The organism is Acinetobacter sp. 22512, from assembly GCF_052044755.1.
In the GTDB taxonomy this organism is placed as follows: domain Bacteria; phylum Pseudomonadota; class Gammaproteobacteria; order Pseudomonadales; family Moraxellaceae; genus Acinetobacter; species Acinetobacter pittii.
In genome coordinates this window covers 57,672-139,803 of the sequence record NZ_JBQENP010000005.1, presented here as the reverse complement: position 1 = coordinate 139,803, position 82,132 = coordinate 57,672, and the positions used below count along the sequence as shown (strand labels likewise).

Below are 82,132 nucleotides of genomic sequence, written 5' to 3'. Positions count from 1 at the left end.
GCCGACATTCTGCTTGTAAGGCAGACGCTCTACCAACTGAGCTAAGCGCCCTTAACGTCTTCATCGTTTGTGAGGTGCATTATAGAGAATCTTTAACAGGTGTCAAACGCTTTTCGACAACTTTTCAAAAAAATGCGAATGAATGATTAAAAATAAGTCATTATTAAGTAAAAAACAATTTTTTGTATTTTATTTAAGCACTTATTTTAATATTTTGATCATTCAGCTAATTAAATAAGAATTTTTAAAATCTTATTTTAGGTTAAAGATTGCTCAGACAAATAAACCAATGCATCTTCAGCGACTAAATCAAACAACTCAATGATTTCTTCATTACGCATTCGAATACATCCATGTGACATGGGAACACCCATCGGTTCTTTATCAGGTGTGCCATGAATATAGATATAACGCTGCATGGTGTCGTGGCCATCACCTTTATTAAAGCCTTCTTCTAAGCCATCTAACCAAAGAATGCGTGACAATATCCAATCTCGTTCAGGGAATTGTGCTGCAAGTTCACTACTATAGACCTCCCCTGTGGGCTTACGTGCAATAAAAACCGCATTTTGAGGAGATTGTGCACCAATTTTTTTTGCAACCCTATGCCATCCACGTGGAGTCCTACCAGTATTCTCTTGCTCACCGATTCCGTTCTTTCCGGTAGAAATGACATAAAACTTATTATGTTTAGGCAAAGTTAATGTTTGATTTACTAAATCGATGAGGACATCTGCATCTTCGAGCTTAAATTGAGACATTGAACTTATTCTCTTATATCAACTCAAATACTTTGAGTTTAAGTAAAAATTTATATGAAGAACTTGTCTTGCGCCAAAATTAAAAGATTATCAATCTTCTCTTATCTACGCGCGGTTTCACCGCTTGTCTTGCGCCAAAATTAAAAGATTATCAATCTTCTCTTATCTACGCGCAGTTTCGCTGCTTGTCTTGAGCCAAAATTAAAAGATTATCAATCTTCTCTTATCTACGCGCAGTTTCACTGCTTGTCTTGCGCCAAAATTAAAAGATTATCAATCTTTTAATTTTGGCTCAGGGCGTAGCCATAACCAAACTGCAACGATGAACATGGTAGTATCAGTAAAAACCTTGACCCAAAGCGGTGCTGAAGTAAATAGCATTATAAGGCCACTGATTGCCATCATTATGCTTGCAATCCATTTGGCTTTACGTGGTACTGTACCATTGGCTCGCCAATCACGTAATGTTGGGCCGTATTTGGGATGGTTTAATAACCAATCATCCATTTGTGGCCATCCCTTTGAAGCTGCCCATGCAGCCAGAATCAAAAACACTGTTGTGGGCATACCTGGTAAAATTGCTCCAATAATGCCTAGCGTGATAAAAATCACGACCAAAGAGCGCCAGAACAATGTTCGCATATATAAACCTTAACCTGCTGTTAGCTTTAGTATAAAGTGTTTTTCTAATATTGTTTGTTGATCCCGTATGAAATTAGGATGAATTACTTCGAGTATTAAATATATGAATATTGCCTCAGTGAAAACTTCCTATTTCGAACCATGGCTTCAATTTCAACATCCTATAGTGCGACAGCTGGCTTTTTGTATTGCTAGTCCAAATTTACTTTGCCAATTACCAAAAAGTTTTTCTATACAACACGACTTTAAGCTGCACCCAACCGAAATATGGGAAGAGCATTTCCAAAATTATTTACCACGTTTAAAAGAGCTCGATCAGTCACCAGAGCCTTTAATCCAGTTTTTATCTCAACTTAAAAGTACACGCTTAGGCTTACGCTTTGAGAATTTACTTTGGTTCTGGCTACAAGAGGATAATTATCATCCTTACCAACTCTTAGGTCACAGTATTCAAAAAATTGATGGAGCAAAAACTTTAGGTGAACTGGATTTTTTAATTTTAAATAAAGAAAATCAACAAATTGAACATTGGGAGGTCGCGTTAAAATACTATTTGGGCGAGGCAGACTTACATTTAGAGCAATGGATTGGATTAAACCGTCAAGATACTTTAAGCAAGAAGCTTTATCATTTTACGAATAAGCAATTCCAATTTTGTGAGGCATTAAATTTTAGGATTCAACAACGTTTTGCGGTTTTAAAAGGACAACTCTACCTACCACTTCAGTTAAATTCTCAAAAGTCGCTACCAGACTGGATAAATTTAAAGCGTCGTCTGGGATATTGGGGGACTACCATTCCCCATTCTTCTTTTTATCGATTGGAAAGACACGAATGGTTGTGTCCAAATAAAGAGCAGACTTCAAATCCAGCACATTGGTGGACAGACGGTCTATATTGTAAAAATAGTGAAGAGGTTTTGTTTTATATGTTTAGACATCCTTCGTACTTAAACATTAAGCCTCACCTGCAAAAATTAAGCTAATTAACAATAAGTTTTAAGCTTCTAGAAACATTTTATAACGTTTTTACTATTAAACAGTCATGTTTCTTTTTCCGTTTGTTTTTTAATCTAAATTTACTTCATTATTAAATTTAAACGGAGAAAATGATGAAAAAAGTTTTAGCTGCGTCTGTAATGGTTGCTGTTATTTTAACAGGGTGTAATACGTTTAAAGGTTTTGGGCAAGATGTTTCTAAAGCAGGTGATGCTGTAACAAATACTGCTGAAAAAACACAAGATAAAATGTAAGTTAGAGTTGTTACTTCAAAAACCTTATCATTCCGATAAGGTTTTTTTATTTTTACGTACCCATCCCTTAGAGATTCGCCTATTATATCGGACTATATTTCACCTGATCAGCACGCAATTTTCGGTATGAACCATTCAGACACTCTCTCGCTTAGCTTAGAACTGTTACAACAACCTTCTGTTACTCCTATTGATCATACATGCCAAACCATCATGGCAGACCGTTTAGCCAAAATTGGTTTTCATATTGAACCAATGCGTTTTGGTGAAGTTGACAATCTTTGGGCGCGTCGCGGAACTGAAGAACCTGTATTTTGTTTTGCCGGTCATACTGACGTAGTTCCGACAGGTAAGTTAGAAGCATGGAATTCAGATCCGTTTGTACCTGAAATTCGCGATGGAAAATTATATGGTCGTGGTTCGGCCGATATGAAAACAGCACTTGCAGCTATGGTCGTTGCATCTGAACGTTTTGTCGCAAAACATCCTGATCACAAGGGTTCGATTGCTTTTCTAATTACTTCTGATGAAGAAGGACCTGCTATTAACGGTACGGTTAAAGTGATTGAGACTCTTGAAAAACGTAACGAAAAGATGACATGGTGTTTGGTAGGCGAACCTTCTAGTACTCATAAATTGGGTGATATTGTTAAAAATGGTCGTCGTGGTTCACTTAATGCCGTATTAAAAGTTCAAGGTAAGCAAGGTCATGTGGCTTACCCACATTTGGCGCGCAATCCAATTCATGAAGCATCACCAGCTTTAGCAGAACTGTGCCAAACTGTTTGGGATAATGGAAATGAATATTTCCCAGCAACATCATTTCAGATTTCAAATATTCATGCTGGCACTGGCGCAACAAATGTCATTCCTGGTGCACTAGAAGTTACTTTTAACTTCCGTTATTCAACAGAAGTAACAGCAGAACAACTTAAACAACGTGTGCATGAGATTTTAGATAAACACGGTTTACAGTACGAAATCGTTTGGAATCTTTCTGGTTTACCATTCCTAACACCTGTGGGTGAACTCGTTAATGCAGCGCAAACTGCTATTTTGAACGTAACGGGTACTGAAACTGAGCTTTCAACGAGTGGTGGTACTTCTGATGGTCGTTTTATTGCTCCAACAGGCGCACAGGTATTGGAATTAGGTGTTCTAAACGCAACAATTCATCAGATTAACGAACATGTTGATGTACAAGACCTTGATCCACTAACTGATATTTATGAGCAAATTTTGGAAAATTTATTAGCTAAGTAAAAGTTAAAAAGGAACTCAAAATGAGTTCCTTTTTTTATAGATGAAATGAATTTTGAATATATTGCAAATTAGGAACATGGTAGCGTTGATTGTCCATACGAATATATTTAAATACAGTTGGGTGCTGTAAAGACTCTTGTATATTTTCATTTTCATCTACGACTTCAGAAATACGCAGACGAACTGAAACTGGCATCGATTTACACACAAGTGCAAAACGTTGACTAATGTCTTCGCTTTCAATGACTAAAGCTACTGCTCGAGAATCTATTTCGTTGTGAACCGAATAAACAGGGAGTTTTACATCATGCCATTCAATATGCTTGATACCGTTTTTAACATCCATAGCAGATAACACTATATTTTGCGGTAATAGCATCGGTACTTGCTGATGACATTCAATAATATATGCATCAATAAAACCAGTTGAGACAGTAATTAAATGCTGAAGCTCTTGCTGGTCCATTTCATTAATTAAGGATGTACTTATATTACTTTTCATTAGGCAAGTCCCCCTTCAAATGTCATGAATAACGCATCAATATTGTGAAGTAAGTCTTCTTCTTGGAAAGGTTTACCCATGTATTGGTTCACACCTAAAGTAAATGCTCGTTCACGGTGTTTTTCACCAGTTCGTGATGTAATCATAATCACTGGCATATCTTGATGTAGATCATGATGTCGAACGAGGTTAAGTACCTCAAAGCCATCCATTCGCGGCATTTCAATATCAAGTAACATGAGATCTGGTTTAATATTTTCCAACTGCTCAATGGCATCAACCCCATCTTTAGCTGTAACTACATCATAGCCATGACGTTCAAGTAAGCGAGACGTCACCTTACGTACAGTTACCGAGTCATCTACAATCATGATAAGTCGTCGCTCGTCAGACTCGCGTTGTCTATAGATAGTTTCATTAAGCGATTTATGTCGGCGAGTAGATTGAATTTGGCGAGCAATATTTTGTCCATCTAAAATTAGACAAACTTGGCCATCACCTAAAATAGTTGCTCCTGCAATCGCACCAATGCTAGAGAATTGTTGTCCTATTGGCTTAACTACAATCTGTGCGCGTGAGCCAATCAGTTGGTCAATTAATAATGCGACGGTTTGTCCATTATTTGCCTTAATCATTAATACTGGTAATGAATACATCATTCCACTTAAGCGCGGAATTGGTTGATTACCAACAAACTCAGATAAATAACGTAATGGATAACGCTTATTTTCAAATTCAAAGAGCTCTTGTGCACTTCCGAAATATTGTTCTAATGATGCTGGTGAAACTCGTACAATTCGATCAATCTGAGCCAATGGAATTGCAAATTGCTGATCAGCAACTTTAACCATTAAAGCATCACTAACAGCTACTGTCGTTGGAACACGTATGGTAAAGACAGTTCCCTGCCCGTATACAGAGTCGACACTCACATGGCCACCTAAGGCCTTAATATCACTTTGCACGACATCCAGCCCTACACCACGACCTGAGATCTGAGTGACTTGATCGGCTGTACTTAAACCAGGATGGAAAATCAGCTGTAAAATATCTTGATGTTCTAATACTTGCTCTGGATTAATCAAACCAGACATTAACGCCTTTTGACGAACCTTCTCGATATCAATACCTTGCCCATCATCCTTAAATGTAACTACAACATCTGTACCTTGACGATGAATATTGAGTTCAATACGTCCCGTTTCTGGTTTCTGCGCTTGCTCACGTTGCGCACGGTCTTCTAGTCCATGGTCAATTGCGTTTCTAAGCATGTGCTCAAGTGGCGTAACCAAACGTTCTAACATTGTCCGGTCCAGCTCGCCTTCTGTATTATTAACAAAAAGCTCTGCTGGTCGATTTAACGCGGTAGAAGTCTGCCTCACAATTCTTTGCAGACGAGGCAACAATCGAGAAAATGGTACTAAGCGTGTTCGCATAAGACCTTCTTGAATTTCAGCCTGAATACGCGATTGCTGTACCAATAAACCTTCAGTGTCTCTGATCTTTTCAGATAATGTATTTTTAAAATCTACTAAATCCGATGCAGACTCGGCAAGAGACTTTGATAACTGATTTAATGAAGAATATTGGTCCATCTCTAAAGGATCAAATTCCGTATAACGTGAGTTCTCAATACCGTGTTTTGCAATAATTTGGGTTTCTAATTCGCCTTCCATTCGACGCAACTGATCTGCAAGTCGCTGAATAGCCAATTCCATTTCCGCTAAGGTATGACCAAATTGGCTTAAATCCATTTCAATTCGCGAACGGTTAATCGAATTTTCACCAGACAGATCAATCATTTTTTCAATTAAATCTGCCGAGACTCGAATCATCTCATTATTTTGATCAAGGCGTTGTACTTGTTCCCACTCACCCATCATTGGCGGTGGTTCTGTACCGTCACCTTGCACAAAACTCATTACAGGTTCCGTGCTGAATAGATCAGTTCTAGTTAACTTACTAGGAATTTGAATTGCTGTTTCAATGAACTGGATATTTTCCAGACTTTGTTGTAAACCATCGAAGTGTTGATAATTTTGTTTAAAAATTGCCTCTTTTAACCAGACAATTGCACTCTCTAATAAGTTGTCATAAATATTTGAGCTGAAATGATGAAGCGCAAACTGTTCAAAAGCATTCTCAAGTTGATAAGCAATCGCTTGCACGGTTTCAAGTCCCAACATACGGGAACCGCCTTTCAAGCTGTGCACTGCCCTTTGTAGTTGAAGCAAGATACTACGGTTAGTACGTTGCTCGAACCATTGTTTTAATAAGTGATCGGCCATTTCTAATAGTTCGGCCGCTTCCTCCATGAATGTCTGCTCGACAACAGAATTAATATCCTGATCTGGGATACTCTCTGTATGATCGTGATCAGCATAAAGAACCTGTAATTCAGTTTGCTCAACAAGTTGATTACTAGACTCAGCAATCTGCTCAGAAGCAGAAGTTAACTCACTGAGGTTTAACGCCGTATTATTTATCGCTTCTTGTTGTAATACTTCAAAATTTAATTCAGGTATAACATACGTTTCAGGTTCTGTTTTGCTCTCTTTAATATGAGAATCAAATACCTGACCTGCATTTTTAAGTGCTTGAATAGTATGAGAAGCAGCATAATCTAGGTGCTGTTCACGCACTATTTGAAGACGGTCAGCCAAGTCATCTTGAACTAGTCGAATAAAATCAATGAGAGCAGACGAAACTATCAACTGTTTTTGAATTAAACGCTCATAAATACTTTCTAACTCATGTGCAATTAAACCAATATAAGTTGCCTGAATCATATTTGCCCCACCTTTTAAGGTATGCAAATAACGCATCAGATTATTGAGAGCGGCAAAGTTTTCTTGATCATTAACCCAAAGATTAAGATCTGTATCCATTCCCTCAAGCAACTCATCGGCTTCTTCAAGAAAAATATCTAAAAGATCTGGATCAAAATGACGGTTTACATGCTCAGACGAAATAAACTGTCGATCTAGTTGTACACTCTGTCCTATGGTGACCTGATCAGTGAATACATTTTCTATCAGAGGTTCATTCGCCGTTTGTTCAACTTCAGCATTAAACAATGGTTCAAAAACGTCTTGATGAGTTTCTAATGATTCGGAATTAAGATTTGGAATATATTGAGTATATAGTTTTAGCTCATCCAAGACATTTTGGTGTTGCTCGATGATACTTACTCTTTGTCCCGCAGCTAATGCATCAAATAACTGAATTAATTGTTGGTGCGCTTTTTGATAAATTTCAAAAATATAATCTGATTGCAATAAATCAGGTCGATCAAGCAATATGTCGTAGCTTTCTTTCAACTGGTTAGTATATTCATATAAACCAATCATTGCCTGCGACTGAGTATGTTGCAGCAAAACATCTGCTTGTTCACTTAAACGTTCAAGATAATGAGGAAACTCTGTACGTATTCCCTTCTCAAAGTCTAATTCCGCATCAAGTAATTCAGCAACATCTAGCTGTAATAGCTGAGACACTAAACCATGTGGAGGCATGAGTGGGCTCGAATGCTCACCATGCTGCTCCATGTAAGCATCCCAAACCTGATTAAATTTTTGTAGATCAGATTCCAATTGCTCAGTAGAGCAATGTGCAGCCAATAGATCTAAACTATTTCGAATAAACTGACGATAATCACGGAGTAATGAAACTTCTTCTGAATGAGAAGAAAGCTCTTCTTGTAATAGTATTTTAAATAAATGCTCAACTTTGGTACTAGCTTCAAAGATTGGTTCTACATGAGCCATGGCAGAGCTGCCACGTAATGTATGTAACGCACGTATTAGAGCATTATAACTTTCATGCTGATGTATTTCTTTTTCCAAAAACTGATCAATTGTCGCTAAGTGCTCTTCTGCTTCTTCCATAAATAAAATTAAGGTTTCAGCAAGAGTCTGTTCAGTTTCTATAGCAACTTCTGGAGTCAAAATAGTTAAAACTTCTGTAGATTCTGGTTCTAAGTCATTCGCTTCTAAACCAGTTTGAGTTTCAGCAGTAAGAATATCTGATAATAATAAAAGTTCGTCTAACGCGGGTTCTATACTTTGCTGTTGCTGTAATTGTTGTCCCAATAAAATTAGGGGCCTAAAGTCTAGGGTATGATTTTTTTTTGATTTGAAGTCATCTACTAACTTAAAGAAATAGAACTTAAATACCAACTGAACATATTGTTGGATGTCAGGAGTTAATCCGAGACTCTGATTGATTACCCGATTAAGCGTATCTTCCACAGTCCAAGCAAGCTCAGCAGAAGATTTGGCCCCAATCATTCGCCCTGAACCTTTCAATGTATGAAAATGACGGCGGATTTCAGTAAGCGTAGCAACATTTTCAGATTGCATCCATTCGTGAATCAAAGATTGTAATTCAACAAAAATTTCTTCAATTTCTTCGACAAATATTTCAAGAAATTCATCATCTTGTTGAGAGTAGCTATCTTCCGGTAGCATCATTGCTTCAGTTAAAGTTTTTAATATTTCTTTCATAGCAAAGGCTTCTTTTGCTTGTCTCCTAAATGGAGAAAAACGACAGAGTCAACACCAGAAAAATAGCTGTTTCCCCAATATTTATCTGGTGTTGTTAATACTTTTTAGAAGAATAGCGGTACTGAAACAGCTATTCTCATCCCCAATTTAATCAGGTAATTTAAAGTCCGTTACCGATTCACGTAATGACTCTGCCATGTTTGCTAGTTCAGAAACAGAGCGTGCTGTATCAAAGGTTGCAGTTGTCGTTTGTGAAGTAATTTCTTGTACGACTGTCATGGTGGTCGCAATATGGCTGGCAGATGCAGATTGAAGTTTTGCTGCATCAGAAATGCTGGCAATTAAGTTTGCCAAGTCACCCGATACTTTTTGAATTTCATCCAAGGCAATACCCGCGTCTTTTGCCAAGTTTGCACCACGCACAACTTCAGTGGTGGTTTGTTCCATCGAAATAACAGCTTCATTTGTATCAGTCTGAATTGTTTTAACCAGAGTTTCGATCTGTTTAGTTGCCGATGCAGAACGCTCTGCAAGACGCTGTACTTCGTCAGCAACTACGGCGAAACCACGGCCTGCTTCACCAGCCATAGATGCTTGAATTGCTGCGTTTAATGCAAGAATGTTAGTTTGGTCGGCAATATCGTTAATGAGCGATACGATGTTACCAATTTCTTGTGAAGACTCACCCAATCGCTTAATACGTTTAGACGTTTCTTGAATCTGTTCACGGATTGTGTCCATACCTTCAATTGAACGGTTTACCACTTGCGCACCATTAGAGGCAATTTGTACCGAACGCTCTGCTACCTCAGCAGATTCAGATGCATTTGAAGATACTTGGTCAATCGATTGCGCCATTTCATTCATTGCTGTTGATGCACCAGCAATTTCTTGAGCCTGATGCTCAGACGCCTCTGCTAATTGGTTCGTAATACTCTGCGTATCTTGCGTATAGCGAGCAACTTCTTGAGAGGTTTCATGAATACGGGATACAAGGTCACGTAGTTGGTCAATCGCAAAGTTAATCGAGTCGGCAATTGCTCCCGTAAAATCCTCAGATACAGTTGCATATGAACGTAAGTCACCATCTGCAAGATCGGCGATTTCATCAAGTAAACGTAAAATCGCGTTTTGGTTACGGTCATATTCGTCTTGTAATCGAGTAACACGTTGCTTATCCATCACACTACGTAATGTGATCAATTTAAATACAGAGAAGATTAAGCCTGCTAAAGAACTGATTAGCACCGCACCTAACAATAAAGTAAGCCAGTTCTTTCTTGCTACATCAGATAAATGCCCCAAGTTATCTAACATCACATCTGATTTAGAGAAGATCTGAGAAGATGCCTGACGAACATTGACAATCTGGTTACCATTTTTTAATACCGTGGCAGCAGCAGATTTTAAGACTTTGTCATATTCAGATTTAATACTTTCTAATGATTCACGTAAAGCCGGATCAGCAATACGATCAACACCCAATTCAGCATTACCATTAAGTTCAGCATTTAAATACGTACCAAACGTATCAATGTCTACACCAAAATCGCTAGTCGATACATTGCCATCGGTACCACTTAATACCGAGTTAATAGAACGTAAAATACGTTCGGCAATAAATACCTGGTTTTTAGCAATAATTACCTGACTACTTGGCAAACCTTGACGCGCCATTTGGTCAACCATCAAGTTATATTCTGCCTGAATCTCAGGGACGGTTTCGCTAATAGAGATGTTGGTGTCATATAACTGGTTAAGGACTTTTTGATGTGCTGAAATCAAATCGATGTTTTTTGAAAGTTCAGTCCACATAACTTGAACTTTTTGATATTCATCAGTCGATTTACCGTGAATATTTTCAATCTCAAGTAAGTTTTCATTAAAGTCTTTTTGAGACTGCTGTAGCTTGGTGATTGCCTCTTGAGAGCCAGACTCAGTTGCTTCAGTTGCTTGTTTAGAAATCGTTTGAGATAACAAACGCAACTCACCGAGACTTCGAATTAACTGGTTATGACGTGGAACGTTATAGAACAGATAGGCTAGAGAAACTAATGCAAGCACAAAACATAAAAGTGCTGCATATAGGATTGGCTTGGACTTTTCACTTTCCCCAAATAAACTGGCAAACTGCTCAATTCTTGACTGGATTGTTGCAATAAAATTGACACCCGATTTTTCGGACGCAACCCGACTACTGCCTTTCTTTTTAAGCTTAAAGCCCATAGCTTTTCCCCAGAAAAATACTCTGTTTTCACAGCGTAAAAATTAGTTTATAAATTTTGTCGATGCATTCATGTAATGTGGGTTTTGCAATAAACGACTAAATAAAAAGACATGCCAATGCTGGTTATGTTGATGAAAATAACCTTGGCAATATTCTTTTAGATTTTCCTCTAAGTCTAAGCTTTGAGAAAAAAAGCTTTTTTTATTAAAGTGCTGAATCCCCAAAACCTGATCCACGACCAACCCCACATACTGGTCGCGATGGCTAATACATAATACTTTTTGAGTTGACGAAAATGAACTTCGTTGCCCTAAAATAAAATGCGCCAAATCAGACACTGAAAGTAATCTTCCTCGAATATTTGCCAATCCCTTTACCCAACTTTGGGTATTTGGAACAGGTGTATATTTTGGTGGATAGATTACTTCTGACACTTCCCCAAGTGGTGCGACGAAGTATTGCCCTCTCATTTCAAAAGCAATTCCTGACCATCGCTGTGCTTCATTTTGAACTGAAGCGTAATTCTTATTACCCCGTTTAGACAAACGAAGTAACTCGATAAATCCATTCGCTGCCATACTCGATCCTATAAAACGGGTACAAAATGCCCGTTATTTATGTTTTTATGGATGGATGAGTTAATTTAGAAATTGTTTAATTACATCAATCAATTGATTTTCTTCGATTGGCTTAATCAAATAATCGATTGCACCTTGACGCTTGCCCCATACACGGTCAGTTGCCTGATCTTTAGTACTCACAATAACAACAGGGATATGCTTAGTGTCTTCATCACGAGTAATCTGACGTGTTGCCTGAAAACCATTTACACCCGGCATTACCACATCCATCAATACAAGATCTGGTTGCTCTGCCTTTGCAAGAGTTACACCATCTGCACCATTTGATGCTTCAAGCACGTCATAACCATGTTTGGTTAGGATTTCTTTAAAACGAAAAGTTTCTGTTGGTGAATCATCTACAATGAGAATACGTGCCATTTTTTTGCCCTCAAATTATTGTTTATGAACTTACATGATTACGAATCGCGTTTAACAATTCATCTTTGCTAAAAGGTTTCGTCAAGTATTCATCTGAACCTACCACACGCCCTTTTGCCTGATCAAATAAACCATCTTTACTAGAGAGCATGATAACGGGAATGTTCTGATAATTTTGAGAGTTTTTTATCAAAGCACAAGTTTGATAACCATCTAAACGAGGCATCATGATATCGACAAAAACAATATCCGGATTTGCTTCTGCAATTTTGGACAAAGCTTCAAATCCATCCACAGCAGTAATGACTTCACAGCCTTCGCGCTGTAATAAGGTTTCTGCTGTACGGCGAATGGTTTTTGAGTCATCAATCACCATTACTTTCAGATTTTGGAATGCATCTTCCATTTAATCTTCCATCCCCATAAAAATAAAATATAAATGCAATTTAACTTAAATTTGTTTTTACACATTTATACGCATTTTTAACATATCTCACGTTCTATTTTCAATGAGGCATTTTTGTCTACTTTCTCATTTATAAACAATAACTTTTAACCTCATCACACTTTAATTAAAATTATCATTTTTTTTATAATGACTATATTTTTATTCAGCTAAATAATAATTAATATAATGAAGATTAAATATTTAAAAATAAGCGACTTAGCTATCTTTTTGGGGATTTTCAATGAATGACAGGATGAAATATGCCTTTTACAGGAACTGTTTGTCTGTATCTATAGGCATTATTTCCTTCGGATCACTCTTTTTCTTACCCTCTAGTGTTGCTATTGCCGACACACCTAAAGCGGTTTGGTATCTTTATTATGACCAACATGGTATTGCCAATATTAGTACATCGGTCACACCTGCTCATATTCGTTATGGTTATGAAGCTCTAGATCGTAATATGCAAGTAATAAAAAGAAACCACTCTTATAATGCTGAAGCTGATTTAAATCAATCGAATCAACGGGCATTATTGGCGCGACATAAAGAACAAGATATCAAATTAAAAAAAGCTTATAGCAATAGTAAGACAGCTTCGATTAAAAGAGATCAGGCATTAGTGTCTATAAAAAAGCAAATTAATTATCAGCAGGAACAACTTAATCAATTACAACAAGACAAAATTTTATTTAAGCGTCAGGAAATGGAGTATTTCAGAAAAGGAGAACCGATTCCTGAGCGTCATAAGGCTTTGATTGAAAACAATCTAAATAATATTAATCGGGTTAAACAAACACTTGAAACACTTTCCAAGACCTATAACCGAACCAACAATGAGTATGAAAATATTATCGATCGTTTAAAAAAGCTTGAATAACTGCAAAGGTTTATCAAGAATAGGGGCAAAATAAAATTTGAATTATAGGATGATGCTGTATGCACACGATGCATCTCACCCCTTCTACTTTTTTTAAACTGAGTATTATTAGTTTATGTTTAATTTTAGCTGCATGTAATCAGCAAGAAACAACTCAAACCTCAGCCTCAGCTCCTGTAAAAATTGAGCTTATTCCTCAAGATCTTATTGCAGTTAAAGAAGGAGCTCTTGATTCTCAAACTGCATTTACAGGAACTATTCGTGCGGTTCAGCAAAGTTCCATTCAGGCGCAAGTAAGCGCAACAGCGACGAATGTCACTGCAAATGTCGGCCAACAGGTACAAAAAGATCAAGTTCTGGTGAGATTGAATAATCAGGACAATGTTGCACGATTAGCGCAAGCACGCGCCAACCTTGCATCGGCTCAATCACAAGCTGAACTTGCTCGTAATTTGATGAACCGAAAACAAAGATTATTTAATCAAGGTTTTATTGCTCGTGTCGAGTTTGAACAGAGTCAGGTTGACTATAAAGGTCAGCTTGAAAGTGTAAAAGCACAACAAGCCAATGTTGATATTGCTAAAAAAGCGGATCAAGACGGAATTATTACTAGTCCAATTTCAGGTGTGATTACTAAACGCCAAGTTGAACCCGGTCAAACAGTTTCAGTTGGACAAACACTATTTGAAATCGTAAATCCTGATCAACTTGAAATACAAGCCAAGTTGCCAATTGAACAGCAATCTGCGCTTAAGATCGGTAGTAACATTCAATATCAAATTCAGGGCAATTCTAAACAATTAAATGCAACGCTAACTCGCATTTCACCTGTTGCCGATCAAGACAGTCGACAAATTGAGTTTTTTGCTGCTCCTAAAGAAAAAATTGACTCGTTAAGTATTGGAGCCTTCATTAATGGAAACATTTTGCGCAATGACACTCATCAAGGCCAAATTATTCCTTTAGACAGCATTCAAAATATACAACATGATCCATTTGTATGGGTGATACGCAATCACACTATTCAAAAAGTTAAAATTCGGGTGGTTGAACAGCGTTATAACGACAATATTGCTTTAGTCGAAGGTTTACAAAGCACAGATCTGGTCAGCCGTATTCAATTTGAAGATTCCGACATTAATAAAAAAGTGACGGTTACAACCGACAAAAATAAATAAGGTAGCAAATAGCGTATGTGGTTTACTCGAATCAGTGTGAAATACCCCGTTTTTACCATTATGATGATGCTCAGCTTAATGGTACTCGGGTTGGCTTCTTGGAAACGCATGACTGTCGAAGAGTTTCCAAATATAGATTTCCCATTCGTAGTGGTCACTACGCAATATGCGGGTGCGTCGCCTGAAGCGGTTGAGTCAGATATTACAAAAAAACTTGAAGATCAAATCAATACAATTTCAGGAATTAAACAGATTACCTCACGCTCAAGTGAAGGCCTTTCAATGGTGATTGCCGAGTTTAATCTTGATACTTCTTCGGCGATTGCTGCTCAGGATGTTCGTGACAAAATTGCACCCGTCACAGCGCAGTTCCGTGATGAAATTGATACACCGATTGTGCAACGCTATGACCCCTCTTCTAGCCCAATCATGTCAGTCGTATTTGAATCAAACAGCATGAGTTTGGCGCAATTAAGTTCGTATGTAGATAAAAAAATCGTACCTCAGCTTAAAACGGTTTCGGGTGTAGGTAATGTGAATTTATTGGGCGACGCTAAACGGCAAATACGAATAAAGGTTATTCCTGCACAATTGCAAAGCTACGGCATTGGTATTGATCAGGTCATTAACACGCTAAAAAATGAAAATATTGAAGTGCCTGCAGGGACTTTACAGCAAAAAAATTCTGAACTGGTTGTACAGATTCAATCAAAAGTTATTCATCCCCTTGCATTTGGTGATTTGGTCATTGCCAATAAAAATGGTTCACCCATTTTTTTAAAGCAAGTGGCAACTGTTGAGGACACACAAGCCGAACTACAATCGAGTGCCTTTTATAATGGAAGAACTGCGGTCTCAGTCGATATCTTAAAAAGTTCCGATGCCAATGTAATTAAAGTCGTCGATCAGACTTATCAAACGTTAGAGAAATTAAAAGATCAAATGCCTGCGGGTTTAGATTACAAAGTCGTAGCTGATAGCTCTAAAGGTATTCGCGCTTCAATCAAAGATGTTGTTCGAACCATTATTGAAGGTGCTGCTTTAGCAATTCTTATTGTTTTACTCTTTCTAGGCTCTTTCCGCTCTACAGTTATTACCGGTTTAACCTTACCTATTACTTTGCTCGGAACCTTAACTTTTATTTGGGCTTTCGGGTTTAGCATTAACATGATGACGCTGTTAGCACTATCGCTCAGTATTGGTTTACTTATTGATGATGCAATTGTAGTTCGGGAAAATATTGTCAGACATACTGAACTTGGCAAAGACCACGTAACTGCAGCTCTTGAAGGGACAAAAGAAATTGGTTTAGCCGTACTCGCAACTACACTTACCATTGTGGCAGTATTTCTACCTGTTGCGTTTATGGGTGGTCTGATTGGACGCTTCTTTTATCAATTTGGTGTAACGGTCAGTACGGCTGTTTTAATTTCAATGTTTATTAGCTTTACACTCGATCCAATGCTTTCAGCTCACTGGAAAGATCCTGTAAAGAAAAAAGATAATTGGCTACAACGTTTTTTTAACCATATTTCTAATTTGCTAGATCGGCTTACTCATGTTTATGAAAAGCTATTAAAGCTTGCTCTACGCTTCCGTTTCATTACAGTCATTGTTGCAATCGCTTCATTATTTGCTGCATTAGGGCTATCGAAACTGATTGGAACCGAATTTGTACCTACACCAGATAAAGGTGAAGTCCGTATCCAGTTCGAGACTCCTGTAGATTCTTCTTTAGAATATACCCAAGCCAAATTACATCAGGTCGATCAAATTATTAGACAATTCCCCGATGTGGTTTCCACTTATGGCGTGGTTAACAGTGAAGTAGACTCTGGTAAAAACCATGCTGGTTTAGGGGTGACCTTAAAGCCAAAACAAGAACGTAGCTCAGATCTAAATACACTCAACAATGAGTTCCGTGATCGTTTGCAAACTGTAGCGGGTATTCGGGTAACTTCTGTTGCCGCAGCACAAGACTCTGTCTCTGGCGGACAAAAGCCAATCATGATTTCTATTAAAGGATCTGACCTAAATGAACTACAAAAAATTTCAGATCGCTTTATTGCTGAAATGGAAAAAATTAAAGGCGTAGTTGATTTAGAAAGTTCACTAAAAGAACCCAAACCTACTTTGGGTGTTCATATTAATCGCGTGCTGGCAAGTGATTTGGGTTTATCAGTTTCCCAAATTGCGAATGCCATTCGACCATTAATTGCAGGCGACAATGTCACTACTTGGGAAGACCGTGATGGTGAAACTTATGATGTGAATTTACGTTTAAATGAAAATAAACGTATGCTTCCGCAAGATGTGCAAAATTTATATATCAACTCTAATAAAACCAATGCAGCTGGACAAAATATGTTAGTTCCATTGAGTGCAGTCGCAACAACCGAAGAAAAGCTCGGTGCTTCACAAATTAACAGACGTGACCTTGAACGTGAGGTTCTTATTGAGGCGAATACCTCTGGTCGCCCGAGCGGAGATATTGGTCAAGACATCGATAAAATGCAAAAGGCATTTAAGTTACCTGCAGGTTATACATTTGATACGCAAGGGGCAAATGCAGACATGGCTGAATCTGCTGGATACGCATTAACTGCCATTACCCTATCGATTGTATTTATTTATATCGTGTTAGGTTCTCAGTTCAATAGCTTTATTCATCCCGCAGCAATTATGGCCTCTTTACCTTTGTCATTGATTGGCGTTTTTCTTGCCCTATTCTTGTTCCAAAGCACCCTAAATCTGTTTTCGATTATTGGTATTATCATGCTGATGGGGCTTGTCACTAAAAATGCAATTTTGCTGATCGATTTTATTAAGAAAGCGATGGATCAGGGTGTGAGCCGTTATGACGCTATTTTACAAGCTGGTAAGACCCGTTTACGTCCAATTTTGATGACCACAAGTGCTATGGTGATGGGGATGGTTCCCTTAGCTTTAGGTCTGGGCGAAGGCGGTGAGCAAAGCGCACCAATGGCTCATGCGGTTATTGGTGGTGTGATAACCTCTACTCTGTTGACTCTTGTGGTTGTACCCGTCATTTTCACTTATCTGGATGACTTGAAAAACTTTATGCTGCGTCAAACACGACGATTCATGTCATAATGCAGCGATTATCGTATAATCTGCGTTTTTATAACGCTTAACTTTTAGGACTTTTTCCATGCGCGCAAGCCGCTTTTTATTTGCAACGTTGAGAGAAACCCCAAATGATGCTGAAGTGATTTCACACCAGCTCATGTTACGTGCGGGGATGATTCGTAAATTGGCATCTGGTTTATATACATGGCTGCCGATGGGAACACGTGTGCTTAAAAAAGTAGATGCGATTGTTCGTGAAGAAATGAACCGTTCAGGCGCAATGGAAGTATTCATGCCCGTGACTCAACCCGCAAGTCTTTGGGAAGAATCAGGTCGATATGAACAATATGGCCCTGAGTTATTACGTTTTAAAGATCGTCATACGAACCCATTTGTACTTGGGCCAACGCATGAAGAAGTTATTACAGATATGGCGCGTAACGAATTAAAAAGTTATAAGCAGCTTCCTGTAAATTTCTATCAAATTCAAACTAAATTCCGTGATGAAATCCGTCCACGTTTTGGTGTAATGCGTTCACGTGAGTTCATCATGAAAGATGCTTATTCTTTCCATGCAACTCAAGAGTCATTACAAGAAACTTATGATGTGATGTACGACACTTATAGCCGTATTTTCACTCGCTTAGGTTTGGATTTCCGTCCAGTACAAGCTGATACAGGTTCTATTGGTGGTTCAGCTTCACACGAATTCCACGTATTGGCGGCTAGTGGTGAAGATGACATCGCATTTTCAACTGAATCTGATTATGCAGCAAACGTTGAAATGGCTGAGGCTGTTTTGGTGGGTGAACGCGCAGCACCGACACAAGAATTTAAATTGGTTGAAACACCAAACCAAAAAACGATTGATGATGTTTGCCAATTCTTAAATGCTGATCCAAAGCAATCTGTTAAAGCATTATTGGTTCAAGGCATTGCTGATGAAAAAGGTAATGTTCCTGTCGTTGCTCTATTTGTACGTGGTGACCACGAACTTAATGAGATTAAAGCTGAGAAACATCCTTTAGTTGCTGCACCTCTTACTTTTGCAACTGAAGAACAACTTCAAGCATTTGGTTTAACTGCTGGCTTTACAGGTCCACAAGGTTTAGTTGAAAAAGGCTTAACTGTAATTGTTGACCGTGCCGCATCTGTTCTTTCAGACTTCGTTGCTGGTGCAAATGAAGCTGACAAACATGCGGTTGGCGTAAACTGGGAACGTGATGCGCAAATTAGCGAAATTTTTGACTTACGTAATGTGGTTGAAGGCGATCCATCTCCAGATGGCAAAGGCACACTACAAATTAAACGTGGTATCGAAGTAGGTCATATTTTCCAGCTAGGTACTAAATACTCTGAAGCTTTAGGCTGTAAAGTTCTAGGTGAAGATGGCAAACCATTTACAGTAACTATGGGATGCTACGGTATTGGTGTAACGCGTGTTGTTGCAGCTGCAATTGAACAAAACTACGATGACAAAGGTATTATCTGGCCTCAAGCCATTGCACCATTTGAAATTGCAATTGTTCCAATGAATGCGCACAAATCACCACGTACTCTTGAGGCAGCAGAGTCTCTGTATGCAGAACTTCAAGCTCAAGGTTTTGATGTGTTACTTGATGATCGTAATGAACGCCCAGGCGTTAAATTCTCTGACCTTGAGTTAATGGGTATTCCACACCGTATTGTGATTGGTGAAAAAGGTCTTGATGCTGGTACTTTTGAATATAAAGGCCGCCGCGATGCTGAAGCGAGCAATTTAACTAAAGAAGAGCTTTTAGCTAAGTTAGCGCGTTAATAAATACATAAATAAAAAGCAGCTTTTCGAAGCTGCTTTTTTTAACTCAACTTTATGCCTGAACCGTTAAGTCTTTGATATTGGTTGATGAACCATTGTTTTTGACTGACTCAATTCCTTTATCTCGTGAAGCTTCACTCGCATAGAACTGACTTGTGCCAATAATCTGATGATTTGCAGCTTTTAAATTGAAGTAAGGTTTCCCATTCTTTGCAGTTAAACGCTCATATCGGGCGTCATCACCACTGTTTTTCTGAATTGACTCAATACCATTTACAGCAGAGGCTTTTGCCTTATATAGCTCGCTATTTAAAATAGGCTCACCATTTCCTGCCTTTAAGATAAAGCGATATTGTCCATCACTCGCTTGTGAAATTTCGTACCATCCTGCCATAAAAACCTCATTTTTTTGTTGGTGTGGGTATGACTTTCGTTATTATTCTGGACGAAAGTTATTTGTTATTAATGACAATATAAAGGCGTAAATATCCCTTGAACAGCCCATTTTTTATACTTTTTCGTAATAAAATTATAATGATGTTAGGAATTTAAAAAGCAGAGATATATACATATATCTCTGCTGAAATGTAATAATAATTAACAGTTTAAGCTTTTTTTACAAATTCAGATTTAAGTTTCATCTGACCAATACCATCAATTTTGCAATCAATATTGTGGCCATCACTTGCATCTGGAACTAAACGAATCGTTTTTACCTTTGTCCCTACTTTAACGACTGAAGAAGAGCCTTTAATTTTTAAGTCTTTAATTACAGTGACGCTATCACCGTCTGCCAAGACATTTCCATTTGCATCTTTAATAATTTCTTGTTCTTCAGTTGCTGATGCTTCTCCTTCTTTCCACTCATGTGAACATTCAGGACAAATCAATAAGTCGCCATCTTGGTAAGTATATTCTGATTGGCATTTTGGGCAGTTTGGCAAAGACATGAAAAAAATCTCAAAAAGTATATTATGCGAGATATGACTCATTTTTTAAAGTTTTAAATAAGAGACTTTTACCAAAAAAAAATTTATATATTCATTTTAAGTTTTTACTTAATAAATATTCTTTCAAAATAATTGCGTGATTGTTTTCAACATCTTTGGCTGAATATAAAAGTGTGATCGTATTCTTCAATGCGATTTGTTGTAGCTCTTGAACTGCGGAATTGGTCTCAAGCTCTTTTAAATAGCGCTGTTTAAACTCTTGCCAATGATCTGGTGTTGCAGCATGAAACCATTTTCTAAGCTCGGTCGATGGTGCTATTTCTTTTAGCCACAAATCCAAATGAGCATTTTCCTTACTAATTCCCCTACTCCATAAACGGTCAACCAAAATTCGCTTTCCATCACTGGGCTCAGCAGTTTCATAAATTCTTTTAATATGTATATCCATTTCTGACACCTACTCAGCTCAATCTAAATATCATTGGCTTAATCATCACATTGATTTGCCTTCCTCTACAATCTAAATCTTTTGTGCTAAATATTGTCTCAATTTGCCATTACTGATTAATTCAGGCATATAAATTGCTTTTGAATTTTTCATTATTTTATCAAATAGTAAAAAATGAAATATTATATTTATCCGTGTTCATCTCAAAAAGATGCCCCTTATTTGATTTTCTCATCTGGGTTAGGTGGTCATGCTAGTTTTTGGAGCCCACAACTTGAATCGTTGAGTACGCATTTCAACATTGTGACTTATGACCAAGAAGGCTGTCATCAAGACAGTACTTTATTACCTTCACATTACCATATGTGTGACATGGCCAATCAAGTACTACATTTATTAGAACATCTTCAAATTCATGAATTCCATATGATCGGGCATGCTTTGGGTGGCATCATTGGAATGGAACTCGCAAAGCAACTAAAATCTAGCTCAATTACCATGCTCAGCCTGACACTGATTAATGCGTGGGATGAGCTAGATGCCCATACGCAAAAATGTTTTGATGCCCGTATCGCATTGTTAGCCTCTGCGGGTGCTGAAGCCTATGTACGTGCACAGGCATTATTTTTGTATCCTCCAGCATGGATTTCTCAGAATCATAGCCACATTAAAAGTACCGAAGATATTCAGCTCCAAGGTTTTCCGCCCAAGACAAATGTATTTGCACGACTCAAAGCATTGATGCGCTTTCAATTACAAGCAGAGCACTTACAAGCATTGCAAGACACTGCAATTCATATCGTTGCCAATCAAGATGATTTTTTAGTTCCAGCACATAAATCACAAGATCTTTTTACCAAACTTGGTCATGGTCAACTCTGCATTTTACCCTCTGGTGCCCATGCTTCCACAGTGACCGAATCTCAACAACTAAATCAAACTTTCATTCAATTTTTCCATAGCATTAGGGCCTTATCATGAAAGCAAAAACATTAAATATTTTAGATCAACTCTTTTTAGAAGCTAGAACCCACAGCACGTGGTTAGACAAAGCCGTCAGCCCCGAGCAAATTCAACAAATTTATGATCTGGTCAAAATGGCACCGACTTCTGCCAACTGTAGTCCTGCTCGTTTTGTATTTTTAACAACACCTGAAGCTAAACAAAAACTCAAGCCAGCATTGTCGTCTGGCAATGTAGAAAAGACGATAACTGCTCCTGTCACTGTTTTGGTTGCAACCGATGCAAGATTTTATGACAAACTGCCAGAACTATTTCCGTATGCCGATGCAAAATCATGGTTTACATCAAGTGATGCCGTAGCACATGAAACTGCCTTTCGTAATAGTTCATTGCAAGCTGCATATTTAATTATGGCATGCCGTAGTTTAGGTTTAGATACGGGTCCAATGTCTGGTTTTGATGCGAAACAAGTTGATGAGCTATTTTTTGCAGGGACAAATCATCATATTAATCTCATCATTAACATCGGCTATGGCGACCCTCAGAAAGTTTATACACGCCTTCCTCGTTTAAATTTTGAAGAGGCTTGTCGAATGGAATGAGTTAAGTCCATAACACCCTCTTCAATCTCAAAAGAGAAATACTTTAGTCCTACACGGCGACTTCAATGTCGCCTTTTTTTGTTCTGCTGTTTTATAAAATTGGATGTAATACACACTCCAAAAGTAAAATTGATCAAATGATGCACAATGAAGCAAGTTAGTTCCTCCTTGGTGCACAATCGCATTATTTTTTACCATTTGATAAAAATTATACCAAACAATAAACTCAATACATTGATAAATATATAAATATTAAAGTTGGCACGCGCTATGCATTATTAAAAATACAAACAAATACTGAAAATTATATCGTTTATAGCTTTCAGTTCGACTTCCTAAACTCACGATGGGGAATCAAGATGAAGATCGGCGTTTTTTGTCCAATTGGAAATAATGGCTGGCTGCTTTCAGAAAATGCACCGCAATATAAACCTACCTTTGAATTAAACAAACAAATTGTACAGCGTGCTGAACACTACGGTTTTGACTTTGCCCTTTCCATGATTAAGTTACGTGGTTTTGGCGGAAAAACTGAGTTTTGGGACTATAACCTGGAAACATTTACCCTCATGGCAGGTCTCGCCGCTGTCACCAGTAAAATCCAAATTTATGCAACCGCTGCAACACTAGTCATGCCTCCTGCAATTGTGGCACGTATGGCATCGACCATAGATTCGATTTCCAACGGTCGCTTTGGACTAAACGTCGTGACGGGATGGCAAATGCCTGAATATTCCCAAATGGGTATGTGGCCTGGCGATGAATATTTTGCTAAGCGCTATGACTACTTATCTGAGTATGTCGAAGTTTTGCGTGAACTTTGGGCAACCGGAAAATCAGACCTAAAAGGCGAGTTCTTCCAGATGAATGATTGTCAGGTCAAACCACAGCCTCAAGCTGATATGAAAATTATCTGTGCAGGACAATCAGATGCTGGTTTAGCTTTTTCCGCAAAATATGCTGACTACAACTTTGTTTTCGGAAAAGGTTTAAACACACCGACAGCCTATGCCGAAATTAATGATCGCTTAAAAGCTCAAACTGACAAAACTGGACGGAATGTACAGACCTATGTGTTGTTTATGGTAATTGCAGCCGAAACAGATGCTGCTGCAATGCAGAAATGGCAACACTATAACGATGGTGCGGACATGGAAGCTATTCGTTGGCTACAAGACCAAGGTGCAAAAGATAAAGTGTCTGGCACTGACACCAATATTCGTCACATGGCCTCTAGTGTTTCTCCAGTCAATATCAATATGGGCACCATTGTTGGCTCTTTTAAAAATGTCGCAAAAATGCTTGATCAAATTTCCGAGATTGAAGGTACAGAAGGAATTTTGTTGACCTTTGATGACTTTGTACAAGGTGTAGAAGATTTTGGTCAACGCATTCAACCGCTCATGAAATGTCGTGAAAGTGTCGTTACCGAACTGGCAGAGCAAGCCGAACCAACTGTTTTGGAGAAAAGCGCATGAATGAAATGTCTAATATTGTGTGTGCAGAATTCACGGCACAGATTGGTACAGGCAAAGTATTAAAAGCCGAACCTGAACATATTCAACTAGCAGCAGAACAAACTGCGCTTGTTGTCATTGATATGCAAAATGCCTACACCTCTTTAGGTGGGTATTTAGATTTAGCAGGTTTTGATGTTTCAAAGACTAAACCTGTAGTCGAAAATATTAAAAAGGCGATCGATGCTGCACATAGTGCAGGGATTCAGGTCATCTATTTCCAAAATGGTTGGGATAAAAACTACGTTGAGGCTGGTGGTTTAGGCTCACCAAATTTTCATAAATCCAATGCCTTAAAAACCATGCGTAAACGCCCCGAGTTACAAGGCCAACTTTTATCTAAAGGCGGTTGGGACTTTGCTTTAATTGATGAGTTAAAACCTCTTCCACAAGACATCATTATTGAAAAGCCACGTTATAGCGGTTTCTTTAACACCGCTCTCGACAGCATTTTACGTGCTCGTGGCATTCGTAATTTGGTCTTTGTAGGTATTGCCACCAATGTCTGTGTCGAGTCGACCTTACGTGATGGTTTCTTTTTGGAATATTTCGGTGTTGCACTTAAAGATGCTTGCTATCAAGCCGGACCTCAAGAGGCTCACGACGCAGCGCTATATAACATTAAAACTTTTTTTGGCTGGGTATCTGACACCAATAGCTTTATTGAAACCTTTGATTCGGCATCAACATTGCTACAGCAATCTGCCTAATTCATGCATTTAATTTTATCTAAATTTTTTGATTTGGAGCATCTTATGTCTAAACAAGTTGTTATTCCTGAAGGAACAGCGGCACCACTTGCACCCTATGTTCCTGCAACCAAAGCAGACAATATTGTGTATGTCTCAGGCACATTGGCTTTTGATGAAAATAATAATGTGGTCTGTATTGGTGATGCCGCAGGACAGACTCGCCATATTTTAGAAACGATCAAAAAAGTGATTGAAACTGCAGGTGGCACCATGGATGACGTAACGTTCAATTCCATTTTCATTAAAGATTGGGCCGACTATAGCGCAGTAAATACGGTATATGCAGAATATTTTCCGGGTGACAAACCTGCTCGCTTTTGTATCCAGTGCGGCTTGGTGAAACCTGATGCCTTAATTGAAATTGCATCGATTGCCCATGTGGGATAAACGATGTCACTGATAAAAACCTTCAGCATCATAACTGATGTGATGTTTTAGCCTCGATTCATTGTAATGATCATGCATTGGGGTTGGAGAGCAATCATGCAAAAAAGAGAAGAGAAACAGGTTTTAACTCCATCTGCTATTCAGCAGGCTCAAACATGCTCAACACACTTAGAAGTAGATCAGCATACTTTTAGACAAGGCATGGCAAATCTTGGAGCAGCAGTGAATGTCATCACGACAGATGGACCTGCGGGACAGGCTGGCTTTACAGCCTCCGCTGTATGTAGCGTAACCGATACACCACCGACACTATTGGTTTGTCTCAATCGCTCAGCATCTGTGTTTAATACTTTTAAACAAAACGAGGTGCTTTGTGTCAATACTTTAGCTGCCCATCAAAGTACGCTATCTACAATATTCGGCGGAAAAACACCAATGCCAGAACGCTTTGCTCATGGGGAATGGAGCAAGCTACTCACTGGTTCTCCGATTTTGAATGAGGCCTTGGTGTCATTTGATTGTGAAATTGTACAAAGCATGAGTATCGGTAGTCATGACGTCTTGTTTTGTGCAGTCAAAGCAATGAAACACCAAAGTGGACTTAATGCACTTATGTACTTCAACCGCAGTTATTGCGAATTACAAACTGCATGCTAATGCAGATAAAAATGAAAAAGAGGATCTGTTATGCGAACAAAAGAATCTTGGTTTCCTAAATTTAAGCCGCACACAGGTAATTTAGAAACTCCCGTACAAATTGATGAATATCTCCCTCCCGGTAAAAGTATTGTTTTGGGGTTACAACATGCTTTTGCTATGTTCGGAGCAACTGTTTTAGCTCCGTTACTCATGGGCTTTGATCCGAACCTCACCATTTTTATTACTGGTATTGGCACCATCTTGTTCTTTTTAATTACAGGTGGGCGTATGCCTAGCTATCTCGGATCAAGCTTCGCGTTTATTGGCGCAGTCGCTGCCGCCACAGGCTATGCAGGGGTTGGATCAAATCCCAATTTAGCTGTGGCGCTTGGCGGTACAATCATTTGCGGTTTGGTTTATGCATGCATCGGTTTAATTGTGATGAAAACTGGAACTGCATGGATTGAAAAACTCATGCCACCCGTGGTCACTGGTGCAATTGTCATGATTATTGGTTTAAACCTTGCACCTGTAACAATTAAAAGCGTTTCGACAAATAGCTTTGACACGTGGATGGCTGTCATTACCATTTTATGCATTAGTGCTGTTGCTGTTTTTACAAGAGGTATGATTCGCCGCCTTCTATTACTCATCGGGCTCATCAGTGCTTATTTTATTTATTTTCTACTCACCAATATCTTAGGGTTAGGCAAACCCATCGATTTTAATGCAATCAGTCAAGCTGCATGGTTTGGCCTACCCACTTTTCACTCACCTGTTTTTAATGCCAAAGCTATTTTATTGATTGCACCTGTTGCGCTTATTTTAGTCGCTGAAAACTTGGGACATTTTAAAGCGGTTTCTGCCATGACAGAACGTAATTTATCGCCATATATGGGGCGTGCTTTTTTTGCAGATGGTATCTGTACAAGTTTATCAGCTTCTGTTGGTGGTACAGGCATGACGACTTATGCTGAAAATATTGGAGTAATGGCTGTAACTAAAGTCTATTCAACGACTATTTTTGTGGTTGCGGGACTATTTGCAATTCTACTCGGTCTATCTCCTAAATTTGGAGCAATCATTAGTACCATCCCTGTCGCTTTATTAGGCGGTGCATCCATTGTTGTCTTTGGTTTAATTACTGTGGCTGGAGCAAAAATTTGGATCGATAACAAAGTTGATTTCACCAAAAATAGTACTTTAATTATTGCAGCAGTCAGCCTGATTATGGGTGCTGGTAATTTAAGCCTACATATTGGGCCATTTGACCTAGGGGGTATTGGAACTGCGACACTTGCAGCAATTGTGCTTAACCTATTACTCAACAGAACGGAAAAATCTGAAAGTCAATCTATTGAAAAATCAGTAGAACCGCTTAATTCTGTCCCACATCTCTAATTCTGGAGAAACTCCTTGATTCAAAGTGTTTCATTTATCGGTTTAGGTGCAATGGGATGGCACATGGCTTCCCATTTAACCCAAGTATGTAGCCAAGTCTATGTTTGGAATCGTACTTTTGCTAAAGCAAAGCAACATGAACAAACCTTTGGTACGGAGGCTGTAGACCTGACACAAGCTCTACAAGCAGATATTATCTTTTCATGCCTACCGACTAGCCAAGATGTAGAAAATTTAATTGCGAATTCTCAACTAAAACAAGGCTGTATTTGGGTGGATTGCACTAGCGGTGTGCCAGAGACTGCAAGAAAACTCAGCCAACAGCTCAAATTAAGTGGAGTTGATTATTTAGATGCACCAGTTTCAGGACAAACGATTGGGGCTGAACGAGGAACTCTCACGGTAATGGTCGGAGGTAACGAGTCTGCTTTTAAAAGAGCAAAACCAATCATTCAAGCCTTTGCTAATTTAGTTGAATATGTCGGCGAAAGTGGTGCTGCCTTTGCAGTAAAGGCCATTAATAATACGTTAATGGCAACACATCTTTGGGCGTTGGCAGAGGGATTAAGTATCCTTAAATCCCAAGGCGTAAATTTACACTCCGCAATGAACTGCATTAACCACTCTAGCGGCAAAAGTAATGTTTCAGAACACATCATGATGCAACGCGTTTTAAACCGCAAATTTGAAAAAACTTTTGCATTAGATTTATTACAAAAGGATATTGGAATTGCACTAAATCTCGTTACTCAAAATAATTTGGAACTCCCAGCTTTTAATCTTATTCAGCAACAGTTTAATCAGGTTTCCAAACCCGATGCACAACAAGTTGATTTTTCAGCCATAGTTAAGCTATTGGAACAACAAAACCAATTTGAACTATGTTAAGAGTAGGTCATACGACCTACTCTTTTATAAGAAAGTAGAGTGACTTTATTGATCTGGAATTTCAGCTTCAATCAATAAGGTAAGCAAAGATAGGGATTCTTGCCACCCTAAATAACAAGCTTCTACAGGAATAACTTCCGGTATTCCTTCTTGCGTAATATGCACTTCTGTACCTACCAATACGCTTTTTAATGTAATAGTAACCTGCATAGTCCCAGGTAAATTTGGGTCATCGAATTGATCGTTGTAGCGAATTAGTTCATTTGGAACTAATTCCACATATGTTCCGCCAAAAGCATGGGTTGAACCTGTTGAAAAATTGGTAAAACTCATTTTGTATGAGCCACCAACATTTGCATCAAAACTATGAACTTTCGCAGTAAAACCATGGGGCGGTAACCACTTGACTAAAGCATCTGGATCTAAAAATGCACGGTAAACTCGCTCGGCTGGAGCCTTAAACACGCGATGAAATTTCACTGTTCCTGTTGCCATCATATTCTCCTTATTTTAATTTCCTTAAAATTATTGAAATTATGGCTATTAGCTTAAACCTTCCGATTTATCCGAACGTATATTTTTGGTGTTTTTTTAAACAAAAAAGCCAGCTTCAGGACAAACTCAAATTACGAAAACTATGGCTGATTTTTTAGTAAAAATGGAGCAAAATAGTCAGCAATCATAAAGAAACATATTGAATTTGAGATTAATCATGAGTCTGCTCGCTTTCTCCTCATATGCTTTAAACGGTGTAGATGCACAAAAGTTTTTACAAGGCCAAGTTACTGTAGATACTGAACGTTTAGCTGAAAATGAAACTCGCTATACAGCGATTTGTGATCTTAAAGGCCGTATTCACTTTGGCTTATGGCTAAAGAAGATGAATCCTGAAAGTTTTGAAATTGTAGTTACTCAAGATCAAGCTGAAGAGTTTGCCAAGCATATTAAAAAGTATGGTGCCTTTTCAAAAATGACCTTAAGTGAACAAGGCACTGTGTTCCCAAAAGTTGAGGATCATCAAACTGAATTCACTACTGCTGAAACTGATATTTCCGAATGGCAAAAACAAGCCATTATGACTGGTCAAGCTTGGATTACACAGGCTACTGAACATGAATTCCAACCACAGGAATTACGTTTACATCAACGTGAAGGCGTCAATTACGACAAAGGCTGTTACCTAGGTCAGGAAATTGTGGCGCGTCTTTGGTTTAAAGCAAAACCAAAACACTGGTTACATCTGGTTCAGGGTACAGGTGAAGCGCCTGCTTCAGCAACTCAATTAAATAATGATGTTGAAGTCGTCAATAGTATTGCAAATGATGAAGGCTATCTTGCTTTAGTTGTAGCTAAACCTGCTGCTCTTCAAGAGTTAGGGATTCAAGTTCTTGAGTTACCAGAAGCTTTAAGTGGCGACGTAGCAAGACCACAATAATAACTTTTATTAGTTCAAACTGCCCACTGCTAAGTTAGTGGGCTTTTTTATAGATACAAAACACTAATGATTTCATTAGATTAGAACGTCAATTTTTTAAGCTTTATATGCCATCATTAGCCCTATTGAAATTAAAGAGAAAAAAGATGAAAACTAAACTTGCTACACTCATGTTGAGTCTGGCTATTTTCGGTTCTGCTCATGCTGATGTTAAAACACTTGAACAAAATCTTAAGACGAATTATCCCGATTTGCCTGTAAAAGGTGTTTATCAATCGCCTGTACAGGGCATTTATGAAGTCTATACAAGCGGCCGCATTGTTTATACTAATCAAGATGCGAAGTACTTTTTTGTTGGTAATTTAGTCGACATCAAACAACAAAAAAACATGACTGAAGAACGTATTGCCGAATTGGGCAAGATTGACGTTAAAAGTTTGCCATTAAATCAGGCGATTAAATATGTAAAAGGTAAAGGCGAACGTACGCTCTATGTCTTTAGTGACCCAGATTGCCCATATTGCCAGCGCCTAGAACAAAATATGGTTGGGGTTGATAACGTAACCGTATATGTGTTCCTTTATCCTCTTACTAGTTTGCATCCAAATGCTGAAAAAGTTTCAAATCAAATCTGGTGTTCAAAAAATCCGGCAGAAGCTTGGACAAACTATATGCTTAATCGCAAATTGCCGACTAATAGCAAAAGTTGCTCAAGCCCAATTCAGAAAAATATCGCTTTAGGTCAAAAATTAAATATTGATGGAACACCTACCCTGTTCTTGCAAGATGGCCAAAGACTCTCTGGTGTACCAAGTGATGCCAAACAAATTGAAGCATTACTCCAGACTGCAAAATAACAATATTACCCACTCCGTTATATGAATGTGAGTGGGTATTTTTTCTCCACAATTTGCCCAAAGTGCAGTGCTTTATATACAAATCGGCTGTTTACTTTCATCAATCAATATTTATGATGAGAAATTGAGACTCTTTCATGCATCAATGGAATGATGTAGCTACGAAGTAAAAGGTTAAAAAGAAATGAAGAAATTACTAATCGCAAGCCTAATCACCCTTTCAAGTGCATCAATTTTTGCAGCTGATAACACAGCGACTGCTGCTAAAACCGATGTTTTCAAACAAGCTGAACAACTCTACGCAGCAAAAAATTATTCTGCTGCATTTCAGGAAATGCAACGCTTATCTCAATCAGGTAATGCCCAAGCCATCTATAACTTAGGCTATATGACTCAAATGGGCCAAGGTACAGCAAAAGATTCTTCTAAAGCTATTAAATATTATGAAGATGCCTCTAATAAAGGTTATGCTCAAGCGAGTTACACGCTTGCACAAATTTATGAGACTGGTGAATTAGGGGTTGCCAAAGACAGCAACAAATTCAGTCAATATATTCAAAAGGCATCGGCTCAAGGTTCTGATGATGCAACTGTGAAAATTGCGACAATTTTATTTGCACAGAAAAAACCGCAGTCACATCAAATTGCCCTTCAAAAATTGGCACCTTTAATTCGAAAAGGTAACTACCCTGCTATTCAGGTCAAAGCACTCTATGACATTAGCCAAGGGGTTGAAAATAAAAATCCTTTAATGAAACGCCAAGGTATCGAAGCTTTACAGTCAATTGCGCAAAAAGGTTATGCGCCTGCGTCGATGGCTTTAGCAACCATGATGGCGAATGGCAATATCATTCCGCAAAACCTACCGCAGGCTAAAAAGATCTTTACTGAACTTGCCAATCAAAATGTGCCTAACGCTAAAGAATCGTTAGCTTCGGTTGATAAGATTATTGCAGAAAAGAGCAAACAGGCTGCAAATGCTCCCGCACAGCCAGCACCGAAAAAATAATAAATGATGAGCCCCTTATGGGGCTTTTCTTTTACCACCACAGAGCAATAAGACAGCTCACCCCAATAAAACCAACAATTGTACTAATCATAAGCGGTGTTAACGCTTTTTCATTTAAGCCATAGGCTTGTCCAAAAATTCCAAAAGCAATCGGCATTGGTAAAGCAGCGATTAATGTTCCTGCGTAAAGCATTTCACGGCTTACATTTGGGGTTATTAAAAAAAGTGCAAAAATAACAGATGGCATTAGCACAACTTTAAATGTCGCTAACAAAACGCTTTCTATATTTATCGTTGTTATTCCAATACCTACTAAACTTCCGCCAATTGCAAACAAGGCCAAAGGCGAAGCTGTACGCCCAAGTAACTCTAGAGACTGATCAAGCGTCGCAGGAAGGTTAACATCTAAAAGAATGCACCCCATCCCAACCAAAATCGCGATAATGACAGGATTCTTGAGTAAGTTTAAAAATGTCTGTTTTAAAAGCGGTAAAAGATTTTGTTGTTGATGTAAACCAGCTTCGGCCAAAATGAGCATCAGCGCCACAATCAATAAATTCTCAATGATGAGTGTTAAAGAAATATAGATCGCAGCGTGATTACCTATCAACATGGTTAGAATAGCTGTTCCCATAAATCCAGTATTCGACATAGATGCCCCCATCGATATGACGGCGCTATGGGTTAAGCTATTTTTAAAATATTTTCTATAGAGAATAAAAGCAAAGAAAAATAAAATTAAAGACCCGCCACCATAAGCAAGAAAATAAGCTGGGTGCCAAATGTCTTGTAAGTTTTTATTTGCTAATGAGTGAATTAAAAAAGCTGGTAAGGAAATTTTAATTACGAATGCGCTAAGAGCCCTGATCTGTTCAGGTGTTACCAATTTGATGAGGACACAAACATAGCCCATCAATAGCAATATCAAGATAGGTAAAATAACCTGAAAAACCACTGACCGTCCTCACTTAGCGAAAGAAAAATGGGCAAAGATGACTTTGCCCAATACAATTAAAAAGAGTTAAAAAGCTGCTTTAATCCATGTGGTTGGCAACGTAAATACTGAGGCGCAATTTTAACTTCTGCCCCTAAAGCCGCTGCTGCATGCCAAGGCCATCTTGGGTCATATAACATTGCACGAGCAAGACCAATAGCATCAGCTTGCTGGTTTTCCAAAATTTGTTCAGCATGTTCTGGCTCAGTAATTAGCCCTACAGCAATGACCGGAATAGACACATGCTTTTTAACTTGTTCAGCAAATGGAACTTGGTAACCAGCCCCAATCGTAATAGATTGATGCTCGTGCAAACCACCACTAGACACATGCACATAGGCTGCGCCCAATTGCTCTAAAGCTTTTGATAAACCAACCGTAGATTCAACATCCCAGTGCTCGATACTCTCTAACCAATCGGTTGCAGACAGTCTAACACCAACAGGATAACCTTCTGGTACAGCGAGTTTAATTGCCTGAAGAACCTCAAGAGTCATACGCATACGGTTTTCTAAAGAACCGCCATATTCATCAGTACGCTGATTGGCAATTGGCGATAAGAATTGATGTAGTAAATAACCATGCGCAGCATGAACTTCAATCAACTTAAACCCAGCTTCTACAGCACGTTTTGCAGCCGCTGCAAAGTCTTGCTGAACTTGTTTAATCTCAGCAATAGTCAAAGCATGGGGCGCTGCATCATGAACAGAAAAGGTACTTTCACTTGGAGCAACCGTTTGCCAACCATGAGGCTGATTTTTTGCAATCTGACCTTTACCTAACCACGGTTTTTCAGTAGATGCTTTACGCCCTGCATGAGCTAACTGAATTCCAAATGGCATCGGTGAAAGTGTATGAACCTTAGCTAACAACGCTTTGATTTGGTCACGTTGCTGATCATTCCAAAGCCCAAGATCAGCATAGCTAATCCGACCTTCAGGTTGTACAGCAGTCGCCTCTACAATACAAAGGCCCGCACCAGACAATGCATAATTTGCCCATTGCTGTTCATGCCAATAGGTAATTTCACCGTCATCTGTTGCCGAATACTGGCACATCGGAGCAATTACAATTCTATTGACCAGTTGTAGTGAACCAAAGTTAACCGTTTCAAATAATTTTGCCATTTTTAATTCCTAGAATTGCTTAATTACACGTAAACCTGCACTCCAGTTACGTCCATCCGCTGGTTCAAAGTAACGTCCATTACCATCATTTACGATCACTGAACCTGCATAGTTTTTATCAAATAGGTTATCTACACGGGCAAAGCTATTCACTTTCCAGTCACCCATTACCCAGGCATAACCCACATTAGCTGAGGTTACACTGTAGCTTGGTGCTGCGTCACTGTTGGTATCATTCACGTATACTTTATCCATATACTGTACATCTACACCGCCATATAGACCGTGTGATGGCTGCCAAGCTAAAGAAGCATAAGCTTGGTTTTTAGCAATTCCAGGAATAGCATTGCCTGATGGGATTTGAGCAATACTTCCTAAAGCTGGAATATCAGCATCAAAAGTTGCATCTAAATATGTATAGCTAGCAGTCGCTGTTAAATCTCGCCACAACTTTTTATTCCATGCAAACTCTACGCCCTCACGTAAGGTTTTATCTGCATTACGAAAGCTTGATCGGCCATTTGAGTTTCCTGCTGAAACGATGTCATCTTTGGTTTTAGTTTGGAAAACCGCCAAAGTGAAATCACCGAATTGATTTTGTGACTTTAAGCCTGTTTCATAGGTATCGCTTGTAGATGCTGTTAAATCAAAATTAAAACCACTTTCTCCATCTGGACGATATGCCATTTCAGTAAAAGTTGGCGTTTCAAATCCTTTGGCATAACTCACATAGGCCATGAGTTCAGGTAAAATTTGCCAGCTTAAAGCAGCCGAAGGCAAAACTTTACTGTAATCAGTCTTACCACTATCGTCGCCATTACTTAAATAGTTATCTTTAGATTTGTAATGGACATTGCTATAGCGTACGCCTGTATCTAAACGCCACGCTGGTAAGAACTGCCATGACGCTTGTAAATAGGGATCGATATTCCACAAAGTATTATCTTCATCACGGCGCAAATTACCTTTGACACCATAAGAAGGCTGTCCGTTTACTAAATTAAAGTTTTCAAAACCTTTACGATCTTCATCCATTGCATCGAGTGCAACACCGACACTTAGCGTGGTATTAGGAAGTAACTCTTTGCCCGTCCAACGGAAGTCAGCGCCATAATAATCACGTTCAAAATCAATCACCCCGCCTGCATGATTGATGCTGGCATCTTGTGTTGATTTAGGTATAGATTGATATTGAGTAACTTGGCGATTACCTAAATATACCATGGCATAGAGTTCATTTTTATCATTAATCGGTTTAGACCATGTCACCCCCGTTTGAGTTTGTTCAATATCTTTACGGACATTAAATTGCTTTAAAAATGGAACTTGTTGCTTTGGATTAGCATTCCACTGGTCATGCGTTAAACCCTGCGGGTCGTCTGCATGAATTTTGACATAGTTGGTTATCCAGTTGATTTTGCTACCATCATCAAGATCCCAACTGAGCTTTGCATTATTTAGTACTTTTTCTGCACCGCTATGTTCTCGGTAACCATCAGTATCGAAATACGATGAACTAATAACATAGCTTGGTTCATTCGCACCCTTTGCTCCACCTTGTAGCACGAGCCCTGCTCGGCTTTTATCGTGACTGCCTCCCGAATAGCTCAGCTCAATTGAATCTTTGCCTTGCCCTTCTTTAGTAGAAGTTAAAATTGTCCCACCCGATGAGTTTCCATAAAGTGAAGAAAAAGGTCCTGTTAGAACTTCGACATGGTCCAGACTACTTAAATCGATATTAGACGTTTGGCCTTGTCCATCCGGCATTGTTGCAGGAATACCGTCCACATATAGGCGAATGCCTCGAACACCAAAAGTAGAACGTGCACCAAAACCACGCATAGATAACTGTAAATCTTGTGCATAATTTTCACGATTGCGAAGCTGTAAACTCGGTATACCCTTTACAACTTCGGTTAAATTTACTTGTGAAGAAGTATCGACTTGAGGTGCATCTATCCGGAAAACCGAAGCTGGTGTCTGTAAATAGGTTGTATCTGTACGAGTTGCTTCCACATGTAATGTTGGCAATACAGTTACGTCTTGTGTTAAATCTTCTGCCCAAACAAGTGGGCTAGAAATACAGCCCATACTCATCAAAATACAGTAATGAAGTCGGTCTAAGCGTAATAAGGACATGCTTATTTCCTTTATTTATATTGTAGTTATGATAACAAAAAGCGGTGTCTTGTCTGGATATTGAATTCGATCTGCATTGTTGTAAATCTGGAACACTCTTCCTCGATATCTAAAAACTGATTTCCAGATTAAAATTATCGACTCAAAGATGGATGATCTTTCCAGCAATATCGTTCAGGCCAATGTTTTGCTTCTTCGGCATAATCAATTCCAATCCGTGGTGTTAAAACAACTTCTGGTTGCGTTGATGCTGCTTCAACCCACAGTCCAGACTCCTCTCCCAAGATTTGTCCCTTTAAAGATCGATCAATCCCTAAATAGCGTGTCAATTTGCCGGGCCCAGCTAAAAGCTTATATTCTTTTTTGGTTGAAGCACCATTTAAAAATGCAGAACGAATCATTACCCCTTCAGGCACACCTTCTGTCTGAGTAATAAGATTGAGCATTTCATACATGCCATAAATTAAATAGACGTAAATTGTGCCACCAGGGCAATACATTACCTCTGTTCGAGCGGTGCGTTTGTTATTGTAACTATGGCAAGCTTTATCACGAACGCCCAAATAAGCTTCAGTTTCACTAATTGTACAGCGGATCACTTGGCCATCAGGTTGTTGCTTACACAATACGCAGCCGATTAAATCATAAGCTACTTCTGAGGTTTCTCGTTGAAACCAGCTTAATGGTAAAATATCTGACATAGTAATCTCTGAAATATTACATACCACACGTTATACTTGATTAATCCAGTATATCTGTTAATTCTGCGAGTTGGCATGCCTGAGTTACCCGAAGTCGAAACCACCAAAACCAGTTTATTTCCATTATTGAATCAAAAAGTTCTAAGTGTTGAAGTACGCAATCCTAGCTTACGCTGGCCTATACCAGATGATGTTCAGAAACTTGTTGGGCAACGTCTCATTGGGTTAAATCGACGTTCAAAATATATTTTGGCAGAGTTTGAACAAGATCAAATGCTTTGGCATTTAGGCATGTCAGGAAGCTTTCGTCTAACCGAGCCAAATGACGAACTGAGAAAGCATGACCATCTGATTATTCAATTTGAAGATCAGCAATTACGTTACCATGACCCTCGCCGTTTTGGTTGTATTCTTTGGCTTAATCCCGAGACTCAAGGCAAACTCATAGATACTTTAGGACCTGAACCTTTAAGTACTGACTTTCATGCAGAATATTTAGCTTCAAAACTCAAAAATAAATCTGTCGGCATAAAAATTGCACTCATGGATAATCATGTAGTCGTCGGTGTAGGCAATATTTATGCAACTGAAAGTTTGTTTAATGTTGGTATTCACCCAGCACAGCCTGCTGGTGACTTAAGCATGCAACAAATTGAGAAACTTGTTGTCGAGATTAAGCGCATTTTAAAGTCGGCAATTGATTTAGGTGGCTCGACATTACGAGACTACAGCAATGCCATGGGAGAAAATGGTTATTTTCAGCAAACATTGCTCGCGTATGGTCGTGCTGGAGAAATGTGTGTTAACTGTGAAACCACATTAGAAAACTTAAAACTTGGTCAGCGTGCCAGCGTATTTTGCCCACAGTGCCAACCGCTTAAAAAGCTGAGAAAGCCTTAATTTTTTGGAGGAAGACAACATGCAAACAGCAATTGTCCGACATATTTTAGTTAAAGATAAAGACTTAGCTGAGCAGCTAAAAAAGAAGCTTCAAAGTGGCGCTGACTTTGCCAAACTTGCCAAGCAATACTCTACCTGTAATTCGGCAAAACGTGGTGGTGAACTTGGTGAAATCAAAAAAGGGCAATTGGTACCCGTCATCGACAAAGTTGTTTTTACAGCTGCTGAACGTGTGTTACAAGGTCCGATCAAAAGTCAGTTTGGCTATCATCTTTTAGAAGTTAAATTCAGAATGGGTAGCTTAAGATAAGCCCCCTCACAAGTTAATTTAAATTCATAAACAATAGCCCAGTTACTCAATAAAAGAGGCCATTACCGACCTCTTTTATTTTTTAAATTTACCACCAATATTCTAGTTGCATGCCAAAATTTGACCCATGTCCTGTGTTATAAAAATCACTATCAGGATATAAACGATCTCTCAAATTTTGTTCATCCTTGTTCCAAAAAGCATAGGTGTAATACAACCGAAGTTCAGGTCTGTCGTAATATCCTGTCTCTTTTAGTGACCAAGTTGGTGCAATAGTCAATTTTGTTAGGCTTCGATTTTGATCATTGTTATCTATCCGGTCATAGCCAATTTCAGTCGATATTTTAAAATGGTCTTGTACAACATAAGCCATTCTGGAGCCTATGGAAAACCATTCACTATCATTCTGATTCTTAAATTTATCTTTTTGATATATAAATTGAGCCTGTCCATTGAAAACTTTATTTTCAGATTCCCAATCTAAAACTTCAATGAATCTTAAAGAAGAATTATCTCGGTCCAACTCAGGGTTGCCAGTATAACTTAACCCCATACCTGTCCCTTCGCCATATTGCAAAGCAACTGTATTCTTACCATTTAAGACATCGGAAGTTATATTCTGCAATGTTAAGGCCCAACCTGTATGATCTGCATCAATAATAGATAAGCCTGTATTCAGTTTATTTGTATCGTTTAGTTGAATGTCTTTTAGGGTAAAGTCATGTCTATTAATATATTTCTTTTGAAATATATTATCTTTTCTAGAAAAAACATAACTTAATGACAGGTCATTAATTTTATAATTATCGATCCCGAACCCTGTTCCGCTTTGGTTCCAATAAAATAAATCAGACATATGAATATCATTTCGATTATAAAATCTTCTGCCTAACCAAAGATTTGCTCCATTTAAATAAGAAATATTTTTCCAATCTAGATAGATTTGATTTAGCCGCGTATAGCCATCGTCACCACTAAAACTTAAACTTTGACCATACTGATTATAAAATTGAAGCATTCCATTGATACTAATCTCAGAATTATCATTCAATTTTAGAAGATTCTGTTTGGCAAATAGCTCCGCATATTGTTCACATTCATTTCCAAGACGATATTTTGAAGGTGCGCCAGTGAGCTGAAAACATTCTTGTAATTCCCCGCTCTCTGTAACTCCTATACCTGTACGTACATATCCTCCAATTTCAGTAGCGAAAGTAATTTGCGATATGGCATAAAACGTAGTTCCAATAATCCAAGGAGACTTCTTCATTTAAAATTCCTTTTTAAGTGTGAGTTTTCCACACTCACTTATATTCCAAGCAAGGTTGGATAAAAGAACTAATGATTATTAGAAAGAAAACGAAGACTATGTGTGATTTGAAAAGGCTCAAACAAGAGCCTCTATATATTATTTTTTAAATTAGATCTAAAAGAGAAAAATTGAGTTCGTGAAGTCAGCTTTTGTATTTAAATATTTTTAGCATGAGCATTCATTTGATATGTCCAAGCTTTAACAGTTTCCCCTGATTCAAGCATTACATCTACTATAACTCGTTCATATTGAAAGCCTTCAAAATCATCAAGCATCTGCCAGTTTTCAGCAAGTTTTTCTGTGCTAAATAGATAGCCTTCTACCCACTCCGCCTGAGGATCTAACACAATTGCTTTTAAGCCTTGATCTGGTCCCCAATCTAAAATATGTATGATTCCTCTTACCGAAGCTTTGGTCCACGTTCCCCCAATCTGTTCGAGAATATGTGCATTTGCTTTATTTGGACATAATGTTCCATACACAAAAAGCTGATTCATTAATTTATATACCTTTTACAATATGCTGAGTTGAAATTCTCTCTACTGGCAATGTTACCAATAGTTTTAGTACAACATAAAATACTAAGTAATAAAAAACGGTACTCAAGGCACCGTTTTTTATTTCAAATCTTATTAAGCTTGCTTTTTTAACTCATCACGAATTTCACGCAACAATTGAATGTCTTCTGGAGTTGCAGCTGGAGCCTCTGGCTCTTCTTTATTACGGCGAAGTTTATTTAATAATTTCACCATTAAGAACACAACCCACGCCAGAATAATAAAGTTAATTAAAATGGTGAGGAAATTACCATAAGTTAAAACATTAATACCTGCTTTTTGCAAAGCATCTAAAGATTGCAAGTTATTAGGGTTTGCACCTAATACAATGAATTTTTGTGAAAAATCAACACCACCACCAGTAATTACAGTGATAAGTGGCATGATAATATCTTTCACTAAAGAGTCCACGATTTTGCCAAAAGCACCACCAATAATCACACCAATGGCTAAATCCATCATATTGCCTTTAACGGCAAATTCTTTAAATTCTTGAATAATACTCATCTAAACATCTCCAGATGTCGGGGGCAGAAACACGTCATATTTTTCTTTTTCATTGGCATCTTATCGAATTAGATAGTTCTCGCCATGATATTGATAATTTAATATTTTTATCAAAAAAAGAAAGCTATTTCACACTTTAACAACATATTCGTTTACAAGAAAAATATGATTTTAAACTTACTTTAATTTCAAATATAACGATTAAAAAAACCGCTAAATTAATTTAGCGGTTTCTTCTTTTTCAATTAAGAAAAATTATTTATCACGATTACGTTTACGTTCATTTTCAGTTAAATAACGCTTACGGATACGGATTGATTTAGGTGTTACTTCAACTAATTCGTCGTCTTCAATGAATTCAAGCGCTTGTTCAAGCGTATATTCAATTGCAGGTACTAAAGTTAAAGCATCATCTGTACCAGATGCACGAACGTTAGTTAATTGTTTCGCTTTAGTCGGGTTTACAACCATATCGTCTGAACGAGAGTTAATACCCACGATCATACCTTCGTAAACTTCTAACTGTGGTTTAGCGAATAAACGACCACGGTCTTGTAAACTGAACAATGCATAGCCCAAGCAAGTACCTTGAACCATAGAGATCAATACACCGTTTTGACGTTTCGCAACAGTACCTTGTTTAACAGGACCATAATGCGAGAAGCTTGAAGTCATGATCCCTGTACCAGAAGTCATGGTCAAGAATTCAGAACGGAAACCGATCAAACCACGTGAAGGTACAGTTGCTTCAATACGGATACGGCCTTTACCGTCAACTTCCATATTGGTCATCTCGCCTTTACGGTGACCCATTTGTTCCATTACAGCACCTTGATGCTGTTCTTCAACGTCAAAAGTTACGTTTTCATAAGGCTCTTGTCTTTCACCATCAATTTCTTTGATGATTACTTGTGGACGAGATACGCCCATTTCGAAACCTTCACGACGCATGTTTTCAATTAAAACTGAAAGATGAAGTTCACCACGGCCAGATACTTTGAAACGGTCTGGACTGTCAGTGTCTTCAACACGTAAAGCTACGTTATGAATTAATTCGCGATCAAGACGTTCACGGATATTACGTGAAGTTACGAACTTACCTTCTTTACCAGCAAACGGAGAGTTGTTTACTTGGAAAGTCATAGATACTGTAGGTTCATCTACAGATAAAGCTGGTAATGCTTCAACATTTTTCGGATCACAAATCGTGTCAGAAATGTTAAGTGCGTCGATACCAGTAATACATACGATATCACCAGCAGATGCTGACTCAACATCAATACGCTCTAAACCATGGTAACCCATGATTTTTAAGATACGACCGTTACGTGTATTGCCTTCTTTGTCAATTACAGTAACAGGAGTATTTAATTTTACTGAACCACGTTGAATACGACCAACACCGATAACACCTACGAAGCTGTTATAGTCAAGTGATGAAATCTGCATTTGGAATGGACCATCAACGTCAACTGCTGGTGGTTCAACGATGTCTACAATCGTTTCGAACAACGGAGTCATGTCTTCTGCAAGTTCTTCTGGAGCAGGACCCGCTACACCACGTAAACCTGATGCATAAACGATTGGGAAATCTAATTGCTCATCAGTTGCACCAAGGTTATCAAATAAATCAAATACTTGATCAATAACCCAATCTGGACGTGCACTTGGTTTGTCAACTTTGTTAATAATAACAATTGGTTTTAAACCACGAGCAAAGGCTTTTTGTGTCACAAAGCGAGTTTGTGGCATTGGGCCTTCTTGAGAGTCAACTAAAAGTAATACGCAGTCAACCATCGACATAACACGTTCTACTTCACCACCGAAGTCGGCGTGTCCCGGGGTATCCACGATGTTGATACGGTAAGTTGTATCAGTACGTTTATCTAACCAAGTAATAGAAGTGTTCTTTGCAAGAATGGTAATACCACGTTCACTTTCAAGCGCATTTGAGTCCATGACACGCTCAATCTCGCCTGCTCGTTCACCGAGAGCACCAGATTGCTGAAGTAGTTTATCGACAAGTGTGGTTTTCCCGTGGTCGACGTGCGCAATAATTGCGATATTACGGAGATTTTTGATATCTGACATGAAAATTCGAAACGCCTGAAATTTGAGGGCAAATTATACAGAAAAACACTACTCTTGAGTAGTGACAGTTTATTGACATTGACAAAAAAATTTTCCAATAGCCTGTATTTCGTTTTGTAAAGATAGGTATCTCGATTAGAATAGCGCCAATTTGCGAAATTGCGGCGTACCTACACCCATGTCCAATCAACACTCTCAAGACCATCTTGACCTTGTTTATGGCTTAGATGATCGACCAAAACCTTTGATCGCTTTTTTAGCAGCTTTCCAGCATTTGCTTGCGATTATTGTACCAATTGTTACACCAGGGCTTTTAATTTGTTTAGCTTTAGGCGTATCACGCACCGAAACTAACATGATTTTATCTATGTCTTTGGTGATTTCGGGTATTGCTACATTTCTTCAATGTAAAAAAGTCGGCCCGTTTGGTGCAGGTCTTCTGATTGTACAAGGCACAAGCTTTAACTTTATTGGACCAATTATTGGTATTGGTAGTGCAATGGTTGCCGCAGGAACTCCTGTAAACCAAGTTATGGCTGCAATTTTTGGTGTAGTAATTGCTGGCTCCTTTATTGAAATGGGTGTTTCGCAAATTCTTCCATGGGTAAAAAGATTAATTACTCCCTTGGTGACTGGTATTGTTGTTCTATTAATTGGCTTAACGCTTATTAAGGAAGGCTTGATTAGTATGGGTGGTGGCTACCAAGCCATGCAAGACCATACTTTTGCAAGTGCAGACAACCTTATTATGTCATGTACCGTACTTGCTATTATTATTGTGCTAAACCGCATTCGGGTGGTTTGGATTAAAACTTCAGCAATCTTAATTGCTTTAGTAATTGGTTACATTCTTGCAGGATTTATGGGTTACCTAGATTTCTCAGGTATTAAAGATGTGCCTCTTGTACAGATTCCAACGCCAATGCACTTTGGTTTAAGCTTTTCTTGGGGCTTATTCATTCCAATGGCTTTTATCTATTTAGTTACATCTTTAGAAGCGATTGGTGACGTGACTGCAACCAGTAAACTTTCAAACCAACCCGTTAATGGTCCAGAATGGATGAAACGCATTAAAGGCGGTGTTTTAGTAAATGGTGCAAACTCTTTATTAGCTGGATTATTTAATACTTTCCCAAGTTCTGTTTTTGCTCAAAATAATGGTGTAATCCAACTCACTGGGGTTGCAAGTCGTTATGTGGGTATCTGGATTGCTGCTTTACTTATTTTATTGGGCTTATTTCCAGCAGTAGCTGGTGTAATACAAGCAGTTCCTCAAGCAGTTTTAGGTGGTGCTGTGATGGTCATGTTCGGTGCGGTTGCTGCATCAGGCATTAACATTCTTTCATCGATTCACCTTGATCGCAGAGCACTTTTGATTATCGCAATTTCACTTGCATTAGGTTTGGGTGTTGCTCAAGTTCCTCAAATTTTGGAACACCTACCAGAATTATTTAAAAATATTTTTAGCTCTGGCGTAGCGACGGGTGGTATAGCAGCATTAATTTTAAATGTTGTACTTCCTGAAACACATAAATAACTATTTTTTTAATTTTGATTACTGCCCAGTTTCCACTGGGCATTCTTCTTCATGAGAGATGTACATGGATCCTAGAAGTGAAGTGATATTAAGACAGCAAGACTATTTAAAAGGTAGAATCTTGTTCATTAATGCACCGAATGATGCCTTAGTTAGTCAACTACCAGCTGATATTGATGCGTCAGTCTGGACATGGAACCATGCTGACTACCAGAGCTTTATAAATAGTGGAACAAATGCGCATTTCTCAGTTGAGTTTCCATTACAAGAATTCGATCAAGCTGTCATTTTTGTTCCCAAATCTAAAGAACTGTTAAATTACATATTGCATGTCGTAATGAGCAATCTTAAAACTGCTCAATCTGTTTTTTTAGTAGGTGAAAAAAAAGGTGGTGTTGAACGCGCTGCCAAACAATTACAAAGCTTCGGCAAAGTACTTAAACTTGATAGTGCACGTCACTGTCAGCTATGGCACTTAAAGATTGAAAAAACAGAACAGCTTAAACCTCTCGAAAGTTGGCTTAAAACTTACACTGTTCATGTTAATGAACAAGAGCTTACGATTTGTGCCCTTCCCGGTGTATTTAGTCAAAATCATCTAGATGTCGGAACTGCTGTTTTACTCCCTTATCTTAATCAGGTGAAATCAGGTAGAATTGCCGACTTCGGGTGTGGTGCTGGAATTATCAGTTGCTATTTGGCAAAAATAAATTCAAGTAATATTATTCATGCCCTAGATATTGATGCTTTCGCTTTACGGTCAACGGAAATGACTTTTAGTCGAAATGGAATAGGTTCAGACCAGTTGAGATTGCAGCCTGTTACAGGAATTGCAGACGCTCCAACAGAACTCGATGCCATTGTCAGTAATCCCCCTTTTCATCAGGGTATTCATACCAACTATGATGCAAGTGAAGGACTCTGCCAGAACGCTAAAAAACATTTAAAGGCATCAGGTGAGCTATGGATTGTAGCAAACCGTTTTTTAAACTATCCGATCTTAATTGAGAAGCACTTTGGTCAGTGCCAGATTAAAACTGATCATCAAGGCTTTAAGGTGTTATATGCCTGTGCATAACAAACTATGTAAGGAATCTCCATGAGCGAAACACATGCTCCTGAAAAACTCCAGCGTAAGCTTGGGGCTCGTCATCTGAATATGATCGCCATTGGTGGTTCCATTGGTACAGGCCTCTTCCTTGCTTCTGGATCAACCATTGCAAACGCTGGCCCTGGTGGAGCGCTACTCGCCTATTCACTCATTGGCATTATGATTTACTTCTTAATGACCAGCTTAGGTGAGCTTGCAACTCACACACCAACATCCGGTGCCTTTTTTACTTATGGCAGTCGTTATGTCGAAGAAGGCTTTGGTTTCGCTCTAGGCTGGAACTATTGGTATAACTGGGCAATTACGGTTGCATTCGAACTTGTTGCGGTTCAATTTATTATGAAGTTCTGGTTCCCTGATATTCCAGGGTTCTATTGGAGTGCCCTGTTCCTTATCGTTATCTTTCTGATCAATGCCATGACAGTAAAGGGATTTGGGGAAAGCGAATTCTGGTTTTCGATGGTTAAAGTAATTGCGATTGTTGCATTTATTATTATTGGCTTAGCCATGATCATCAAGATTATGCTAACTCCAGGTGTTGCAACCTTTGGTAACTGGACCTATAAAGAGGCACCTTTTGTAGGCGGTTTACAAGCCATGATTGGTGTAGCAATGATTGCCGGATTCTCTTTCCAAGGAACCGAAATGGTTGGGGTTGCTGCAGGCGAATCAAAAGATCCAAAGAAGACAATTCCACTTGCAATCAAACAGATTTTCTGGCGAATCTTATTATTCTATATCCTCTGTATTTTCATTATCGGCACTCTGATTGCCTATGATGACCCGAATTTACTGCAAGCAGCTGCCACTGAAGATATCGCACTATCTCCATTTACATTGCTTTATGAAAGAGTAGGTTTTGCTTTTGCTGCGAGTTTAATGAATGCTGTCATTCTTACTGCTATTTTATCAGCAGGTAATTCAGGCATGTATTCCTCAACTCGTATGTTGTTTAAAATGGCTCAAGAAGGCCGTGCACCAAAGTGGTTTGCAAAACTCGATGGTCGTGGCGTTCCAATGAACGCGCTATATGCAACGACGTTTATTGCTGCATTCTGTTTCTTAACGACATTTATTGGTGAAAAACAAGTATTTAACTGGCTACTCAATATGTCGGGTATGTGTGGTTTTATTGTTTGGTTAGGAATCGCGATTTCACACTATCGTTTCCGTAAAGGATACATTGCTCAAGGCTATAAATTAGAAGATTTAGCATATCGTGCCAAGTTTTTCCCATTTGCACCTTGGTTTGCATTTATTCTCTGTTCAATCATTATCTTAGGACAGAACTACCAAGCCATTTTAGGTGGAAAAATTGATTGGTTAGGCTTACTTTCAACTTATATTAGCTTGCCACTGTTCTTGATCATTTGGTTAGGTTATAAGTGGAAAAATAAAACCAAATTGATCTCTTACGATCAAATGAACGTCAAACCTGAGCAAGATTAAAACTGGTCATTAAAGTAAATCAAAGATCAAAAGCTTGATCTTTGATTTAAAAAGCGTAAAATGCCGTTCAGATTTTCAACGGCACTTTTAAATAAGGAGGACATCATGCCATTAGTACAAGGTAAAACAGATTAAATAATTTGGCACGATGTCAGCTCACGGACAAGTGTACAAATTCACACCACTTGTCCGAATGCTTAAACTTAGAACCTAGCATTCGCTAGGTTTTTTTATGCCTATTCGGACGGAAAAATAAGAGAAAAATTATGGGCATACAAAAAATATTAAACAAGGAGGCACTCTATGGTGTCCCTGTTAAAATTTTCACTCAAGATATAGATAGTGAAAGTATAGAACAACTCAAAAAAATGGCTCAGCTGCAATTCATCTATTCTCACATTGCAGTTATGCCTGATGTGCATGTGGGTAAAGGCGCTACTGTAGGTAGTGTTATTCCAACCAAACACGCCATTATTCCTGCTGCTGTAGGAGTTGACATTGGATGTGGGATGAATGCAATTCGCTTGAGTTTAAAGGCTTCACAATTACCTGATAACTTAAGTCGTTTGCGTGATGCAATTGAACGTAAAGTCCCTGTTGGCTTTGCTTTGCATAAACAAGTCAAAGCGAAAGCTTCTAGCATTATTCCACTTGAAAAATGCTTAGAACCAATTATCAAAAAGCATCCTGGTCTTGTCCGAATGCTTCGACAATTTGATGCAACATGGCAAAAGCAACTTGGGACTTTGGGTGGTGGTAATCACTTTATAGAGTTATGTATTGATGAGAATCAAGACGTATGGGTAATGCTACATTCAGGTAGCAGAGGGCTTGGTAATGTTATTGGTACTTACTTTATTGAGTTAGCCAAAAAAGAAGCTCAGCATCGCTTTGGCCATGTTCCTGATAAAGACTTAAGTTATTTTGCTGAAGGCTCAAAAAGTTTTGATGATTATGTAGAAGCTGTAGAGTGGGCACAAGAATATGCTTTTGAAAACCGCAAAGAGATGATGCGATTAATTTTAGAAGCGATCCGCCCTCCTCTCCCTTCTTTTCAAATGACAAAAGAAGCGATTAATTGTCATCATAATTATGTAAGCCGTGAAACACATTTTGGCGAAAATCTATTGATTACCCGAAAAGGTGCAATTAGAGCAGGCTTAGATGAGTTAGGTATTATTCCAGGTTCAATGGGAGCACGATCTTATATCGTTAAAGGCAAAGCAAATCCTGAATCATTTTGTTCTTGTTCTCATGGCGCTGGTCGCAAGATGAGCAGAAGTAAAGCAAAAGTTCTTTTTAATCAGCAAGATCTTATTGAACAAACCCAAGGTATTGAATGCCGTAAAGACAGTGGCGTTGTCGATGAAATTCCAAGCGCCTATAAAGACATTGATGAAGTCATGGCGAATCAGTCAGACCTCATTGAAGTCGTTCACACACTTAAACAAGTTTTATGTATTAAAGGTTAAAACATGAAAATTAAAGAAATGTCAAAAATCAAAGTCCGTAATCAAGTGGCTCTTTCCCCTTTACTTCACAAAGGTGGAATACATGAAACAGAGAAACCTCGTGCTCAACATCGTAGAGATAGACAAGACGCTAAACAGCAATTGAAGAAAGGTGTTTGGTAAATAATTTAAACCAAGATCGAAAGTAATTATTATTAAGGAGACATAGAAATGACTAAATATTTTAAAAATCGCAATAAAAAAAGCGACTCTAACGAGTCGCTTTTTTACTGTTCAAAAACTCAAATTATTGAGCTTGTTGACCAGGTTGAACAACTACAGTACGGCTACCAGTGATTGTCGCGAATACACGACGGTTCATAGCACGACCTTCTTTAGTTTTGTTGTCAGCAATCGGTTGATCCCAAGCGAAGCCTTGAGTAGACAAACGAGATGCATCAACGTTGTATTCGTTTACAAGAGCTGATTTAACAGAGTTAGCACGAGCTAAAGATAAACGTTCGTTCAATTTACGTGGACCAGTGTTATCTGTGTGACCTTCGATACGTGCAGTAGCGTTAGGGTATTCAGTTAACTTCTCAGCAACTTTAGCGATTTCTGGTTTGTATTGGTCTTTGATATTTGATTTGTTAGTATCAAAGAACACGCGAAGTTCCATGTTAAGATCTTCAGTTAACTCTTGTGGTTGTGGAGCAACTGGAGTTGGTTCAACTGGAGCAACTTCCACTACAGGAGCAGCAGGCTTCAAGTGACCACCAAGAACTACGTTCAAACCAGCAAGAGCTGTATAGTTCCAGAATTTTTCGTCAAAGTTATAAGTACCACGAGCTTCTGTACGAAGAGATAAAGCATCATTCAAGCGGTAGAAAGCACCTACACCTGCGTTACCTAAAGTACCTTCTTCGCCATCATGATATGCTAAACGAGCATCATCAAACTCATATTTGTAGTGACCAGCACCTAACAATACATATGGCTTAATTTTGCTGTCATAGTTTTTTGTGATTAAATCAGAAGTAACATAGAAATTACCATTGATTTGTTTTTGTTTGTATTCACCGTAGTTAGGATCTACATCACCTTTAACTTGGTTATATTCAGCTTCGAAACCTAACCATGGTGTTAACTCAATACCAAGAGCTGCACCAACGAATAAATCGTCTTGTAATTCAGGTCCGTTAGTTAACTCGCCTTTGTCACCACCATTGTTGTGTTGGCTGTCTTGGAAAGTGTAACCAAGCAATAATGGAGTAACAGTTACGCCAGCATTAGCAGCAGCTAATGGAGCAGCGACAAGCATAGCAAGTGCAATACGACTCAATTTCATGGATATCCTCCAGAGATAACAATTGTTGTTCAAGCTCAGCCTAAATTTATTGGCCCCTGAGATATTTTCACCCCAGTATTATTTTTAAGCTATTCACATTTGAATCATACAAACACTTGATAGACTTTCCAAGTGCTTGATAATTTTAATCAAGTAAATTATTGACAAAATTACTTACAATTTCCGTTGTAATTCGGTAATTTTTCACTCAACTAGCAAATATGAACAACTTCTTTCTTTCGCTTACGGTGATTTTACCAGTATTCTAGCATCCTGATAACCTTTATTTAATTTTGTGTTTCCTCACTATAAAAATCATTATAAATCATTGATAGAAAGCATAAAATCAAAACACCTATTTATATATTAAGGAATTTTAATGTTTAAATCTCCCGGTTTCACGTTGTTGGAACTCGCTATAACGCTCGCAATTCTTATGATTATGGCCACTATAGCGCTTCCTTTATATCATCAATTTATGGCTTCTGTAGAATTAAAAAATTCGTCTCGACTACTCACAATTCATATACAAAAAGCCAAATACGACGCAATTCTACGACATAAGAGTGTCGTACTTTGCCCAAGTGTTGATTTGTCTACATGTAATAGTAACTGGGATACAAGTCTTATAAGCTTTGTAGACACGAATCAGAATCTACAAAGAGAAAATAATGAAGAAGTATTAACCAATGTTGAATTTGCTCATCGCTACGGTTCTTTAAAATTTCAAAAGTTTGGAAAAAAACTAAATAGTATTGTATTTCAGGGCGACACAGGACTCCCACGCGAATCTAACGGCACTTTTACTTACTGTTCTTATAACCAGCTTAAAAACTTTAAATTAATTCTCAGCAAAATGGGACACACCCGTTTAGAAGACCTTAAAAATTGTTAGAACTCTACAGTCTAATGCAGAAGATATCTCTCTTTGATTTTTGCAATATACTGCCTAGGTTTTAAACATTTCTTATTTTGAGATTAAGAACAATCGGAGATTACAACAATGACTGACATCGTAATTGTAAATGGTGCTCGTACTGCCATGGGTGGTTTTCAAGGATCACTATCAGGACTTACAGCGCCTGAATTAGGTGCGGTAACGATTAAAGAAGCAATCGCACGAGCAGGTTTACAGCCTACTGATGTCGAAGAAGTTATTATGGGTTGTGTACTGCCTGCTGGCCTAAAGCAAGGCCCAGCACGTCAAGCGATGCGTAAAGCTGGCTTACCAGACTCTACAGGTGCAGTAACGATTAACAAGCTTTGTGGTTCTGGCATGAAAGCTGTTATGCAAGCCGCTGATATGATTAAAGCAGGTAGTGCTGAAGTTGTTGTTGCCGGCGGCATGGAGTCTATGACAAATGCACCTTATGTTTTACCAAAAGCACGAGCTGGCTACCGCATGGGCCATGGTGAAATTAAAGATCATATGTTCTTTGACGGGCTTGAAGATGCTGAAACTGGGCGTTTAATGGGTTCTTTTGCTCAAGATATGGCAAATACTCGTGGCTATACACGTGAGCAAATGGATGACTTTGCGATTCGCTCTTTGAAACGTGCTCAAACAGCAATTACTGAAGGTTATTTCAAAGACGAAATCGTTCCAGTTACCGTACCTAGTCGTAAAGGTGATGTCGTTGTTGATCAGGATGAACAACCTTTAAATGCCAAGATTGACAAGATTCCTTCACTCAAACCAGCTTTTGCAAAAGACGGTACGATTACCGCCGCAAATGCAAGTTCTATTTCGGATGGTGCGTCTGCATTAGTATTAACTTCAAGTGAAGTTGCAGCACAGCGCGGTTTACAACCACTTGCGAAAATTATCGCGACAGCATCAAACTCTCAGCATCCTTCAGAATTTACGATCGCTCCAGTTGGTGCTATTGAAAAAGTTCTTAAAAAAGCGGGATGGAATGCTCAAGACGTCGATCTTTGGGAAATTAACGAAGCTTTTGCTATGGTTACAATGTGTCCAATTGATGATTTCAAACTTGATGCAGAGAAAGTGAATATCAATGGCGGTGCTTGTGCACTAGGTCACCCTGTAGGTTCTACGGGCTCTCGTATTATTCTTACACTTATTCATGCACTGAAACGTACTGGCGGTAAAAAAGGTATTGCTGCACTCTGTATTGGTGGTGGTGAAGCAACAGCGGTTGCAATTGAACTCATTTAATCCAAATTCATTATTTTAAAATCCCACTTCGGTGGGATTTTTTATGAAAAAACTACAAAAAATGACCCACAAAATCACTTTTAAGTTTTAACTTATTCCTTTAAACGAAAACAACAATGGACAATAACAATGCAACTCAATCACTATCTCAATTTCCAAGGTCAAGCAGAACAAGCCTTTAACTTTTATAAATCAGTATTTGGTGGTGAATTCGGTATGTTAAGCCGTTATGGTGATATGCCAGCGCCTGAAGGTGTGACCTTATCGGAAGCCGACAAAAATCTGGTTCTACATGTTTCTTTACCAATTAATGAGTACACTGTGCTTATGGCCTCAGATACAAATGATCAGTTTTGTGCCCCTAACAGCGTTTTTACCCAAGGAAATAATCACTATATCTCGATCAACCTTGAAAAAGATGAGCAAGAAAAAGCAAAACAACTTTTTGATGCTTTATCTGTTAATGGTCAAATTGAAATGCCTTTAGAAAAAACGTTCTGGGGCGCATTGTACGGTGCTTTTACCGATCAGTTCGGTATAAAGTGGATGGTTAACTGCCAGCTCGATACCTAATATGTTCAATATTTAGCCCTTATAGAGATACTTAATATTTCTATAAGGGCTTTAAACATCGATATTGGAATATTGCGCAATAATCATTAAGCCTACAGTAATAAAACCAATTCCCACCCATCCTGCCACATCGATATTCTGACCAAGAAAAATCTTTGCCAAAAAAGCTGTTGCTAATACACCTATCCCAGACCAAAGCACATATAAGATTCCAGCTTGCATATATTTCAAAGCAATAGCAGCGCATGCAAAAGAAATAATATACAAGACCAGAGCAATACCCTGAGCTGTTTTATTGACTAAGCCATTCCCCTTAGCAGAATAAAATGTTGAGAGTACATCTGTCGCAATAGCAAAAAGTAGCCACCAAGCACCAGGATTTATTTTTGAAATTAAACCTAACATTGTTGTTCTTCAGTTGAGTCATTTAAAAATTATTCATAAAAAAAAGCTGAACCTGAGTTCAGCCTTTATATTTAAAAACTATTTAAGCGCCAGTTTGATAACTTGCTTGAGGTACGGCTGTTGAAGCTTGGTACGGGTTGGTAAAGTCTTGCAAACCAGCTGCCGCTTCTTGCACATCTTTACCTTCTTTAATCACAAAACTATCAAAACCTGAACGTTTTAAATAGTTTAAGACATCCTTAAACACATCACCAGTTGCACGCAACTCACCTTGGAAACCTTGACGACGTAGTAGTGCAGCGAATGAATAACCACGACCATCACCAAAACCCGCAAACTCAATGAAGATTGCATCAAGTTCATTTAATGGAAATGTGTGCTCTTCAGGTGAATCATTTACAGTCACATACAAAGCTTTTTTGCCTTGAACGTTAGCTAATTGATCGAGTTGAGCTGTTGTTACAACAACATCACCTTGGGGAATAACACCATCTTCAGCAATGATTTGATAAGTATTATCTGTAATCGTGCCATCTTTATAAAGCACTGGTAGAGCTGTATTAAGCATATGCACGCTCCTTAAATGGTTGAATTCCTACACGGCGATATGTATCAACAAAACGCTCACCTTCAGTACGTAGATCAAGATAAGTATTCAATACTTCTTCAATAACATCAGGCACAGCATCTGCTGCAAAAGATGGTCCTAAGATGTCACCGATCGATGCATCATGGTCTGAATTACCACCTAATGTAATTTGGTAGAATTCAGCACCTTTCTTATCTACACCTAAAATACCGATGTTACCTACGTGGTGGTGACCACAAGCATTCATACAACCAGAAATATTTAGATCCAAATGACCAAGATCATAAACTTTGTCTAAGTCATCAAAACGACGTGTAATCGCTTCAGCAATTGGAATTGATTTCGCATTTGCAAGTGAACAGAAATCACCGCCTGGGCAACTAATGATATCGGTAATAAAGCCGATATGTGCACGCGCCATATTTTGTTGTTCAAGCGCTTGCCATACATCGAACAAATCTTTTTGAGGTACATCCGCCAAAGCAATGTTTTGTTCGTGAGTCGTGCGAAGTTCACCAAACGTATATTTATCAGCAAGATCTGCAATAAAATTCATTTCTTCGGTGGTCATATCACCCGGTGCGATGCCTGCACGTTTTAAAGAAATCGTAACAATACGATAGCCCTTTACTTTATGTGCATGCGTATTGATGTTGAACCACTGTTTGAATTTTGGATGCTCAGCAAATAAAGCTGTGAAGTCTTCATCTGCTAAATCTTGGTAAGCAAATGGAGTGAACTCTTCATCCAGTTTTTTCAAGATTTCTGGCTGAATCTTTAATGCTTGACGTGTATGTTCAAATTCAGCTTCAACTTTTTGTGCAAACACTTCAGGAGTTAATGCCTTAACTAGAATTTTGATACGCGCTTTATATTTGTTATCACGACGGCCATGCAAGTTATAAACACGTAAAACCGCTTCTAAGTAAGCAATTAAATCTTCACGTGGTAAAAACTCACGAATCACACTACCGATGATAGGGGTACGGCCTAAACCACCACCAGCCATAATTTTATAGCCGATCTCGCCTGCTTCATTACGCACGATATAAACACCAATATCGTGGAATGCAGTTGCCGCACGATCTTTTTCTTCAAGTGCAGAAACAGCAATTTTGAACTTACGTGGCAAGAATGCAAATTCTGGGTGGAATGTACTCCACTGACGAATCAACTCACATGTTGGACGTGGGTCTGCAATTTCACCAGCAACCACACCTGCATATTGGTCAGTTGTCGTGTTACGAATACAGTTACCACTGGTTTGAATGGCATGCATTTGTACAGTTGCAAGTTCAGCCAAAATGTCTGGCACATCTTCAAGTGCAGGCCAGTTTAACTGAATGTTTTGACGTGTAGATACATGTGCATAGCCACGGTCATAAGCAGTTGAAACTTCAGCAACTTTACGTAATTGTTTAGAATTCATTAAGCCATACGGCACAGCAATACGCAGCATAGGCGCATAACGTTGCACATATAAACCATTTTGCAAACGTAATGGACGATATTCGTCTTCAGAAAGTTTGCCAGCTAAATAGCGTTCTGTTTGATCACGGAACTGAGCAACTCGTTCATTAACCAGTTGCTGGTCGAAATCGGTATATAAATACATGGCGTATGGCTAGTAGATTCATTATTAAGGCGGATAGCATAGCGAGCTTTTATTCATCAATAAAATGCTTTTTTTGCATATTTAATAACGGTTTTATTGATAAGCTTTAATATAAATCGACATAAAAAAAGCCCGGATAAATCCAGGCCCTTTCTATAAAAGCTTTTTATTTGTTATCTGGTAAGGCATAAGCCACTAAATAGTCGCCCATTTTCGTACCAAATGAACCATGACCACCAGCCATGATTACAACATATTGCTTACCATTGATTTCATAAGTCATTGGTGTTGCTTGTCCACCTGCTGGTAAACGCGCTTCCCAAAGTTTCTTACCGTTAGTAACGTTAAACGCACGTAAGTAGTTATCTTGAGTTGCACCAACAAACATGACATTACCGGCAGTAGAAATTGAACCACCTAAACCAGGCACACCAATTTTCACAGCTGGTAACTGGAACAAGTTCGGCAAGCTGTCACGAATTGTACCAATACGTTTTTTCCATACCACTTCATGAGTTTTCAAATCAACGCCAGCTACATAGCCCCAAGCCGGTTGTTTACAAGGTAAACCAAGCGGAGATAAGAATGCGCTAATTTCAACACCATACGGTACGCCGTACATTGGTTGTACGCCCTGCTCAGTTCCTGCACCTTTTGCAGTTTGTGCACGGTTTGGATCAGCAGGAATTAAACGACTGACGAATGGCAGACCAATCGGGTTCATTACAGCAACCTGACGATCAGGGTTAACTGACATACCGCCCCATTCAAATACACCCAAGTTACCAGGGAAAACTAAAGTACCGTTTTCAGATGGTGGAGTATAAATACCATCGTAATTTAGACGTTTGAAAGATACACGACACATGAGCTGATCAAGCATAGTGGCACCCCACATGTCTTTATCAGTCAATTTATCTTGTGGCGCCAAGTTCAAGTCAGAGAATGGCTGAGTTTTTGAATAGAACTCACCTTTAGTTTGTGGTCCACGTTTAACTGTTTGTGGAACTGGTTTCTCAGTTACAGGAACAATCGGTTGACCATTACGGCGATCAAGCACAAAGGCATTACCTGTCTTCGTCAATACATAGATTGCAGGAACAGTTTGGCCAGCTTTGTTTTTGATATCCGCTAAAGATGGTTGAGATGGTACGTCCATATCCCATAAATCGTGATGGGTTGTCTGGAAGTTCCACACTAATTTACCAGTAGAAGCATTAATCGCTAACATTGAGTTTGCATAACGTTCTTTCAACTCGGTACGGTCACCACCCCAGATATCTGGAGTACCTACACCTGTTGGAACATAAACGATATCAAGTTTGGCATCGTATGCTAAAGGTGCCCAAGCATTTGGTGAGTTATGAACAAAGGTTGTACCTTCACCTGGCATTGCATTTGGATCTGCTGCACCAGTATCAAATACCCAAAGAAGCTTACCAGTGTTTACGTCATATCCACGGATAACACCTGATGGCTCTTTATTTGAATAGTTGTCGGTAACCGAACCGGCAATAACCACTGTTGAACCAGTAACAACACCTGGAGATGTTGGGTTATAACCACCTGGATAAGCATATGGCATGAATTCTTGTAAATTCACTTCACCATTTTGACCAAAGTCAGTACATGCTTTACCTGTGTCAGCATTTACAGCAACTAAACGTCCGTCATTGACTGGAACAAAGACTTTACGTGGACATTGAGTTGAAGTCGACTTTTTAGTTTGTAAGCTTGTCGCAAATTCAGTTGTGTTGTTTGCATCGTAATACATTACACCACGACAAGTTAAATGCTGGAACGATTTATCCGTTTTAAGCTTCGGATCAAAACGCCATTTTTCTTTACCTGTAGCTGGGTCAATCGCAATTAACTGCTGGTGAGCCGTACAGATAAACATGTTATTACCAATTTTAATTGGTGTAACCTGATTGGTTGTTTCGCCAGAGTCATTATCTGTTTTGAAATCACCAGTACGGAATGTCCAGGCAACTTTCAGATCTTTTACGTTCTGGTCATTAATCTGTTTCAATGGAGAATAACGTTCACCAGCTTGAGTACGACCATAAGCAGGCCAGTCGCTCTCTGCAACACCCGGAACGGCTTGAGCAGTTTCTGGTTGAGGTGTCTTGATTTCACCATTAATTTCTTGCGGATCATTGAAGATAGAATAAACCATCAACACGATTGCAATTGCTAAAGTTGAAGATAAGGCAACTTTACTTGATCCAAGGTTGTTGATTCCACGAGTTACAGCCGGAACCAATAACCATAAACCAAGAATACCTAAAATATCTAAACGTGGTGCAAGCGCCCAAAAGTCTGTTCCAACTTCCCAGACACTCCAGATAATAGTACCTAGCATTAATGCGGCATAAACCCACAAAGCAGCAGAAGCGCGCTTGTAGAGTTGCCATGCAACAATGAGAAGTAAGACTCCAGCTACAATATAGTAAATTGAACCGCCTAGTGTAGCGAGCCAAATACCTCCAATTAGCAGGAATAACGCCAATAACCCAATAATAATTACGGTAAAAGTCGTTAAACCTGATCTTGAAGAAGGTTGATTCATAAACCACCTCTTATCAATCATCATTTTTATCGGAAAGATGTGCCAAAAAACTTATAGAAAAATGACATCACCAATACGTCTAAAACAAAATTCAGGCATAAAGAAAAAAACGGAAGGTCAGGATACTTCAATCAATGATTTAACCCTCGACAATCCGTTTTCGGAATAATTACTTAGAATGCAGTTGAGAACTTAATACCGCCTACCCAAGTGTTATCACCATTTTTTAATGCACCAACATGACGAACATATTGCACATTTGGACGAATAGTTAGCCAGTTAGTGGCATGAATACCATAGTAAAGCTCGGTATTATATTCGGTGTCGTATTCTTTGGCTTGAACATCGTTCCAATCATCATTGATATGGATACGAGCAACACCAAGTGCCAACTCATCTTGAGGACGTTGATTGAGCAAACCTTTATAGACTAAGCCTATATTTTGCATGTTATCAACTTTGTTGGTATCTGAGTCGTGGAAAGTTAGGTTCACAAACCCTGTTAAACCACGGTCAGTTTGATCAGCTGGCTGGAATAATTTCTGTTTTGCAGTTACCCAAACACCTTGCTTATGAGATGTTTTAGTTGAATCTGCAATTTCTTTGGCATCGGCAGTACTATAGTAATAACCTAAACGGTATTCACCAGGCATGCTTTGCACACCTAATTTAGGTGACCAAACTACTTCTGCTGGAATAATTGCACCGTGAGAACCATCTGTACTTAGGTTGAAGCCTTTGCCACGTTCCAAGTTTTCAGGGTTATATTCATATACACCCACTTGTGTATATAAATCAGGTTGCAAGTTATATTTGACACGCATTGCCCATTGGCTAACTGGCCAGTTATACCACTGATCGCCTACCCAGTTACCCACTTGTGAACCACAAAGTGCCAAGTTCTGGAAATCACAGTCAAAACTATTAAAGTCTTCACCCTCACCAAAACGGCCCACTTTAACATCTAACTTCTGATCAAGGAATTTTTTCTTGATCCATAAATCTGTTAAACGCCAAGTTTGTTCACGGCCCCACACTTCTTGAACAGAACTTTGGTGCCCAGCCAATGCTGGAGAATGTTCAGAAAGCGATTGCCCATCACGATAAGTTAATGTGATTTGAGCTTCTGTATCTTGCCACCCTAAAATTTTACCTAGGTCCAAATGAGAACCTAAAGCAAGTTGCCCTGTATAAGCACTACCGTGTGTAGATGTTTGTTTGGAATCTAAAATACCGGCATATTCACCGGTATATCCAAAAGAAAAATCATAACCTTGTGCTTGCAACGCTGTACGTTGCCCGTTCCAATCACCCAACATCCAAGAACCATTTGGGTCAAATGCAGCAGCAGCTTGTGCATGCTGAACAAAAAGAGTAATTGATAAAACGGATAAACAGGAAACCATCAAAGATTTATGCGTTTTCATGTTTACGAACCTTTTATGTCTTTGTTTATAAAGGTTACGCTAATTTTATGTAAAGAAATTATTCAAAATGTTAATCAATTGATTATTCAGATAATAATTTCAATACATACTGTATAAGAAATAGCCCCCTTAACCTCACCACTGCCCTTCGCCAAGTTTTTGACCTACAAAGGAATATCTCATTTGCGAACGTGAAAACTTAATTGGGCATGCAATTTGTGGTTCTGTATCTGGCGTATTATTTTGCAAAGGAACATTCACAATCCATCCACGTTGTTGTGCTAACGGTGAATTTAAAGCCTCACTTAAACTCAATACGGGTTCTACACAAACATCGAGATTTGCAAAAATTTCATGCCATTCTTTGAATGTTTTGGCTTTAATTTTTTCTTGAATGGCTTGCTTAACTTCTTGTCGATCTTGCTCATCTAATGACGCGCCTTTTTGTAATAACACAGGTAAGTCTAATGCCGCAGACAAACCTGCCATAAATTGTGGTTCAAGGCTACCGATAGAAAGATAACGGCCATCTTGCGTCATATAATAGTCATAGAAAATCCCCCCATTGAGCATCCCCTGCTCGGGAGCCTGTTCAACTTGTGCAGCAAGTGTGGCAGAAGCTGCCATGCTATTTAGACTCGCAACACAGTCCGTCATGGAAATATCAATATATTGACCTATACCGCTACGGCTGCGTTCAACTACAGCAGCCAAGATCGCAATGACTGCATGTAATGAACCACCAGCAATATCGGCAACCTGAATACCAAGCGGTGGCGGACCGCTATCTTGTCGGCCGCTATACCCAGCAATACCAGCTAAAGCTAAATAATTAATGTCGTGCCCAGCCCGGTCTTTATAACTTCCAGTTTGGCCATAACCTGTAATTGAACAATAAATTAAACGCGGGTTAATTTCTGCAAGGGTGGCATAGTCCAGCCCTAAACGGCGCATGACATCTGGCCGAAACTGCTCAATCACAACATCAAACTCAGAAATCTTGGCTTTAATCAGATCAATACTTGCAGCATTTTTTAAGTCGAGAACAATCGACTGCTTATTTCGATTTAGATAACTATGTGCAGTCGCCTGCCCATTTGCATAGGGCGGCATAATCCGAATGAGGTCTGGACGTGATGGAGATTCAATATGGATGACTTCTGCCCCCATATCGGCTAAATACATTGTGGCGAAAGGTCCAGGTAAGAGCGTCGAGAAATCGAGAACTTTAAGTCCATTTAATGCAGTCGTCATCGTTTTTTTAACCACTATTATTCGAATTTTCTTTTATATTAGTTAAGCAAATATTCTAAAACAATGTCATGTTCAGCCATTTACCTTGATCATTTCGGCAATTTAACATGTAAAAAGTGCTTTTACACTGTTGTAAATCGCCAATTTATTTTTTTAGACGGTCATTTAGGTCAATTTAAAGTGAACATCAAAGAGACTGAAGGATTCAATATGAGTCGCGATACGATTAGCATCCACTTCGTGAATGCGGCTTTGACAGGCGTAAAGCGCCTTGGCATGGATGTCGAGACGTTACTTTCACATGTGGGTATCGAAGCGGAACTATTACGTCAACCTAAAGCTCGAATCTCACCAGAACAATATACCCGTTTTATAAAAATGTTATGGATGGTCACACAAGACGAACACGTCGGTTTCGATGTACAACCGCGTCGTTTGGGCACTTTTGCCATTATGTGTCAGTTGATTATTCATGCAAAAACCTTGGGCCAAGCCCTTGAACTTTCATCTCAATTTTACAAATTATTTGGTGATGAATGGTCAGTAACGCTGGAGCGTGACAAACACGAAGCACGTTTAGTACCTCTCATTCCAAAAACATTAGATCCGGATCATTTCATTACTGAAAGTATGCTCATGATCTGGCATGGATTGGCATCATGGCTGATTGAACGTCGCTTACCATTAGAACGTGTTCATTTTAGCTATCCACGTCCTGCACATGCAGATGAATATGACGCTTTATTCTTTGCGCCGGTTATGCAATTTGACGCACCGCGTACCGAAATAACCTTTGCGGCTGATTATCTTGATTTGCCAATTCGCCAAGATGAAAAAACATTAGAAGAATTCTTAAAAGCAGCCCCTGCTCAGCTTTTAGTAAAATTCAAAAATACCAATTCATTGACTTCACGTATTCGTGAAGTACTCAAAAGCCAAATTGGTGAAGAAATGCCAACGCTCAATGACGTTGCATCAATGTTGTATTTATCTCCGCAAACTTTACGCCGCCGCCTAGCTGCCGAAGGTAAAAGCTATCAGGGCGTGAAAGACGCTTTACGCCGAGATGCTGCGATTCATTTATTACTCAATCCTGAGTTAACACTTGAAGATGTTGCTCAGCAAGTTGGTTTTAGTGAAACCAGTACATTCCACCGTGCATTTAAAAAGTGGACTGGTGTTACTCCCGGTCTATATCGCCAGCTCCATGGTTACCATTAATTCTTAAATCTCTTTAGTTTCACATTTAGCCCAAGTTCAACTTGGGCTTTTTTGTATCGCCATTGGCAAAAATCATCACCTGACTGGTGCGCTTATCGTCATTGCACTCCCTCTTAAAAACAGTACACTCAAAAACACGACAAAGTTTAAGTAATAAAAAAAGGAACTGTTATGAGCGAGGCTTATATTATTGACGCCATTCGCACACCACGCGGAAAAGGAAAAAAAGACGGCTCTCTTTACGAAGTAAAACCAATCACATTACTCACCACTCTATTAAACGAATTACAGCAACGCCATCAACTCGATACATCTAAAGTAGATGATATTGTTCTGGGCTGCGTGACACCAATTGGTGATCAGGGCGGTGATATTGCCAAAACAGCAGCGATTGCAGCGGGCTGGAATGATGATGTTGCAGGTGTGCAAATTAACCGCTTTTGTGCTTCAGGTTTAGAAGCGGTCAACATGGCAGCCATGAAAGTTCGTTCTGGTTGGGAAGATTTAGTGGTTGCTGGTGGCGTTGAATCAATGTCACGTATCCCAATGGGTTCTGATGGCGGACCGTGGGCGTTAGATCCGGAAACCAACCTTAAATCATCTTTTGTTCCACAAGGTGTCGGTGCTGACCTCATTGCAACCTTAGATGGCTATAGCCGAGAAGATGTTGATAACTTTGCCGTAAAGTCACAACAAAAAGCAGCGGCAGCTCAAGCAAATGGTTATTTCGATCAATCAGTTGTGCCTGTCAAAGATCACTCAGGTGTTGTGATTTTAGAAAAAGATGAATTTATTAAAGGCAATACCACACTTGAAGGGTTAGCAAAGCTCAACCCAAGTTTTGAAATGATGGGGCAAATGGGCTTTGATGCTGTTGCCCTGCAAAAATATCCAGAAGCACAAAAAGTAAATCATGTTCATCATGCTGGTAACTCATCAGGTATTGTCGATGGAGCAGCTCTTGTTTTACTGGCTTCAGAAAAAGCAGTGAAAGAACAAAACTTAAAACCACGCGCTAAAGTTTTGGCTACTGCATTAGTCGGTACTGATCCAACCATTATGCTGACTGGCCCTGCCCCTGCCGCACGCAAAGCTTTGGAAAAAGCTGGTTTAACAATTGATGATATTGACCTATTTGAAGTCAACGAAGCATTTGCAGCTGTCGTGATGCGTTTTATTAATGAGCTCAATGTGCCTGCTGAAAAAGTCAACGTAAATGGCGGTGCGATTGCTTTAGGTCATCCATTAGGTGCAACAGGTGCCATGATTTTAGGTACTTTACTTGATGAGCTTGAACGACAAGATAAAAAGCGCGGTTTAGCGACGCTCTGTGTTGGCGGTGGGATGGGTATTGCCACCATTATTGAACGCGTATAAAAATTAGGGATATAAAAGATGAGTGCAATTCAATACGAAAAAAATGCCGACAATATTGTCATTTTAACGCTTGATTCAACTGGTCAATCTGCGAACACTATGAATGCTGAGTTTCGTGACTCGCTTGATGAAGCAACTCAGAAACTTAAAGCAGAAACAGAACTTTCAGGTGTTATTTTCCGCTCGGCTAAAAAAACTTTCTTCGCAGGCGGCGATCTAGATGAACTAATTCAAGTTCAGCCTGAGCATGCAACTGACTTTTTCAATATGGTTGAGAAGTTAAAAGGTCATCTAAGAACGATTGAGACACTAGGGATTCCCGTGGTTGCAGCATTGAATGGCACGGCACTTGGCGGTGGTTGGGAAATCGCCTTAAGTTGCCATCACCGTATTGCAATCAATGACCTGAAAAGCAAATTTGGCCTACCAGAAGTCACTTTAGGTTTGTTACCAGGCGGCGGCGGTATTGTGCGTATGGTACGTCTCCTCGGACTTCAAAATGCGTTCCCATTTTTAATGGAGGGCAAACAGTTCGGTGTTGATAAAGCAAAATCTTTAGGCTTAATTCATGACACTGCCGAAAATGAGCAAGAACTTTTAGATAAAGCAATTGCTTGGATCAAGGCCAATCCAAAATCTCAGCAGCCTTTTGATGTGAAGGGTTATAAAATTCCAGGCGGTGATCCAAAAACTCCAGCAGTTGCACAAGTTCTTGCAATTGCACCAGCCATGTTAAAAGACAAAACCAAAGGTTGTTACCCTGCCCCTGAAGCAATTATGGCTGCCGCAGTTGAAGGTGCTCAAGTCGATGTCGATACTGCTCTGCGTATTGAGTCTCGCTACTTTACTCAGCTTACCACAGGCCAAATTTCTAAAAATATGATCGGCACTTTCTGGCATGGTCTAAATGCAATTAAGTCTGGTGCGAGCCGCCCTGCCGACGTTGCAAAATGGCAAGCCACGAAAGTGGGTGTTTTGGGTGCAGGCATGATGGGTGCAGGGATTGCATATTCAACAGCCATAAAAGGCATTCCAGTTGTACTTAAAGATGTATCTGTTGAAAATGCTGAGAAAGGCAAAGCATATTCACAAAAGCTCTTAGATAAACGTGTATCACAAGGCCGCATGACCTCAGAAAAACGTGATCAGGTTTTATCGCTCATTACGGCTACAGCTTCTGCTGAAGACTTACAAGGTTGTGATTTAATTATTGAAGCTGTATTTGAAAACCAAGAGCTCAAAGCTAAAGTCACTCAAGAAGCCGAGCAATATCTAGCATCTAACGGTGTGATGGCATCAAACACCTCAACCCTACCAATTACGGGTTTAGCTCAAGCAAGTAAGGATGATAAAGCTTTTATCGGTCTGCATTTCTTTAGCCCTGTCGACAAAATGCAGTTGGTTGAAATTATTAAAGGTAAAAACACCTCCGCAGAGACGCTTGCCAAAGCTTATGACTTTGTACAACAAATTGGAAAAACACCGATTGTTGTTAATGATAGCCGTGGTTTCTTTACCAGTCGTGTGTTTGGTACGTTCATTCAAGAAGGTATGCGCCTGCTTGCTGAAGGCGTCCACCCAGCGCGTATAGAAATGGCTGCACTGAAAGCGGGTATGCCAGTTGGCCCCCTCGCTATTCAAGATGAAGTATCTTTAACATTAACCGAACATGTTGCCAGTGAAGCACGCAAAGCTCTTCAGGCCGAAGGAAAAGATTTACCTAAAACTTCTGTAGATGAAGTGGTTCACACCATGATTCATGAGTTAAACCGTAAAGGTAAAGCTGCTGGAGCTGGTTTTTATGAATACCCTGAAAATGGTAAAAAGCATCTATGGGAAGGCCTAAACCGCTGGAAAAAAGAACATGATATTTCTGAACAAGATATGATTGATCGCATTCTGTTTGTACAGGCCTTAGATACTTTACGTTGTTATGAAGAAGGCGTACTGGAGTCTGTAATTGATGCCAATGTCGGTTCTATCTTTGGGATTGGTTATGCACCTTGGACTGGAGGAGCAATTCAATTCCTAAATCAGTATGGTACTGATAAAGCACAAAAACGCGCAGAAGAATTGGCTGCCAAATATGGTGAACGTTTTACACCACCAGCTTTACTAAAAACTAAAGCTGAGCAGAAACAAAATATTCAGTAACTTAGTCCTATTGAATATTTAAAAAACTGCATAAACCTTACCCATATAAATATATTTTATTTATATGGGTTTTTCTTTATGACCTTTAAGATTTCAGCCCCCTGCCTAAATATGCTATAAATAGACTTCATTTTTGTGCTTCTATAGCACATTCGAGAAATTCTTATGTCCGATAAAAATTCTTCCGAGTCAGCAATTTTAGGCTGGAAATTTGTTCTGATCGTTGGTGTTTTAAGTGCGATTTTCCTTGGCTTTTTCTATTTAGCAATGAGTAATGAACCTGACTATATGCCAGGTGCACAGCGCAAAGCTCAACAAGAGCAAATGCAACAAAAGGCTGAACACTCTACAGAGCAACATGCTCAACATAGTGACAACATGCCTGAAATGGATATGCAAGAACATAAGCAATCAACTCAGTAATCAGATATTTTTCAAATGACAGATTTTTCCCGCAACGCACTGGTTGTAGAAGGTGGAGGCATGCGTGGTGCCTTTACCAGTGGTGTACTTGACGCGTTTTTACAACAACAGTTCAACCCATTCGATTTATATGTTGGTGTATCGTCTGGTTCAACCAATGTCGCCAACTATCTGGCAGGCCAGCAAGGCCGCACGCTAACCTTTTATATTGATCATTCACTGCGTCCTGAATTTATCGATTACAAGCGCTTTTTTAAGGGCGGCGATTTACTTGATTTAAAATGGATGTGGGAAATTGGTGAGCAAGAGCATCCTCTTGATCAACAGAGTCTTTTTGCCAAAAATCCTGATTTTTATATGGTGTTGACGCATGCTAAAACAGGCCATGCAGAATATCTTCGTGCGGGTAAAGATAATTTGCTAAATGCGCTTCGTGCTTCTAGCTCAATTCCAGTTTTAACGCGTCATCCCGTCGATATTATGGGTGAACCTTATTTTGATGGTGGTGTTGCAGATGCCCTACCCGTTCGCTGGACGGCTCAGCAAAGTGGCGTAAAAAAACTGTTAGTTTTACGTACTCGTCCGAAAAACTATTTCAAAGCAAGTAGTCGAGGTGATCAATTCCTCGCAAAATATGCGTTTAAACATCATTATGGTTTCGCTAGTAGCTTGCGTAGCCGCTGTGATCGTTATAACGCTTCGGTCGATTTTGTTCGTGGTCAAAACTCAGACCAGCAAATTTTAGAAGTGTGTCCACCGCCTCTTAAAAATATGGCTGGCCGTTTAACTACCAATCCAAAAAAGCTTCGCTACAGTTATGAAGTCGGTTTAGAAACAGGTCTACAGGCAATTGAAAGTTGGAATGCAATGAAATAAATTAAAATTGAGATTTCTAAAAAGAAGTCTCAATTTAACTCTAAGACCATATCAATATGTGGAATGCCACAGTCCTCGTAAACTTCGCCTTGTGCTTTAAAACCTAAAGCTTCGTAAAAAGTGGTTACATAAGTTTGCGCTGAAAGCTTTAGGTAAGGCAGTTTATGATGACGCGCATATTCAATAATATGCTGCATTAAAATTTTACCAATACCCTGCTTTCGATAAGGCATTAAAACAGCAACACGCCCTACGCTATGCTGCGGCAACAAACGTGCTGTAGCGATAGGCTGCTCTTTGTCATAGACAATAAAATGTAGAACTGTGGCATCCAAGTCGTCCCATTCATCTTCAGGTGCAATTCCCTGTTCTCGGATAAAGACTTGTTCACGGATGTATTTCGCATCTTGCTCAAGCTGTTCCCAACCACCCTCTACAATTTTATACATCCATTCACCTTCCTAGCACTTGCAGCCAATATTTTCGATCGGCAACTGATCTTGTAACAACAATTCCAGCGTTTGTTTTTTAATACCATACATTTCTTTCAATGCTTGGATTTGAGCCATAATCTTGGCGTCAGGCTGTGAAACGTTTTTGCGTTTTGTCGCCAAAATCATTTTATTTTTGCTGGTATGTTCAAGCGATACAAACTCAAAAACTTTGGTTTCATAACCATACGCTTTTAAAAGTAAAGCACGTAAAGTGTCAGTCAGCATCTCAGCTTGTTGTCCAGCATGAATACCAAACTGTAGCATTGGTTGTAAAACTTCTGGGCTATGTAATTGAGGGCGTAACTCTTTGTGGCAACATGGCGCACACATAATCATCGAAGCGTTTAAACGGATTCCAGTATGAATAGCAAAGTCAGTCGCAATATCACACGCGTGTAAGGCAATCATTACATCCAGCTTTTCCGGTTGATAACTACGAACGTCACCTTCAAAAAAGTCTAAGTGGTTAAAATGCACTTTGTCTGCAACGTTCTGGCAAAATTCCACCAAATTACGGCGCAGCTCTACACCAGTAATCAATGGTGTTTTCTGCTGTTGTTGCAGATAATCATACAATGCAAAAGTTAAATAACCTTTACCTGATCCAAAATCGACAATGCGTAACTCTTGTTGAGATGCATCAATCTGTTCATAGGCACTCGCAAAAATTTCGATAAATTTATTAATCTGTTTCCATTTACGAGCCATGCTTGGAATAACTTGGGCTTTCTCATCAGTAATACCCAGCTCTTTTAAAAATGCATTGCCTTGCTGTACATAGCGCTGCTTTTCACGGTCATGTGCCTGAACCGTTTGTGTCGTATTTACTGCCTGCTTTTTACCCATATTTAATATGGCTTTTTTCTTATTTTTTTTAAGTTGAATTTCTTGAGTGGTTGAAAATAAGTTTGCTTGCTTACACTGTGTGATTAATTGCTCAATCTGTTGCAAACCTTCTTGAAATGAATAGTTTTTAGTCACATCTTGGGTCGTATGATGGTATAGAGCTGAAAGCTGTTTTTGTCCATGTAGCTCTACAACACGGAAAGTGATTTTTTCCAGTTGCGCCAACTCTCCCTTATATTGGCTCAAGATCAAACGCTCAAAAGCTTGTTGGTCAAGCATTTGCTTGATTTCATAAAAGAATTGCTGTTCTTGCTCAAAGGAGAAAACCGACACGGATATACCTAAAAAATGAAGACTCATATAAAATAGAAGTTTAAAGGGTCTAGGATTAAAAATAAAATAACTTTACGACTGTTTTGTATTTCTATACATTTGTATTTTTAATCAAAAAAATTAAAGTTATGAGTAAATCTGTGTTGGAAACTTACGATCCAAAAGAAGAACTATTTAATGCCTATAGTCATGGTGCTGGTGTTGTTATGGCAGTTGTAGCTTCTATCTTTTTAATTATAAAGGGATCTTATCTTTCTATTGCTCAGTGGGTAGGTTTATGGGTATATTCATTTAGCCTAATTTTAGTTTTTACCAGTTCTACACTTTATCATTTTGCTCAAACACAAAACCTACGCTACTGGTATAAAAAACTCGACCATACTGCTATTTATTATTTAATTGCGGGAACATATACCCCATTCTTAAGCATTGCTATACCTACACAAAAAGCTCATATTTTACTTATTGCTCTCTGGAGCATTGCTGCAATTGGTACACTTTTCAAGTTAGTTTTTATTCATCGTTTTCAGAAAATTTCGCTACTTGCTTATGTTCTTATGGGTTGGCTTGCTGTTTTTGTTATGGATGATATGCGCACCTATCTGAGTAAAGACGCGTTGATTTTGTTAATTATTGGCGGATTAGCTTATACGGTTGGAGCATTGTTTTACGCGTTAAAAAAGGTAAGATATACCCATGCGATCTGGCATATTTTTGTGCTTTTAGGTGCAGGGGCACATTTTCTTGCAATCTATTGGTACGTAGTTTAGTCCATTTTTCACTCATATTCAGTGATCCTGAAAGAGTCATGGATGATGTTCTTTCACGCTATTCTTTGAGAAAAATACGTCTTTAAAAAGAGTAGCTATTAAAAATAAATTTTAACGGATATAAGGACTTATATGGAGTCAACTTCTGCGACTGCTGCTCCTGTAGTAGCCACTAATTCAAAAACACGAGTTTTGTTTGCAAGCTTAGTCGGTACAACTATTGAGTTCTTCGACTTTTATATCTATGCAACAGCTGCCGTGATTATCTTTCCTCACCTATTTTTCCCAGCTAGTAGTGGCAGTGCCGCAGTCTTACAATCTCTGGCAACCTTTGCAATTGCCTTTATTGCTCGTCCTATCGGTGCCGCATTATTTGGCCATCTAGGAGATCGTAATGGTCGTAAAGCCACATTAGTTGCAGCTTTATTGACCATGGGTATTTCAACCGTATGTATTGGTTTACTTCCGACTTATGCTCAAATCGGGATTGTCGCACCATTACTATTAGCTGTTTGTCGTTTAGGACAAGGACTAGGCTTAGGTGGTGAATGGAGTGGCGCAGTATTATTAGCGACTGAAAATGCCCCAGAAGGTAAAAGAGCATGGTACGGCATGTTTCCGCAACTAGGTGCTCCAATTGGCTTTATTCTGGCAACAGGTTCATTCTTATTATTGAGTGCAGTTATTCCTGAGCAAGCATTCATGCAATGGGGTTGGCGTATTCCATTCATTGCCAGTGCTGTATTGGTTATTGTTGGCTTATATATTCGTTTAAAACTTCATGAAACTCCAGCTTTCCAGAAAGTCTTAGATAAGCAAAAAGAAGTTAATATTCCATTTAAAGAAGTTTTAACCAAACATACAGGTAAGCTTATTCTTGGTACAGTTGCAGCAATCTGCACCTTTGTTGTGTTCTATCTTACTACCGTATTTGCCTTAAACTGGGGAACCACTAAACTGGGTTATGCGCGTGGAGAGTTTTTAGAACTTCAATTGTTTGCCACACTTTGCTTTGCCGCATTCATTCCTTTATCGGCTATTTTTGCAGAAAAATTTGGTCGAAAAACAACTTCTATTGGCGTTTGTATTGCTGCTGCGATTTTCGGCTTGTTCTTCTCTAGTATGTTAGAGTCTGGAAATACTTTAATCGTTTTCCTTTTCTTATGTACTGGCTTGGCAATTATGGGCTTAACATATGGTCCAATTGGTACAGTTCTTTCTGAACTTTTCCCAACTTCAGTTCGATATACAGGTTCAGCATTAACTTTTAACTTGGCTGGTATTTTTGGTGCATCCTTTGCCCCACTGATTGCGACTAAGCTTGCTGAAACTTATGGTTTATATGCAGTTGGTTATTATCTGACTGCTGCATCACTTTTATCATTAGTTGCGTTCTTACTCATTCGTGAAACAAAAAATGATGATGTAAATAATCAGATTTAAAGTTTTAAAGACACCCCCATAAAAAAGCCAGTTCAATTTGAACTGGCTTTTTATACGTATATGAATTAGTTCATTGATGCAGGATTTGCTGGAGCAACACTATTTGTTGCAGCTGGCGCTGTTACATTGCTTGCTGCAACTGCTGCTGGTCCTGCTACAGCTGCTTCACCGATTAAAGCAACTTTTGCTTTTTCTTGGCTTTTTGCAGAGAGAGCTGGGTTGCTTGCCACAATTCGATTAATGTTTGCTGAGTTTGCCGGAGCAATCGCTGTAGTTTGTAAGATAATTGGGCGATTACCTGTGTTACCCAACGTATAGCGAATACCTGTACGTGGACTAATCACTGTAGTATTTTCTTGCTTCACTACAGCTTGAGCCGAAGTTGGGCCTTTTGCTGCAAGTACTTTGTCAACCGTTGTCGTTTGAGGGGCTGAAGCTGCTTCTGCTGCAAAAACAAAACTTGGTACAGCAAGAACAGTTAAAAATAAAGGTTGTAATACTTTTTTCATTGTCTTTCCAACATACACTCTGGATGAGAAGTAAATAGCATTTAATGCTTAAAACTGCAAACATTATTCACAGGCTTACTACAAACATAAAAAAAGCAGAACAATTGTTCTGCTTTTTTTGAGAAGGCAGATTAGATCTTACCGTGACATTGCTTATATTTTAGTCCTGAACCACATGGGCATGGGGCATTACGGCTTTCTGGAACAGGGAAAGCTTGCTGATCGGCAGACTCGTTCATGGTTTCTTGAGAAAGTGTAACTTCACCAGTTAAACCATCTACATCATCATGTTCAAAAGAAAGCTTCATTGATTCAGCTTGCTGCTGTTGTTGAGCTTCCATTTCTGCAAGTTCTTCTGGTGTTGGGATATGTACACGAGACAAATCAGTCACAACATCAGTTTTAATAATACCCAACATGTTTACGAACAGGTTGAAAGCTTCTTTCTTATATTCTTGCTCAGGGTTCTTTTGCGCATAGCCACGTAAGTGAATACCTTGACGCAAATAATCCATTGCAGCCAAGTGATCTTTCCAATGGCGATCAAGAGAGTTTAAAACGAAATGGCGCTCAAGCATTGCTGCAGATTCATCACCCATTTGAGCACGGCGCTGACGATAACGCTCAATCACTTCATCACTAATACGCTCAACCAAACCTTCTTCATCTAAACGACGATCTTGGTCTAACCATTCCTGAACTGGTAGCTCAATACCTAAATCAATACGTAAAGCATTTTCTAAACCTTCCACATCCCACTGGTCATGAATTGACTCTGGTGGAATAAAGTTAGCAATCATGCCTTGCATCACTTCACGATGCATTTCTTCAACATATTCTTTTAAGGTATTTTCAGCTAATACTTCATCACGTTGAGAATAAATGATCTTACGCTGTTCATTATTCACATCATCGTATTTCAATAAGTTCTTACGAATATCGAAGTTACGCGCTTCAACTTTACGCTGAGCATTCTCAATCGAACGGCTCACCATTTTATGTTCAATCGCTTCGTCTTCTTTTAAACCCATCGCGCGCATCATACCAACGACACGGTCACCTGCGAAAATACGCATCAGGTCATCTTCAAGAGATAAATAGAAACGAGAAACACCAGGGTCACCCTGACGACCGGCACGACCACGTAACTGGTTGTCAATACGACGTGATTCATGGCGTTCAGAACCAATGATATGCAAACCACCTGCTTGCAATACATCTTCATGGTCTTGTTCCCATTGCGCTTTTAGACGTGCTTCATCTTCTGCAGTTGGGTTCTCAAGTTTGGCAAGTTTCGCTTTCCAGTTACCACCCAAGATAATATCCGTACCACGACCAGCCATGTTAGTTGCAATCGTTACTGCATTCGGGCTACCCGCTTGAGCAATAATGTCAGCTTCACGCTCATGTTGTTTTGCGTTCAAAACTTCATGATGAATACCAGCTTGCATTAACTTAGAAGATAAAATTTCGCTGGCTTCAATGGTTGCTGTACCAATAAGAATTGGAGCAACACCCTGCCCACGAATATTCATAATTTCTTGAATAATCGCGTTATATTTGCCGTTACGGTTTAAATAAATTAAATCGTTTTGGTCGTTACGAATCATTGGACGGTGAGTTGGAATAATCACAACGTCAAGACCGTAAATTTCTTTCATTTCCGCAGCTTCAGTATCAGCAGTACCTGTCATACCTGAAAGCTTTTTATAAAGACGGAAGTAGTTCTGGAATGTTGTTGTCGCTAAAGTTTGGTTTTCAGGCTGAATTTCTAAGCCTTCTTTTGCTTCAACAGCTTGATGCAAACCTTCTGACCAACGACGACCCGGCATCGTACGGCCCGTATGCTCATCGACAATAACCACTTCACCATCATGAATGATGTAGTGAACATCACGTTGGAATAGGAAATGTGCACGAATGGCAGCAGATACATGGTGAACAAGGTTTAGGTTTGTTGCTGAATATAAGCTTTCGCCTTCAGCCAACAAGCCCATCTGAATAAGTTCTTGTTCAACAGTTTCATAACCAACCTCGGTCATTTCAACTGAACGCTGCTTTTCATCAATCCAGAAATGCCCACCATCTGCAACTTTTTCTTCTTTTTGCGGATGTAATTTAGGAGGAATCGTATTGATTGCAGAATACAGATGCGAAGAGTCTTCACTTTGACCAGAAATAATTAATGGTGTACGAGCCTCATCAATTAAGATGGAGTCAACTTCATCGATAATGGCATAGTGCAAACCACGTTGTTTCTTTTCTGCTAAAGAAAACACCATGTTATCACGTAAGTAGTCAAAACCGAATTCGTTATTGGTACCGTAAGTAATATCTGCAAGATAAGCTTCCGCTTTTTCTGACGGACCTTGCATTGAATAAATCGTACCAATTGATAGACCCAAAAATTCAAATAATGGGCGGTTCAATTCGGCATCACGCTGTGCCAAATAATCGTTCACAGTAATGACATGTACACCTTGGCCACTCAAAGCGTTTAAATAACACGCCAGAGTACCCATAAGGGTTTTACCTTCACCGGTACGCATTTCGGCAATCTTACCTTCATGTAAGGTAATACCACCGATTAACTGAACGTCATAGTGACGCATACCCATCACACGCTTAGCAGCTTCACGACAAACTGCAAACGCTTCTGGAAGTAATTTATCTAAACTTTCGCCATTATTATAACGTTGTTTGAATTCTGGAGTTTTTGCAGATAAGTCTGCATCGCTTAAAGCTGATATCGTCGGCTCGAGCGCATTGATTTGCTCAACAATTTTGCGCATGCGTTTGAGTTCACGCTCATTTTTTGTACCGAAGATACCTCCGATCAGACTTGCCAACATGGATAAACTCTCTAAATCTTGCTTGGTCAAATGAATAAACTTTTTCTCAGTCGTTTATTATGGTGCCAGAAATTTGAAGTACAAGGGGTTTGCACAAAACCCCTAAAAAAAATCTGATAGTTAGACGAATGGTTTTTCATTCATCTAATCTCCCCTTAATGTGCCGAGCACCAAAAACACACCATTAACGCTCATCTATTAAGCATAACTTCCGAGAAATCTAATTTAGCAAATTTACCTTAAAGTTACATTGATTAAGCACTTAAAATAATGAGTTTTAGTCATATATATTTACACTTATATAAAAATTTCATAATAAAATATAAAAACAATAATTTTAATCATAAAGTAAATGCTGCATATTCATTCAATCGAATAACAAATTATGAGCAATTGAGGAAATATCATGACACTACGATTAGGAGACACTGCCCCCGATTTTCAACAAGAATCGAGCGAAGGCCCAATTAATTTTTATGATTTTTTAGGGGATAGTTGGGGAATCTTATTTTCACATCCAGCCGACTATACGCCAGTATGTACAACAGAGTTAGGTTACACAGCAAAATTAAAAGATGAATTTACGAAGCGTAATGTTAAAGCGATTGCTTTGTCTGTAGATGATGTAGAGTCTCATAAAGGTTGGATCAACGATATTAATGAAACACAAAACACAACTGTAAACTTTCCAATCATTGCAGATAAAGATCGTAAAGTATCTGAGCTCTATGGCTTCATTCACCCTAATGCCAGTGAAACTCTAACAGTGCGCTCATTAGTGATTATTGATCCTAACAAAAAAGTTCGCTTAATCATTACCTACCCTGCTTCGACGGGCCGAAATTTTAATGAAGTCTTACGTGTTGTGGATTCATTACAATTAACAGATAAACATAAAGTCGCTACGCCTGCGAACTGGCAGCAAGGTGAAGATGTCGTGATTGTGCCATCACTTAAAGATGAAGAAGAAATTAAACAACGTTTCCCTAAAGGTTATACGGCTGTTAAACCTTATTTACGCCTCACGCCACAGCCTGAAAGCAATAAAACCGACTAAAGGTTTTATTGCTTGCAAGACAAACGCAGTGCGTAGGCAAGCATCTGAAAAATTCCTTACAAGACAAGCGAAGCGCGTAGGCACATTTAGATTAAATATCACACCCGAAAAAGTCATCCGTAGTGATGGCTTTTTTATTTATGTATTGAATACTCATGGTTTTTATTGTTTAGATCAGTTATAACTCGAAACGATTTGGTAAAAAAATAAAAATCATGATCTATAAAATTCATCATTTAAAGTGTGGCAGTATGTGCCCAGTTTGTGCCCCCTTATTTGGACAAAAAGGCTTCCGAGCTGAGGTAATCTGTCATTGTCTTTTAGTTGAAACTGATCGAGGCTTAGTGCTTATCGATACTGGCTTTGGCTTGCAAGATTACTTACATATGAAGCAGCGCCTAGGCTCATTAGTTAAACGCTTAGGCAATATTGAGCATAATATTGAATTTAGTGCGATCCAACAAATCCAAAAGCTCGGGTTTAGTCCCAAAGATGTACAGCATATTTTTGTCACTCATCTTGATTTCGACCATGCTGGTGGTATCTCAGATTTTCCTCATGCCACAGTTCATGTTTTAGCAGCAGAATACAACGCTGCCCAACTTCCAAATTTTAAAGGCAAACTTCGCTATAGAACCAATCAATATAAAGATCATCGGTATTGGAACTTCGTTGAATATCAAAAAGGTGAAGCATGGTTCAACCTCGAAAAAGTTAAAGGTTTTCCGCTGTTTCAAGATGAAATTTTAATGATACCGCTGTTAGGACATACAGCTGGACATTGCGGGATTGCCATAAAGCAACAAAATCAATGGGTATTATTTTGTGGAGATGCCTACTACTCACACCTAGAGTTAAACCCTAAAAATAAATTAAGATCACTTGGTCTGGTGGAAAAAACATTTGCAGAAGATAATGAAAAGCGTCTTTTTAACCTCAAGCGTTTACAGCATTTAGCTCAACATGAACCCAAGATTGAAATAATTTGTGCTCACGACCCTGATGAGCTGAAACGGTATCAAAAATGAAAAAATTATCGCTCCTTACACTTGTCATCTGTATAAGTTTACAAGGGTGTATGCAGCACGAAAGTATCGCCCATGAGCATCGACCACAAGATTGGGGAAGCTTAGTTTCTCAGACTCATAACTTTTATCAAATTAGTAATGATGTTTATCGCAGTGAACAACCTGATACAGCAATGATTTCTGAATTAAAGGATCATCAAATTGGAACGATCATTAATTTAAGAGCCAAAGACGCAGATAGTTTAGTTTTTAAAAATGAAAATTTTAATCTTGTACATATTCCTATCAACACTTGGGCAATTGACCGACAAGATCTCTTAGAAGTCATGCAACAAATCAAAATTGCCAAGCAGAATGATCAGCGCGTTTTATTGCACTGCTACCATGGTTCAGATCGTACAGGGGCCAGCGTTGCCATGTATCGCATTATTTTTGAAAATTGGGCAATTAATGATGCGGTTAAGGAAATGAAACAAGGGGGTTACGGTTATCATATTATTTGGAAGAACATTGACCGATTATTTACACCTGAAAATGTAAGATGGATTCAACAGCAACTGTCGAATCCATCTTAGTGACATCTTGAGTGGAATTTTTAATTTGGTTAACGTTGGTCTAACGGTACCCAGTCAATCACCCACGCTGATTTCATGTTTAAACTTGAATCAGAAGTAATTTTCTTACGCGCAGCATCTGCTGTATCACGGTCTTTTGCAGGTCCAACCATAATACGAATACCCTTACTGGTTGGGCTTGTAGTGACCTTATAGCCTTTAGCTCGTAATTTAGAAACAACTGCATCTGCATTGGCTTGGTTAGCAGCCAAAGCGACTTGAACCATCCACTTTTTATCGCCATTTTCAAGCAGCTCACGCGCTTTTTCAGCTTCAGCTTTTTTCTCAGCTTCTGCTTGGCGTTTCGCTTCTGCAGCTTTCTTGTCTGCTTCTGCTTGGCGTTTCGCTTCTGCAGCCTTTTTATCAGCTTCTGCCTGTCGTTTAGCTTCAGCTGCTTTCTTGTCTGCTTCCGCTTGACGTTTTGCTTCAGTTGCTTTTTTGTCTGCTTCTGCCTGTCGTTTAGCATCAGCCGCTTTCTTGTCTGCTTCTGCTTGGCGTTTTGCTTCAGCAGCTTTTTTGTCTGCATCTATTTTTGAAGTATCAGTTGTTTTATTCACCGTATTGGTTTGCTGGTTTTTAGCTTTCGCCTCACCCACTAACTCCGGTGGAATATTATCTGAACTTTCTTGAGCCGCTGTACGGCGCGCATTAATAGCAGCGTACTCTGCTGCAGCTTTACGAGCAGCATCAGCTTCAGCTTGCTGCTGCATTGCTAAGAACTCAGCTGCACGTGCTTCTTGTTCAGCAACGGCCTTTTCACGCGCACGACGCTGTTCTTCTAGCAAACGTTTTTCAGTTTCAACATCAACCGCAAGCGGTTGTAGTTGTACCATTTGCCCTTCAGTTGTCTGTTTTGGTTTAGTTTGAGTTTTTGGCGATGTGGATGCGGATGGTTGAGCTTCAACCTGTTTTATTTCCTCATTTCCTTTTAGAAGCAATGCTGCCAATAAAACACCACCTCCTAGTAAAACAACGCCACCCATCCAGCGTTGTTTGTTATTCATTGACATTCTTCCAAATACTCCCAAATCGCTTCTAAAGTATGAAACGAACCACAGGCCAAAATCAGCTGATTGTTATTTGTTTGCTCAAGCGCTGATTTAAAAGCCTCTTTGATATTGCCATATTGTTGTACTGTCTGGCCTTGCAAGGCATCATTGAGTTGCTGAATCGGTGCAGCACGCGGCACATTCAATTCAGCAATTTTCCAATGTAAAACAGTAGGTTTCAATAAATCGACTACTGATTTTATATCTTTATCTGCCAGCATTGAAAATACTGCGACAACTTCTGTGTACTGTTTATTGTATTCTAAGAAATTTCGCAATTGCTTTAACAAAAATTCAACACCATGTGGATTGTGCCCAGCATCAAAAATGACCGTCTTCCCATCCACTTGACGCTGTTCAAAACGTCCAGCTAAGCGAGCAGATTGGATACCTTTTTCTAATGCTGACTGAGAAATCTCAAGTCCACTATTTAAAATGGCCGCAACCGCTCCTGCAATATTTTCAATCGCTAATGTACCTAAAGGAAGTTTTAAAGTGGTTCCTTCCGAAGCAAAGTACCAGTTTTGTCCATCTTCTGCGAGCTTATAAAAATAATCACGATTAACGGTATATAAGTCTGCTTGTGAACTTTGTGCTTTATCTTGAATTGCTTGCGGCAATGGTTGCTCACCCGCGAAGATAACCGGAATATATGGACGAATAATGCCTGCTTTTTCAAAAGCAATTTTTTCGACGGTATCGCCTAGCCAATCTGTGTGATCTAGGCCAATATTAGTAATTACTGCAATGTCGGGATCAATCACATTGACAACATCTAAGCGTCCGCCCAGACCAACTTCAAGCACCCATACATCACATTGTTGTTGTTTAAAAATAACAAAAGCAGCCAAAGTGGTTGCTTCAAAAAAAGATAAGCTTAAATCACAATCGCGACGAGCCTGATCGACTTGAACAAAAGCATCAATCAGAATTTGATCATCGACTTCTACCCCACCTAATTTAACTCGCTCATTAAAGCGATAGATATGCGGTGACTGATATAACCCAACTTTATAACCTTGTGCGTTTAATATCGCAGCCAGTGTGGTTGTGGTTGAGCCTTTACCATTCGTTCCGGCTACTGTAAAAACTTTAGCATGAGGCTGAGTTACACCCAGCTTTTCTGCAACAGGAATTACACGTTCCAGACCAAGATCTATCCCTGTAACGTGAACATGGCTCCAATAATTGAGCCATGTATCTAAAGAGTCTATTGAAAGTGGAGCTTGTTGGTTCAAGGTAAGTTCATCAATTTCGATACAAGTCGAGATACAGTATCACGTAAAGCATGACGATGAACAATCTGATCGATTACACCATGATCAAGCAAATATTCAGCACGTTGGAACGGTTCTTCAAGAGTTTCACGTACAGTCTGCTCAATTACACGCTTACCAGCAAAGCCAATCATCGCTTTAGGTTCAGCAATATGAATATCACCCAACATTGCTAAAGAAGCTGTTACACCACCATACACAGGATGTGTTAACACAACGATATATGGTAAGCCAGCATCTTTTAATTTTTGAATCGCGGCAGAAGTACGCGCCATTTGCATAAGCGACAACATACCTTCTTGCATACGCGCGCCGCCAGAAGCTGCGAAACAGATTAATGGCTGACGTTTTTCAATTGCAAGCTCGGCGGCCTTTACAAAACGGTCACCGACAACTGTACCCATTGAGCCGCCCATAAAGTCGAACTCAAAAGCACATGCAATCATATCTACGCCATTTAAGTTACCTTGCATGGCAATTAACGCTTCCGTTTCACCAGTTTTGCTTTGCGCTTCACGCATACGATCTGGATACGGTTTAGAGTCAACAAACTTTAATGGATCTTTTGCAGTAAATTCTTGACCCAATTCAGTTACAACATTATCAAAGAACCAGTTCAAGCGGTCACGAGCTTTCATTCGTAAGTGTTCGTCGCATTGCGGACAAACATATGCATTGAAAGAAATTGCTGTACGTGTCACTAGTGCATGACATTCAGGACATTCAATCGTTGGCTCAGTAAATGTTGCTTTGAGAATTTGTTGCTCATCTGCTACTTCAATACCTGGAACCGGACGTTTTGTCCATGGTGTCGAAGGGCTAAGAACTTTCCCTGGTTTCACTTCTTGATTCATACTAACTCATCGAGCGCTGCTCGAAGCTCCTTGACTTTACTCACCGTCTGTTCAACAGCGTCATCCGCTGCCAACGTTGCAAAATTTTTAACGAAAGCACTACCTACGATCACGGCATCAGCAACGCTACCCATTGCTTTTGCTGAAGCGGCATCACTAATACCAAAACCAACACCCACTGGAATATTAGTGGCATTTTTGATTTTTTGAATACGTGCAGCAGCTTCTGCCGTATCAAGTGTTGCTGCTCCAGTTACACCCTTAAGTGAAACGTAGTAAATAAAACCACTTGCCTGATTTGTCACATGTTGAATGCGTTGATCTGTAGAAGTTGGTGCAAGTAAGAAAATTTGGTCCATATCATGTTGTTTCAACACCGCACCAAATTCTTTTGACTCTTCTGGTGGTAAATCCACAAGTAATAAGCCATCTACACCACATTGTTTCGCATGAGAAACAAACTTCTCGTAACCAATCACTTCAACCGGATTCAGATAACCCATTAAAACAACAGGTGTTTCCTGATCCTGCTCACGGAACTCTTTTACCATGTTGAGTGCATCCAACGTGTTAGTCCCTGCCGCAAGCGCACGTTCAGCTGCAAGCGCAATTACCGGACCATCAGCCATTGGATCTGAAAATGGTAAACCAAGCTCAATGACATCTACTCCTGCTGCAACCATTTTATGCAGTAACGGAACCGTTACTTGTGGCTGTGGATCACCCGCCATAACATAAGATACAAGCGCTTTACGTTGTTGGGACTTAAGCTTTTCAAAACGGGTGGCAAGACGTGACATAGGGTTGTGCTTTCCTTGAATTATTTAAAATTGAGGAGTTGTTTGTAGAAATACAAGAACATCGCATTTTAACGCTATTTTTTGTCCATTGAACAGGTCTAACGTTATGGCGATATTCGATTGTATGATTCATACAACCCATGGTGTACATTTATCAATATTTTGAAACTTTTCTCAATGATCAAAGCTTCCTATTTTCGAGCCATTATTAGATTGCCGTCCGATCAAAAAATAATCACACAAAACTTATTTCGCAATATTTTTATTGGCGAGTTGTAATTCCCTTTTCCGCGTGAGTAAAGTTTGTCCTGTCAAATTTTTATGAGCCCGTGCAAGTGCCGACTGATCCGAATATCCCAACTGTTCAGCAATTGTGGTGAGGCTTTCATTTTGGTGAAGTAATATTTCACAGCGTTTCATGCGTTCAGTATCTAAAATTAATTTAAATGAAGTATTTAATGACTGTAATTGACGCTGCAAGCTTCGTACTGAAATATTCAACTCGATGGCAATATCCTCTATTTTAGGGGCTTGTTGCTTGTGTTTAAAATATTCATGAACAATCCAATGTATTTGCTGGGCTAAATCTGTATGTATTTTCCGCTGAGCTAATGCCTCTTCTGCTTGTTTCACTAAAAGTTGCATTAAGCTGGGGTCTGCATGTCGAGGACGAACATTCAATCCCTCACTTGCAAAAGTTAATGCATAGTAAGGTTGCTCAAATGATAATTTACATTGAAAGAAACGCTGATAGTGAACTAATGGACCACGTGAGCGGTGCACAAACTCAACATGCTGCAAGAGAAAATCATGGAAAGGAGCAATTTGTTTAGCAAGCTGAACCATAGCAGCTAAAGTCAGCTCACAAAGTATGATATTACTGGCATCAACTAAGGGCCAATACAAACGGATATTAGAAGCATCTTGTTCAACTTGCATAGGCACGACTTGCTCACCGTCAATCACGAGACGATGGAATTTCATGACATATTCAAGAACCTCTGCAAAGCTCCCACTCCGAGAAGCCATATATCCCAGTACACCAAAATTGGCAGGTGTAATACAAGTTGCCATTTCTAGGGCTAAATTAGAAACTTGTAGACGAGACTCTGTCAGCTCTAAAAGTTCAAGAAAAAAGTTTAAAGAAGATTGAGCATCAATAGATGAAGCTAAAATATTTTGAACTTGACGGGCCTGAACATCTGTAAGGTTTAATGCCTGCCAATCGATTCCTTTTTCTTTTAGATAAGTATTCCAAAGATAAAAGTAGCCATTTGAAATCGTAAAATCCTGCATGGCTCATCCTTTTTTTAATGCCATCTTGTCGCAAACTGTATAAAAATTGGCAATAACTGTCAAAACAAAGCCGACTATTAGCGACATACTAATGAACATGTTAGATGCGAGAAATAAAAATATGAACGCACATGTTTCTTATCAGGTCGAGCCAGTAGTTCGTAAAGATCTGGATTTTCATTTAAACGAAGCGCCTCGCTTTTGGTTTAATAATGATCCTTTTTTGACTCGTATGTTTGATGCGCTCAGCTTAACCTTTCCAGATGGAGAGCGTTATTTTATTGAATGTGTCCGTATGTTCCGAGACAAAATTGATGATCCCGAACTACAAAAACGGGTTGCAGACTTTATTAAACAAGAAGCTCAACACGGTATTGCTCATGACAAAATGAATCAGCTCATGAAAGAGCAAGGTATGCCTGTTGACCAGTTCACAGCCACACTTAAAAGAATTTTTCGTTTTGAACTCACCAAACGCTCACCACAATACAATATTGCGATGACAGCGGCAGCGGAACATTTAACAGCGCTAATGGCAGAAACCTTTTATAGCCATAAAAAAACTTTGGAAAATGCTCACCCCTATGTCCGAGCACTGTTTGCTTGGCATGCCATTGAAGAGATGGAGCACCGCGATGTTGCTTTTGATGTCATGAAACAGGTGGGTGAAGTTCCTGAGTCAACTCGTCGTTTTGTATTGGTTCTTACAACAGTACTGATGTTTGGCTTTACACTCTATCGCACCAACATCATGTTGAAATGTGATGGCTTTAGTCCAAGAGAAAGACTCTTGATGAATCTTAAAGGTTTACCTTGGTTCTTTGGCAAAAATGGCACATTAACCGCTATGAAAAACCAATATTTAGATTGGTTTAAAAAAGACTTTCATCCAAGTCAGCATCCAGTCATTCGTCAATATCCTGTTTGGATTGAAACACTCGAAAAGACCAATGATCCTATTGCAGCTGGTGAGGCATTCTGGCAAGCAGGTTTATAACCTGCTTGTTACCATTTTGCATAATGTTGTTCTAGTAAACCGTATTGCTCATTGCAATTGATGATATCGGTTGCCTCATGCTCAATCGTTCCGCTAATTTTAGCTTGCCACTGGTTAAACTGACTGCCAATCATTCTTAAATTAATATTTTCGTATCGGCACCAACCAATATGCACTTGGAGATTAAGTTTTTGATCTAAAGAGCTAATTTGCCAAAGCTCATCATTTACTTTTTCAAATAAAATATCAGTTAGTGGAAATAAAACTCCGTTAATCCATAAGCAATTTTCATTACCAAAACTTTCATTAACACCAGAAG

77 protein-coding genes (1 of these 77 running past the window's edge) are annotated in these 82,132 nt (G+C 39.1%); 40 read left to right on the top strand and 37 right to left on the bottom strand.

Annotated features, from left to right (window positions below):
- Positions 1–257 precede the first annotated feature (257 nt).
- Together elsL and ACTJJG_RS07610 are read right to left on the bottom strand one after the other, a co-directional pair.
- Positions 258–761 carry a cell wall-recycling L,D-carboxypeptidase ElsL gene (gene elsL, locus ACTJJG_RS07615; RefSeq protein ID WP_032056671.1) on the bottom strand — a complete coding sequence of 168 codons (504 nt, stop codon included), beginning with the start codon at positions 759–761 and terminating at the stop codon, positions 258–260.
- A gap of 273 nt (positions 762–1,034) precedes the next feature.
- Entirely contained in the window at positions 1,035–1,403 is a 369-nt protein-coding gene (locus ACTJJG_RS07610; RefSeq protein WP_017400240.1) for a YbaN family protein, read from the bottom strand.
- A 103-nt stretch (positions 1,404–1,506) separates the two neighbouring features.
- Between ACTJJG_RS07610 and ACTJJG_RS07605 the strand changes: the two genes are divergently transcribed.
- From ACTJJG_RS07605 to dapE, 3 genes are all read left to right on the top strand, one after another.
- Positions 1,507–2,388, top strand: a complete 882-nt coding sequence (locus tag ACTJJG_RS07605) for a DUF1853 family protein (RefSeq protein ID WP_032056672.1) — start codon at positions 1,507–1,509, stop codon at positions 2,386–2,388.
- A gap of 123 nt (positions 2,389–2,511) precedes the next feature.
- Complete coding sequence (locus ACTJJG_RS07600) at positions 2,512–2,655, top strand: entericidin A/B family lipoprotein (protein WP_014207555.1); 144 nt, start codon at positions 2,512–2,514, stop codon at positions 2,653–2,655.
- A gap of 126 nt (positions 2,656–2,781) precedes the next feature.
- Positions 2,782–3,918, top strand: a complete 1,137-nt coding sequence (dapE, locus tag ACTJJG_RS07595) for a succinyl-diaminopimelate desuccinylase (protein ID WP_005072799.1) — start codon at positions 2,782–2,784, stop codon at positions 3,916–3,918.
- Between the two features lie 34 nt (positions 3,919–3,952).
- On the opposite strand, the gene ACTJJG_RS07590 is transcribed toward dapE, so the two are convergent.
- The 6 genes from ACTJJG_RS07590 to pilG form a co-directional block, all read right to left on the bottom strand.
- Positions 3,953–4,420 carry a hypothetical protein gene (locus ACTJJG_RS07590; RefSeq protein WP_069119201.1) on the bottom strand — a complete coding sequence of 156 codons (468 nt, stop codon included), beginning with the start codon at positions 4,418–4,420 and terminating at the stop codon, positions 3,953–3,955.
- Positions 4,420–8,925, bottom strand: coding sequence for a hybrid sensor histidine kinase/response regulator (locus ACTJJG_RS07585; RefSeq protein ID WP_069119206.1), 4,506 nt, complete (start codon positions 8,923–8,925; stop codon positions 4,420–4,422). Before ACTJJG_RS07585 ends, ACTJJG_RS07590 begins: the two co-directional genes overlap by 1 nt.
- 147 nt (positions 8,926–9,072) lie before the next feature.
- Positions 9,073–11,151, bottom strand: coding sequence for a methyl-accepting chemotaxis protein (locus tag ACTJJG_RS07580; protein ID WP_032052669.1), 2,079 nt, complete (start codon positions 11,149–11,151; stop codon positions 9,073–9,075).
- A 42-nt stretch (positions 11,152–11,193) separates the two neighbouring features.
- Entirely contained in the window at positions 11,194–11,730 is a 537-nt protein-coding gene (locus tag ACTJJG_RS07575) for a chemotaxis protein CheW (RefSeq protein WP_002116439.1), read from the bottom strand.
- A gap of 60 nt (positions 11,731–11,790) precedes the next feature.
- Positions 11,791–12,153, bottom strand: a complete 363-nt coding sequence (locus tag ACTJJG_RS07570) for a response regulator (RefSeq protein WP_002116220.1) — start codon at positions 12,151–12,153, stop codon at positions 11,791–11,793.
- Positions 12,154–12,175: 22 nt separating this feature from the next.
- Entirely contained in the window at positions 12,176–12,559 is a 384-nt protein-coding gene (gene pilG / locus ACTJJG_RS07565) for a twitching motility response regulator PilG (RefSeq protein WP_000389061.1), read from the bottom strand.
- Between the two features lie 283 nt (positions 12,560–12,842).
- On the opposite strand from pilG, the gene ACTJJG_RS07560 reads away from it, so the two are divergent.
- The 4 genes from ACTJJG_RS07560 to ACTJJG_RS07545 all read left to right on the top strand — a co-directional run bounded on the left by ACTJJG_RS07560 (position 12,843) and on the right by ACTJJG_RS07545 (position 19,547).
- Positions 12,843–13,481 (top strand): hypothetical protein, encoded by a 639-nt coding sequence (locus tag ACTJJG_RS07560; protein ID WP_069119208.1) that lies wholly within the window; start codon positions 12,843–12,845, stop codon positions 13,479–13,481.
- Positions 13,482–13,549: 68 nt separating this feature from the next.
- Entirely contained in the window at positions 13,550–14,659 is a 1,110-nt protein-coding gene (locus ACTJJG_RS07555) for an efflux RND transporter periplasmic adaptor subunit (protein WP_081318459.1), read from the top strand.
- Positions 14,660–14,674: 15 nt separating this feature from the next.
- Positions 14,675–17,773 carry an efflux RND transporter permease subunit gene (locus tag ACTJJG_RS07550; RefSeq protein ID WP_372552719.1) on the top strand — a complete coding sequence of 1,033 codons (3,099 nt, stop codon included), beginning with the start codon at positions 14,675–14,677 and terminating at the stop codon, positions 17,771–17,773.
- Between the two features lie 58 nt (positions 17,774–17,831).
- Positions 17,832–19,547, top strand: coding sequence for a proline--tRNA ligase (locus ACTJJG_RS07545; protein ID WP_017385897.1), 1,716 nt, complete (start codon positions 17,832–17,834; stop codon positions 19,545–19,547).
- 52 nt (positions 19,548–19,599) lie between these two features.
- On the opposite strand, the gene ACTJJG_RS07540 is transcribed toward ACTJJG_RS07545, so the two are convergent.
- From ACTJJG_RS07540 to ACTJJG_RS07530, 3 genes are all read right to left on the bottom strand, one after another.
- Positions 19,600–19,941: a YegP family protein gene (locus ACTJJG_RS07540; protein WP_002116533.1), complete on the bottom strand. Its 342-nt coding sequence runs from the start codon at positions 19,939–19,941 to the stop codon at positions 19,600–19,602.
- Between the two features lie 211 nt (positions 19,942–20,152).
- Positions 20,153–20,497, bottom strand: coding sequence for a zinc ribbon domain-containing protein YjdM (locus ACTJJG_RS07535; RefSeq protein WP_002116259.1), 345 nt, complete (start codon positions 20,495–20,497; stop codon positions 20,153–20,155).
- A 91-nt stretch (positions 20,498–20,588) separates the two neighbouring features.
- Entirely contained in the window at positions 20,589–20,945 is a 357-nt protein-coding gene (locus tag ACTJJG_RS07530) for a DUF488 domain-containing protein (protein ID WP_372552718.1), read from the bottom strand.
- A gap of 174 nt (positions 20,946–21,119) precedes the next feature.
- Between ACTJJG_RS07530 and rutD the strand changes: the two genes are divergently transcribed.
- The 8 genes from rutD (at position 21,120) to ACTJJG_RS07490 (ending at position 28,094) form a co-directional block, all read left to right on the top strand.
- Positions 21,120–21,926 carry a pyrimidine utilization protein D gene (rutD, locus tag ACTJJG_RS07525; RefSeq protein WP_017385899.1) on the top strand — a complete coding sequence of 269 codons (807 nt, stop codon included), beginning with the start codon at positions 21,120–21,122 and terminating at the stop codon, positions 21,924–21,926.
- Positions 21,923–22,510: a malonic semialdehyde reductase gene (locus ACTJJG_RS07520; protein ID WP_372552717.1), complete on the top strand. Its 588-nt coding sequence runs from the start codon at positions 21,923–21,925 to the stop codon at positions 22,508–22,510. Before rutD ends, ACTJJG_RS07520 begins: the two co-directional genes overlap by 4 nt.
- A 359-nt stretch (positions 22,511–22,869) precedes the next feature.
- Positions 22,870–23,988, top strand: coding sequence for a pyrimidine utilization protein A (gene rutA, locus ACTJJG_RS07515; RefSeq protein WP_004705762.1), 1,119 nt, complete (start codon positions 22,870–22,872; stop codon positions 23,986–23,988).
- Positions 23,985–24,737, top strand: coding sequence for a pyrimidine utilization protein B (gene rutB, locus ACTJJG_RS07510; protein ID WP_032056679.1), 753 nt, complete (start codon positions 23,985–23,987; stop codon positions 24,735–24,737). Before rutA ends, rutB begins: the two co-directional genes overlap by 4 nt.
- A 45-nt stretch (positions 24,738–24,782) precedes the next feature.
- A complete protein-coding gene (rutC, locus tag ACTJJG_RS07505) occupies positions 24,783–25,166 on the top strand; it encodes a pyrimidine utilization protein C (RefSeq protein WP_032052667.1) in 384 nt (127 codons plus the stop codon).
- Between the two features lie 66 nt (positions 25,167–25,232).
- Positions 25,233–25,823, top strand: coding sequence for an NADH-dependent FMN reductase RutF (rutF, locus tag ACTJJG_RS07500; protein WP_078210294.1), 591 nt, complete (start codon positions 25,233–25,235; stop codon positions 25,821–25,823).
- A 30-nt stretch (positions 25,824–25,853) separates the two neighbouring features.
- Entirely contained in the window at positions 25,854–27,206 is a 1,353-nt protein-coding gene (gene rutG, locus ACTJJG_RS07495; RefSeq protein WP_032056680.1) for a pyrimidine utilization transport protein G, read from the top strand.
- 15 nt (positions 27,207–27,221) lie between these two features.
- Entirely contained in the window at positions 27,222–28,094 is an 873-nt protein-coding gene (locus tag ACTJJG_RS07490; protein WP_080776809.1) for an NAD(P)-dependent oxidoreductase, read from the top strand.
- Positions 28,095–28,139: 45 nt separating this feature from the next.
- Here ACTJJG_RS07490 and ACTJJG_RS07485 read toward each other — a convergent pair whose 3' ends face one another.
- Positions 28,140–28,592: an SRPBCC family protein gene (locus tag ACTJJG_RS07485; RefSeq protein WP_014207573.1), complete on the bottom strand. Its 453-nt coding sequence runs from the start codon at positions 28,590–28,592 to the stop codon at positions 28,140–28,142.
- Between the two features lie 38 nt (positions 28,593–28,630).
- On the opposite strand from ACTJJG_RS07485, the gene ACTJJG_RS07480 reads away from it, so the two are divergent.
- The 4 genes from ACTJJG_RS07480 to ACTJJG_RS07465 all read left to right on the top strand — a co-directional run bounded on the left by ACTJJG_RS07480 (position 28,631) and on the right by ACTJJG_RS07465 (position 31,395).
- On the top strand, positions 28,631–28,747 hold the full coding sequence (locus ACTJJG_RS07480) for a hypothetical protein (RefSeq protein WP_002116161.1): 117 nt from the start codon (positions 28,631–28,633) through the stop codon (positions 28,745–28,747).
- Positions 28,748–28,806: 59 nt separating this feature from the next.
- Complete coding sequence (ygfZ, locus tag ACTJJG_RS07475) at positions 28,807–29,529, top strand: CAF17-like 4Fe-4S cluster assembly/insertion protein YgfZ (RefSeq protein ID WP_032062561.1); 723 nt, start codon at positions 28,807–28,809, stop codon at positions 29,527–29,529.
- A gap of 146 nt (positions 29,530–29,675) precedes the next feature.
- Positions 29,676–30,386: a DsbC family protein gene (locus ACTJJG_RS07470; protein ID WP_014207575.1), complete on the top strand. Its 711-nt coding sequence runs from the start codon at positions 29,676–29,678 to the stop codon at positions 30,384–30,386.
- A gap of 184 nt (positions 30,387–30,570) precedes the next feature.
- Positions 30,571–31,395, top strand: a complete 825-nt coding sequence (locus ACTJJG_RS07465; RefSeq protein WP_032056683.1) for a tetratricopeptide repeat protein — start codon at positions 30,571–30,573, stop codon at positions 31,393–31,395.
- Positions 31,396–31,426: 31 nt separating this feature from the next.
- On the opposite strand, the gene ACTJJG_RS07460 is transcribed toward ACTJJG_RS07465, so the two are convergent.
- From ACTJJG_RS07460 to ACTJJG_RS07445, 4 genes are all read right to left on the bottom strand, one after another.
- Positions 31,427–32,350 (bottom strand): AEC family transporter, encoded by a 924-nt coding sequence (locus ACTJJG_RS07460; protein WP_032056684.1) that lies wholly within the window; start codon positions 32,348–32,350, stop codon positions 31,427–31,429.
- 56 nt (positions 32,351–32,406) lie between these two features.
- Positions 32,407–33,516: an NADH:flavin oxidoreductase/NADH oxidase gene (locus tag ACTJJG_RS07455; RefSeq protein ID WP_032056685.1), complete on the bottom strand. Its 1,110-nt coding sequence runs from the start codon at positions 33,514–33,516 to the stop codon at positions 32,407–32,409.
- A 9-nt stretch (positions 33,517–33,525) separates the two neighbouring features.
- Positions 33,526–35,655, bottom strand: a complete 2,130-nt coding sequence (locus tag ACTJJG_RS07450; protein WP_032056686.1) for a TonB-dependent receptor family protein — start codon at positions 35,653–35,655, stop codon at positions 33,526–33,528.
- Positions 35,656–35,789: 134 nt separating this feature from the next.
- Positions 35,790–36,356 carry a DNA-3-methyladenine glycosylase gene (locus ACTJJG_RS07445; RefSeq protein WP_032056687.1) on the bottom strand — a complete coding sequence of 189 codons (567 nt, stop codon included), beginning with the start codon at positions 36,354–36,356 and terminating at the stop codon, positions 35,790–35,792.
- Between the two features lie 75 nt (positions 36,357–36,431).
- On the opposite strand from ACTJJG_RS07445, the gene mutM reads away from it, so the two are divergent.
- Positions 36,432–37,256, top strand: a complete 825-nt coding sequence (gene mutM, locus ACTJJG_RS07440; RefSeq protein ID WP_032056688.1) for a bifunctional DNA-formamidopyrimidine glycosylase/DNA-(apurinic or apyrimidinic site) lyase — start codon at positions 36,432–36,434, stop codon at positions 37,254–37,256.
- Positions 37,257–37,275: 19 nt separating this feature from the next.
- Positions 37,276–37,566 carry a peptidylprolyl isomerase gene (locus ACTJJG_RS07435; protein WP_032056689.1) on the top strand — a complete coding sequence of 97 codons (291 nt, stop codon included), beginning with the start codon at positions 37,276–37,278 and terminating at the stop codon, positions 37,564–37,566.
- An 88-nt stretch (positions 37,567–37,654) separates the two neighbouring features.
- On the opposite strand, the gene ACTJJG_RS07430 is transcribed toward ACTJJG_RS07435, so the two are convergent.
- The 4 genes from ACTJJG_RS07430 to typA all read right to left on the bottom strand — a co-directional run bounded on the left by ACTJJG_RS07430 (position 37,655) and on the right by typA (position 42,033).
- Positions 37,655–38,836, bottom strand: coding sequence for a maltoporin (locus ACTJJG_RS07430; RefSeq protein ID WP_032056690.1), 1,182 nt, complete (start codon positions 38,834–38,836; stop codon positions 37,655–37,657).
- A gap of 197 nt (positions 38,837–39,033) precedes the next feature.
- Positions 39,034–39,375, bottom strand: coding sequence for a gamma-glutamylcyclotransferase family protein (locus ACTJJG_RS07425; RefSeq protein WP_032036936.1), 342 nt, complete (start codon positions 39,373–39,375; stop codon positions 39,034–39,036).
- Positions 39,376–39,510: 135 nt separating this feature from the next.
- Positions 39,511–39,942, bottom strand: a complete 432-nt coding sequence (mscL, locus tag ACTJJG_RS07420) for a large conductance mechanosensitive channel protein MscL (protein WP_002116334.1) — start codon at positions 39,940–39,942, stop codon at positions 39,511–39,513.
- A 255-nt stretch (positions 39,943–40,197) separates the two neighbouring features.
- Positions 40,198–42,033 carry a translational GTPase TypA gene (typA, locus tag ACTJJG_RS07415; RefSeq protein ID WP_002116501.1) on the bottom strand — a complete coding sequence of 612 codons (1,836 nt, stop codon included), beginning with the start codon at positions 42,031–42,033 and terminating at the stop codon, positions 40,198–40,200.
- 178 nt (positions 42,034–42,211) lie between these two features.
- On the opposite strand from typA, the gene ACTJJG_RS07410 reads away from it, so the two are divergent.
- The 5 genes from ACTJJG_RS07410 (at position 42,212) to ACTJJG_RS07390 (ending at position 47,764) form a co-directional block, all read left to right on the top strand.
- Positions 42,212–43,570, top strand: a complete 1,359-nt coding sequence (locus ACTJJG_RS07410; RefSeq protein ID WP_372552716.1) for a uracil-xanthine permease family protein — start codon at positions 42,212–42,214, stop codon at positions 43,568–43,570.
- Between the two features lie 64 nt (positions 43,571–43,634).
- On the top strand, positions 43,635–44,648 hold the full coding sequence (locus tag ACTJJG_RS07405; RefSeq protein ID WP_002116028.1) for a methyltransferase: 1,014 nt from the start codon (positions 43,635–43,637) through the stop codon (positions 44,646–44,648).
- 21 nt (positions 44,649–44,669) lie between these two features.
- Positions 44,670–46,130: an amino acid permease gene (locus ACTJJG_RS07400; protein ID WP_014207587.1), complete on the top strand. Its 1,461-nt coding sequence runs from the start codon at positions 44,670–44,672 to the stop codon at positions 46,128–46,130.
- 266 nt (positions 46,131–46,396) lie between these two features.
- Positions 46,397–47,602 carry an RtcB family protein gene (locus ACTJJG_RS07395; protein ID WP_005064298.1) on the top strand — a complete coding sequence of 402 codons (1,206 nt, stop codon included), beginning with the start codon at positions 46,397–46,399 and terminating at the stop codon, positions 47,600–47,602.
- 3 nt (positions 47,603–47,605) lie between these two features.
- Entirely contained in the window at positions 47,606–47,764 is a 159-nt protein-coding gene (locus ACTJJG_RS07390; RefSeq protein WP_002116121.1) for a hypothetical protein, read from the top strand.
- A 124-nt stretch (positions 47,765–47,888) separates the two neighbouring features.
- Here ACTJJG_RS07390 and omp38 read toward each other — a convergent pair whose 3' ends face one another.
- The gene (omp38, locus tag ACTJJG_RS07385; protein WP_002116311.1) at positions 47,889–48,929 is read right to left on the bottom strand and encodes an outer membrane protein Omp38; all 1,041 of its coding nucleotides are present in this window, start codon (positions 48,927–48,929) and stop codon (positions 47,889–47,891) included.
- 379 nt (positions 48,930–49,308) lie between these two features.
- Between omp38 and ACTJJG_RS07380 the strand changes: the two genes are divergently transcribed.
- From ACTJJG_RS07380 to ACTJJG_RS07370, 3 genes are all read left to right on the top strand, one after another.
- Positions 49,309–49,824, top strand: coding sequence for a GspH/FimT family pseudopilin (locus tag ACTJJG_RS07380; RefSeq protein WP_017400271.1), 516 nt, complete (start codon positions 49,309–49,311; stop codon positions 49,822–49,824).
- Positions 49,825–49,932: 108 nt separating this feature from the next.
- Positions 49,933–51,108: a thiolase family protein gene (locus ACTJJG_RS07375; RefSeq protein ID WP_014207591.1), complete on the top strand. Its 1,176-nt coding sequence runs from the start codon at positions 49,933–49,935 to the stop codon at positions 51,106–51,108.
- Between the two features lie 129 nt (positions 51,109–51,237).
- Complete coding sequence (locus ACTJJG_RS07370; RefSeq protein ID WP_005072758.1) at positions 51,238–51,681, top strand: VOC family protein; 444 nt, start codon at positions 51,238–51,240, stop codon at positions 51,679–51,681.
- Between the two features lie 51 nt (positions 51,682–51,732).
- On the opposite strand, the gene ACTJJG_RS07365 is transcribed toward ACTJJG_RS07370, so the two are convergent.
- The 6 genes from ACTJJG_RS07365 to ACTJJG_RS07340 form a co-directional block, all read right to left on the bottom strand.
- Entirely contained in the window at positions 51,733–52,086 is a 354-nt protein-coding gene (locus tag ACTJJG_RS07365) for a DMT family transporter (protein WP_002116446.1), read from the bottom strand.
- Positions 52,087–52,168: 82 nt separating this feature from the next.
- Positions 52,169–52,654, bottom strand: coding sequence for a DUF934 domain-containing protein (locus ACTJJG_RS07360; RefSeq protein ID WP_017385604.1), 486 nt, complete (start codon positions 52,652–52,654; stop codon positions 52,169–52,171).
- Positions 52,647–54,290 carry a nitrite/sulfite reductase gene (locus ACTJJG_RS07355; RefSeq protein ID WP_372552714.1) on the bottom strand — a complete coding sequence of 548 codons (1,644 nt, stop codon included), beginning with the start codon at positions 54,288–54,290 and terminating at the stop codon, positions 52,647–52,649. Before ACTJJG_RS07355 ends, ACTJJG_RS07360 begins: the two co-directional genes overlap by 8 nt.
- 166 nt (positions 54,291–54,456) lie before the next feature.
- Positions 54,457–56,862, bottom strand: a complete 2,406-nt coding sequence (locus ACTJJG_RS07350; RefSeq protein WP_233752462.1) for a glucose/quinate/shikimate family membrane-bound PQQ-dependent dehydrogenase — start codon at positions 56,860–56,862, stop codon at positions 54,457–54,459.
- Between the two features lie 173 nt (positions 56,863–57,035).
- A complete protein-coding gene (locus ACTJJG_RS07345; protein ID WP_002001352.1) occupies positions 57,036–58,268 on the bottom strand; it encodes a carbohydrate porin in 1,233 nt (410 codons plus the stop codon).
- A 156-nt stretch (positions 58,269–58,424) separates the two neighbouring features.
- Entirely contained in the window at positions 58,425–59,543 is a 1,119-nt protein-coding gene (locus ACTJJG_RS07340; protein WP_002157336.1) for a CaiB/BaiF CoA transferase family protein, read from the bottom strand.
- 210 nt (positions 59,544–59,753) lie between these two features.
- Between ACTJJG_RS07340 and ACTJJG_RS07335 the strand changes: the two genes are divergently transcribed.
- The 5 genes from ACTJJG_RS07335 to ACTJJG_RS07315 all read left to right on the top strand — a co-directional run bounded on the left by ACTJJG_RS07335 (position 59,754) and on the right by ACTJJG_RS07315 (position 65,594).
- Positions 59,754–60,764, top strand: coding sequence for an AraC family transcriptional regulator (locus ACTJJG_RS07335; RefSeq protein WP_000085721.1), 1,011 nt, complete (start codon positions 59,754–59,756; stop codon positions 60,762–60,764).
- A gap of 171 nt (positions 60,765–60,935) precedes the next feature.
- On the top strand, positions 60,936–62,141 hold the full coding sequence (locus tag ACTJJG_RS07330) for an acetyl-CoA C-acetyltransferase (RefSeq protein WP_005122760.1): 1,206 nt from the start codon (positions 60,936–60,938) through the stop codon (positions 62,139–62,141).
- Positions 62,142–62,159: 18 nt separating this feature from the next.
- Complete coding sequence (locus tag ACTJJG_RS07325) at positions 62,160–64,295, top strand: 3-hydroxyacyl-CoA dehydrogenase NAD-binding domain-containing protein (protein ID WP_069119218.1); 2,136 nt, start codon at positions 62,160–62,162, stop codon at positions 64,293–64,295.
- 165 nt (positions 64,296–64,460) lie between these two features.
- Positions 64,461–64,718, top strand: coding sequence for a hypothetical protein (locus ACTJJG_RS07320; protein ID WP_001280981.1), 258 nt, complete (start codon positions 64,461–64,463; stop codon positions 64,716–64,718).
- Positions 64,719–64,733: 15 nt separating this feature from the next.
- Positions 64,734–65,594, top strand: a complete 861-nt coding sequence (locus ACTJJG_RS07315; RefSeq protein WP_032056695.1) for a patatin-like phospholipase family protein — start codon at positions 64,734–64,736, stop codon at positions 65,592–65,594.
- A gap of 29 nt (positions 65,595–65,623) precedes the next feature.
- On the opposite strand, the gene ACTJJG_RS07310 is transcribed toward ACTJJG_RS07315, so the two are convergent.
- Both ACTJJG_RS07310 and ACTJJG_RS07305 read right to left on the bottom strand, forming a co-directional pair.
- Positions 65,624–66,043 (bottom strand): GNAT family N-acetyltransferase, encoded by a 420-nt coding sequence (locus tag ACTJJG_RS07310; protein ID WP_002116394.1) that lies wholly within the window; start codon positions 66,041–66,043, stop codon positions 65,624–65,626.
- A gap of 12 nt (positions 66,044–66,055) precedes the next feature.
- A complete protein-coding gene (locus tag ACTJJG_RS07305; RefSeq protein WP_032056696.1) occupies positions 66,056–67,267 on the bottom strand; it encodes a class I SAM-dependent methyltransferase in 1,212 nt (403 codons plus the stop codon).
- A 128-nt stretch (positions 67,268–67,395) separates the two neighbouring features.
- Between ACTJJG_RS07305 and trhA the strand changes: the two genes are divergently transcribed.
- Positions 67,396–68,037 carry a PAQR family membrane homeostasis protein TrhA gene (trhA, locus tag ACTJJG_RS07300; protein WP_032056697.1) on the top strand — a complete coding sequence of 214 codons (642 nt, stop codon included), beginning with the start codon at positions 67,396–67,398 and terminating at the stop codon, positions 68,035–68,037.
- Between the two features lie 132 nt (positions 68,038–68,169).
- Positions 68,170–69,480, top strand: a complete 1,311-nt coding sequence (locus ACTJJG_RS07295; protein WP_440608919.1) for an MFS transporter — start codon at positions 68,170–68,172, stop codon at positions 69,478–69,480.
- A gap of 65 nt (positions 69,481–69,545) precedes the next feature.
- Here the strand turns inward: ACTJJG_RS07295 and ACTJJG_RS07290 are convergent, their stop codons facing one another.
- Complete coding sequence (locus tag ACTJJG_RS07290; RefSeq protein WP_002116535.1) at positions 69,546–69,989, bottom strand: hypothetical protein; 444 nt, start codon at positions 69,987–69,989, stop codon at positions 69,546–69,548.
- 131 nt (positions 69,990–70,120) lie between these two features.
- On the bottom strand, positions 70,121–72,841 hold the full coding sequence (gene secA, locus ACTJJG_RS07285) for a preprotein translocase subunit SecA (RefSeq protein ID WP_032056698.1): 2,721 nt from the start codon (positions 72,839–72,841) through the stop codon (positions 70,121–70,123).
- A 406-nt stretch (positions 72,842–73,247) separates the two neighbouring features.
- Here secA and ACTJJG_RS07280 point away from each other — a divergent pair, with 406 nt between their 5' ends.
- From ACTJJG_RS07280 to ACTJJG_RS07270, 3 genes are all read left to right on the top strand, one after another.
- On the top strand, positions 73,248–73,898 hold the full coding sequence (locus ACTJJG_RS07280) for a peroxiredoxin (protein WP_005309671.1): 651 nt from the start codon (positions 73,248–73,250) through the stop codon (positions 73,896–73,898).
- 215 nt (positions 73,899–74,113) lie between these two features.
- Positions 74,114–74,926 carry an MBL fold metallo-hydrolase gene (locus ACTJJG_RS07275; RefSeq protein WP_005804695.1) on the top strand — a complete coding sequence of 271 codons (813 nt, stop codon included), beginning with the start codon at positions 74,114–74,116 and terminating at the stop codon, positions 74,924–74,926.
- The gene (locus ACTJJG_RS07270; protein ID WP_032056699.1) at positions 74,923–75,501 is read left to right on the top strand and encodes a dual specificity protein phosphatase family protein; all 579 of its coding nucleotides are present in this window, start codon (positions 74,923–74,925) and stop codon (positions 75,499–75,501) included. The genes ACTJJG_RS07275 and ACTJJG_RS07270 overlap by 4 nt, the downstream gene beginning before the upstream one ends.
- A 29-nt stretch (positions 75,502–75,530) precedes the next feature.
- Here ACTJJG_RS07270 and ACTJJG_RS07265 read toward each other — a convergent pair whose 3' ends face one another.
- From ACTJJG_RS07265 to ACTJJG_RS07245, 5 genes are all read right to left on the bottom strand, one after another.
- Positions 75,531–76,550: an SPOR domain-containing protein gene (locus tag ACTJJG_RS07265; protein WP_032056700.1), complete on the bottom strand. Its 1,020-nt coding sequence runs from the start codon at positions 76,548–76,550 to the stop codon at positions 75,531–75,533.
- The gene (folC, locus tag ACTJJG_RS07260; protein ID WP_032056701.1) at positions 76,541–77,827 is read right to left on the bottom strand and encodes a bifunctional tetrahydrofolate synthase/dihydrofolate synthase; all 1,287 of its coding nucleotides are present in this window, start codon (positions 77,825–77,827) and stop codon (positions 76,541–76,543) included. The genes ACTJJG_RS07265 and folC overlap by 10 nt, the downstream gene beginning before the upstream one ends.
- The gene (accD, locus tag ACTJJG_RS07255) at positions 77,824–78,720 is read right to left on the bottom strand and encodes an acetyl-CoA carboxylase, carboxyltransferase subunit beta (protein WP_002116475.1); all 897 of its coding nucleotides are present in this window, start codon (positions 78,718–78,720) and stop codon (positions 77,824–77,826) included. Before accD ends, folC begins: the two co-directional genes overlap by 4 nt.
- Positions 78,717–79,520 (bottom strand): tryptophan synthase subunit alpha, encoded by an 804-nt coding sequence (trpA, locus tag ACTJJG_RS07250; protein ID WP_032062578.1) that lies wholly within the window; start codon positions 79,518–79,520, stop codon positions 78,717–78,719. The genes accD and trpA overlap by 4 nt, the downstream gene beginning before the upstream one ends.
- A 246-nt stretch (positions 79,521–79,766) precedes the next feature.
- Positions 79,767–80,816: an AraC family transcriptional regulator gene (locus ACTJJG_RS07245; protein ID WP_032062579.1), complete on the bottom strand. Its 1,050-nt coding sequence runs from the start codon at positions 80,814–80,816 to the stop codon at positions 79,767–79,769.
- 121 nt (positions 80,817–80,937) lie between these two features.
- On the opposite strand from ACTJJG_RS07245, the gene ACTJJG_RS07240 reads away from it, so the two are divergent.
- A complete protein-coding gene (locus ACTJJG_RS07240) occupies positions 80,938–81,813 on the top strand; it encodes a metal-dependent hydrolase (RefSeq protein WP_005072715.1) in 876 nt (291 codons plus the stop codon).
- An 8-nt stretch (positions 81,814–81,821) separates the two neighbouring features.
- Here the strand turns inward: ACTJJG_RS07240 and ACTJJG_RS07235 are convergent, their stop codons facing one another.
- A protein-coding gene (locus ACTJJG_RS07235) for a DUF2804 domain-containing protein (RefSeq protein WP_032062580.1) crosses the window boundary here: on the bottom strand, positions 81,822–82,132 show its 3' portion. It continues 685 nt past the right edge of the window; only the last 311 of its 996 coding nucleotides appear in the window; its start codon lies beyond the right edge, outside the window; the stop codon is at positions 81,822–81,824.

Excerpts from the sequence above, each read along its gene's own strand:
- ACTJJG_RS07320 (WP_001280981.1), top strand. The coding sequence starts at position 64,461 with ATGTCCGATAAAAATTCTTCCGAGTCAGCAATTTTAGGCTGGAAATTT.
- ACTJJG_RS07325 (WP_069119218.1), top strand. The coding sequence starts at position 62,160 with ATGAGTGCAATTCAATACGAAAAAAATGCCGACAATATTGTCATTTTA.
- ACTJJG_RS07425 (WP_032036936.1), bottom strand. The coding sequence starts at position 39,375 with ATGAATCAGCTTTTTGTGTATGGAACATTATGTCCAAATAAAGCAAAT.
- ACTJJG_RS07550 (WP_372552719.1), top strand. The coding sequence starts at position 14,675 with ATGTGGTTTACTCGAATCAGTGTGAAATACCCCGTTTTTACCATTATG.
- ACTJJG_RS07360 (WP_017385604.1), bottom strand. The coding sequence starts at position 52,654 with ATGCTTAATACAGCTCTACCAGTGCTTTATAAAGATGGCACGATTACA.
- ACTJJG_RS07395 (WP_005064298.1), top strand. The coding sequence starts at position 46,397 with ATGGGCATACAAAAAATATTAAACAAGGAGGCACTCTATGGTGTCCCT.
- ACTJJG_RS07370 (WP_005072758.1), top strand. The coding sequence starts at position 51,238 with ATGCAACTCAATCACTATCTCAATTTCCAAGGTCAAGCAGAACAAGCC.
- ACTJJG_RS07585 (WP_069119206.1), bottom strand. The coding sequence starts at position 8,925 with ATGAAAGAAATATTAAAAACTTTAACTGAAGCAATGATGCTACCGGAA.
- ACTJJG_RS07405 (WP_002116028.1), top strand. The coding sequence starts at position 43,635 with ATGGATCCTAGAAGTGAAGTGATATTAAGACAGCAAGACTATTTAAAA.
- ACTJJG_RS07600 (WP_014207555.1), top strand. The coding sequence starts at position 2,512 with ATGATGAAAAAAGTTTTAGCTGCGTCTGTAATGGTTGCTGTTATTTTA.
- ACTJJG_RS07545 (WP_017385897.1), top strand. The coding sequence starts at position 17,832 with ATGCGCGCAAGCCGCTTTTTATTTGCAACGTTGAGAGAAACCCCAAAT.
- ACTJJG_RS07465 (WP_032056683.1), top strand. The coding sequence starts at position 30,571 with ATGAAGAAATTACTAATCGCAAGCCTAATCACCCTTTCAAGTGCATCA.
- ACTJJG_RS07580 (WP_032052669.1), bottom strand. The coding sequence starts at position 11,151 with ATGGGCTTTAAGCTTAAAAAGAAAGGCAGTAGTCGGGTTGCGTCCGAA.
- ACTJJG_RS07605 (WP_032056672.1), top strand. The coding sequence starts at position 1,507 with ATGAATATTGCCTCAGTGAAAACTTCCTATTTCGAACCATGGCTTCAA.
- mutM (WP_032056688.1), top strand. The coding sequence starts at position 36,432 with ATGCCTGAGTTACCCGAAGTCGAAACCACCAAAACCAGTTTATTTCCA.
- ACTJJG_RS07340 (WP_002157336.1), bottom strand. The coding sequence starts at position 59,543 with ATGACGACTGCATTAAATGGACTTAAAGTTCTCGATTTCTCGACGCTC.
- ygfZ (WP_032062561.1), top strand. The coding sequence starts at position 28,807 with ATGAGTCTGCTCGCTTTCTCCTCATATGCTTTAAACGGTGTAGATGCA.
- ACTJJG_RS07520 (WP_372552717.1), top strand. The coding sequence starts at position 21,923 with ATGAAAGCAAAAACATTAAATATTTTAGATCAACTCTTTTTAGAAGCT.
- ACTJJG_RS07560 (WP_069119208.1), top strand. The coding sequence starts at position 12,843 with ATGAATGACAGGATGAAATATGCCTTTTACAGGAACTGTTTGTCTGTA.
- typA (WP_002116501.1), bottom strand. The coding sequence starts at position 42,033 with ATGTCAGATATCAAAAATCTCCGTAATATCGCAATTATTGCGCACGTC.
- ACTJJG_RS07345 (WP_002001352.1), bottom strand. The coding sequence starts at position 58,268 with ATGGTTTCCTGTTTATCCGTTTTATCAATTACTCTTTTTGTTCAGCAT.
- omp38 (WP_002116311.1), bottom strand. The coding sequence starts at position 48,929 with ATGAAATTGAGTCGTATTGCACTTGCTATGCTTGTCGCTGCTCCATTA.
- ACTJJG_RS07270 (WP_032056699.1), top strand. The coding sequence starts at position 74,923 with ATGAAAAAATTATCGCTCCTTACACTTGTCATCTGTATAAGTTTACAA.
- ACTJJG_RS07450 (WP_032056686.1), bottom strand. The coding sequence starts at position 35,655 with ATGTCCTTATTACGCTTAGACCGACTTCATTACTGTATTTTGATGAGT.
- ACTJJG_RS07445 (WP_032056687.1), bottom strand. The coding sequence starts at position 36,356 with ATGTCAGATATTTTACCATTAAGCTGGTTTCAACGAGAAACCTCAGAA.
- accD (WP_002116475.1), bottom strand. The coding sequence starts at position 78,720 with ATGAATCAAGAAGTGAAACCAGGGAAAGTTCTTAGCCCTTCGACACCA.
- secA (WP_032056698.1), bottom strand. The coding sequence starts at position 72,841 with ATGTTGGCAAGTCTGATCGGAGGTATCTTCGGTACAAAAAATGAGCGT.
- ACTJJG_RS07400 (WP_014207587.1), top strand. The coding sequence starts at position 44,670 with ATGAGCGAAACACATGCTCCTGAAAAACTCCAGCGTAAGCTTGGGGCT.
- ACTJJG_RS07575 (WP_002116439.1), bottom strand. The coding sequence starts at position 11,730 with ATGGCAGCGAATGGATTTATCGAGTTACTTCGTTTGTCTAAACGGGGT.
- ACTJJG_RS07330 (WP_005122760.1), top strand. The coding sequence starts at position 60,936 with ATGAGCGAGGCTTATATTATTGACGCCATTCGCACACCACGCGGAAAA.
- ACTJJG_RS07570 (WP_002116220.1), bottom strand. The coding sequence starts at position 12,153 with ATGGCACGTATTCTCATTGTAGATGATTCACCAACAGAAACTTTTCGT.
- rutB (WP_032056679.1), top strand. The coding sequence starts at position 23,985 with ATGAATGAAATGTCTAATATTGTGTGTGCAGAATTCACGGCACAGATT.
- ACTJJG_RS07375 (WP_014207591.1), top strand. The coding sequence starts at position 49,933 with ATGACTGACATCGTAATTGTAAATGGTGCTCGTACTGCCATGGGTGGT.
- ACTJJG_RS07590 (WP_069119201.1), bottom strand. The coding sequence starts at position 4,420 with ATGAAAAGTAATATAAGTACATCCTTAATTAATGAAATGGACCAGCAA.
- ACTJJG_RS07265 (WP_032056700.1), bottom strand. The coding sequence starts at position 76,550 with ATGTCAATGAATAACAAACAACGCTGGATGGGTGGCGTTGTTTTACTA.
- ACTJJG_RS07275 (WP_005804695.1), top strand. The coding sequence starts at position 74,114 with ATGATCTATAAAATTCATCATTTAAAGTGTGGCAGTATGTGCCCAGTT.
- ACTJJG_RS07530 (WP_372552718.1), bottom strand. The coding sequence starts at position 20,945 with ATGGATATACATATTAAAAGAATTTATGAAACTGCTGAGCCCAGTGAT.
- ACTJJG_RS07430 (WP_032056690.1), bottom strand. The coding sequence starts at position 38,836 with ATGAAGAAGTCTCCTTGGATTATTGGAACTACGTTTTATGCCATATCG.
- ACTJJG_RS07240 (WP_005072715.1), top strand. The coding sequence starts at position 80,938 with ATGAACGCACATGTTTCTTATCAGGTCGAGCCAGTAGTTCGTAAAGAT.
- rutA (WP_004705762.1), top strand. The coding sequence starts at position 22,870 with ATGAAGATCGGCGTTTTTTGTCCAATTGGAAATAATGGCTGGCTGCTT.
- ACTJJG_RS07365 (WP_002116446.1), bottom strand. The coding sequence starts at position 52,086 with ATGTTAGGTTTAATTTCAAAAATAAATCCTGGTGCTTGGTGGCTACTT.
- ACTJJG_RS07315 (WP_032056695.1), top strand. The coding sequence starts at position 64,734 with ATGACAGATTTTTCCCGCAACGCACTGGTTGTAGAAGGTGGAGGCATG.
- ACTJJG_RS07390 (WP_002116121.1), top strand. The coding sequence starts at position 47,606 with ATGAAAATTAAAGAAATGTCAAAAATCAAAGTCCGTAATCAAGTGGCT.
- rutC (WP_032052667.1), top strand. The coding sequence starts at position 24,783 with ATGTCTAAACAAGTTGTTATTCCTGAAGGAACAGCGGCACCACTTGCA.
- ACTJJG_RS07335 (WP_000085721.1), top strand. The coding sequence starts at position 59,754 with ATGAGTCGCGATACGATTAGCATCCACTTCGTGAATGCGGCTTTGACA.
- ACTJJG_RS07480 (WP_002116161.1), top strand. The coding sequence starts at position 28,631 with ATGGCTATTAGCTTAAACCTTCCGATTTATCCGAACGTATATTTTTGG.
- ACTJJG_RS07295 (WP_440608919.1), top strand. The coding sequence starts at position 68,170 with ATGGAGTCAACTTCTGCGACTGCTGCTCCTGTAGTAGCCACTAATTCA.
- trhA (WP_032056697.1), top strand. The coding sequence starts at position 67,396 with ATGAGTAAATCTGTGTTGGAAACTTACGATCCAAAAGAAGAACTATTT.
- elsL (WP_032056671.1), bottom strand. The coding sequence starts at position 761 with ATGTCTCAATTTAAGCTCGAAGATGCAGATGTCCTCATCGATTTAGTA.
- ACTJJG_RS07310 (WP_002116394.1), bottom strand. The coding sequence starts at position 66,043 with ATGTATAAAATTGTAGAGGGTGGTTGGGAACAGCTTGAGCAAGATGCG.
- rutF (WP_078210294.1), top strand. The coding sequence starts at position 25,233 with ATGATCATGCATTGGGGTTGGAGAGCAATCATGCAAAAAAGAGAAGAG.
- ACTJJG_RS07610 (WP_017400240.1), bottom strand. The coding sequence starts at position 1,403 with ATGCGAACATTGTTCTGGCGCTCTTTGGTCGTGATTTTTATCACGCTA.
- ACTJJG_RS07245 (WP_032062579.1), bottom strand. The coding sequence starts at position 80,816 with ATGCAGGATTTTACGATTTCAAATGGCTACTTTTATCTTTGGAATACT.
- ACTJJG_RS07485 (WP_014207573.1), bottom strand. The coding sequence starts at position 28,592 with ATGATGGCAACAGGAACAGTGAAATTTCATCGCGTGTTTAAGGCTCCA.
- ACTJJG_RS07435 (WP_032056689.1), top strand. The coding sequence starts at position 37,276 with ATGCAAACAGCAATTGTCCGACATATTTTAGTTAAAGATAAAGACTTA.
- ACTJJG_RS07380 (WP_017400271.1), top strand. The coding sequence starts at position 49,309 with ATGTTTAAATCTCCCGGTTTCACGTTGTTGGAACTCGCTATAACGCTC.
- rutG (WP_032056680.1), top strand. The coding sequence starts at position 25,854 with ATGCGAACAAAAGAATCTTGGTTTCCTAAATTTAAGCCGCACACAGGT.
- dapE (WP_005072799.1), top strand. The coding sequence starts at position 2,782 with ATGAACCATTCAGACACTCTCTCGCTTAGCTTAGAACTGTTACAACAA.
- ACTJJG_RS07290 (WP_002116535.1), bottom strand. The coding sequence starts at position 69,989 with ATGAAAAAAGTATTACAACCTTTATTTTTAACTGTTCTTGCTGTACCA.
- ACTJJG_RS07540 (WP_002116533.1), bottom strand. The coding sequence starts at position 19,941 with ATGGCAGGATGGTACGAAATTTCACAAGCGAGTGATGGACAATATCGC.
- ACTJJG_RS07355 (WP_372552714.1), bottom strand. The coding sequence starts at position 54,290 with ATGTATTTATATACCGATTTCGACCAGCAACTGGTTAATGAACGAGTT.
- ACTJJG_RS07410 (WP_372552716.1), top strand. The coding sequence starts at position 42,212 with ATGTCCAATCAACACTCTCAAGACCATCTTGACCTTGTTTATGGCTTA.
- ACTJJG_RS07555 (WP_081318459.1), top strand. The coding sequence starts at position 13,550 with ATGCATCTCACCCCTTCTACTTTTTTTAAACTGAGTATTATTAGTTTA.
- ACTJJG_RS07535 (WP_002116259.1), bottom strand. The coding sequence starts at position 20,497 with ATGTCTTTGCCAAACTGCCCAAAATGCCAATCAGAATATACTTACCAA.
- ACTJJG_RS07470 (WP_014207575.1), top strand. The coding sequence starts at position 29,676 with ATGAAAACTAAACTTGCTACACTCATGTTGAGTCTGGCTATTTTCGGT.
- ACTJJG_RS07455 (WP_032056685.1), bottom strand. The coding sequence starts at position 33,516 with ATGGCAAAATTATTTGAAACGGTTAACTTTGGTTCACTACAACTGGTC.
- mscL (WP_002116334.1), bottom strand. The coding sequence starts at position 39,942 with ATGAGTATTATTCAAGAATTTAAAGAATTTGCCGTTAAAGGCAATATG.
- ACTJJG_RS07280 (WP_005309671.1), top strand. The coding sequence starts at position 73,248 with ATGACACTACGATTAGGAGACACTGCCCCCGATTTTCAACAAGAATCG.
- pilG (WP_000389061.1), bottom strand. The coding sequence starts at position 12,559 with ATGGAAGATGCATTCCAAAATCTGAAAGTAATGGTGATTGATGACTCA.
- rutD (WP_017385899.1), top strand. The coding sequence starts at position 21,120 with ATGAAATATTATATTTATCCGTGTTCATCTCAAAAAGATGCCCCTTAT.
- ACTJJG_RS07350 (WP_233752462.1), bottom strand. The coding sequence starts at position 56,862 with ATGAATCAACCTTCTTCAAGATCAGGTTTAACGACTTTTACCGTAATT.
- trpA (WP_032062578.1), bottom strand. The coding sequence starts at position 79,520 with ATGTCACGTCTTGCCACCCGTTTTGAAAAGCTTAAGTCCCAACAACGT.